The following is a 92,630-nucleotide window of genomic DNA, read 5'->3' on the forward strand; positions in this document are numbered from 1 at the left end:
GGGGCCGGGGGCCTCCCCCGGCGGCCCTTGGGGGGGGGGCAACTACCGTGGGGGGGCCCGCCGAGATGCTCGGCGGCCCGCCCCCTCGTGACTACGTCACTCGCCGTTGGCCGACAGGACCGACACGTCCTCCAGCAGGTGCGCCAGCGCACCGTCACGCTTGGCGTTGGTGGAGTTCTCGGCGCACTGCTGCTGCGTGTGGTCCGACAGGATCGGGATGTCCTTGATCGGGATACCGACCAGGGCGCCGGCACCGACGGGCAGGTCGTTCACGGCGATGCAGGGCTTGTTGAAGGAGCCCTGGATCAGCGCCATCTGCGGGCTCATGTTCCCGTACGTGGACGAGTTGCCGAAGCTCTGCAGGGCACCGTTGCCGTTCGCGGCGGTCGGGCCGCTGTCGTCGCCGACCGCCATGGCGCCCGGGGCCGCGGCGGCCGAGGCACCCATGACGGAAGCGGCGATCGCGGCGGTGGCAACAACCTTCTTGATCACTGGCCAGTCCTTTCTTAGGAAACCCCGTCCACCGGAGCGTTCTGGTCAACTGCACGCGCACTGCGCGGTTTCTCCCGATCACCCTGTCGGCCGATACCCCAGCCCTTTGTGTGTTCGTCGTCACCGGTGATTATCAGGCGTTTGGACGGGAGGCCGGGCCAACCGGGTGAACATCCGCAACCAATCATCTGAGTCCGGGTTGATGTGGCCGTAGGACATGCGTCGCTACGAGGAAAGGAACGCGAAGTGCTCAAGAAGGCAATGGTCGCCGCGGCGGCTGCCGCTTCCGTCATCGGTATGTCGGTGGCGGCCGCTCCCCACGCGCTTGCCGTCGGTGACGACTCCGGGCCGTCCGTGGCCAATGGCAACGGCGCGTCGTCGTCGTTCGGCAACTCGGCGACCAAGGGCGACATGAGCCCCCAGCTCTCGCTGGTCGACGGGTCGCTCAACAAGCCGTGCCTGGCCGTGCAGGACGTCCCCGTCGGCGTCGCCGGCGCCATCGGCGTCGTGGCCCAGGACATCCCGGTCCTGTCCGACCACACGCAGCAGCAGTGCGCGGACAACTCCACGAACACCAAGCGTGACGCCGCTCTCAGCCACATCCTGGAGGACCTGTCGGTCCTTTCGGCGAACGGCGACTGAGCTCCCGCTCGCGTAGCCCGGGCGGTCCGCCGAGTCCCTGCGGGCCGCCCGGCGGCGCGTGTGGAAGAAGTTATTTACCGAGCGATCGAGTGAATTCCTCGGTGTTATACGTTCCATGGTTTCTTCGGCTGTCAATTTCTCGTTTGCAGGCTGCAGGTCATGGTGCGAGCCGTACAGCTGTGCTCGCTCGGTTTCGGCCGTCCAAATGGCATGACCGCAGAGAAGGGAAAGTTCATGAAGAAGAGCGCTGCTGTCGTCGCGGGCGCGATCATGGCTCTCGGGATGGCCACGCCGGCCTTTGCCGACTCGGGCGCCGAGGCTGCCGCGATCGGTTCCCCGGGTGTCCTGTCCGGCAACGTGGTCCAGATTCCCGTGCACGTTCCGGTCAACGTCTGCGGCAACACCGTCAACGTGATCGGGCTGCTGAACCCGGCGTTCGCCAACCAGTGCAAGAACGACTGACGCTGTAACGCACCAGCCGCTCGGCTGCGCCACGGCCGGCCTTGGACGACTCCATCCTTCTCCAAGGCCGGCCTTCCCACTTCTGCGAGCAGGAAGACAACGAGATTGCGACAGACCCTGAGCAAGGGAATGGTCGCGGCTGCCGCCGCGACGAGCATGCTGTCCCTGTGCGGCGGTGCCGCCCTCGCCGACACCACGGCGGGCGGGGCGGCGGGGGGCTCGCCCGGCGCGGCCTCCGGCAGTAGCGTCGCGGCCCCCGCCGAGGCACCGGCGGCGGGAGCGTCCCGGAGCGTCGAGGAGTTCGATCACGAAGCGTTCTACGAGAACGTCCGTGACGAGGTCTACGCGGACATGGCCCTGGCGCAGGACGCGCCCGCCGAGGTCGGCACCGGGGCGGACAGCGCCGCTGTGGACAGTGCGACCGCAGAAAGCGCTATCACCGACAGTAGCGCTGCGGAGAGCACGACCGGCGACAACACCCCCGTGGACAGCATGCCCACGGACAGCACGATCGCGGAGGACACCGCTGCGGACAGCGCGACCGCGGAGGACACCGCTGCGGAGAGCACGACCGCGGACAGCACCGTCGTGGGCGGCACCACCGCCGACAGCACCGCCGTGGACCAGGAGGTCGTCGTCGGACAGGGCGCCGGCTCGATCTCCGGCAGCGTCCCGGAGACGACCGCGGAGACTCCCGCCGCGACGCCTGCGGAGACCCCCGCGGCAGCGCCAGGGGAGACGTCCGAGGACATGCCCGCGACGCTCGTGGACGACGTGCTGGCCGGCGGCTACGGCGACGACCTGCTCGGCGCGTACGGTGCCGAGTCCGACAGCGGCTACGGCTACGGGGAGGACACCGGCTACGGCGTGGCGACCGGCTACGGCGACGACGCCGGTTACGGAAGCGGCTACGGCGACGAGGGCGGCTACGGCGACACCCCCACGACGCCACCGCCCCCGACCAAGACTCCGCCCCCGACGCCCACCCACCCCCCGACCAGCCCGCCGCCCACCAAGACTCCGCCGCCCACGAACCCGCCGCCCACCAAGACCCCGCCGCCCGACAGCGAGAACCCGGAGCAGCCGCCGTCGCTGCCCGAGACCGGCTCCGAGGCCGTACTCGCGGCCTCGGGCGCCGGTGCCGCGATGATCCTGGGCGGTGCGCTGCTCTTCCGCCGAGGCCGAGCCGGCCAGCGTAGGTAGGACACCCGGTGCCGGAGACCCCGAGCACCAGGTACACGACCGGGCGCCCCGGGCGACGAACCACCGTCGCCCGGGGCGCCCGCACGAGCGGGCCCGTCAGCGGCTGACCGCTGTCCCGTCCTTCTCGTCGCCGGGGAGACCGGATGCTCCGGAGAGCTCAGGGACGACGGACACCTCGCCGGGGCGGGGCTCCACGGGCGACGCCTGCCGGACCAGCGAGACCCGTGGCCAGACCCCCACCGTCGCCTTCGGCCGCAGCCGCGCCCGGAGCCGGCGCAGCACGTGCCGGGTCCACAGGGCGCTCATCGCGAAGCCGGGAGTGAGGTCGTCACGGGCGTGCCAGGCCAGCTCGCGGCCGCCCGGTGCGGGGCGGAGCGAGGCCAGCGGGGCGTAGTTCTCCACCACGAACGCCCGGCCCGGCCGCGACGCGCCGTCCGGCAGCGGGCGGCGGGTCAGATCCAGGTGCAGGGCCCGTACGACGTCCAGTCCGGCGGTGTCGGTGAAGAGCCGGAACTGGGCTCCCGGGCGGGGGTTGAAGTCGAGCAGGTGGTAGCGCCCGGTCGTGCCGCAGCGGCGGAAGTCGAGGTCCAGGATGCCGCGGTAGCCGAGCTCGCCGACGAGCCGTTCGGCCAGGGCCCGCACCTCGGGGTTGGCCGTCCACTCGCCGACCGCCGTCAGCCCCGCGGCGCGCGGCCAGGAGTGCAGTTTGCGGCCGGGGCCGCCGGCGCGGACGGCGCCGGAGCGGTCGGCGTACCCGTGGAAGAACCAGTCGCGGTCCGGGCCCGGCGGCAGGAACTCCTGCAGCAGCAGCCGGCTGCCCGCCTCCCCGGAACGCTCGAACAGCTCCCGGGCCTCCTGCGTGGAGCGCACCAGTGCCGTGCTGCGCAGGCCGGTGCCGGTGGGCAGCAGCCAGGGGCGGCTCCACTTCGCCACCACCGGCAGTCCGAGACGCCAGGCGGCCCTGGCGGCCTGGTCGGCGGTGCCGGGGACCAGCGTGCGGGGGTGCGGCAGGTCCAGAGCCGAGCAGATGCCGGCCAGTTCGGCCTTGTCGGCGACGCGTTCGGGCAGTCCGGCGGGCGTCGCGGGGAGCAGGTAGGTGGGCGCGAGGGTGTCGTGCAGCCGGCCGACCGCGATGGCGCTCGCGTCGTCCATCGGGATCAGCACGGCCGGCCGGGCGATCCCGGTGGCCACCCGGCGCAGCACGCCGGCGATGTCGTCGGGGGACGCGCCCGGTCCCGGCGGCGGATGCAGTTGCCGTACGAAGCGGGACGTACGGACCGGGCTCCCCGCGCAGTCGGCGACCACGTGCACGTCCACCCCCGCGCGGCCGAGCGAGCGTACGGCGCCCAGGGTTCCGTGGTGAAAGGGATTCCGGTCGATCCGCAGCAGGACCACGGGGACACGGGTGTCGAACAGCGACACGGTGTTTTCCTTCGGTTGTTTCACCCGTGCGGGCGAGCGCGGCACTCGTACGCCGCATGCGCACTGGCGGAATTCATACTGATATGACTGAGTGTCAGTGACGGGAAGTGGAAAGCCGTCAGGAAATTCGTCACCGCCACCGTCCACCCAAAAGGGCGTCAGCTGTTGGACGGCGCACGGGAGTGGAGAAAGGAAAAAGGCATGGCCGCACAGCATCGCCGGGCCCGGCCCCGGCGGCTGGCGTGCCTCGCGGCGACGGTCGTCGCGTCGGCCGCCCTGGCCACCGGCCCCGGCTTCGCCCTGGGCCTCGGGGTGAGGGTGACCGGCGACCCGCCGGCTCCCGCGCCCACCGCGTCCACGGCACCCACCGCGTCCACGGCGCCGACGGCGGCCACGGCTCCCGCGGCAGCCACGACGCCCGGGCACGGGGTGAGCACTCCGGCACCGACCGCCTCGTCCGTCCCGACCGCGTCCGCGGCACCCGCCCCGTCGGCCGTCCCGGCCAAGCCGCCCGTGAAGCAGTTCCCCGCCTTCGGGGCCTATCTCCACTACGCCGAGCGCGGTGTGGCCCGGATCTCCGAGCTCAGCCGCTGGCTGGGCGGTTCCGAGCTGCGCGTCGGGCACACCTATCTGCCGGGCGACCGGTGGAGCAACATCGAGGGGGCGCCCAGCTTCCTGGAGTCGTGGGCGGACTGGCGCAACGCCAAGGCCGACCGGATGTTCGTCCTCAATGTGCCCATGCTGGAGCGCAACGAGGAGGGCGTCCCTGACTCCGAGGTGCGAAGGCTGCTGCGAGAAGGTGCCGCCGGGCACTTCGATCAGCACTTCCGCAGGCTCGCCGAACGGCTGGTGGAGCTGAAGGCGCCGGACACGGTGATCGTGCTCGGCTGGGAGATGAACGGCATCACGTACACCCATCGCTGCGGGCCCGACCCGAAGGCCTGGAAGCAGTACTGGAACAGGATCGTCACCACCATGCGTTCGGTGCCGGGCCAGGAATTCCGGTTCGACTTCACCCCGTCGCGCGGTCGTGACGCCATTCCGTGGACGCAGTGCTACCCGGGGGACGCGACGGTCGACATCATCGGAATGGACGCGTACGACCAGCCGGCCGGACTCTCCTTCGACGAACAGGTGAAAGAGCGTTACGGACTCCAGGACCACGTGGATTTCGCCAGGGCGCACGGCAAGGAGATCTCCTACCCAGAGTGGGGACTCTTCCGCAACGGTGACAACCCGGAGTACATGCGCCGCATGCTCGCCTGGATGGACGCGCACAAGCCGCTCTACAACACCCTGACCGACTACTGCCCGCACGGCGTGTGGCAGTGCGACGACAATCCGCGGTCCGCCGCGGTCTACCGGGCGCTTCTCACCGGCCGCACCGACGCCCCGTCCGCGCAGCCGACGCGGCCGCCGTCCGCGCAACCGACGCAGCCCGCTCCGGTCACACCCCCGGCCACGCCGCCCGCCACGGCCCCCGCCGACTGCTCGCCGCTGCACCTGGGCGACTGGGTGGAGCACTGGCTCGGCGGAAGGCTGTGCATGCGGCTCGACTGGTGGTCGCGAGGGCGGTGACACGGCGCGCCGCCGCCGGCGGCAGGCCCGCTCAGGACCTGCCGCCACCGTCACGCTCCTTCCGCCGGCGCACCAGCTCCTTGCCCCGGCGGCGTGCCGCGGCACCGCACACCGCCGCCGCCAGCAGCGGGGCGGTGTGCCGCCGGGCCAGCAGCAGCCGCTGGTTGACGACCGTCTCGGGACGCCAGTGGTGTTTGTACGGCTCGTCGCCGCGTAGCAAGCTCAGCGTGCCGAGCCCTGCGACGTGGGCCTGCTCGGCGCCCGCCTCCAGCAGCATCGCCGCCACGTCCGTCTTGTGCTCCCGCAGCCTCGGGTGGGCGCCGTACAGATAACCGCCGCTCAGCCATCGCGACATCAGCGTCAGATCGACGGCCACCACGTCGCCGTCCAGGCGGAACTCGGTGACCACCGCGTCCCCGGTGCGCACCATCTCCGCGACCGCCCGCACCAGGTGGTCGCGGAACCTCAGCCGCAGATGCTCCGACGTCACCTTCCGCCCCTGCCACTGCAGCCGGTGCAGTTCCAGCAGCCGCCGCAGCGCCCGCTCCACCTCGTCGGGCTTGACGGCACTGCGCTGCACACCCAGCGCGTGCATCTTGCGCAGCTTGGCGCGCGCCCGCTGCTGGGACTTGGACGGCAGCCGGGCGATCAGGTCCGCGATCGCCACGGCGGGCAGCTCCAGGCAGAGCGAGTCGTCCAGCCGGTGCCGCGGTCCGCCCCACCGCTCGTACACCAGCTCGGCGGCGGCACCGGGCCGGACCTCCCGGAAGTCGATCAGCGCGGTGCGCGCGGCCGTCGCGAGCCCCTCGGTGAGCGCGGTCAGCGCCGCCTCCCCGTGCCCGTCGTCCAGCAGGACGTCCCCGTAGTCGGAGATCGCCCCGCCCAGCGGCACCAGCGACGGAAGCGGACGGGCCACCCGCATCAGCGGGGCCGCCGCGACCAGTTCACCGCCCGCGCGCACCAGCACCAGCCGCAGCCGCCCCGGCGTGCCGTACGACAGCCACCACGAGTGCAGCCAGGCGTGACTCTGGAACGGCGTCGCGCGGGGCGAGCGCCCGTACAGACGGCCCCAGACGGGAGCGAGCTCGGCGAAGGCGGGCTCGTCCGTGACGACTTCCGTGCGGTACGACGGCCTCACGGCGCTCGGTGCGCGTCGACGGCGACGGCCGGCCCCGGCACGGAGGCGGCCCGCCCCGTGTCGTCGACGGCGCGGCGGGGCCGGACCAGCAGGGCGAGCCCGCCGAGCAGACCGCCGGCGCTCGCACCGACCAGGCCGGTGACCGGAGTGGAGGCGGACGACGGCTCGGCCGGCTTGGTGGCGCGGGCGAACTGCTGGAGCTCCACCTTGGTGGCGCCCGCGGTGTCGTCCGCGTGCCCGGTCAACGCGCGGGCCACGGCGTTGGCCATGTCGGCGGCGACGTCCGGCCGGGAGGAGGTGGCGGTGATCGCCACCATCGGCGCGTCCGGCGAGGTCGCCGTCCGCACGCTGTCCTGGAGCGTGCGCACCGGTACGCCCGCCCACACCTGGGCGTCCCCGAGCACCGCGACCTGCGTGGCGACCCGGCCGTACGCCTGCGCGAAGCCGAGTGCGGAGGCCGGGTCGGAGTTCGCGGCGGGTACGGCGACGACGTAACTGGTGGCGGTGTACTCCGGCGCCCTCAGCTCGCCGTACGCGCCGCCGAGCAGGCCTCCGGCGACCACGCCGGCCGCGAGCAGGCTCCAGGGCGGGAGCTTCCTGGCGTGGGCCGGCCGGCCGCCATGGCGGTGCTGTCCGGTGGGGTTCTCGGTCATCACGAACTGGCTCCCTGGGGTGACGGTGACGAGGATGCCGCCGCACGCGGGGCGGCGGTCGCGGTCGCGTAGACATCCATGAGCTGGGCGGCGCTGCGGGTGACGCAGTAGTGCCGGGCGGCCTCGGCGGGCGTGCGGGGCCGCGGTCCGGCCGCCCGGGCCTCGGCGACGGCGCGGGCGAACTCCTCGGCGCCGCCGGTCACCCGGCGGGCGTGGGCCGCGGTGTGCGGGGGGAGGTCCTCGATCGCGGGGCAGGAGGCGTGGACGACGGGCAGCCCGGCAGCCAGCGCCTCGACCACCGCGAGCCCGAACGCCTCCTCGGCGCAAGGGGAGAGCAGCAGGTCCATCGCCGCGGTGAGGGACGGCAGGTCGGGGCCGGGGGAGTCATCCGGGAGGTAGGGGCGTTCGCCGGTGAACAGGACGCGGTCGGCGACGCCGGCCTCGTGCGCGGTGCGGCGCAGCATGTGCTCCTCGGGGCCGCCGCCGACCAGCAGCAGCCAGTGGTCCTCGGGGAGCCGGGCCAGGGCCCGGACGGCGAGGTCGAAGCGCTTGCCCGCGGTGAGGCGACCGACGGCGCCGACGACGAACGCGGTGTCCGGCAGACCGAACCGCTGGCGGGTGCGCAGCCGCCGCACCGGGTCGAAGCGGAACCGGGCGAGGTCGATGCCGTTCGGGACGACCTCGATGCGGGCGGCCGGTACACCCCAGCGTTCCAGCCGGGCGGCGACCGTGGGGGACACGGCGACCGTGGTACGGCCGAGGCGCTCACTGGCGAGATAGAGCCCGCGGACGCCGGCGGTCAGGGGGCGGCCCTCCATCTGGGAGTCGCCCAGGGAGTGCTCCGTCGCGACGATCGCCCTGACCCCGGCGAGGCGGGCGGCGAGCCGGCCGTAGACGCAGGCGCGGTAGAGGTGGGTGTGCACCAGGTCGTAGCCGCCGGAACGGATGAATCGGGCCAGGCGGGGCAGGACGCCGAGGTCACGGTTGCCGGCCATGCCGAGGTGGGTGACGCAGACACCGTCGGCCATCAGGCCGTCGGCGACCGGGCCCGGGTTGGTGAGCGTCACGACGTCGCAGTCGACGGGCAGATGCCGCAGCAGCAGCCGCAGTTGCTGCTCGGCGCCGCCGACGCCCAGGCCGGTGATGATGTGCAGGGCCTTCATCACACGCCCTCCACCGCGCGCCGGCGCAGCCCGTGCAGCCGGTACTTCAGCAGCAGGCGTACGGCGGTGTCGTTCTGCCCGATGTGCAGCCGGGGCAGGGCGTACGGGCCGGAGAGGGTTCCGGGGTCGATCGCGCAGGCGTACGCGTACCCGGCGTCCCGTACGGCGTCGGCGGCACGCCGGTCGATCGCGCCGTACGGGTAGCAGAAACCGGCTGCCGGAACACCGGTCAACTCCGCGAGCGCCGCTCTGCTTTCGACGGTCTCGACCGTCAGTGTGACGTCGTCGGCCTTGGTCAGATCGACGTGCGTCAGCCCGTGCGAGCCGATCTCGACGCCCTGATCGGCCGCGGCCCGGATGCCGTCGGCTGTCAGCAACTGCTTGCGCGGGCCCAGCGGATCCCAGGAGTTGTCGCCGCCGAGCCGGCCCGGCAGGACGAACAGGGTGGCGCCGCAGCCGTGCCGGCGCAGCGCCGGAAGGGCGGCCTCGACGAAGTCGGCGTACCCGTCGTCGAACGTCAGCCCGACCAGACCCCGGTCCTCGCCCCGGGCGCGGGCGGCGATCAGCGCGGCCACGGACACCCCCCGCAGCCCCCGTCGGCGCAGCCAGCCGAGCTGGCGGTCCAGACGGTCGGGGGTGACGGTGATGCGGTAGGGGTCGTCCGAGCAGTCCCCCACGGAGTGGTACATCGCCACCCAGGGGACCGGCGCCGGGGCGCGTACGGCACGCGTGCCGGTGTCAACGGGAACGGGCATACGGAAGCCTCCGGGTCACGGAACGTACGGAACGGAGCGCGGATGCGACTCCCTGCTCGCCCAGCGCCCGGCCGAGCAGTACGAAGACGACGGCGACGGTGAGAGAGCCGAGGAGCAGCCCGGGCAGCGGCGCCTCGACCCGGCTCGCGGCGAAGGCACCGGCGACGGTCGCGCCGGCGGCGGCACCGATCGGCCGGCCGAGGTCCGCGAGGACATGACGGAGGCGGAGAGGGACGACGTTGCGGGCGGTGCCGGCGGTGGTAGCGGTGCTGGCGGTGCCGTCAGTGGGAGCGGTGGTGGCGGTCTCGCCGTCCGCGCCGGGGCGCCCGCGCCCGGCCCGCGCCCCGCCGAGCAGCATCCCCGCCGTCAGCGTGATCCCCGCCGCGTTCGCCGCGGCGATGCCGCTCACCCCCCACAGCCCCACCGTGCAGGCCCCGATACCGGCCGTCGCGGCGACGCCCGCCGTCATCGCGGCCAGCGGGTACCAGCTCGGCCGGCCGTCCGAGAAGTACGTGCGCACCAGGGCGCCGACCAGGGTCTGGCCGAGCAGGCCGAGGGCGTACACGCGCATGACGTCCGCCGTCGCCGCCGTGTCCCGCGCCGTGAACGCGCCTCGCTGGAAGAGGAGTTCGATCATCTGCGGGGCGCACGCGACGACCGTCGCGGCACCCAGCAGCACGATGCACGCGGCCAGCGCCAGATCCCGCTCGACCCGGTCGCGGGCCCGCTCGGTGTCGCCGTCGGCCAGGGCCCGCGCGACCACCGGGAAGGTGACCGTGCACAGCATCAGCGACAGCGTCATCGGGATCTGCGCCACCTTCTGGGCGTAGTTCAGGTGCGAGATGGCCCCGGGGTCGAGATGGGAGGCGAGGAACCGCTCGATGAGGACCTGGGACTGACGGCACAGCGAGAACAGCAGCACCGCGCAGACCAGCGCGAGCCCCATCCGGCGCTGCGCCTCACCGGCCTCCTCCAGGCCGTCGGCACTCTTCCCGCGCAACTGCCGCCACAGCGCCGGAAGCTGGACCGCCACCATCAGGCAGCCGCCCACGGCGACCCCGAGCGCCGCCGAGCGCACCCCCCACCGCCCGCTGAGCACGAGCATCGTCGTGATGATGCCGGTGTTGTAGGCGACGTAGATCGCCGCCGGCGCCAGGAAGCGACGGTGCGCCCGCAGCGCGGCGCTGCAGTACCCGGCGAGCCCGAACGTCACGACGCAGGTCGCGGTGAGCCGGGTGCAGTCGACGGCGAGCCCCGGGTCGGTGAGGCCGGGGGCGAGGGCGCCGACCAGGAAGGGGGCGCCGACGACGACCAGTCCGCCGGCGGTGATCAGGGCGAGCGCCAGCCGGGGCAGGGTGGCGCCGACCAGGGCCCGCACCGGGTCGCCTGGCGCGCCCTGCGCGCGCCGGGACAGCGCCAGGCTGAACGCCGGGATCAGGACGAGGGCCAGCCCGTCCTCGATCAGCAGGGTGGCCGCGAACTCCGGCACCGTCCAGGCGATCAGGAAGGCGTCCGTCTCCCTGCCCGCCCCGAACAGCCGGGCCAGCGCCTGGTCCCGGGCGAGCCCGAGCAGCGCCCCCGCGACGGAGAGCGCCGCGGTGAGCAGGGCCGCCTTGGCGAGGAAGCCGCGGGAGGCCGGGGCCGGTTCGGTGCCGCCCTCGGTGTGCGGGGCGGTCCGTGCGCAGGGCACGGTGGGCTGCGCGGCCCCCGGGGTCCGGGGAGGCGTCACGTTCATCGTGCCGGCGCCCCCTCCGGGCGCACGTCGGCCCGCGCCCACGCCGCATCCTCGGCCGGCGTCTCCTCGGTGCGCCCGCCGACCAGCGCCCACCAGGCCGCGAAGCCGAGACACAGGGCGGTCAGCACGGTGGAGGGGCCGCCGATGTCGGCGTACGCGAAGTCGGTCAACTGCCAGATCAGCAGCCCGCAGGCCACCAGCGCGCAGTCGAGCCCTCGCCCGTCCCCGGCGCGTCTCGCCCCGGCGAGCCCCCGCAGCGCGCACACCAGCAGCGCGAGCCAGCTTCCGGCGAGGGCCAGCAGCCCGATCAGCCCCTGCTCGCTGAGGACCAGCAGGTACATGTTGTGCGGGGACAGCAGCGGCTGCCTGCGGAAGGCCGCGCCCGCGCCCTCCGTGTCGCTGGCCGCGGACAGCGCCAGCGACGCGTGGGCGTCCCGGTACTCGGGGAAGCCCTTCAATCCCACGCCGGTCAGTGGCTGATCGCGCCACATGCCGGTCGCCGCCGCCCACATGGTGTACCGGTCGGTGACCGACTGGTCGGGCGCGTCGGTGACCTGCGTGATGCTCGTGATCCGCTCCTGGAGCAGCGCCGTACCGACTCCGAAGCCGCCGACCAGGACCACCCCGGCCGCGGCGATCACCGCGCCCGTCCGCAACGCCCGCCGCATCCCGGCCAGCGCCAGCTGCACCGCGCACGTCACGGCGGTCGCGATCCACGCGCCCCGGCTGAAGGACAGCGCGAGCGGCACCAGCAGGGCCAGCGCGCAGCCGACGGCGATCAACCGCTGTCGTACTGGCGCCTGGCCGAGCGCCAGCCCGACCGCGCACACCACCCCGAACGACACCACGCTCGCCATGCCCATGATGTCCTGCGGTCCGAAGGTGCCCACGGCCCGGATCGGCTGCCCCTGGTACGAGGCGCCGGTCGCGGTCACGTACTGGTGCACGCCGACCGCCCCCTGCCAGCCGGCGAGCCCCACCAGCGACCAGGTCAGCAGCCGGAAGTCCGCCCGGTCGCGGATCAGCAGCAGCACCGCGGCCGGCACCAGCACGAACACCTGGAGATAGCGGCCCATCCCGGTGATCCCGGCCCCCGGCGAGGCCGCTCCCACCGCCGCCACGGCGAGCCCCACGACTGGCAGCCCGAGGATCACGGCGGCCGTACGGGACAGGGGACGCCGCCGCTGCCGCAGCAGCCGCAGGGCGCAGAAGCCGACCACCAGCGCGGAGACCGCGTCGGCCGGGGTGGCGCCCCCGTCGCCGCCCGGCGCGAGCGGCAGCCCGAGCAGGGCGATCACGGCCACGACGGGCAGGACGGGGGAGAGCGCCCGGATCCGCGCGGAGGGCAGAGCGAAGCTCATCGGTGCTCAGCTCCCCGTCGCCCGGACGAGCGAGGCCGCCGTGCGCAGCAGGATGCAGACGTCCTGCCACAGCGACCAGTTGTCGATGTACGCGTTGTCGAACCGGGCCCGGTCCTCGATCGAGGTGTCGCCGCGCAACCCGTTGACCTGCGCGAGTCCGGTGATGCCGGCCGGCATGCGGTGGCGGGCCGCGTAGCCGGGGTAGGCCTGGCTGAACTGGGTGACGAAGAACGGGCGTTCGGGCCGCGGTCCGACCAGGCTCATGTCGCCGCGGAAGACGTTCCACAGCTGCAGCAACTCGTCCAGCGAGGTGCGGCGCAGGAACCGGCAGAACCACGGCATGTCGTGCTCGTTGGCCACGCTCCAGCGGGTCGCCGACTCGTGTTCGTCGGCCGGGCGGTGGGTGCGCAGCTTCAGCAGCGTGAAGGCCCGGCCGTCCTTGCCGATCCGCTCCTGCCGGAACACCACGCCCGGCCCGCCGCCGATCCGCAGCGCCAGCGCGCAGGCCAGCAGCAGCGGGCTGACCGCCAGCAGCAGCGACCCGGACACCACCACGTCCAGCGTCCGCTTGCCGGCGTCGGCGCGCCGCCCGGAGTCCAGCTCCAGCCGCCGGCAGGCGTACCCGGCGAGCTGCTCGCGGGCCTCGTACGACGGCGAGTCCGCGTCCAGCTCCCAGACCGCGCACCCGGACTCGGCGAGCCCCCGCAGCAGCGGCCCGTGCTCGCTGCGCACGGTGGGGTGGACGACCAGGACGTCCCGGACGCCGTTCTGGATGAGCGCCCGCTGGACCTCCTCGTCGGTCGTCAGCACCGGCAGCCCCTCGGTGCCGTCCGCGTGGTCGGCGACGATCCCGACCGGCCGCACCCCGCACCGGGGGTGACGCAGTACGGCGGCGGCGACCCGCTGAGCGGTGTCGACGGGCCCTACGACCAGCGCGGCGCGCGGCTGGCGCAGCAGCGCGACCCGCCGCCGCCAGTGCACCAGCGCGCGCCCCGCACAGCCCGCGGTGGCGTGCGCGGCGAAGCCGGCGGCCAGCGTGCCGGCCGGCAGCACGTGCTGGGGGGTGTACGCGGCGACCAGCGCGGCGAGCGCCAACCAGGCCACCGCGATCCGGCCGCAGACGGTGGGCAGTTCGTCCAGCACGCCCTGCCCTCGCCGGGGCGGTCCGTGTGGACGCACCAGCATCGCTCCGGCGACCAGCAGGCCCATCAGGACGGGCCGGCTCAGCGTCAGCGCCCCCAGCAGGGCCGCGCCGAGGTCGGCGCCGAGCAACGGCACCGGCGAGGCGAGCCGGGCCGCGGGCCGCCGGACCGGGAAGGGGAACCCGGCGCCGCCCCTGCCGGGCGTGGGCACGACCGGGACGGTCGGGAATCCGTGGTCCCGGGGCTGGGAGCCGGGGGAGGGGACCGTGCTTTCCGCAGTGCGTTCCGCAGTCACGAGTGGATGGACTCCCTGTACTCGGTGGGCGCGGCGGGTGCCGGCGTCCCGGTGCCGAGGAGCGCGTGGTACACGTCCTCCATCGCCCCGGCGGCGTGCCGGACGTCGTGTGCGGCCCGCACGTGCCGGCGGCCCTCGTGGCCGAGCCGCTCACGCAGCGGCGGGTCCAGCAGCAGCGCGGTGAGCGCGTCGGCCAGCGCGGGTGGATCCTCCGCCGGCACCAGGCAGTGCGGTGCGTGCCCGGGCGGCAGGCTCTCCCGGGCGCCGTCCACGTCCGTCGCCACCACGGGCCGGCCGCACGCCATCGCCTCCAGCGGGGCCAGTGCCATGCCCTCCCAGCGCGACGGCAGCACGACCACGTCGGCCGCCTGGTACCAGGGCACGGGATCGGCGACCGCTCCGGCGAACAGCACCGGCTCCGGCCCGCGCAGCCGTTCCCGGTCGGGCCCGTCGCCGACCAGCACCAGCCGCGCCCCCGGCACCCGCCGGACCACCGAGGTCCACGCGGCGAGCAGGACGTCCTGCCCCTTCTGCCGGCACAGCCGTCCCACGCAGACCACCAGCGGCGCCCGCGGATCGACGTCGGTACCGAGCGCGGCCCGTACGGTGCCCGCGGCTGCCGGACGGAAGCGGTCGGTGTCGATCCCGTTCGGCACGACCGTCCACCGGGCGTCGATCCCGGCCCGCAGCCCGGTCCGGCACTCCGCCTCGCTCACGCACACCGTCCGGTGCGCCCACCGCGCCCCGAACCGCTCCCACTTCAGCGCCAGCGCGGCCGTCGCCCCGCCGACCGCCTCGAACGACCAGGCGTGCGGCTGGAACACCGTCGGAATCCGCCCCCGCACGGCGATCCGCCCGGCCAGCCCGGCCTTGGCGCTGTGCGCGTGCACCAGATCGGGCCGCACGTCCTCGACCAGCCGCGCCAGCCGGCGTACCTCACCGGTGAGCGAGGGCCCCGGCGCGCGCGTCGCCTGCCAGGGCCGTACGTCGGCCCCCAGTTGCCGGAGTATGTCGCTCAGCCCGCTGTCCGGGCAGGCGACCGTGACCCCGAGGCCGGCCGCGAGCTGGGCCCGCGTCAGATCCGCGAGCACGCGCGCGACCCCCCCTTCGACGGGCTGCGTGAGGTGGAGGACCCGTGGCCGAGGGTCGGTGGTTGACTGGTGCATTGCGCGGTTTCCTCGCTCACGGGTGACGCTGGACGGGCGGGTACGCGCCTCACGGCCGGATGTCGGCGGCGACGAAGAGCACACCGGCCCAGGCCGCGTCCCGGTGGGAAACGAGGCGGATGGCCGACTGGTTATCGTTTGATCGGAAACCCGCGGGGGGACCGAACACGTCCGAGTCGTAGCCGAACGTGTTCACGGACGACGGAAGTCGTGCGCCCGCTCTTCCGCTGATCGGTGAATTCCGCACGTCATCGACAGGCCCGGCGGAATCGGTGGACGCGGCCCCGGACACGGTGCGTGACGCCGGGTCGGGGCCGTGGTCACCGTTGCAGGTGAACGGTCCGACACCTGAACGGTTGGCGCACTCGTGGACGGTGGAGCGGGAGAGGCCCGGCCGCATCGCCTTCGCGGCCGGCGGCGTCGCACGGCGCAGCAGCGAACCCGGGGAATTGCGCATGGCCGCGGTGCCCTTTCGAAAGGCGGGCTACAAGGGTGCGTCGGACGGTCCGCAACTCTAGTCGCTACCCACACGAACCATCCGAAACCGGGCATGTGTGTCGGAAACGTGAACGCCACTTCGAGCCGAGATCACCCCATTGGTGGCACAACTCCCGCGCGGGCCGCGCGTTGACACAGCGCCGGGTATCCGCCCGGATGTTTGTGTCAACTCCAAGGAGCACCTCTCCATGTCGCGTATCGCGAAGGGCCTGGTTCTGACCTCCGTCGCCGCCGCCACGGCGGCCGGCACCGCCGGCGTGGCCGCCGCCGACAGCGGCGCCCAGGCCGCCGCCGCCCACTCGCCGGGTGTGCTGTCGGGCAACGTCCTCCAGGTTCCCGTGCACGTCCCGGTCAACGTCTGCGGCAACACGGTCGACATCATCGGCCTGCTGAACCCGGCGTTCGGCAACGAGTGCACGAACGACTGACGTCACAGCAACTCGCCGGCCGGCCGCTCTCCCCGGTGGAGGGCGGCCGGTTCGCCATGCCGTGCCTCGAATGGGGCACGGGCGCGGCGGGTCGGCGTGCGGTGCTCGGGATGCTGTCCCACCAGCGGTGATGCCGGACAGTCGAGGGTGGCTCGGGGTGTCGGACCGGTTGCGAGGTGTGACGGTCACTCGCACGGTGGCCACAGACCCCGATGCACCATCGAAAGGAACGCTCATGCGTGGTCTGCCCGCACGGCGTCTCGCGTCCTCCGCGCTCAGCGCCGCCCTCGTCCTCGGCATCGCCGCCCCCGTCGCCATCGCGGCGGACCACGACTCGGCCCCGTCGCGCACCTCCACGCCCGTCCCCGGCGCGGACGAACTGCTTTCCCAGATCGACTACCTGGCCGGTCTCGACACGGCGTTCACGCCGATCACCGACCTGCTCGACACCGTCCTGGCGGCCGAGGGCGGTCAGCTGACGGAGAGCCAGGCGTCCGCACTGGAGGTCTCGGTGCAGGAGGCGATCGAGGAGGTCATGGCGGGAATGCCGGTGATGACGCCTTCGGCGGCCACGCCGTCGCCGTCCGCCGCGCTTCCCTCGGCGCCCGCCGCGCCCGCGACGCCCGGCGCGCAGGCGACTCCCGCCGCTCCGTCGGCCCCGGCCGCTCCCTCGGTGCCCGCGGCTCCGTCGACCCCGGCCGTCCCGTCGGCGCCCGCCACCCCCGCCACCCCGACGACTCCCGCGACCAACCTGCCGGCCACGAGTGTTCCCGCGACGACCCTGCCGGCGCCTGTCGACGACGACATCGACATGCCGTCCGCCGACGTGACGGAGGACGCGATCAGCGAGCTGGAGAAGCTGATCGACGAACTGCTCGACGCGGCCACCTCCGGTGCGGTGAACGAGGTGCTCCCGGCGGCCACGGACGTGATCACCGGCCTGTTGGACATCCTCACCGAGACGCTGGTCGCCGCCGGGCTGCCCGCGCCGAGCCTGCCGGCGGAACCGGCCGTTTCCTGAGAACTCCGGACTGTTATATGAGGAAGCGGAACGCCGTTTCCGCGCCTTTCGGGAATCGTTGGGCACGACGTCAGAATTCCCTCCGGCGACGCCAGTCGCCGACGAAAGGAACACGATGAAGTCCCTGAAGGCTGCCGCTGTCGTTGCCGGGTCCCTGGTCGCCACGGGTGCCGCCGCGCCCGCGTTCGCCGCGTACGACCCGGCCGCCGTCATGCCCACCAGCCTCAACGGCGCCGTGAACAAGCTCACCGAGGAACCCATCGACGTCATGCCGCTGAAGCACCAGTCGCGGGCGCTCGACACCGAGAACAAGGACTCGGCGCTCAGCACCGTGAAGGACGCGACCACCACCCTGAACAAGGGCGGGCTGCTGGGTGGTCTGCCGGTCAGGCGCTGACATCCGCCGGGACGCCACCCGGTGCCGCAGGGCGCGCTCCCGAGAGGGCCGTTCACCGAAAGGGCCGTTCACCGAAAGGGCCGATTCCGATCCCCACCGGAATCGGCCCTTCGCGCGATGCCGGGGCGCATCCCTCGTTCGGGTGGACACCGCGGGGGCCCTGGGCCGCCCGGGTGACATCGCGGCGGGCACGGACGGGGCCGTGGATATGGTCGCGCGGTGACCACAACCCCCAGCGAAGCCCGCCCGTTCAGCTCCGCCGACCTGGGCACGCTCGTCATCATGCCGTGGACCGGAAAGGTCGAGGACGGCAAGGACATGCCCTACCTCCTCGCCTGCTCCCGGGGTGACGCCCCCGACGGTCCCGAGGCGTCGCGCGCCGCCGTCGAGAGACTGCTGAGCGACGCCGGACTGCCCCTCGGCGACGACCTGATCGACGGCGGCACCCGGCCGAGCCTTCCGGTCACCCTGCTCGTCGTGGCCGGCCAGGCCGTCGTCACCTTGCCGCGTCTCAACGCCCAGTGCATGGTGCAGCCCGCATGGCTGCAGGCCGTGGCCAAGCGCGGTCACGCCTACCTGCTGTTCACCGCCCGCCCCTGGTCCGAGGCACAGGTCGGCAAGGCCGTCACGCCCGACGCGCTGCGTGAGTTCGTCACCGCCGAGGAGACCGTGCAGGCCTCCGTGCACCTGCTTCTGCCCGCGCGCAGCCTGCGCCAGTGATGGCGCGCGTCGGGCAGCACGCGCGCCGGACCGGGACCGCCGGCGCGAGCCGGGCGTTCGCCCTGCTGCTGGTGGTCACGGGAGTGGCCGGACTGCTGGCCTCGTGGGTCATCACCCTGGACAAGTTCAAGCTCCTGGAGGACCCCGACTTCACCCCGGGATGCAGCCTGAACCCGGTGGTGTCCTGCGGCAGCGTCATGGAGAGCGACCAGGCCGCGGCCTTCGGGTTCCCCAACCCGTTGCTCGGCCTGGTCGCCTACGCCATCGTGATCTGCGTCGGCGTCAGCCTGCTGGCCGGCGCGGTCTTCCCCCGCTGGTACTGGCTGACGTTCGACGCGGGCTGCCTGTTCGGTGTGGGGTTCGTGTCCTGGCTCCAGTTCGAGTCCCTGTACCGGATCAACGCGCTGTGTCTGTGGTGCGCGCTGGCCTGGGCGGCGACCATTCCACTCTTCTGGTACGTGACGTCGTACACCGTGCGCCAGGAATTCCTGCGCGTTCCGCGCTGGTTGCGGACGTTTTTCGACGAGTACACATGGCTGCCGGTGGTGCTGCACCTCGGAATCGTCGGAATGCTCATTCTGACGCGATGGTGGGACTTCTGGACGAGCTGACCCTCGTACTACTGCGGCAGTCGGGCGAATTGTGCGCTGGTGGTGTTTCCCGGCTCGTTACTCGGTACGCACGCACAGTTCGCCGACATTCCGAAAGGGACCGCATCCGAGATGAAGTCGACCACCCGAGGAACCCTCGCCGCAGTGCTCACGTGTGTGGCGGCCGCCGCGACCGGTGCCGCCACAGCGTCACCCGCCGCCGCGGTCCCCATTCCCGTGCCGCTGGAGGGAGCCGAGACCGCCCTCGGTATGGAACTTCCTCAGCTCGCCGCTGAGGTCCCGACGCCGAAGCCGGGCGTGCCCGACGGGCCGCGGTACGTCGAGGGCCGCTTCCTCCCCGAACGGGTGCTGCCGCAGGTGCCGGTCAAGGGCGGGCTGCCCGGCGCGGACCTGCGCGCGCCGGTGCCGCGGGCCCTCGGTGACGACTTCGACCACCTGGGCGTCTCCGCGCCCGCCTCCGACCTGCGCACCTTGGCGCCGGGCCTGGACGTGGACGCCCCGCTCACCGCGCCGAACGGCGAGAACTTCGGCATGCCCGAGACGAAGCTGCCCCAGGTGGGCGTGCTGGCACCGGCGTTGCAGACGGTTCCGGGCGCGAACCTGGTGATGGGCCCCGGGCTGTAGGGGCGTACCGGGCCCGGGCGCCGACGTCCGGGCCCTGCTCAGTGCGGGCTCTGCTCCGTCCGGGCTCTGACGGTGACCGCCGGGGGTGCCGCGCGGTTACTCCGGTACGACAACCGAACCGGAGGAGGAGCACACGATGGTCGTCGGCGGCGGAGTGGCGGAGGGTGCGGAGGGCGGCGGAGTCGTTGGACCGGGAACGGCGGGGGGTGGCGGGGCCGTGGAACCGGGAACGGCGGAGGGTGGCGGGGCCGTGACACCGGGGGCGGCGGGGGGCGGGCCGGATCTGTGGCGGTACGCCGCGCGGGGGGCGGAGCGGGGTCTCGGGTGGGGGACGCGGCGGGATGTCGTACGGGGGCTGCTGGCGTCGGCCGCCGTGCTGGCGGTGCCGGCCTGTGACCCCAGCGGCCTCACCGGCGTGGCATTCGACGAGACGTACCGGGGGCGGCGGATCCGGGGCAGTGGGGATCAGGTCACCGTGGACGGCCGGCCGCTGCATCTGATGCGCCGCGCCGACGGCACCTGGCTGAGCATGATCGACCACTACTGCTCGTACCCCACCCCTCGCGAGGCGGCCCGCGCGGCCGTCGACGAGCTGGGTGTCACGGGACGGCTGCGGCTGACCGAGGGGGACCACCATGGCGTACACGCGTAAGGACGTCAGCACGCTCACCGCCAGTGAGAAGCGGCGGTTCGTCGACGCACTGCTGGGGCTGAAACGGCGGGGCGAGTACGACGAGTTCGTGCGGATGCACATCGAGTACTACGTCTCCGACGGCGAGAGGGGCTTGCGCTCGGCCCACATGGCGCCGTCCTTCCTGCCCTGGCACCGCCAGTTCCTGCTGGAGCTGGAGCGGGCGCTGCAGCGGCTGGATCCGTCGGTGACGGTGCCGTACTGGGACTGGACCCGTGACCGCAGGGCCACCTCGGTGCCCTGGACGCCCGACCTGCTGGGTGGCAACGGGCGGCGGTCGGACCGGCAGGTGACCACCGGGCCGTTCGCGTACGCCGAGGGCAACTGGACGATCAACGAGAACGTCTCGGACGTGAGGTTCCTGACCCGGGATCTGGGCCGGGCCCGGGACCCGATCGAGTTGCCGACGAAGAGCGATGTGGAGTCGGCGCTGAAGGACCCGGTCTACGACGTCTCGCCCTGGGACTCCACCGTCACGAAGGGCTTCCGCAACAAGCTGGAGGGGTGGGGCACCGGGCGGGGCAGCGTCTCGTGGAAGAACCACAACCGGGTGCACCGGTGGGTCGGCGGCGTCATGGTCGGCGGCGCCTCCGTCAACGACCCGGTCTTCTGGCTGCACCACGCCTTCGTCGACCTGCTGTGGTCACGCTGGCAGGGGCGGCACCGCAACCACCGCTACCTGCCTGCCGCTCCGCCCGGTCAGGGCGACGCCCAGCGCGGGCGGGTCGTGGCACGTCACCAACCGCTGCCGCCGTGGCGGGTGACGCCGGATCAGCTGGAGGATCACGGGCGGTTCTACCGGTACGGGTGAGCCGGCCCGGACAGGGCAGAGCCCCGGCGCTCGGGGGTGCCGGGGCTCATGAGGTACGGGGAGGCACCTCGGGGGCACTGGCCGGCACCTCGTGAGGTGCGCTCGTCAGTGCCCCTTGGTGTACGGCGTCTCAGCTGCCGTAGCCGTCGACGGCCTTGTCCTTGGTGCTGCTGTCACCGTTGTTCTCGCAGACGTTGCCGAAGGCCGGGTTCAGCAGCCCGATCACGTCGACCGTGTTCCCGCACAGGTTGATCGGCACGTTGACCGGAACCTGGACGACGTTGCCCGACAGCACGCCGGGCGAGTCGGCGGCCGCCCCCAGGGCATCCGCGTCCGCCATGGCCAGGCCCGCTCCGCTGAGGACCATGGCACCCGTGCCGAGAGCCATACCGGCTGCCTTCGCGATGCGCGACATCACGTTCTCCTTAGTTGCTCGGTAAGCGCGGCAGCAGACGTGCCGCCGACTCTCCGTTCAACGCGGGCGACCGGGCAGGGTAACGGTGATCATCTGCGGATCACCCTTTTTGAACAGGCACTTCGCCGTCGAACGCGCAGCGGGCCCGATTCACCCCGTCGAGGACGACGGAGTCGGCCGACGTGCGGCGCCTGTCCCTCCTGCCCTCACGCCTCTCCGGCCTTCTTCCGCGCCCTCTGTGCCGCCCACGTCAAGCAGCCCCATCGGGCAACCGCCCCCACGGCGAGGGAGACCAGGACGGCACCCCAGTCGATGACGTGCGGCAACCCTGGAAAGAAGGCGAAGAAGGCAAGGGCCCCGACCAGCCCCACGAGGAACGCGACGCCACCGACCTGCCGCCGTCGCGCATCCTCCGCGTTGCCCGAGCTCTGCCCCTGTCCTTGCTCGATCATGAACGGCTCACTTCGTGATGTGGTGGCACTGACTCACACGAGGCACGCCGTTGACGTGGAGGCGCGCGCATGCCGTTCCATGACGAGGCAGGGTCTGCGGAGGTTTGGTCCGCATGGGGTCGATCTTGCACTCGCTGTGAGTTCTGCCGCGGCCTGTGCGGTAGGTGCGGTTGAGGGGGGAGGTGGCTCGAAGGCACTGGAGCGAAGGGGGCCCGGGGTGGCGCGAGGACGCGAAAGTCAGCTCGAATCGTCGGCTTCGACGATTCATCGCCTTAACTGACGAAGTGTTTGAGGCCGCCTTGTCCGAGGGGCCTGCGGTGCAACCGGACTCTTTACTTTTCTTCCGAATCGCAAAAAATGCACGGAGCGACTTTTGCCGGGAGCTGCTATTGCGCGAATGATCATGGCTCCGTACGCTCTTCCGGCGCGTCGGGCAGTCCGTGGACAATGCCCGGTGCGGCACGATGTCGGGGCCATGATCTGCGAGGCTCGCGCCAGTGGCTCCATAACTGCGAACTCTGCTACTGGACCCGCAACGGCCGACTCATCAGCACTGCTCCGAGCACCTACAAGATCACGCTCCCTGAGCCCTTGACACCGTCATCGGCTCCTCAACTCCGCGGGCATGATCGACGCGGTGCGCCACCTCGTCGACTACGCCATCAGAGACATCAGATGGCGGGCGATTCCGCGCAAGCGGCACCTGCTCACCGACACGCTTCGGCTTCTCTTGGCCGTGCTGGTCACGAATCGGCGACTCTCTCGGCCTGGAACTTCGGCGCGTATGCGACACGGCCACCCGCGAAACCCGGTGACAGCCGGACAGCTCCGGGACCTTCCCTTGATCGGCAAGGGAGCGCCCGGGGCTTCGGCGTGTCGAGCGAAACGGGCCCTGAGCAGCAAAAAAGCCCTCCCGGAAGGAGGGCGGAGACTGGCGCCCCCGGCAGGACTCGAACCTGCGGCCAAGCGCTTAGAAGGCGCCTGCTCTATCCACTGAGCTACGGGGGCCGGGTGTGTGGCCTCTGTCGTGGGTGCCCGGGTGTGGGCCGATCCGTGACGTCGCCGGGGACAAGGATAGAGCTCCCCGATCCTTGACCCTGTTGCTTCGCCTCCGTGGCTCGATGTGGAGGTTCGGTGAAGCGGTCCTGATAATCGCAGGCAGGTACGAATCGTGCATCGCTTTTGGCCTCTCGCGAGGCGGGTGTTGTGCACTCGTTATGCCTGGACTGTGTCCGTGTCCCAGTCGCCCCTTCCGTCCGTTGTGTTCCGTCGGCGCGCAGACATGCCCATATGCTTCAGATATCACGTAAAATTGGGCATTCTTCGCATGTGGTGACCTTGGACGTACGGCCTCAGCTGCTCGACGCACTTTCCGCGCTGCGCGACCGCGTCGCCGCCGCACGCTTTCCGCTTCCCCTGGCGGGCGCCCCGCGCGCGCGTGCCAACCGCGACGAACTGCTCGCCCAGCTCGACGACTATTTGGTGCCCCGCCTGAGAGCGCCTGAAGCGCCTTTGCTGGCCGTCGTGGGGGGCTCCACGGGCGCCGGCAAGTCGACGCTCGTCAACTCGCTCGTCGGCCGCAGGGTGAGCGAGGCCGGTGTCCTGCGGCCCACCACCCGGACGCCCGTACTGGTCTGCCATCCGGAGGACCACCACTGGTTCAGCGGCATGCGCGTACTGCCCGACCTCGCGCGCGTGTGGGTGCCTCACCGTGAGTCCGACGACGATCCGGTGGCCTCCGGCGACACACCCCCACGCATGCTGCGTATCGAGACGGCCGAGACCCTGCCCCGGGGCATCGCCCTCCTCGACGCACCCGACATCGACTCCCTCGTCGCCGACAACCGGACCCTCGCCGCCGAACTCATCTGCGCCGCCGACATCTGGGTCATGGTCACCACGGCGGCCCGTTACGCCGACGCGGTCCCGTGGCACCTGCTGCGCACCGCCAAGGAGTACGACGCCACCCTGGTCACCGTCCTCGACCGGGTCCCCCACCAGGTGGTCTCCGAGGTCTCCCGGCAGTACGCCGCCCTGCTCACCAAGGCCGGCCTCGGCGACGTACCCCGCTTCACCGTGCCCGAGCTGCCCGAGTCCGCCTGGGGCGGCGGCCTGCTGCCGGCCACCGCCGTCGCGTCGCTGCGCACCTGGCTCGTCCAGCAGGCCCAGGATCCGGGGACCCGCCAGCACACCATGGCCCGTACGGCGTACGGCGTCCTCACCTCGCTCAAGTCGCGGATGCCCGAGCTGGCCAGTGCGGCAGCCGCCCAGTACGCCGCCGCCCTCCGGCTCACCTCCGCCGTCGACCTCGCCTACGACAGCGAGCACGCGCGCGTAAGAGGGCGCCTGCAGTCCGGTGCCGTGCTCGCCGGGGACGCACTGAAGCGCTGGCGGGCCTTTCCGCTCGACTGCAAGGCCGGCGAGCTTCTGGACGCCCTCGTGGAGAGCCTCGGCGCCCTCCTGCTGTGCGCCGTCACCGCCGCCGACGAGCGCGTCGACGAGGCTTGGCGGCGCGAACCCGCGGCGAGCGCGCCGGAGCTCTCGGACCGGGACGCGTCCACCGAGAATGCCGAGCACCGTATCGGGATGGCGGTACGGCGGTGGCGGCGCGAGCTGGAGGAGTACGCGGAGGACGAGGTCCGCGACCTCGACCGCGGCATCGCGCCGGATCCCGAGGTGGTCGCCGTCCTCGTCGTCACCGCGCTGCTGGGAGGCCGCCGGGCCCGTTCCGCGGGCGAGGGGCTCGCCGAGCGGCTCGGGGCGCACGGGGCGCTGCGGCTGCGTGACCGGGGCGGGCGGCTGCTCAACGACTGCGTGGACCGGGTCATGCAGAACGAACGCGAGCGCCGTCTCGCGCCCCTCGACGCCCTCGACGTCCATCCCGAACCGCAGGCGGAACTGATCGCCGCGTTGTCCGTACTGCAGAAGGAGAGGTGACCGGTGACTGCTGTCACTGACCAGGACCACACGGAACACGCCGATCCCGAGCAACCGGAGAGGCGGCCGGAGGAGGCGGAAGCGCGGGCGGGGGCGGAGGGGCTGACCGGGTCGGCGAGGCCGGGCGGGTCAGCGAAGCCGGACGGGTCGGAGAAGCCCGACGTGCCGGAGGAGCCGGAAGCGTCGGAGGAGCCTGAGGGTGCGAAGGAGCCGGAGGGGGCGGAGCAGGTGAAAGGGACAGAGAGGTTTGAGGGGTCGGAGCGGTCCCAGGGATCCGAAGGGTCCGGTGGGCGCGACGGCTCGGTAGGGGCAGAGGGGGCGGAGGGGGTGGGCGCCACGGAGGAACGCGAGGACGGCCGCATGGAGGGTTGGCCGGACGGGTGGTCGGTGAAGCGCGCCGAGACTGGTGATTCCGGGCGTCCTGGCTATGACGGTCGTACCCCTGAGGGGGATGCTGCCCAGGGCCGTATGTCGGAAAGCCGTGCCCCTGAGGGGTCTGAGAGCCCTGAACCGGAGGGCCGCGCCTCTGAGGGGCGCGTGCCGGCTGACCCCGACCCCCAGGACTCTGCCGCCCTTGAGGAGCCTGAAGCCGCCGACCGGGACCCTGTGGAGGATGATTCCGAAAAGGGGTCCATTGGGGGGCCTTACGGAAAGAGCTCCCTCAACGAGGACGATTCCGAAAAGGGCCCCTCGGAGGAGAGCGTCGATTCCGGAAACGGTTCAAAGGGTTCCCCGGAGGCCGGGGACTCGGAAAAGGACGACTCCGCCGCCCCAAAGGACTCCTCTTGGAGGGCGGATTGGGCAAGCGGTGCCTTCAGGCGGCCCTGGAAGGTACTGCGCAAGGCAGGGGAGCCCGGGACGGGGGAGCAGCGGGATGCCGCATCGGAGGAGCACGCGCGCGTAAAGGACCACTCCCGCCGCGACGACGACTCCCACCAGGAGGACGGCTCTCGTCGCGAGGACGGCACTCGTCGCGACCGCGGCACCACGCGCCGGGCCGACGCCTCCCACCGCGACGACACCAAGGGTCGTACGGGCCTCCTCGGCCGCGGCGACACCAAGGGCCGCAGCGACACCAAGGGTCGTGTCGACACCAAGGAGCGTGACGACGCCTCGAGACGTGACGACACCAAGGGCCGTACCGGCACCCCAGGCCGCGGCGACACCAAGGGTCGTGGCGGCATCCTCCGGCGCGACGACACCAAGGGCCGTTCCGGCATCCTGCGCCGCGATGACACCGCCGGTCGGGCCGACGCTCGCCGCGACAGCACCACGGGCCGCTCCGGCCCACCCGTCCACGTCGGCACCCCGAGCCGCAGCGACACCACCCGCCGCGAAGTCCCCTCCCGTCGCAGGGAGTCCGAAGGCGCCTGGGACGACGGGCTGATCGCGCGCCGGGTGACCGAGGGGTCCGGCGGTGAGCAGGCCGCCGTCGTGCAGACCCGGCCGAGCGGGGCACAGAGCATGGCGCCGCTGGCGTACGACGGTCCGTTGCGGTCGCGGCTGGACGCCATGCGTGAGCTGGTGGGGCTGTCGCGCACCCGGCTCGACAGCAGGACGCTCGCCGAGGCGGGCCGGGTGCTGGACGAGGCCGCCGCGCGACGCAAGCTCTCCGGGCAGCACACCGTCGTCGCCATCGCGGGCGCGAGCGGCAGCGGCAAGTCTCAGTTGTTCAACGCGCTCGCCGGGGTGGCCATCTCGGAGACCGGCGTACGCCGGCCCACGACGGCCGCGCCCATCGCGTGCAGTTGGAGTGACGGCGCGGCGACCCTCATCGACCGGCTCGGCATCCCGGGGCGGCTGCGCCGGCGCCCGTTGCAGAGCCCTGAGGCGGAGGAGCAGTTGCGCGGACTGGTCCTGGTGGACCTGCCCGACCTCGACTCCGCGGCCGTACAGCACCGCGAACAGGCCGAGCGGCTGCTGGACCTCGTGGACGCGGTCATCTGGGTGGTGGATCCGGAGAAGTACGCCGACGCCGTCCTCCACGAGCGCTATCTGCGGCCCATGGCCGGGCACGCGGAGGTCATGTTCGTGGTCCTCAACCAGGTCGATCGGCTTCCCGGGGAGGCGGCCGACCAGGTACTCGACGATCTGCGGCGACTGCTGGACGAGGACGGGATCGCCCTGGGGGAGTTCGACGAACCGGGCGCGGCCGTACTCGCGCTGTCGGCGCTCACCGGCGAGGGCATCGGGGAACTCCGTGAGGTTCTCGGACAGTTCGTGACCGAGAGGGGGGCCGCGGCACGGCGTATCTCCGCCGATCTCGATGCCGCCGCGGCGCGGCTGCGGCCTGTCTACGCCACCCGGCGGCGAACGGGGCTCAGTGAGCAGGCGCGCGACGAGTTCTCGGCACGGCTGGCGGACGCCGTGGGCGCCACCGCCGCCGGCGAGGCGGCCGAACGGGCCTGGCTGCGCAATGCCAACCGCGCTTGCGGGACGCCTTGGCTGCGGCTGTGGCGGTGGCTCCAGGACCGGACCGAACTTCCGACGGGACGACTGCCCTTGCGCTCACAGGCCGACGAGCAGGCCACCGCGCGGCAGCGGGTGGAGCAGGCGGTGCGTACGGTGGCCGACCAGGCGTCGGCCGGGCTGCCCGCGCCTTGGGCGCAGGCCGTGCGGGAGGCCGCCACGCGCGGGTCCCAGGGGTTGCCCGAGGCGCTGGACGTGCTGGCGGCGCGGGCCGGATTGCCGCCGGGGCGGCCGCCCCGGCCGGGCTGGTGGCCGGCGGCCGTGCTGGTGCAGGCGGCCATGACGATCGTCCAGATCGTGGGCGGGCTGTGGCTGGTGGGGCAGATCGTCGGGGTCATGGCGCCGAACCTCGGGGTGCCGGTGCTGCTGATGCTGTCCGGGATCATCGGCGGCCCGCTCGTGGAGTGGAGCTGCAAACTGGCCGCTCGGGGGCCGTCCCGGCGGTACGGGCAGGAGGCGGAGCGGCGACTACGGGAGGCGGCGGCCGGGTGCGGGCGGGCACGGGTGCTGGATCCGGTGGCCGCCGAACTGCTGCGGTACCGGGAGGTGCGGGAGCAGTACGCGCGGGTCATGGGGGCTGGGGCGGGGGTGAGATAGGGCGCGCCCCGCAGGGTGTCCCTCGAACGGGTTGCGGAGTTTTCCACAGGCTCGGGGGTCGTCCACAGCTCTCAGCGGGCTCGGCTCGACGGAGGCAGTCTGGCTTCGCGGCGATCGCGACGGAAGCGGTCGCCGCGACGGTGGCGGCACGCGGATGAGAACGGCCGCCGCCGGCAGACGCAGCCGTACGGGACGGGCCCGTACGCGTGTCCGCCCGGTGCGAGCGGCCGGGCGGGGGAGGGATACGACGAGGATGAACGAGACCATGGTGTGTGCGGTCGGGAATGTGGCGACGCAGCCGGTCTACCGGGAGCTGGCCGCGGGGCCGTCGGCACGGTTCCGGCTGGCGGTGACGGCCCGGTACTGGGACCGGGAGAAGAACGCGTGGACGGACGGCCACACCAACTTCTTCACGGTGTGGGCCAACCGGCAGCTCGCCACCAACGCGGCGGCCTCTTTGGGCGTGGGCGATCCGGTCGTGGTGCAGGGCCGGCTGAAGGTGCGGACGGATGTGCGCGAGGGGCAGAGCTGGACCTCGGCCGACATCGACGCCGTGGCGATCGGCCACGATCTGGCGCGGGGCACCTCGGCGTTCCGGCGGGGGAGTGTCAAGGGTGAGGCGGCGGGCACCGGTTCACCGCAGCTGCCCGAGCCGGTGTGGGAGACGCCCGTCGGCGGGGAGCCCGAGGAGGGCACGGCGGATACGGAGTCCCCACGGCAGCCGGAGGTCGCGGCGGTGACGTGACGCCGGTGGTGCGACGCCCCTGGCGTGGTACCCCCGGCGTGACACTCCGTGGGACTGCCCGAACTACGGCTGGCCGTCGCATGGTTGTCCGCACTGTGGCTGTTGGAACCACGGTAGTCCGAACTGCGGCTTATCGGCGAACGTGCACCGGGGCGACCTCGGTGGATTTGTCGATAAGCCCTGTTCGCAAAGAGGCTGGGCGATAACGATTGCGATTCGGATCCGTGGTCCGACGGGATCACCGGGAAGCCTGGTGCGCCCGCATCCCTAGGATGCCGAACATGGCTCTTGTGGCTTGAGATTCTGCTGGTGGGACCGTACCCCCACGTCAACGGGTCCTGCTCGAAGGGGAATTCTGTGTTTTCTTCGTTCTCCGCACTGTCCGTGTGCCGGCGAGGCGGAGCCCGCCTCGCCGCTGTGACGCTGGCGTCCGGACTCGCTGTCGGCGGTGCCCTGGTGACGGCCGGCCCCGCCGCCGCCGACACCGCGCCCGCCCAGCCCCAGGGCGGAGCGACCGCGACCATAGGCGGCCTGAAGACGTACGGCGCGGCGAGAGTGCACTCCGACGAGGGCGACCTCGACATCTCGGCCGGCCTGTTCGAGATGTCCGTCGAGGGCGGCGGCATGCTGCAGACGTACTGCGTGGACATCCACAACCCCACGCAGAAGGACGCCGAGTACCACGAGACGCCCTGGAGCGGCACCTCCCTGGGCGCCAACGACGACGCCGGCCGCATCCGCTGGATCCTGCAGAACTCCTACCCGCAGGTGAACGACCTGGCCTCGCTGGCGAAGAAGGCGGGCGTGCGGGGCGCTCTGAGCGAGCAGGACGCGGCGGCCGGGACGCAGGTGGCCATCTGGCGGTACTCGGACGGGGTGGACGTCGACGCCGTCGACCCGGAGGCCGAGAAGCTCGCGGACTTCCTGGAGAAGAGCGCCCGTGACGTGGCGGAACCCCCGGCGTCGCTGACTCTCGACCCGCCCGCCCTCTCCGGCCATCCCGGTGGACTGCTCGGCCCGGTGACCGTGCACACCAACGCGGAGAGCGTGACGGTGACCCCGCCGGCCGACGCCGCGGCGAGGGGCGTGCGGATCGTCGGCAAGGACGGCAAGGACGCCGCCACCGCGAAGGACGGCAGCGAGCTGTTCTTCCTCGTGCCGGAGGACACCGCGGACGGCTCGGCCGAGCTGACCGTGCAGGCGTCGACCACCGTGCCGGTCGGCCGCGCCTTCGCCTCCGAGACCAGAAGCCAGACGCAGATCCTGGCCGGCTCCAGCGAGTCGACGGTGACGGCGACGGCGGGTGCGAACTGGGCGGAGAAGGGCGCGGTACCCGCACTGTCCGCGACCGAGAACTGCGCCGAGGGCGGCGTGGACATCGCTGCGATCAACGAGGGCGACGAGGCGTTCACCTTCGAGCTGATGGGCGCCGAGTACACGATCGCGCCCGGTGAGACGCGTACGGTGACCGTCCCCCTCCAGGAGGACCAGGCCTACGACTTCACGATCACCGGGCCCGGCGGCTACGAGAAGCGCTTCACCGGCGTCCTGGGCTGCCGCACCCAGGCCGACGAGGTCTCCGAGGCGGGCGAGTCGACCCAGATCCTCACCCAGCCGAGCCCGGCGACGATCGGCAGCACCTCCGCCGACGTCAACCTCGCCGCCACCGGCAGCTCCGACACGACTCCGGCGATCGCGGGCGTGGCCATCGGCCTGGTGGTGACCGGCGGGGCGGCACTGGTCCTGGTCCGCAAGAAGAAGCAGCCCTGACCCGGGAGTCCAAGTCGGCGCCGGGCACCGGCGACACAGCAACCAGCGCCTCCATACCGCCACCGGGGACCTCCCGCCCCACGAACACGAGACCAACCATTACGCTCAACACCAGCCCCAACCGGCGGCTGCAGTCAACGCATAGAGCCTCCACCGATCCCGGAGTGCTTCACGTCGAGTGGCTTGAACAGCGGCGGCGCCCGGTACAGCAACGCAGTACCGCAACCACAACGACCGACGCCGACCGGTAGCGTCCCTCTGGGGCCTCGAAGCGGCCGGTAGGGCTGTCGCTGACCGATCTAGATAGAGCTACGGATCAAGAACGCTTCCGACATCTACGGCTGACTGTGAGGATGTCGGTGGTGCCGCCCGAGGATCAACGTCGGTACCGCGGGCGTACCCCCAGCGCATGCCGGACGAGAGCAGGGAGCCTCGGACCGTCTTCGAGGCTCCCTGCAGTGCTAGGGGAGGCTGCCGCTCAGTCCCGTCAGGGATGCCCAGGTGCCACCGGTCGGCGTCCGCGACTGGCCGCTACCCGCAGCACGTCCCGCAAAGTGCTGGTCAGTTTGGTAGCGAGTAGGTGCAACTCCTCCAGGCCGTCGGTCTCGTCATCGAGTACCTGACGCGCGTGCTCCACGAGTTGTGCTGCCATCCCGAGTTGGAAGGCCTCGATATGGTCCGCCAGGCGGGACACGTAGCCGCCGTGGTCATCGGTGCTCAGATAGCACGGCTTGCCGTCCGGCCCCGACCAAGGGAGCAGTCTCAATTCGTCCCGTGTCGTCATCCCTGCGGTGCCCCCTCGGCGGCCTCGATGCTGGAGGCCGGCGTGCCGCTATGAGCCGGACTCCTCGCCGCGTCATCTCCGAGCCGGGAGGGGGCAGATGCCAAGTGGCACAGGCAACCGCAGGCCTCGTAGATCAAGGGGAGGTCGACCGGCGCCGAAGCCGGAGTGGACTCCGCGCAGGCCCGGTGCGTGCCGATCCGGCAGGCAGTCGAGCGGTACGAGGCGGCTGAGGTGTCCGGGCCGAGAGCCTGCCCCCGCGAGGACGTCACTGGGCCCCCAGGAGAGTCGAGCAGGCATCGGTTGGCAGGTAGGGCGCGACGACGATCGTGGGGTGCCGTCGGGTGCGCTCCTCTTGCAGCAGCACGTACGGACGGACGAGGGCGACATCCTCGCCTCTGAGTAAGTGCCGGTGTCCCGGCTTGTCGACAGCCTGCGCCAGAGGGACTGCCGATTCGCCGGCGGCGGCTGGCGAGGAAGCAGGAGCGAGTGGTGGCCGAGAGGCCCTTAATGTGCGGCGGTGCCTGCCCTTGTGGAGATGCCACGCTCTGGTGAGAGCCACGGCACGGCGGATACGGTTGAGCATGCTGATCAGCTCCTATCGCTGATGGCTCGGTCCCCCGACATCGCCCGTCGCGGGGACCGCTTTGTGTACGACCGCCCAGAGGGTTCGGTCGTTCAGGCTTGTGGCGAGGAGCCCGAATCGATCGGCCTCGGCCACCAGTTCCAGGACCTCCCGCCATAAGTCGGCGGAGAGCGACTCCGGCACTGCCGCTTCGATCGACACGTACCGGTCGTGCTCCTCCACACGCGCGGGAAGCCCGAGGTCGGACAGCCGGGCAGCGATGACTACCGCGCTAACTCCCGAAGCGGGCACAGGGCAGCCTCCGTCACCGGCGATCACTTTGAGTAAATCTAGTTAACTAGATTCGAGCTAGTGAACTAGATTTTCCATATGTCTGAGCAGCCGCCCTACCTCCGCATCGCCGACGAACTCCGGCGGCGGATCGCGGAGCACGTGTGGGAGCCGGGGGACCGGCTGCCCTCCCGCGCCCAGATCGGTCAGGAGTGCGGCGTGGGCGAGAACGTGGTTCGCCGGGCACAGGAGCTGCTGATCTCCCAGGGTGTGCTGGAGGGCCGCGCCGGGTCAGGTACGTATGTGGCCGAGCCCCGGAAGCGGGTACGGGTTGTCCGCTCTTCGGCTCGTGAGCAGCCGGACGGGTCGCCCTTCCGCGCGGACATGAGGGCTGTGGGCAAGCAAGGCGACTGGGAGAGCCGGACCGACGCCAAGGTTCCCGCCCCGGCCGACGTCGCAGCCCGGCTGGGCATCGCCGAGGGGGACCTGTGCGTCAGGACGACGTACGAGTTCCTGGCCGACGGAAGGCCGGTGCAGCTGTCGACGAGTTGGGAGCCGTACGACCTCACCGCCGGCACACTCATCGTGCTCCCCGAGGGAGGGCCGCACGCCGGGGCGGGAGTCGTGAACCGCATGGCGGCGATCGGCGTCACCGTCAGCCATGCCGTGGAACAGCCGGAGCCACGACAGGCGACCGCCGAGGAGGCCTCACTCCTGGGCATCCAGAAGGCCGCACTCGTCACGCACATCCGGCGGACGTACTACAGCGACGACGGGCGGCCCTTGGAGACAGCGGACATCGTGGTGCCCGCGGCTCACTGCGAGATCGTCTACGAGATTCCGATCAATTCGTAGGCACTCGCTCTTCGCGGGCGGGCCGAGGCGGCGCTTCGGGAGCGTTCACATGGCGATGGAGTCCCACCCGATGCGAGCTGCCCTCTACTGATCACTCCTGGGCCGTCTCTGGGCCGTGCGAGGGTGCCCGAGGCCGACCGACAGCGACCGACGGTGACAGGCGGGTCCAAGCCGTCTATCACGAACTCCCAGGTCAGGGCGCCCCCGGTATACGCGTTTCCTCCCAGGGGTGGCGGTACGGCAAGATGGGGTGTATCTGCCCACTGCCAGATTCAAGCTGCCGGACGGTTTCTCTTGGCTGAGTTCATTTACACCATGCGCAAGGCGCGCAAAGCGCACGGCGACAAGGTGATCCTCGACGACGTCACCCTGAACTTCCTGCCGGGGGCGAAGATCGGCGTCGTCGGTCCGAACGGTGCCGGTAAGTCGACCGTGCTGAAGATCATGGCCGGGCTGGAGCAGCCGTCCAACGGTGACGCCTTCATCTCTCCCGGCTACAGCGTCGGCATCCTGATGCAGGAACCCACGCTCACCGAGGACAAGACGGTCCTGGAGAACGTCCAGGAGGGCGTTGCCGAGACCAAGGGCAAGCTCGACCGGTTCAACGAGATCGCCGAGCAGATGGCGACCGACTACTCGGACGCGCTGCTCGACGAGATGGGCAAGCTCCAGGAGGACCTGGACCACGCCAACGCGTGGGACCTCGACGCCCAGCTGGAGCAGGCCATGGACGCCCTGGGCTGCCCGCCCGGCGACTGGCAGGTCACCAACCTCTCCGGTGGTGAGAAGCGCCGCGTCGCGCTCTGCAAGCTGCTGCTGGAGGCCCCCGACCTGCTGCTCCTCGACGAGCCCACCAACCACCTGGACGCCGAGTCCGTGAACTGGCTGGAGCAGCACCTCGCCAAGTACGCGGGCACCGTCGTGGCCATCACCCACGACCGGTACTTCCTGGACAACGTCGCCGAGTGGATCCTCGAACTCGACCGCGGCCGCGCCTACCCGTACGAGGGCAACTACTCCACGTACCTGGAGACCAAGCAGACCCGTCTGAAGGTCGAGGGGCAGAAGGACGCCAAGCGCGCCAAGCGCCTCAAGGAGGAGCTGGAGTGGGTCCGCTCCAACGCCAAGGGGCGGCAGGCCAAGTCCAAGGCGCGTCTGGCCCGCTACGAGGAGATGGCCGCCGAGGCGGAGAAGATGCGGAAGCTGGACTTCGAGGAGATCCAGATCCCGCCGGGCCCGCGGCTCGGCAGCATCGTCGTCGAGGTCAACAACCTCAACAAGGCCTTCGGCGACAAGGTCCTCATCGACGACCTCAGCTTCACGCTGCCGCGTAACGGGATCGTCGGCGTCATCGGCCCCAACGGCGCCGGCAAGACCACCCTCTTCAAGATGATCCAGGGCCTGGAGGCCCCCGACTCGGGCACGATCAAGGTCGGCGACACCGTCAAGATCTCGTACGTCGACCAGAGCCGCGAGAACATCGACCCGAAGAAGACCCTGTGGGCCGTGGTCAGCGATGAGCTGGACTACATCAACGTGGGCCAGGTCGAGATGCCGTCGCGGGCGTATGTCTCCGCCTTCGGCTTCAAGGGTCCGGACCAGCAGAAGCCGGCCGGTGTGCTCTCCGGCGGTGAGCGCAACCGCCTCAACCTCGCGCTCACCCTCAAGCAGGGCGGCAACCTGCTGCTCCTCGACGAGCCGACCAACGACCTCGACGTCGAGACCCTCTCCAGCCTGGAGAACGCGCTGCTGGAGTTCCCCGGCTGTGCCGTGGTCGTCTCCCACGACCGGTGGTTCCTCGACCGCGTCGCGACGCACATCCTCGCCTACGAGGGTGAGTCCAAGTGGTTCTGGTTCGAGGGCAACTTCGAGTCGTACGAGAAGAACAAGATCGAGCGACTGGGTCCGGACGCCGCTCGTCCGCACCGCGCCACCTACAAGAAGCTGACCCGGGGCTGATCTCTTGCGGCACATCTACCGCTGCCCACTGCGCTGGGCGGACATGGACGCGTACGGCCACGTCAACAACGTGGTCTTCCTCCGGTACCTGGAGGAAGCCCGTATCGACTTCCTGTTCCGCCCGGACAAGGAGTTCAAGCAGGGGTCCGTGGTGGCGCGCCATGAGATCGACTACAAGCGGCAGCTCGTCCACCGGCACGCGCCGGTGGACATCGAGCTGTGGGTCACGGAGATCAGGGCCGCCTCCTTCACCCTCACCTACGAGGTGAAGGACGGCGAGCAGCTCTACGTCCGGGCCTCGACGGTGATCGTGCCGTTCGACTTCGAGGCGCAGCGGCCGCGCCGGATCACCGCGGAGGAACGCGAGTTCCTCGAGAGCTACACGGATGACGAGGAGGAGGCCGTCGCCGCATGACGGTGCTCCACCTCGCCGACGAGGGGGAGGCGGCGGACCTCGCGGCCTTCCTCTCCCGGCTGCTCCACTACGACCGTGGAGCGGCGGTACGCCTGCAGGCCGCGGGCACCGCACTCGCCGTCTTCGGCCGCCCCCCGTCCTTCGAGGTGCTGGCGATCCGGGCGGTACGGCTGGCCAAGCCGTACGAGGACGGGCTGGACGTCACCCTCGACGTGACCGTGTCCGCGGGTGAGCTGCTGGAATCCGTGGACGAGACGGCGGCCACGGCGGCCGTTCCGCGAGCGGTCACCGGGCCCCCGTGGGCAGGGGTGCTGCCGCCGCGCGGCGGCTGGCGGGCGGAGCGGGGACTTCCGGCGGCGAAGAACCTGCGGGCGGTGGTCGCCGCCGTGGTGAGCGAATTCCGGTCCCGGACGGAGGAACTGCCGCCGGAGGGCCGTACCCGGGCCGAACTCGACCGGATAGGGCGCGAGATCTGGTCCCGGACCGTCGGGAACACCCCGCTGCCCGTGCGGGCCGTGCACGCCGCCCAGGCCCTGGGATTCCTGCGCCCGGCTACCGCGACGGAGGAGCTGGCGCTCTTCTCATCGGGCGCCTGGCTGCGGCTGCGCACGCCCTACGGCTCGATCGCCGTGCGACAGGCCGGACTCGGGATGCTGGGCGTCAGCGTGCGCTGACGCCCGTCGGCGCGGGGCGGGCCGTCTCAGCCCTCCGTGTTCACCATCGAGGCCGCCGCGTACGTGAGGTACTTCCACAGCGTGTGCTCGTGTTCCTCGGACAGGCTCAGCTCGTCGACGGCGTCCCGCATGTGCTTCAGCCACGCGTCGTGCGCGGCCCGGTCGACGGCGAAGGGGGCGTGACGCATGCGCAGGCGGGGGTGGCCCCGGTTCTCGCTGTACGTCGTCGGGCCGCCCCAGTACTGGATCAGGAACAGCGTGAAACGCTCCTCGGCGGGGCCGAGGTCCTCCTCGGGGTACATCGGCCGCAGGATCGGGTCCTGGGCGACTCCCTCGTAGAAACGGTGGACCAGGCGGCGGAAGGTCTCCTCCCCGCCGACCTGCTCGTAGAAGGTCTGCTCCTGAAGCGTGCCGCGCCGAATCTCATTCACCCGTCCATCGTCTCAGACGCGGAGGACGAGGACTTGAGGCTTAGGACCAGGCACCCGCCGGGCCCGGGTACTCGCCTCGCACTGTGAACCGCAGCACAGTGGACACATGGGCGCGCACGCACTGGAAAAGGACCTGGAGGCCGTCGCCGCCGCGGCGCGGGCCGCGCTGGTGCGGGAGATCGACGCGAGCGGGGCTTGGGTCGCGGACCCGGTGTGGCGGGACGCCTTCGCGGCGGTCCCCCGGCACCTCTTCGTGCCGTACTACTACGTGGGCGTCCGGGGCGGCTACGAGCGGCGCTGGGGCGAGAGCCCCGACCCGCAGGCCCGGGAACGCTGGGTGCGCGGCGCCTACGAGGACACCCCGCTGGCGACCCGGATGCGGGACGGGGAGCTGCTCTCGTCCAGCAGCCAGCCCTCGCTGATGGCGCTGATGCTGACCGAGCTGCGGGTGGCGGACGGCGACCGGGTGCTGGAGATCGGCGCGGGCACCGGCTACAACGCGGCGCTGCTCGCGCACCGGCTCGGCGCCGGCGACCTCGTCACCAGCGTCGATCTGGAGCCGGAGATCACCGAGTCGGCCCGCCGGCACCTGGACGCCGCCGGGTACCGCCCGGTGGTCGTCACCGGTGACGGGGCGCGCGGGGTGCCCGAGCGCGCCCCCTTCGACCGGATCATCGCGACCTGCACCCTGGCGTCGATCCCGCCCGCCTGGCTCGCCCAGTGCCGTCCCGGCGGCCGGATCCTGACACCGCTCGCCACCGGCCTGATCGTGCTGACCGTGCGCGACGCCGGGTACGCCGAGGGGCACTTCCTGAAGACGCCCGCGTTCTTCGTCCCGCTGCGCGGCGCCGGTCGGCCCGAGCAGGAGCCGGTGCCGCCCGGGGCGGTGCCGCGCCGTGGACGGGAGCACGAGCTGTTCCGGTTCCTGCTCGCCCTCACCCGGGGGAGCCTCGATCCGCGGGACGCGTACGCGCTGTGGGAGCGCGAGGGGCGGCCCGGCCGGGAGCGGTACGGCATCACCGTCGGCGGCGGACGTGAGTGGGCGTGGCTGGACGAGCCGGAGGGGCCGTACGTCTGGCCCCTCCCGGCCTGAACCGCCGTCCCGCCCGGCTGACTCAGCCGCGGCGGACCGTGATCGTCGTCCAGGCGCCCACGTGCACGCGGTCGCCGTCCTGCAGCTGCACCGGCACGAAGGGCTGGATCGGGTCCTCCGAGCCGTTCACCGTCGTGCCGTTCGTCGAGTTCTGGTCGACGATCGCCCAGCTGCCGTCCGGCTGCTGCACCAGTACCGCGTGCTGGTGCGAGACGCCCGGGTCCTCCGGCGGCACCGCCAGATCGATGTCGGGGGTGTCGCCGGTGGAGTGCCGGCGGCGCCCGATGGTGACCTGGTTGCCGGTGAGCGTGCGCTGCTGCTCCGGGGAGTACGCGGGCAGGTTCAGGCCCGCCGCCTCGGGGCCGGAGCGGTGCATCATCGCCATGAAGTACTCACGGTCCGGACCGATGGTCGCCGTCCAGGTCGCGGGCCGCTGCGGGGGACCGGGCGGGGGACCGGACTGGGCGCCGGGGTGCGGGTAGCCGTAGCCGCCCTGCTGACCGGGGCCACCGGGCTGACCCGGACCGCCGGGGCCGGTGGACGGCGGGGAGAGCACCCAGTCGTCGTCACCGCCGCCGAAGGACGGGCCACCCTGCTGCGGCCGGCCCGTCTCCTGCGGGTACGCGGGCGGGGCGGGCGGGCCGGACCGGTGGAAGGCCTGCGGGGCGCCCGGGGGCGTACCGGGGCCGCCCGGGCCGCCGGGACCACCCGGGCCGCCGGGACCGTTCGGCGTCGGACCGGGCGGCGGAGGAACCGGCCGCGACGGGTCACCACCGAAGCCGGGAGGGCCGGGGCGCTCACCGAACCCCGAGGGGCCGGGGCCGCCGGGCTGCTCGCCGAAGGACGAAGGGCCGGAAGGACCGGCCCCGCCGGGCGCCTCACCGAAGGCCGACGGGCCGGAAGGACCGGGGCCCCCAGGGCGCTCGCCGAATGCCGAAGGGCCGGAAGGGCCACGGCCGCCGGGCTGCTCGCCGAAGGCCGGCGGGCCGGAGGGACCAGGCCCGCCGGGGCGCTCGCCGAAGGCCGGTGGGCCGGAAGGGCCACGGCCGCCGGGCTGCTCGCCGAAGGGCGGCGGGCCGGAGGGACCAGGCCCGCCGGGCTGCTCGCCGAAGGGCGGCGGGCCGGAGGGACCAGGCCCGCCGGGGCGCTCGCCGAAGGGCGGCGGGCCAGAGGGACCAGGCCCGCCGGGGCGCTCGCCGAAGGCCGGCGGGCCAGAGGGACCAGGCCCGCCGGGCTGCTCGCCGAAGGCCGGCGGGCCGGAGGGACCAGGCCCGCCGGGCTGCTCGCCGAAGGGCGGCGGGCCGGAGGGACCAGGCCCGCCGGGGCGCTCGCCGAAGGCCGGCGGGCCAGAGGGACCAGGCCCGCCGGGCTGCTCGCCGAAGGCCGGCGGGCCGGAAGGACCGGGGCCGCCGGGCTGCTCGCCGAAAGCCGGTGGGCCGGAAGGGCTCGGGCCACCGGGCCGCTCGCCGCCGAATCCGGGCGGGCCCGAAGGACCCGGCCGCTCCCCGCCGAACCCACCGGGCCCGGAAGCCCCCGTGGGTCCCCCGGGCTCGGCGCCGAACGGCGGTCCCGGCGGGATCGGCTCGGCCGGGCGGTTCATCTGCGACGGACGCGAGCTCTGGTACTCGTACGAGTCACCGCCGCCGAACGACGGCGGCGGACCGGACGGCCGCTGGAACTGCGGGGCCGACGGGCGCGGCGCCGCCGGGGTGTACGAGGTCGCGGTGTTGGTCAGGAAGTTCCACCGGCACTCCTCGCAGAACGGCGCACCGCCCTCGCGGGGCGTGCGGCACTGCGGGCACAGCTCGGAGGGCGCGCCGGGCCGGCCGGCGTTCGGCCCGCCGGACGGGCCGGGGCCGCCGGGCGGCGGCGGGAAGCCGTAGCCGCCACCCGGGGGCGGCGGCGGAGGGGGCGGAGGCACGGCACCCGCCATGCGGTGACCGCAGACCTCGCACCAGTCGTCGGAACCCGACTGGTGTCCGTTCGGGCAGGTCGGCATGTCGGCGCTTCCCCCTCTCCTGTTCCGGCCGTTTCGACCGGATTTCTCCAACCCCGGGGGGTCGGGCTCGCTTTGTTTCAGGTCACTTCTTTACACGAACAGTCTTTGTCGACCGAGTTTCGAGCGTCATCTCGTCGGCCTCCGCGACCTTTGCCTTCAGTCGCACAGTACCTGTCGCCGCGTCGACCACGTCCACCACCTTCGCAAGGAGTTTCGCGGTACCGGCGTTCCCGGAGGCCCCGGCGAGCTGAACGGCGCGACCCAGTTTGGCCGTTGCTCCATCAATGTCTCCCGATTTGCGCAGATCCAGCCCCTGTTGGATGACCTGTGCCAGTTCGGCCTGGCCGGTGTAGTGGGCGACCTGAGGGTTGATCGACGTCGAGGCGACCATGTCGTCGGTCCACACGGCCCGTACCAGGCCCTGGGCGCCGAGGTTCTGGGCGGTGCCGTCGGGGTGCGGGATCACCAGCGAGAGGCGGGCGGCGAGCATCTCCTGGCCGAGGTGCGCGGCCGGGACCTCGACGCAGACGTGGTAGTCACGGGACTCGTCTCCCCAGGAACCGGTGGGGTAGTCCCCGGCACGCGGACCCGCCTCGGTGCGGCGGCCGGTCAAGTCCTCGACGGTGGGGGCGACTTGCTTGACGAATCTGATCGTCGTACCGACCGGGGTCCACAGCCGCAGGGCGACGTCCGCGACCTCCTTGCCCATCGCCGTCTCCATCATCCGCGTGAAGTCGGCGGCGAGGCCCGCCGGATCGGCGACGATGTCGGCGGTGCCGAGCAGGGCGGAGGCGATGCCTGTGACTTCTTTCACCTCCCAGTCGGTGCCCACGCCCCGTGCGTCACAGGTGAAACGCCCGGCGACGGCCTCCAGCGAGGCCCTGAGGTCCTGCGGCGACTCGTGCTCGTTGCGGCCGTCGGTGAGCACGATGCCGTGCCGGATCGCGACGTCCGCCGAGGAGAGCAGGCGGTCGGCGAGCCGCAGCCAGGTCCCGATCGCCGTGCCACCGCCGGCGGTGAGCCTGCGCAGGGCCTGCTTGGCCTGTTCGCGGGTGGTGGCGTCGGCGAAGGCGAGCCGCCCGCCGCCCGGATAGACCTCCTTGGCGACGTGTGTGCCGCCGATCACCGCGAAGTGCACACCGTCGCGCAGGGTGTCGATCGCGGCGGCCGTGGCGTCCCGCGCGTTGCGCATCTTGGTCGGCGGGTAGTCCATCGAGCCCGAGCAGTCGACCATGATCGCCACGGCCGCGGACGGGCCCTGTCCCGGCGAGTAGAGGTGAGGCGCCGCGACGGCGCTCCCGACGGTGCCGCCGCCGGTCGCGGTCACCGTGACGATCGCGTTGACCTCCCGGCCGCCCTCCGGGAGGTACTCGTTCTGGTACACGTCCACCGAGAACTGCGGCACGTTCGATTTCGAGAAATTGGCCATACGTTCTCAAATCCCCCTTGAACGCCCCACGGGAGGTGGGGCGACGACGGAATCGCGGACCGGTCCCCTCCGGTCCGCCCAGCCTTCCCAGGCCTCCGCGCGCGGCCTCAGGCCGATCCTGCCCCCTGCGACGGGGCAGGGAACGGCACGACGGCCACTGTTACGTTGTCGTGGCCCCCGCCGTCCAGGGCGTGCCCGACGAGGACCCGCGCGCCGTGCAGCGGGCGTACGGCGGCGTCGGCCGGGAGGACGCCGGCCATCTCCTCGGCCGCCTCCGCGTAGTTCCACAGGCCGTCCGTGCACACGACCACCACGCCGGGGCGGTCCGGCTTGAAGGAGGCCGTGTGCGGCTCCAGTTCGTAGGCGTCCGCGCCGAGCCAGCCGGTGATGGCGTGGGCGCGCTCGTCGGCGTACGCCTCGGCCTCGCTCATCAGGCCCGCGGCGACCATCTGCGCGGCCCAGGAGTCGTCCTCGGTGAGCCGGGCCGCCGGGGCGCCGCGGTCCACCGGCACCCAGTAGACGCGGCTGTCGCCGACCCAGCCGACCACCAGCAGACCGGCGGTCACGACCGCGCCGACCAGGGTGCAGGCGGGGGCGTTCTGGTGCGGCTGGTGCTCACGGGCCGTGGCGGGTTCCTGGGCCAGCGCGTCGACCGCGTGCGAGGCGGCGACGATCGCGTCGTGCATGGCCTGCTGCGGGTGCGTGCCGAGCGGCAGGGCCGCCAGCAGCGACGCGCTGGCCGCGCGGGAGGCGGCCAGGGAGGCGTCGTCCGGGCGGGTCGCCGAGGACACGCCGTCGCACACGATGGCGACCAGCGCCTCGGAGCCGTCGGGCAGGGCGGTGCGGCCGATACCGAAGGCGTCCTCGTTGCGGTGGTGGCGCAGACCGCGGTCGCTGACCGCGGCCATGGGCCCGGACTCCTGCTCCATGTGGTCGCGTTCGCGTGGCTGGGCGTGGCCGCAGTTCTCGCAGTAGCCGTCGTGGTCGACACGGCCCGCGCGGCAGGCCACGCAGACCGTCGGGGGATCGGCGGGTGCGGCGAGGTCGGCGGTGACGCGCGGGTCCGGGGCCTGGAGGGGGTACTCCTCGGGCTCCGGGCGCCGGTCGAAGCGCACGCCCGTCGCGGAGTGGCCGGGGGCGGCCGGGGGCAGGGGGGCGCCGCCCGGGTCCGTGCCAGGCAGGTCCGCCGGCGGCTGCGCCGCGGGGGGAGTGCCGGAGCCGCCCGGGTCGGCCGGTGCGGCCCCCGAGCCGTTCATGGTGAGGGTCGGGCTGTCGTCCGGCCGTGGCGGCACGGCGGACAGGTCGTATCCGCACGCACCGCAGAAACGGTCACCCGACTCGAGCGGTTCCTCGCAGCTCGGGCAGGCGGACAGCTGGGGCATCTGCGACATCAACTACACCCATGTCCGGGGGCGGTAACGGTTGGCACGTTCCACCAGGTCGATCCTCTCCTCGCCGCCCCGCGCCAGGCGGGCCAGCGTGCGGTACGAACGCTCCAGGCCGAAACGCAGCCCGCGTTCGTCCAGGTCGCTGCCGAGCAGCGTCCGTCCCCCGGCAGTGGGAGGAACGGAACCCTGGCCCCCGGAGAGTATCCAGTCCAGGGCACTGCCGAGCACTTCCGTGGCCAACTGCTCCCGCCGGGTCGGGTCCAGACCGTACGAGTCCAGCGCCTCGACCTGCCCGGCGGCGGCGGTCAGATCCTCCAGGAAGGGTACGTCGCCGGCGGCGGCCGTACGCTGCCGGAGCCGGGCCCGCACCGCGGCCACCCGGGCGGCCGTGTAGTGGATGGACGACTCCGGCACCGACTCCAGGGTACGCACGGCGCCGCTCCGGTCGCCGGTGGCGAGCTGGACGCGGGCCAGACCGAACGCGGCGCTCACGAAGCTCGGGTCGGTCGCCCACACCAGGCGGTAGTACTCGGCGGCGTTGTCCAGCTGGCCGAGCACCTCCGCGCACAGGCCGAGGGCCAGCTTGGGCGCGGTCTCGCCGGGGAAGGCGTCGTAGATCGCGTCGAAGGCGAGGGCGGCGCCCTCCTGGTCGCCGGTGGCCAGCGCGGCCACCCCGCGGTACCAGACGACCCGCCAGTCGTCGGGGCGCTCCTCCTCCAGCGCGCGCAGGGCGTCCAGCGCGGCCGTGGAGTCGTCGTTCTCCAGCCATGCCCGGATCTGCCGCAGCCGGGTCTCCACCGAGGGCGCGGGCGCGGCGGCGAGGGCGCTGAGCAGCTCGGCCGGCGCGGTGGCCATCAGCCCGGCCAGGAATCCGGCGTTCGGGTCGGCGGGGTCGACGCGGGGCACGGCCAGGGCGAGGGCGGCGGGACCGGTGCCGACGGGCTTGACGAGGCCGGCCCCGCCGGTGAGGGCGTGCAGGGCGCCACCGGACGGGAGCGGCGCCCCGTCGCCGGTCGCCGTACCGGGCGCGGCCCGGCGCGCGGGCACCACGCGTGCCCCCAGCCGTGACACGTCACCCGCCAGCCGGGGGAACAACTCCGTGTCCGTCACCTGCGGTTCCGGCCCGAACAGCGTCGACAGCGCGGGCCGCGCCCGGCCCGTCTGCAGGGACACGACCTCCCGCAGCACGCCGGTCAGCTGCTCCGACATCTCCTGCGCGGAGGCGAACCGGCGGGCCGGGTCGGGGTCGGTGGCGCGGACCAGAAGCCGGTAGAACGACTCGTACTGCCGGAAGACCTCGATGTTGTCGGGGTCGGGCAGGGAGTCGGCGAAGACGTTCGTGTAGCCCTGGAAGTCGAAGGTCAGGACGGCGAGCGTGCGGCCCACCGTGTAGAGGTCGGACGCCACCGACGGGCCGGCGTCCGCGACCTCCGGCGCCTGGTAGCCCACCGTGCCGTAGATCGCCGACTCGTCGTCGTCCATGCGGCGCACGGCGCCCATGTCGATCAGCTTGAGCTGGTCCTCGGTCTGGATGGCGTTGTCGACCTTGAAGTCGCAGTAGAGCAGGTTGCGGCTGTGCAGGTGGTCGAGGGCCTCCAGCGCCTCGATGCCGTACGCGCACGCCTGCTCCACCGGCAGCGGGTCGCGCCGCCCTGAGGGTGTACGGCGGGCGTTGGCGATCTCCTTGAGGGACTTGCCGCCGACGTACTCCATGACGATGTACCCGTCGAGGGAGTCCGTGCGCTGGTCGAGGTGCTCGACGAAGTTGTAGATCCGCACGATGTTGGCGTGCTCGATCTCCGCGAGGAACCGCCGCTCGGAGATCGCGGCGGCCATCGCGTCCTGGTCGCCGGTGTCCAGCAGGCCCTTGAGCACCACCCACCGGTCCGAGACCGCGCGGTCGACGGCGAGGTAGACCCAGCCCAGCCCGCCGTGCGCGAGGCACCCCGCCACCTCGTACTGGCCGTGCACGATGGCGCCGGACGTCAGCTTCGGCACGAACGAGTACGGGTGGCCGCACTTCGTGCAGAAGCCCTCCGTGCGCCCGGAGCGGTCACCGCGGGCGCGGCCCACCGGTGCCCCGCAGTCCGAGCGCGAGCAGAACCGCTTGCGCTCGGGGACCTCCGGGTTCTCCAGGACCATCGAGCGCGGGTCGGGCCGCGGCACCTGCGGCACCTGCACCAGGCCCGCGCCCAGCCGCCCCCGGGTCGAGGAACCGGACGTGGAGCCGGAGCTGCGCACCGACACCGAGCGGTTCGAGGAGCGACCCGACAGCGCCCGGGAGAGCCGCCCCGACACCGAGCGGCGGGACTTCGAGGACTGCGACGACGTACGGGAACTGCCGCGGGAGGTGGAGCGGGAACCGCCGCTCGCCGCCGAGCCCTTGCCGCCGCCTGTGACGCCGGTCGGCGGGGAGCCGACCATGCCGTTCGCGGAGACCACCGGCGCCAGGCCGCAGGTGTCGCAGTAGAGCTCGCCGCCGCCGACGTCCTCGTAGGCGCCCTCGCAGCCCGGACGCTGGCAGCTCCGCTGTGCCTGACTCATGAGGACGGCTCCCCCCTGCGGTCCTGGAACTCCGGCGGACCGCTCTGCTGCGGCACCCGTGGCGCGGTGCCGAGCACTTCGGCCGCCGCGTGCTGGAAGCGCAGCACGGCCTGCTCGGCGACCCGCAGGTCGCAGGGCGCGCTCCACAGCATGCGGCGCGCCGCGTCGTAGCGCTCCATCAGCAGCGGGTCCTCCGCCAGTCCGTGCCGGGCGATCTTCGCCTTGTACGCGTCGAGCCGGCCGCGCAGCTCGGCGCGGACGGCGAGCGGCGCGGTGACCGCGGTCAGCGACTCGCGGGCCCGCAGCAGTTCGTCCTCCGCCTTCTGCTCCAGGGACTCGAGGAGCGGGGACAGGCGGTGCCACTGGGCGTGCCTGCGGTACTCGGCGGCCGTCGCCAGCTGCTCCTGCAACGCGGTCGGCGGCCCGCTGACCACCGGCACCTCCGTGGCGGCGATCTTCGCGAGCACCTCCCCGCGCGCGATGCGTGCCTCGGCGAGGGTGCGGTCCGCGCGCGAGAGCACGTCCCGCAGCCGCACCAGCCGCTGCTCGGCGTCCTTGCGGACGGCGAGCACGGCGTCGATCTCCCGGCGAACCTCCTCCAGGGCGCGCGCCTCCCGGTCGTACACCGTGGTGTCCGGTCTGCCGCCGCCGGGTGCCGAACTGCCCTCGGCGCGCTGCCAGTACGCCAGCGGGTCGGAGACCACCTGCTCGCGCAGCCGGGTCAGGGTGCGGGTGATGCGCTCCAGGTCGTCCCCGGCCGGGTGCTCGCCGGGGCGTACGCCGACGGAGTGCGCCAGCTTGCGGGTGCGCTGGAGTTCGGCGGCGAGTAAATCGATCCGGGCGGGCAGCGCCGACCAGACCGCGTCGGAGGCCACGACCATGTCCAGCGACCTGGCGTACAGCTCGTTCATCCGGTCCACGAGCGTGACCAGCGTGAACCTTTCGCTGAGCTTGCCCGCGCCGTGCAGCGTCGGCGCGTTCGCCGTCGCGGCGGCGCCGCCGGCGACCGTGACGGACTCGCCGCGCAGCAGGTCGGTCAGGTCCACCAGGTCCTCGCGGCTGGACCAGCGGCGCCGGGCGCGGATGTCACGGGCGGAGCGCAGCGCGTCGCTGTACGCGTCGAAGTACGCCCACAGCAGGGAGATCGACGCCTCCGTGGCCGCCCAGCGCTCCTTGGTCGTGCCGGTGAGCTCGGCGCCTTCGAGGAGCCGGCGGCCCGCGTGGTCCTGGAGGGCGAAAAGCGAGGTCTCGATCGCCTCGTGCTCCGCACCGAGCCGCGCCAGCGCACGGTCCACCTCGTCCCGGTCCATCACCGGACCGGAGGCTCCCGTGACGCCCATCGATCACCTCTCGTCTGCTGGTCTGTGCTGTCGGTTCACTGCCTGCCGGTCACCTGTGGCGCGGCGTCGGCGGGGTCGCCGACTCGGAGTCCCTACCCAGCGTCGGGGACAGCCACTTGTCGTACGAGGCCTTCCAGCCGCCGTCCGTGCGGTAGTCGGCCAGTATGCGGTTGACCCGGCGTACCAGATCGTCGGCGTCCTTCTTCATCGCCACGCCGTAGTACTCCGTGGTGAACCGGTCGCCCTTCAGCTCCACCGTCGGGTCCTGCGCGGCCTGGCTGGCGGCGAGCGCGCCGTCCGTCACCACCGCGTCCACCTCGCCGAGCTGGAGGCGGACCAGGCAGTCGAGCTGGTTGGGCACGGTGGTGGAGATGTCGGCGGAGGCGGGCAGTTTGCCGGACTTCCGGTCCGCCGCCAGGTTGTCGTACGCGGTCGAACCCGCCGCCGAGCAGATCCGCTTGCCGGCGAGGGTGTCGTCGTAGCCCTTGATCGTCGAGGAGTTGGGTGCGAGGACCTGCTGGCCGGTGAGGAAGTACGGCGCGGAGAAGGCGACGTCCTCCAGCCGGGAGCAGGTGATGGTCATGGTGCGCACCACCATGTCGACCTGGCCGCTCTGGATCGCGGGGATGCGCTGGTTGGTGGGGATGGCCTTGAACCGGATGCGGTCCGGGTCGCCGAGCAGCTCCTGTGCGATCCGGCGGGCCAGATCGATGTCGAAGCCCTCCAACTCGACGTCCTGCTCGGCGGAGTTGGGGTCGCGGTAGCCCCAGCGGTAGCTGTTCTGGTCCACGCCGACCGAGACGTAGCCGCGCTGCTTGACGGCCGCGATCGTGTCGCCCTCCGCGCTCGACGGGGCCAGGCTTTGGTCCTGGGGGTTCTCGCACGTCTCGGCCTTCGCCTGCCGGCCGTCGGCCACGCCGGAGCCGCCGACGCCGGTGCTGCCGTCGCCGCCCGGGTGCGTGTGCGGCAGCAGCAGCACGAAGACCACCGCGAGGGCGCAGACGACCGCCATGGCGCCCACGCCGCCCCAGCCCTTCAGGCTGGCCCGCAAACGTCGTGCATGCATCGTCACGCCCCCTTTCACCGGTACTCCGAAAGCCTGCGGCCGATGCCCAGCAAGGCGCCCGCCGCGCCCAGCACCGCGAGCAGGGCCGCGCCGGCCGGCAGACCGGTCATGGCGTTCCGGCCGTCGCCCGCGGCCTGTTCGAACTCCAGCTTCTCGTGCTTCAGGGCAGTTTCCAGGCTGCGGTCGACGCTGTCGAAGCACTCGCCGGTCGGTTCGTCGCCCTTCGCGCCGATGATCTTGCTGAGCGCCGCCTGGTAGTCACCCCCGTCGTCGGCGTCGCGGGCCTGCTGGTGCCGCTCCTGCCAGATGTCCATGCTGCCCGCGGCGGTCCGCACGGGCTGCTCGCCCGCCTGGTCGTCGGCGAGGGCCTTCGCGGCGGCGAGACCGGCGGCGAGGTCCTTCATCGACGCCTGGAAGGCCACGTCGAACTTGTCCTTGAACTCGCCGCCCACCTCGACCGTCTCCGCGCCCCGGCTGACCAGTGTGAGGTTCTCGTTGCCCCGGGCCTTCAGGGAGGCGATGCGGGCGTCGTGCAGGACGTTCAGGGAGCGGACGCCGTGGTCGTAGGAGTCGTTCAGGCCGGCGCGGGCCACGCTGTGGCCGACGACCAGCCACAGCAGCACCACCGTCGTGGCGGCCGTGGCGGCGACCAGGCCGTGGTTCAGGACCCGGTTCGTCCGGGCGTACGAGCGGTGCTGCGCCCAGGCGAGGGCGGCCAGGGCGAGGAGGCCGAGGACGATCGCCGCCCAGGGGTAGGGCGTCGCGTGCGCGTAGTCGCCGCGCAGCCGCTCGTTCTCCGTCGTGTAGAGGTCTTCGGCCGCCGGGAGCATCTCGGTCTGCATCGTGTCGTTGGCGTACCGCAGGTAGGCGCCGCCGAGCGGATAGCCCTGGCGGTTGTTGGCGCGGGCGCGCTCGATGAGGCCCTTGTACTCCGGCAGGAGCCGGTTGAGCTTCGCGATCGTCCGAGCCGAACGGGAGTTCTGCTCGGAGTTGCTGGCGGCCAGCACGAGCTTCTCCGCCGCCGTGCGGATGTCCTTCTCGTAGCGCTCGCGGGACGCCTTCGTCTCCTGGCCGCCGGCCAGGAAACCGCTGGAGGCGGCGGTGTTGGCGTCGGCGAGGGAGCGGTATATGTCGGCGGCGGCGGAGCTGAGGGGCTGGCTGTTGTTCAGCACGTCGTCGGCGGCGGCCGCACGGTCCGTGGCCTGCCAGGCCGACACGGCGCCGAAGGCGACCACCAGCAGGGCGAGGACCGCGCCGATGATGCGCAGCCGGCCCGGCTCGGTGGTCGCGGCGGCGCGCAGCTGGTCCACGCCCTCCGCGAACGCCGTACGGCGGGGCGGGGTGAGCGCGCCGGGCGCCGGTCCGGGCGCGGGACGTGCGGGGGAGGGCTGCTGAGACGGCACCGTGGGCTGAGTGGGCACGCCCGGCACCGGTGGCGCCGCGCTGCTCCTGGGCGGTTGTGTCACTCCTGACCTCCCCCGTGGTCATCCGTCGCCGCAAGTATCGCTGCCCGGACCGGCATCCGCACCGGCCTTGCGTGGATCTTGATTGATCCCGATTCTCGCAGCACCCCCTGCCCATGAATACGCCGGTGGAATCGGTTCGGTTCCCGTGGCCCCGGTGACACCGCGCGCCCCCCGCGCGCGCCCCTCAGCCCTCGAAGTGGGCCCGCACCCGCTCCCGCACCCCGGCCGCCACCACCCCCAGCCGGTCCAGGCCCAGCAGGGCCGCGCCCAGGACCGGGCTCGCCGTCACCACCTGGGGCACCGCCTTCGGGGCCCGCGCCGCCAGCAGGTCGCGGATCCCGTCGTCGAGTTGGGGATGCCGGGCCGCCAGCACACTGCCCCCCAGCAGGACCGGCGTCTCCTCGTGCAGCAGGTCCAGCCGGGACAGGGCGACCGTCGCCATGCTCACGACCTCCTCGGCGAGCCGGTCGACGAGGGCGCGGGCGACCGGGTCGCCGTCGGCGGCCGTGGCGAAGAGGACCGGCGCCAGCTCGTGCCGCCGGCCGGGCGGCACGAGCTCCAGGTGCAGTGCCTCGATCAGCGCGTGCATGGAGTCGAGCCCGAAGTGCGCGGGCAGGGTGCGTGCCAGCTCGGTCGGGCCGCCGCGCCCGTCCTCCGCGCGGGCCGCGTGGAACAGCGCCTCCTCGGCCAGTCCCCAGCCCCCGCCCCAGTCCCCGGAGACCCGCCCGATCGCCGGGAACCGCGCGGTGCGCCCGTCGGGCCGCATGCCCACGCAGTTGATGCCCGCCCCGCATACCACGGCGACGCCGCGCGGTTCGCTCACCCCGGCCCGCAGGATCGCGAAGGTGTCGTTGCGGACGTCGACGGTGGCTCCCCACGCGCGCGCGTGCAGCGCGTCGGTCAACCGCTCCTCCTCCACGGGGAAGTCGGCGTTGGCGAGGCAGGCGGAGACGTGCGTGACGGAGGTGACGCCGGCCGCGGCGAACACCCGCTCCACCACCTCGGCGAGCACGTCCGTGGCCGCCTCGACCCCCACCGCCGGCGGCCGGAAGCCGCCGCCCCGTGCGGTGCCGAGCACCCTCCCGTCGGCCGCCACCACCGCGACGTCCGTCTTGCTGTTGCCCGCGTCGACGGCGAGGACACGTGCGGTCAGGCCCACGCGAGATGCTCCCGGTTGTGTGCGATCAGCTGGTCGGTGAGGGTGCCGGCGTACTCGTACTGGCCGATGAGGGGATGCGCGAGGAGCGCCCTGAAGACCCGCTCCCGGCCGCCGCGCAGGGCCGCGTCCAGGGCCAGGTCCTCGTACGCCGTCACGCCCGCCATCAGGCCCGCGTACAGCGGGTCCACCGTGGCGACCGGCAGCGGCTCCGGGCCGCCGTGCGCGCCCACCGCCGCCTGCACCTCGATCACCGCGTCGTCCGGCAGGAAGGGCAGCGTGCCCCGGTTGTACGTGTTCACCACCTGGTGCGGGCTCCCGGCGCCGCTCAGCAGCGCCGCCGCGAGGTCCACGGCCGCCTCCGAGTAGAAGGCACCGCCCCGCCTGGCCAGCAGCTCCGGCTTCTCGTCGAGTGCCGGATCGGCGTACATCCGCAGCAACTCCCCTTCCATGGCCGCCACTTCCTCGGCGCGTGAGGGTTTGGTGCGCAGCTCCCGGACGACCTCGTCGTGCGCGTAGTAGTAGCGCAGGTAGTACGACGGGACCACGCCCAGGCGGTCCAGCAGGTCCCGCGGCAGCCGCAGGTCGGCGGCGACCGAGTCGCCGTGCTCCGCGAGCAGCTTGGGCAGCACGTCGTCGCCCTGGACGCCGCCAAGGCGGACGCCGGTCTCCCAGGTGAGGTGGTTCAGGCCCACGTGGTCGAGGTGGATGTCGGCCGGGGCGAGTCCGAGCAGCGCCGCGAACTTGCGTTGCAGGCCGATCGCCACGTTGCACAGCCCGACCGCCTTGTGCCCGGCCTGGAGCAGGGCGCGGGTCACGATGCCGACCGGGTTGGTGAAGTCGATGATCCAGGCGTCCGGGTTGGTCCGCCGAACCCGCTCGGCGATGTCGAGCACCACCGGCACCGTGCGCAGCGCCTTCGCCAGGCCCCCCGCGCCGGTGGTCTCCTGGCCCACACAGCCGCACTCCAGGGGCCAGGTCTCGTCCTGCTGCCGGGCCGCCTGCCCGCCGACGCGCAGCTGGAGCAGCACCGCGTCGGCACCCTCGACACCGGCGTCCAGGTCCGAGGTCGTCACCACCCGGCCGCTGTGGCCCTGCCGGGTGAGGATCCGCCGGGCCAGCCCGCCCACCAGCTCCAGCCGGTCGGCGGCCGGGTCGACGAGCACCAGCTCCTCGACGGGCAGGGTGTCCCTCAGACGGGCGAAGCCGTCCACGAGTTCGGGGGTGTAGGTCGAGCCGCCGCCGACCACGGTGAGTTTCATACGTCCAGTCAACCCTTCACTCCGGTGAGCGTGACGCCCTCGACGAACGCCTTCTGGGCGAAGAAGAACACGAGGATCACAGGGGCCATGACCAGCACGGTCGCGGCCATGGTGAGGTTCCAGTCGGTGTGGTGCGCGCCCTTGAACGACTCCAGCCCGTACGACAGCGTCCAGGCGCCGGGGTTCTCGGAGGCGTAGATCTGCGGGCCGAAGTAGTCGTTCCACGCGTAGAAGAACTGGAAAAGGGCCACGGCGGCCACGCCCGGCTTCGCCATCGGCAGGACGACCCTCAGCAGAGTCCTCAGTTCCCCGCAGCCGTCGACCCGCGCCGCGTCCAGGTACTCGTTCGGGATCGTCATGAGGAACTGGCGCAACAGGAAGATGGAGAACGCGTCCCCGAACGCCATCGGGATCAGCAGCGGCCACAGCGTGCCGGAGAGATCCAGCTGCTTCGCCCAGAACAGGTACATCGGGATGACGACGACCTGGGGCGGCAGCATCATCATCGAGATGACCAGCATCAGCGACAGGTGGCGGCCCCGGAAGCGGAACTTGGCCAGGGCGTACGCCACCGGGATCGACGACACCACGGTCAAGGCGGTGCCCAGACCGGCGTAGAGCAGGGTGTTGCGCCACCAGGTCAGGAAGCCCGGTGTGTCGAGGACCCGCTGGTAGTTGCCCCATTCCCAGGTGTCCGGGAGCAGATCACGGCTCAGCGCCTGGCTGTCGCTCATCAGCGAGGTCAGCAGGACGAACACGAAGGGGAGTGTGAAGAACAGGGCGGCCGCGACGCCGAGCGCGTGGACGGCGATCCATTCGAGGAGGGCCCGCCGCCGTGCCACGGGCGCGCTCAGCACCATCGGCTTGTCGAGTACCTGGGTCATCAGTCACCTGCCTGGATGAGACCGCCCCGGCGCCGCATCAGCAGTGCGGTGAACGCCATCGACAGCGCGAACAGGACCAGGGCCACCACGCACGCCGCTCCGTAGTCGAAGCGCTGGAAGCCGAGGTTGTAGACGAGCTGGGGGAGGGTGAGCGTCGACTTCTCCGGGTAGCCGGGCTCGAACTGGGTGCCGGCGCCCTGGATCACGCCCGACGCGACCTTTCCGGCGACCAGCGGCTGCGTGTAGTACTGCATGGTCTGGATCACGCCCGTGACCACCGCGAACATCACGATCGGCGAGATGTTCGGCAGCGTCACGAACCGGAACCGTTGCCACGCCGACGCGCCGTCCAGCTCCGCCGCCTCGTACTGCTCCTTCGGCACGTCGAGCAGGGCGGCCATGAAGATGACCATCAGGTCGCCGATGCCCCACAGGGCGAGCAGGGTGAGCGCCGGCTTGGACCAGGCGGGGTCGGCGAACCAGGCGGGGGCCGGGATGCCGACTCCCTCCAGGATCGAGTTGACCGGGCCGGTGCCGGGGTTGAGGAGGAAGGCGAAGGCCATGGTGGCGGCCACGGGCGGGGCGAGGTAGGGCAGGTAGAACAGGGTGCGGAAGACGCCCGTGCCGGTCCTGATCCTCGTGATGAGCAGGCCGACGCCGAGTCCGAAGACCACCCGGAGGGTGACCATGACCAGCACCAGCCACAGGGTGTTGCGCAGGGCCGGCCAGAAGAGCGGGTAGTGCTCGAAGACGTACGTCCAGTTCTGCGTTCCGCTCCAGGTCGGCGGCCGGAAGCCGTCGTAGCGCATGAACGAGAAGTAGACCGTCGAGAGCAGTGGATAGGCGAAGAAGACCGAGAAGCCGATCAGCCAGGGGGACAGGAAGGCCACGGTGCGCAGTGCTGATCTGCGGTGCTTGGCTGCCAGGGTGCTCATGGTGCGCCGCTACTTCGCCTGGGCGATGTCCGTGTCGATCTGCTGGGCGGTCTTCTCCAGGCCCGCCTTCAGATCGGTCGCCTTGCCGCTTTCGTAGTCGTAGCCGAACTGCTGGAGGGTCGTCAGGTACACACCGCCGTTGACGGAGGCCGGGGTGGTCGTGGAGTCCGGGTTCGCGGCGATCTCCAGGAACGTCTTGAAGCGCGGGTCGTACTTCAGCTTGGGCGACTTCAGGGCGGCGAGCGTGGAGGGCACGTTGTGGATGGCGTTGGAGAAGCTCACGACCGCGTCCGTGTCGGTGGTCATGTACTTCACCAACTCCCAGGCCGCGTTCTGCTTCTTGCTGGTGGCGGCGATTCCGGCGATGGTGCCGGTGATGTAGCCCTTGCCGTACTGGTCGGCCTGGTCGTCGGGCACGGGCAGCGGGGCGACGCCGATCTCGAAGCCGGGCTCGGCGTCCAGGGCCATGCCCAGGCGCCACTCGCCGTCGAGCTGCATGGCGACCTGGCCGGTGTGGAAGGGGTGCTTCGGGCCCCATTCGTCGCCGAGGGTGGCGCGGTAGGTCTCCAGCTTCCGGTAACCGCCGAGGGCGTCGACGAGCTGCTTCTGGAGCTTGAACCCGGCCTCGAACGCGGGGTCCTCGGCGACGTTGGACTTGCCGTCGCCGTCGAAGTACGTCGGGGAGAACTGGCCGAGGTAGTGCTCGGTCGTGGTCTCCCAGCCGTGGTAGTTCGGCATGAAGCCGAGCTGCTTGTACGAGTTGCCCTGCGGGACGGTCAGCTTCTTCGCCACGGACTCGAACTCGGACCAGGTCTTCGGCGGGGCCGCGATGCCGGCCTTCTCGAAGGCGGTCTTGTTGTAGTAGAGCCCGTACGCGTCACCCAGCAGCGGGACCGCACAGCGGTTGCCCTCGAACTGGGTGTACTCGTTCATCGCCTTCGGGAAGGTCTTCTCCGGGTCGATGTCCGACTTCTCGAAGAACGGGTTGAGGTCGACCAGCGCACCCGACGTGCAGAACCTGCCGACGTTGTTGGTGGTGAAGGACGAGATCACGTCCGGGGCGTTGCCGCCGCCCGCCCGCAGGGCCTGGTTGATCTTGTCGTCGGTCATGTTGCCGACGACCTTCACGTCGATGTTGGGGTGCGTCTTCTCGAAGCCGGCCATCAGCGACTTCACGGCCGCGACCTCGGAGGGGGCGCTCCAGGCGTGCCAGAAGGTGAGGGTGGTGGCCTGGGAGGGGTCGTCGTCCGCTCCGGAGGAGGACTGGCCGGTACACGCGGTCGCGAGGAGGGCGGTGGCGGCGGTGAGGGCTATGGAGACGGTGACGTGCGTGGCCGCTTTTCGGGACTTTCCGGGCATGGCGAAGCCTCCCAGGCAAGGGAACGAGGAATGGGCTGGGTCGGGGGTGCTGCTCAGCGCGAGGTGTCGAAGACCTCGTCGCGGGTGGTGGCGAGGGCGCTCTCCAGGGCGCCGCGCAGGACGGGATGGTCGCGTACGTCCCCGAGGACGAGCCGGGGCCGGGCCGCCGCCAGCTCCGCCAACTCGGCCTGCACCAGGGCGCGCAGGGTCTCGCCGCCGGAGGTGAGCGAGGTGCCGCTCAGGACGACGAGCTCGGGGTCGAGGACGGAGACGAGAGAGGCGAGGCCGGTGGCGAGGCGCGTGGCGTAGGTGTGCAGGAGGCGGCGGTGGGGGTCGCCCTCGGGCCGGGGGCCGGCGCCGAGGCCGTCCGCGCCGGCCCCGCCGTCGTCCGCCGGGCCCGTACGGCGGCCGGGCCCGGCGTCGGCCCGGCGGGTGCGGCGCCCCGTGTCGCCCTCGGCCCGGTCCGTGCCGTGCTCCGGGTCGGCGTACCGCTCCGCCGCGCGGCCCAGCAGTGCGGCGGCGGCCTCGATGTACGGGCCCGAGGGGATGTCCGGGACGCTGAGGTCACGGGCCAGCGCGGGAAGGGCCTGGGAGCCGGCCAGCTCCTGGTAGCCGCCGCTGTTGGCCTTCGTGACCTGGCGGACCAGGGGCGCGCCCGGGACGGGCAGGAAGCCGACCTCGCCGGCGCCGCCCGTCCAGCCGCGGTGCAGCCGGCCGCCGAGGACCAGGGCGGCGCCGAGGCCGCCCTCGTTCCACAGCAGCACGAAGTCGGGGTGTCCTCGGGCGGCGCCGAGGCGCTGCTCGGCGACGGCGACGAGGTTGACGTCGTTCTCGTACTCCACCGGCATCGGCAGCGCGGCGGCCAGTTCGTCGAGGAGGGCGGGGGAGTGCCAGCCCGGCAGGTGCGAGGCGTAGCGCAGCCGGCCGGTGTTCGGGTCGAAGGCGCCGGGCGTGCCGATGACGAGCCGGTGGATGTCGGCCCTGGCCAGCCCCGCGGCCTTCACGGCGCCGTCGAGGGCGTCGGTGACCTGGCGTACGACGGGCTGGAGGGGCCGTCGGCCGGGGGTGGCGACCTCGTACGTGCCGACCGTGCGGCCGGTGATGTCGGCGACGGCGGCGAGGACGCGCTCGGGGGTGACGTCGAGGCCGGCGGCGTGGGCGGCGGCCGGGTTGACGGCGTAGAGCTGGGCGTTCGGCCCGGGGCGGCCCTCGCTGGTGCCGGTCACCAGTACCAGCCCGGCGGCCTCCAGCCGGGCCAGCAGCTGCGAGGCGGTCGGCTTGGACAGGCCGGTGAGCTTGCCGATCCGGGTGCGCGAGAGCGGGCCGTGCTCCAGGAGCAGGTCCAGCGCGGCACGGTCGTTCATGGCCCGCAGCACGCGTGGGGTGCCCGGGGTACCCGCGGTTCCCGCCATGGCCTCGACACCTGCCTTTCGCCCGCTCAGCTTGGCAGCGGCCGGGACGTCACGTCCATCCGCCACTGTTAGGAAGGTTTCCTGTTTGCTGTGGGGGAACGTAGGCCCGCCGTGAACCAGGCGTCAAGAGCGAACGCCCCCAGGCAACGGAGTCGTTACCTGGGGGCGTCGGGCGAAGGGAGGCCGGCTCTCCCGGCGGGAGGCCGCGCGGGCCTACTTCGTCGTGCTCGTCGGCGGCGCGATCGGGGACGCCGCGGTCGCCTGCGGTGAGGTGGTGTTGGCGTACACCGAAGGGGCCGCCATGCCCGCCGTCGGATCCGCCACGGCTCCCTCCTCCTGTTGGAGGGGCAGTCCGCCGACGATGCGGATGCCCTCCTGGTCGAACCGACGCTTGATGCGCCAGCGCAGTTCGCGCTCGATCGTGAGGGACTTGCCGGGCATGGTCTTGGCGGAGACGCGCACGACCATCGAGTCGAGCAGGACGCTGTCCAGGCCGAGGATCTCGACCGGGCCCCAGAGCATCTCGTTCCAGGGGTCCTCCTTGCTCATCGCCTCGCCGACCTCGCCGAGCACGGCCTTGACGCGGTCGAGGTCCTCGGAGGGGCGCACGGTGACGTCCACGCCGGCCGTGGCCCAGCCCTGGGAGAGGTTGCCGACCCGCTTGACCTCGCCGTTGCGGACGTACCAGATCTCGCCGTTGTCGCCGCGCAGCTTCGTGACGCGCAGGCCCACCTCGATGACCTCGCCGGAGGCGACACCGGCGTCGATCGAGTCGCCGACGCCGTACTGGTCCTCGAGGATCATGAACACGCCGGAGAGGAAGTCCGTGACCAGGTTGCGCGCGCCGAAGCCGATCGCCACGCCCGCCACACCCGCGGAGGCCAGCAGGGGCGCCAGATTGATCTGGAAGGTGGAAAGGATCATCAGGGCGGCCGTGCCGAGGATGACGAAGCTCGCCACCGAGCGCAGCACCGAGCCGATCGCCTGGGAGCGCTGACGGCGGCGCTCCACGTTCACCAGCAGGCCGCCGATCGCCGTGCCGTCCACGGACTGGGCGGTGCGGTTCATGCGGTCTATCAGCTTGGTGATCGCCCGCCGCACCGCCACCCGCAGCACCGCCGCGATCACCACGATCAGCAGCACCCGCAGGCCGATCGCGAGCCATGTCGACCAGTTCTGCTCCACCCAGCCGGCGGCGTTCGTCGCGCGCTGCTGGGCGTCCTGCAGGGTGGGTACGGAGGGTGCCGTCCCCGACGGGGTCGGCGACGGCGACGGTCCGACGGCCAGTAGGACGGGCAAGGGCGACACGGGGGTACCTCCAGGTGCAACAACGGCCCGCCCCCGGTACGACGGTCAGGTCCAAGGTCACGAACTGGTCACCGGACGGGCGGAGCAACCACACTATCGGGGCATCGTGTGGGGATCGTTGCGCTGTTCGAGGGAGAGACGGTGTCACCCGGGGGATGTACAGATCAGACGAACAGCAGGTGAGGCGAACAGTTCGGCGAGGAGGGGGGAGGAGATGGTCGGGAGCCTGGGGAGGAAGCCGATGTGGTCGAAAACACTCCCAGCCCGTTACCGGGACATGGTGGCGCTTTCACCAGGCATGAGGGGAGACTGACTGCAGATCGTCCCGGCGCGAGCCACGCGCCGCCGGCGTACAAGGAGGCATCCGTGCCGCATGTCCTGGTCCTCAACGCGTCGTACGAGCCACTCGGCGTCGTACCGCTCCGCCGCGCGCTCATCCTCGTCCTCGAGAACAAGGCCGTATGCCTCGAGGAGTCCGGCGCCTTTATGCACAGTGCAACCGTCACAGTCCCCGCACCCAGCGTGGTCCGGCTCAAGCGATTCGTCCGGGTTCCCTATCGGGGGCCCGTTCCTCTCACCCGCAGGGCGCTCTTCGCGCGCGACGGGGGCCGGTGCATGTACTGCGGTGGCGTCGCAACCAGCGTCGACCACGTCATCCCGCGCAGCCGCGGGGGCAAGCACGTCTGGGACAACGTGGTGGCCTCCTGCCGCCGCTGCAACCACGTGAAGGCCGACCGCCACCTCGGCGAGATCGGCTGGCGGCTGCGCCACAATCCCGCCCCACCCACCGGCCTGGCCTGGCGCATCATCGGGACCGGCCATAGGGATCCGCGCTGGTTGCCGTACTTGCAGCCGTACGGCGCGGACGACGCCATGGCCCGGATCGACGGCATTTCCGCCTGACGATCCGGGCTTTTGCATGTCCTGGTGCAGGGTGCCTGTACGGGACCGGGGATGCCCCCGGTCCCGCGGGCAGGAAGGCCCGCCTAGGTGTACCTCAGCTCGCCCGGCCGCACGGACCGGCGCAGCAGGGGCAGCGAGGTGGCGGCCGCCAGCAGGCACGCGCCGTACACCCCCGCCGGGACGAGCAGCGCCGCCCACGGCAGGGAGTCGTTGCCCACGAGTGCGGTGTACCCGCCGCCCAAGGCCGTGCCGCCGACCCCGGCCAGCAGCATCGCGGGCGCCAGCGGCAGGGCGGTCTCCAGCAGCAGCGCCCGGCCAACGCCGACGACCGCGAGCGGGTGCGCTCGCTCGCCGAACGGGCGGGCCGGCTGCGGGAGCCGGTGCTGGAGGTCCGCCACCACTCCCGCCGGCCCGAGCCACGGGTGAGCAGCCAGGCGAGCCGCAGATCCGACCGCATGCCGCCGGTGCCGGCACGCCTCACGCCGTCACCCCCGCCGTCACGACGGTTCCGTCGCTCAGGCGGACCTCGCGATCCGCGTAGGCCGCGACCTGGGCGTGGTGGGGTTCAGGGGTCCGGCGGTACACGTTCCGGCCACCACGGCGATCGCCAGTGCGACCGCCCTGGCCGTGCCGCAGACGCACACGCCCTCCTCGCCGTCGCCGGGCTCTTCCCGTCTCGTGCCCGCTTCTTCTCATGTCCGCGTCAGGAAGGGATCGAGCCCACCATCGCGGCGGGGAGTGTCAACGAAGGAGGCCGTCATGTTCCGGTCGTCGAAACCTGGAGAGAGCGCGCGCGTACGGATGTGAGGAGAAGAACCTTCTTGGCCGTGGGGGCGTCTGGCCTCGCGCTCACTGGGTAGGGCTGCGATTGACCCACTCGAACCGACAAGGAGGACCCCGTGGCCGCATCGGCACACCTTCTGCTGTCCGCCCTCTCCGACGACAGGCCCCGCCGCGACGACAAGCCCCGCGCCGATGGGGGTGCCCGCTCCAAACGCACCCCTCCGCCCGGGGACGCGCACCGCTCCAAACGCACGCCGTTCCCGCGGCAGGCGGCGCAGCCCGCCGACCGTGACCCGGCGAAGGCCGATCCGGCCGGTCCCGATCTCGCACAGGTGTGCGCCTTCAGTGCGGAGGGTGCCTGCACCGAGGCCCCGTTGACCAGCGAACCCCCGCTGCCCGACGCCGAGCCTCTCACCAGCGAGCCCCCGCTCGCCGCCCCGGACGCCGACTTCACGAGGCCGTAGCCGGCCGCGGCCCGGACGCCGATCCCGCGAGGTGGCGCATCGTCCCCCCTCGGCCGTGGATCGCCGGACGCCGGCCGCAGACCTTCGTGCCCCGGACGCCGGCCGTCGTGTCGCACGCCGCCCGGCAAAGCCGTACATGACCGCTCCTCGGACGCCGATCCCGCGAGGTTGTGAATGACCGCATCCCGGACGCTGATCCCGCGAGGCCGTAGATGACCCCCATCCGGACGTCGGCCGTACGAGGCCGCCGATGAGCGCGCCCCGGCCGGCCGAGGTCCCCGGCGAGGACCTGTGCCGGCTCGCCGAGTCCTACGGCGTCGCCCCCTCCTACAGCCCCGCCCCGGACCGCACGGTCGCCGCCTCGGCCGCCGCGCTCATCCGGACCCTGGCCGCGCTCGGTGTCGACGCCGGCACGCCCGAGGCCACGCGCGCCGCGCTCGCCGCCCGCCACGCGGAACTCCGGGAGCGGCTGCTCCCACCGACCGTCGTGTGCTGGGGCGGCGCCGCGCCGGACGCCCTCGCCGGGCTGCCCGAGGGCACCCGGCTGCGGATCGAGACCGAGCAGGGCGAGACACGTGACGGCGCCGAACACCTTCCGCCCGGCGTCCACCGCCTCACCGTGACCGCGCCCGACGGCCGGACCGCCGACGCCCATCTGATCGCCGCCCCGTCCCGGCTGCCCGCGCCGGCGGCCCGCTCGTACGGCCTGCTGGTCCAGCTCTACTCCCTGCTGTCGCGGCGCTCCTGGGGCATGGGCGACCTCGGCGACCTCGACGAACTCACCGCCTGGGCCGGCCGCTCGCTCGGCGCCGGATTCATCCAGGTCAACCCGCTGCACGCGGCCGTGCCCGGCGTCCCCACCGACCCCTCCCCGTACCGCCCCTCCTCCCGGCGCTTCCCCGACCCGGTGCATCTGCGCATCGAGGCCGTCCCCGAGTACGCGTACGCCGACGACCGCGAGCGGGTGCGCTCGCTCGCCGAACGGGCGGGTTGGCTGCGCAAGTCGGTGCTGGAGAAGGACGCGCTGATCGATCGGGACGCGGTGTGGGAGCTGAAGCGGGAAGCCCTGGAGCTGGTGGGGGAGGTCCCCCTCGGACCCGGCAGGCGCGCCGCCTACTGCGACTACCTCGCCGAAGAGGGCGAGGCCCTGGAGGACCACGCCACCTGGTGCGCGCTGGCCGAGGTGCACGGACCCGAGTGGCACACCTGGCCGGACGGACTGCGGGACCCCCGGTCGTCCGAAACCGCCCGTGCGCGCCGGGAGTTGATGCACCGCGTCGACTTCCACTCCCGTCTCGCCTGGCTCACCGACGCCCAGCTCGTCGCCGCGCAGCGCACCGCGCGGGAGGCGGGGATGCCGGTGGGGATCGTGCACGACCTCGCGGTCGGCGTGCATCCCGGGGGCGCCGACGCCTGGGCGCAACAGCGGTACTTCGCCGCCGGGATGTCCGTGGGCGCCCCACCGGACGCCTTCAACTCCCGCGGCCAGGACTGGGGCCTGCCGCCCTGGCGCCCGGACCGGCTGGCCGATTCCGGGTACGCCCCGTTCCGTGGGCTGCTGCGCGGCCTGTTCCGCTACGCGGGCGCGCTCCGCATCGACCATGTGATGGGCCTGTTCCGGCTGTGGTGGGTGCCGGTGGGGCTGCCGCCGACGGAGGGGACGTACGTCCGCTACGACGCCGAGGCCATGCTCGCCGTACTGGTGCTGGAGGCCTCGCGGGCCGGGGCGATGGTGATCGGCGAGGACCTGGGGACGGTCGAGGCCGGCGTCCGCGAAGCGCTGCGCGAGCGGGGGGTGTTCGGCACGTCGGTGCTGTGGTTCGAGCGGGACTGGGAGGGCGACGGCCGCCCGCTGCCCCCGGACAGCTGGCGCGCCGACTGCCTGGCCACCGCCACCACCCACGACCTGCCGCCCACCGCGGCCCGGCTCACCGGCGAACACGTGGAACTCCGCGACCGGCTCGGCCTCCTCGGCGCCCCTGTGGACGCGGAACGCGCGGAGGCCGCCGCCGACACGGGGGAGTGGCTCGCGCTCCTCACCCGGCTCGGCCTGCTGCGGGGCACCGGGGGTGGCCTCGGCGCGCGCGAGGAGGAGGCCGAGGTCCAGGCCGTCCACCGCTACCTGCTGCGGACGCCTGCCCGGATGATCGGCGTGTGGCTGCCGGACGGGGTGGGGGACCGGCGGCCACAGAACCTGCCGGGGACGTGGGACGAGTACCCGAACTGGCGGCTGCCGATCGCCGACGCGGCCGGGCGGGCGGTGACGTTGGAGGCGCTGGCGTCCTCGACGCGGCTGCGGTCGCTGGTGGAGGTCCTGCGGGGGGAGGGGAGCGACGCCGGGCGGGGGGACGAGGGGAGTTCGTGAGCGGCGGGTGGGCGTGCGGGTAGGCGGCGGGGCGTGCCTGAGTGCCCTTCCGCCGCGCGTTCCGGCCCCTTACGGCACCCCGGACGAGCGGCCGCCCCAGGGGTTCGGTACTTTTGGCACCGTGGACAAGAAGAACGCCCTGCGCGCCGGCGCCCTGGCTGCCGGTACGACGCTGATGATGCTGCTCATGTCGTCCCCCGCGCTCGCGCTGACGCGTGACGACGGCGACGACCCCGGCACGGGCCTGAGCGTCATCGAGACGCTGGGCTGGTTCGTGTTCGCCCCGATCGTGATCTTCGGAGTGATCGCGGGCCTGGTCATGGTCCTGGACAAGTCCCAAAAGAAGCACGACACGACCAGCTCCAACATCACGACCCGGGCCGACGCGAAGGCCTGACCGCGAGCTTCGCCGGAGCCCGTCAAGCAGGGGTTCTACGGTTGGTCCTCGTCCGTCCCCGCCAGCAGCTTCCTCAGCAGGTCGGCCAGTTGGTCGCCCTGGTCGGGGGTGAGGGCCGTGAGGGCCTCCGTCTGGACGGAGAGGCCCGTGCCCAACGCCTCCTCGACGAGGTGAAGGCCCTGTTCGGTGAGGGTGACCTGGAGGGCGCGGCGGTCGTGGGGGTCGGGCGAGCGGCGTAGCAGGCCGGCGCGCTCCAGTTTGTCGAGGCGGCCGGTCATGCCGCCGGTGGTGAGCATCAGGGCGGCCGAGAGCCGGCGGGGCGAGAGGGTGTACGGCTCGCCGGAGCGGCGCAGGGCGGCCAGGACGTCGAACTCGCCGCGTGAGACGCCGAAGCGTGCGTACGCCTTCTCCATCCGGTCGTCCATCGTCCGCGACAGGCGGTGGATGCGACCGAAGACCTCCATCGCCCTGGTGTCCAGGTCGGGCCGTACGGCGGCCCACTGGCCGACGATCGCGTCGACCGGGTCTGCGGGGGAGGGGTCGGGGTGCGGGGTCATGGGGGGAGTATCGGCGCGGGGGTTCGACGGCCGCAAGAAGGTGGCTCGAAGGTAAGTTGCTCGGCGCTGAGCGGATGCCGCGGCAGCATCATTCGGATGTGCTGAACAGGATCGTCGAAAAGATTCGATGGGCCTGACAGGTGCCTCGCTGGGACGGTTGATCCGAGATGTGACCGCACCACCCCCGCGGCCATCATGGGCATGTTCATGGCGCGTGGCCGGTGCGCCGGCCGGACACGCAGCCCGCGAACGCGCCGCCCGCCTCGATCACCCAGGTGTGCTCCGGCACGAACCCGTCCCGCAGGCGCTGCCGTACCCGCCGCTCGTCGTACCGTCCGAGCCGCTGCAGATCCGCCCGCAGCACCCCGGCCCGCGACTCGGCCACCGCGTCCACGTCCGCCGCCGACGTCGGCCGCAGCTCCCGGTCCCCCATGATCGGCAGGCTGTCCGAGCGTACGACGGGGGGCGCCCCCCGAGCCGAGCTCGTGGGACGCCCCCGGAAGCGGAGGGTCGGTATGAAGCCTGTCGTTCGGATCAGGTCGGCGTCGCGGGGGGCCGGCTCGGGGTCGGCCGAAAGGCGCAGTCGGTGTCAGCCGACCTGATCCGAACGACAGACCCTAGCCCTGGGCCGCCGCGTCCGCGGCCTGGGCCCGCAGGGCACGTTCGATGCCCGCGCGGGACTCCGACACCAGCCGCCGCAGCGCCGCGCCCGGCTCCGCGGCCGACAGCCACGCGTCGGTCTTCGCGAGGGTCTCCTCGGAGACCTGCACCGCCGGGTACAGCCCGACCGCGATCTGCTGGGCCATCTCGTGGGAGCGGGAGTCCCAGACGGTCTTCAGCGACTCGAAGTACCTGTCGGTGTACGGCGCGAGCAGCTCCCGCTGGTCGGTCTGGACGAAGCCCCCGATGACCGCCTCCTGCACGGCGTTCGGCAGCTTGTCGGACTCGACGACCGACGCCCAGGCCTCCGCCTTGGCCTCCGGCGTCGGGCGGGCGGCACGGGCGGTGCCGGCGTGGCGCTCACCCGCCGCCGTCCTGTCGCGCTCGTACTCGCCCGCGATCTCCGCCTCGTCGAAGCGGCCCACGGCGGCGAGCCGCTGGACGAACGCCCAGCGCAGCTCCGTGTCGACGACCAGCCCCTGCACCGTCTGGGAGCCGTCGAGCAGTGCCTCCAGCAGATCCAGCTGCTCCGGGGTGCGCGCGGTCGCCGCGAAGGCGCGCGCCCAGGCCAGCTGGTGGTCGCTGCCCGCCTCGGAGGCGCGCAGGTGCGCCAGCGTGGCGTCCGTCCAGCGGGTCAGCAGCGTCTCGCGGGCGGCCGGGTCGGCGTACAGGTCGATCGCCAGCTTCACCTGCCGCTGCAGCGACTGCACCACGCCGATGTCCGACTCCTTGCCGATGCCGGACAGGACGAGGGAGAGGTAGTCGCGGGTGGCGAGTTCCGCGTCGCGCGTCATGTCCCACGCCGACGCCCAGCACAGCGCCCGCGGCAGCGACGACTCGAAGTCGCCCAGGTGGTCGGTGACGAAGGCCAGCGACCGTTCGTCGAGGCGGACCTTGGCGTACGACAGGTCGTCGTCGTTCAGCAGCACGACGTCCGGCCGCGCGCGGCCCACCAGCCGCGGTACGGCCGTCAGGTCGCCGTCGACGTCCAGCTCGACGCGCTCCTCGCGGACCAGCTTCCCCGCGTCGTGGTCCATCGAGTACAGGCCGACCGCGACCCGGTGCGGACGCAGCGTCGGCTCGCCCTTCGCGCCGGTGGGCAGCGCGGGCGCCTCCTGGCGGATCTCGAAGGACGTGATGACACCGTCCGCGTCCGTCTCGATCTCGGGACGCAGGATGTTGATCCCAGCCGTCTCCAGCCACTTGCGCGACCAGGTCTTCAGGTCCCGCCCGGAGGTCTCCTCCAGGGCGGTCAGCAGGTCGCTCAGGCGGGTGTTGCCGTACGCGTGCCGCTTGAAGTAGGCCTGTACGCCGCGGAAGAACTCGTCCTCACCGACGTACGCGACGAGCTGCTTCAGCACGGACGCGCCCTTGGCGTACGTGATGCCGTCGAAGTTGACCAGCACGTCGTCCAGGTCGCCGATCTCGGCCATGATCGGGTGCGTCGACGGCAGCTGGTCCTGGCGGTACGCCCAGGTCTTCATGGAGTTGGCGAACGTCGTCCACGCGTGCGGCCAGCGCGACTCGGGCGCGGCGGCCTGGCAGGCGATGGACGTGTACGTGGCGAACGACTCGTTCAGCCACAGGTCGTTCCACCACTCCATGGTGACCAGGTCGCCGAACCACATGTGGGCCAGCTCGTGCAGGATGGTCTCGGCGCGCACCTCGTACGCTGCGTCCGTCACCTTCGAGCGGAAGACGTACTGGTCGCGGATGGTCACCGCGCCCGCGTTCTCCATCGCGCCCGCGTTGAACTCCGGCACGAAGAGCTGGTCGTACTTCTCGAACGGGTAGGCGTAGTCGAACTTCTGCTGGAACCAGTCGAAGCCCTGCCGCGTCACCTCGAAGATCGCGTCCGAGTCGAGGTACTCGGCGAGCGACGGCCGGCAGTAGATGCCGAGCGGGACGGACTGGCCGTCCTTCTCGTAGACGCTGTGCACGCTGTGGTACGGACCGACGATCAGGGCCGTGATGTACGTCGAGATGCGCGGCGTCGGCGCGAAGGCCCAGACGCTGTCCTGGGGCTCGGGCGTGGGCGAGTTGGAGATGACGGTCCAGCCCTCGGGCGCCCGCACGGTGAACTGGAAGGTCGCCTTCAGGTCGGGCTGCTCGAAGGACGCGAAGACGCGGCGGGCGTCCGGCACCTCGAACTGGGTGTAGAGGTACGCCTGGTCGTCGACCGGGTCCACGAACTTGTGCAGGCCCTCACCGGTGTTGGTGTACGCGCAGTCGGCGGCGACGCGCAGCACGTTACGGCCCTCCAGCAGGCCGGTCAGGGCGATCCGCGAGTCCTTGAAGACCGCGCCGGCGTCGAGCGGGTCGCCGTTGAGAGTGATCTCGTGGACCGTCGGCGCCACCAGGTCGATGAAGGACTCGGCCCCGTTCTCGACGACGTCGAACCGGACGGTGGTCACGGACCGGAAGGTGCCGCCCTCCTGCGCCCCGGACAGGTCGAGATCGATCTCGTACGAGTCAACGGTGAGCAGCTTCGCCCGCTGCTGCGCCTCTTCGCGAGTCAGGTTTGTGCCAGGCACGCGGTCATCTCCTCGTTATGTGTCGGTTGCGCCATCCTTCCACGCGACCTGCGCGGATGGCGATGTCCGTTTCCCGCCGGTGGGCGGGGCGGCGGCGCGCGAGCCTGGGTCCATGACGACGTACTTCGCACGCGCCATCGAAGAACCGGCCCTCGAGGAGCTGCGCGCCGCCGACGACGCGGGACGCGGGACGGTCGCCGTGACGGACGAGGAGGGCGGGGCGCCGCTGCGCTGCTGCCTGCGCCGCAGCGCGCCCGGCGAGAGGATCGCCCTGGTCTCCTACGCGCCGCTGCGCCGCTGGGCGGCGGCGACCGGCGCCGATCCGGGGGCCTACGACGAACAGGGCCCCGTCTTCATCCATGCGGAGGAATGCGGGGGGCCGCGGGGCGACGGCCTGCCCTTCACGAACGCGCACCGCACGCTGCGCCGCTACTCGGACGAGGGGCGCATCCTGGGCGGCCGCCTGGTCGAGGACGACTTCGAGGCGGCGCTCACGAACGCGTTCGACGACCCGGAGGTGGCACTCGTCCACATCCGGGCCGTCGAGTACGGCTGCTTCCTCTACGAGGTCCGCAGGCACCGGTAGGCGGTGGTACCCGGGGTGGGGGCTAGCCCGCCGCCTTGGTGGACAGCTCGGCCGCCACCAGTTCCGCGATCTGTACCGCGTTCAGCGCCGCGCCCTTGCGCAGGTTGTCGTTGGAGACGAACAGGGCGATGCCGTGGTCCACGGTCTCGTCCTGGCGGATGCGGCCGACGTACGACGGGTCCTGACCGGCGGCCTGGAGCGGGGTCGGGACCTCCGCCAGGGCCACGCCGGGGGCGGCGGCGAGCAGCTCCTTGGCGCGCTCGGCGCTGATCGGGCGGGCGAAGCGGGCGTTGATCTGCAGCGAGTGGCCGGTGAAGACCGGGACGCGGACACAGGTGCCGGAGACCTTCAGCCCGGGGATCTCCAGGATCTTGCGGGACTCGTTGCGGAGCTTCTGCTCCTCGTCGGTCTCGTTCAGGCCGTCGTCCACGACCGAGCCGGCCATCGGCAGCACGTTGTACGCGATCGGCGCGACGTACTTGCCCGGCGCCGGGAATTGCGCCGCGGAGCCGTCGTGCGTGAGCTTCGGCGCGTCCTCGCCAACCTTCTTGACCTGCTCGAACAGCTCGTCCACACCGGCGAGACCGGAGCCGGACACCGCCTGGTAGGTGGCGACGACGAGCGCTTCGAGACCCGCCTCCTCGTGCAGCGGCTGCAGCACCGGCATCGCGGCCATCGTCGTGCAGTTCGGGTTGGCGATGATGCCCTTGGGGCGGCTCGCGATCGCGTGCGGGTTCACCTCGGACACCACCAGGGGCACCTCGGGGTCCCGACGCCAGGCGGAGGAGTTGTCGATCACGACCGCGCCCTGCCCGGCGACCTTCTCGGCCAGCGCCTTGGAGGTCGAGCCGCCCGCGGAGAACAGGACGATGTCCAGGCCGGTGTAGTCGGCCGTGGCGGCGTCCTCCACCGTCACGCCGTCCAGGACCGTCCCCGCCGAGCGCGCCGAGGCGAACAGCCGCAGCTCCGTCACCGGGAAGTCGCGCTCCGTGAGGATCCTGCGCATGACCGTGCCGACCTGACCGGTGGCTCCGACGATTCCGACCCTCACGACGACTCCTTTGCGTGGTTTGCGGGCGCCCCTGCCCTGACCGGGGCCTTTCCATCATGCGGGGCACCTGGGCCCCTGTGTCCAATCCTTTGGGCTTGTGCCCGCCTGGTGGGACACGGCCTCTATGACCTACGCCACTGATGCCTGCCCCGAAACCCGGTCGAACGTTTCGGCCCGTCCGGGCGTCTTAGGGGAAACGCGGCAAGGAGAGGGGTGGCTGTGCTGCGCGGAAGAGCGCGCCGCGGCCAGGGGGGCGACGGGCGCGGTGATGTCGGCGACCCCTTGGACGCGGCCCAGGAACGCCGGGTGCGGGCGGTGCTCGCGCTGGGCGGAGTGCCGCAGGCGGACCTGCCGGACGGGGTGCAGCAGGTACGGCTGCGGCTGCTGGAGCGGGCCGCGAGCGGCCGTGAGGCACCGCGTGACGTCTCGGCCTGGGCGGCGGTCGTCGCCTCCAACCTCGCCATGGACTGGCACCGCGCCAAGCGACGGCAGGAGCGGATCGGTGAACGCCTGGCCTCGCTGCGCCAGCTGGAGCACCCCTCCGGCGAGGACACCAGCCTGCTGTCCCTCGCGGTCGCCCAGGGCCTGGACGAACTGCCCGACGCCCAGCGTCAGGTCCTGGTCCTGAGGTTCTACGCCGACCTGCCGGTGCGTTCCATCGCCGAGGAGCTCGGCGTCCCGGAGGGCACGGTCAAGAGCAGGCTGCACACGGCGGTCCGGGCCCTGCGCGCCCGCCTGCACGAGGACGAGGTGGTGTGACGTGACCGTCGAACACGGCGGCTACGACGGCCGCGGCGACGAGTCCGCCCGCGTGGACCCGTTGATGGCCGTCCTCACGGACGAGCCGCTGACCGACGCGGCCCGCGCCGACACCGCCTTCATGGCCGAGCACCGGTCGGCGGCTGCGGACGTGGCGCTGCTGCGCGAACAGCTGGGCATCCTCGGCGCGGCGCTGACGCAGGAGCCGGAGCAACCCGCGAAGGCCCCGGCGCCCGTCCGGGTGCCCCCGCAGCGCCGCCGATTCCCGGCCCTCGCCCTCGGCGCGGTCGGGGTGGCGGCCGCCGGGGCGATGGTGGCGGGCCTGGGCTGGCTGCTCGTCGAGGCAGGTAGTGGGGCTGCGGAGACGTCCGGGGCGAGCGCCGACAGCGCCCAGTCCGACTCCAAGACCGTGGGCCCGCTCGGCTCCGTCGAGTACCTCGCCTGCACCCGCCTGGTCGCCGAGGGCGAGGTGACGAAGGCCCGGCCGGTCCCCGGCACCGGCCAGGAACGCGTCACGCTCGACGTGACCCGCTCCTACAAACCGGCGAAGAGCCCGGGCGAGGTCACGTTCGTGATCCCCACCAGCGCCGGCCTCGACGAGGGGGTGGAGGTCCTCGTCGCCGTCCGCCGCGGTGCCGCGTCCCCCGACTTCTGGCTGGTCGGCCGGGACGCGATCGCCGGCCAGCGCCCGCTGCTCACCGAGACGCTGTCACGGGCCGGCACCACACCCTGCGAGCAGGCGGAGTAGAAGAAGGGGCGGGCGCCCGCACGGACGCCCGCCCCTCAGCCGTACCGACGACTTACGGCGTGACCTTCTCGATCTTCACGTTGCCGATGCCCGCGGCGGTACCGCGCGCGTTGACCAGCCGCACCTGGCCGAAGAACTCACGTCCCTCGGGCGCGGCCGCGGCGGCGACGACGTTGCCGGAGACGGTCGCCGAGGCGCCCGTGCCGAGCTTCACCGGCGCCGAGCCCTCCACGCTCACGCTGCCGAGGGCGGCGGAGAAGAAGACGTCCCGGTAGTCGTACGCGGTGGAGCCGGCCGGCACGGCGTAGCCGACGACCTCGACGGTGTACGTGCCGGCCTTCGGGGAGGCGATGGAGACCGCTTCCTCGGAGTCGCCGTCGGCGGCCTGGCCGACGACCGCGCCGGTGCTGTCGTAGACCGTCAGGTCCAGGTCGGCCCCCGCGTCCGAGACGCCGCCGATGGCGACGTCCAGGGAGGTGGCGCCCGCGGGCACCTCGACCGTGCTGGTCTGCGTCTCACCCTGCTCGATCGTCGGGCGGTCGGTCCTGGACGAGCCGAGCGGCCCGCCGACCAGCTTGCCGTCGATCGCGGCGTAGCCGTTGGTCACCTTCCAGGAGGCGGCGGCCGGCACGCCGACCTTGGCCTCGGGCACGGTCACGGTCTCCGGGTCGAAGGCCGCGCCGAGCACGGTGACGTCCAGCTTGTACGGGTTGTCGAGCAGCGGCGACGTACGGCGCGACTCGACCTCGATCTCCCAGACGCCCGGCTGCGGGTCGGCGTACGACCGCACGTCGGGACGGCAGGTGTTGGCCGGGTTCGTGTAGTTCGGGTAGCAGTTGATCGTCGACGTCGGGTCGGACGGGACGCCGTACGGGTGGATGGCGATGAACCGGGTCTGGCTCTTGTCCTTCAGCCCGCCGAGCGCGACCTCCAGCGACTTGGCGCCCTCGGGCACGGTCACGAAGTAGGAGGTGCTGCTGTTGCGCTGCACCGAACCGGACGCGGTGTAGTCGTACTTCAGCGGCTGCGCGACGACGACCGTGTTGAGGACCAGCTTGTCGATGCCCTCGGTGCGCGGGTCGTCGAGCTCCAGGATCGCGCTCTTCAGCCCGGCGGACTTCGGCGCGGCCTGCACCTTGACGGTGACCGGCTGGTTCAGCGGGAGCCTCACCTCGTCGGAACCGGCGATGCGGAAGGTGCCGCCCGTGTTGTTCTCGAAGTGCAGCTCGTGCCGGATCGCCCTGTCGGGGCCGGACGTACGGGTGATGGTGACGTCGTACGTCTTCTTCTGGCCGGCCTTCAGGCCGCCCTCACGGTCGTAGAGGCCGGTGCCGTGGCCGGGGGTCTTGAGGAACTGGTCGATCGCGGTGTCGACCGGCGCCTTGACCTCGTACGTGTGCGCGGTGGCGTCGTCGCGGATCGAGTCCCAGGCGTCCCCGATGTTCATCAGGCCCGCGCCCTCCTCGTACGCCTGCACACCCTCGATGTGGTCGGCGGTCGAGGTCAGCGCCGTGCGCAGGGTCGCCGGGGTGAGGCCGATGCCCGTCTGCTTCGCGGCGGACAGCAGCAGGGCGGCGGCCCCGGTCGCCTGCGGGGAGGCCATCGAGGTGCCCTGGAGCATGGAGTAGCCGGGCGGCAGGCTGTAGCCGGCCTCGGCGACCGGGCCGCCGGGCGACCAGGTCTGCGTGGTGTTGATCGCGGCGCCGGGCGCGGAGAGCGTCGGCGTGAAGCCGCCGTCCTCACGCGGGCCGCGCGAGGAGAACGGCATCATGGCGTACCGCTTCTCCACCTTCGAGCCGTAGTTGGCGGCCCAGGTCTCCCTGGAGACGGTCGCGCCCACCGAGATCACCTTGTCGGCGAGGGACGGGTCGCCGATGGTGTTGGCGCCGGGGCCGGAGTTGCCCGCGGAGATCACCAGCTGGACGCCGTACTCGTCGATCAGGCGCGTGTACAGCTCGGCGCGCGCGTTGTTGCCGTCGTTCAGCGCCGGGAGGCCGCCGATCGACATGTTGACGATGTCGACGCCCCGGTTGACGACCAGGTCGATCATGCCCTCCGTGAGGGCCACGTTGGTGCAGCCGCCGGACCAGGTGCAGGCCCGGGAGGAGACCAGCTTGGCGCCGGGGGCGGCGCCGTTCATCCGGCCGCCGAACAGGCCGTTGGCGGCGGTGATGCCGGCCACGTGCGAGCCGTGCGAGCCCTCGATGACGCCGATGCTGACGTAGTCGGCCTTGGCGCCGGCCGCGTTGTAGACGACGTCCTTGCGGATCTCGACGACGAACGGGATCCGCTCGGCGATCGCGGTCGCCGGGTCGTCCGTGCCGAACCAGCCGATCTGGAAGCCGTCCTTGTACGGCTTCATCGCGGCCTCGTCGGTGAAGTCGAGGTCGTCGTCCAGGTCGACGCGCGCGGTGCCGGAGGCGGCGTCGTACAGGACGCCCCAGACGTCCGTGGTGTCGCCGTCGCGGTTCAGATCACCGGCCATGTCGCCACCGGTGGTGGCGGACTCGGAGAAGTAGTTGAACTTGTACGAGCCCTCGGACGCCTTGAACGTCTCGGTGCCGAGCGTGGGCGTGGTGATGGCGAAGGTCGGGCCGCTGACCGCGGTGGTCATCCGGCGCCAGGTGCCGTCGGCGTCGACGACCGGGTCCGTGGCGGTCACCCAGTCGACGATCTTCCGCTCACCGGTGGTCGTCTTCTGCAGCGCCGGGTGGCCGAGGTCCACGCCCGAGTCGAGGATGCCGATGGTGACGCCGCGGCCGTCCGCCTTCGGGTGGTCCTCGACGAAGTCGACGGCACCGGTCTCGAAGGAAGGGTTGTACGGGTTCTCGGCCGGGGTGTTCTTCCCGGGCGCGGGATAGCTGCCGGCGGCGTTGCCGCCGTGCGCGCCGCCCGCGTTCGGCCGCGGGTCGTCCAGGGGTATCTCCTCGCGCAGGTCGATGCCGTGCACGGAGGACAGCTTGGCGGCGGCGGCGATGGCCGCGTCCGCCTTGCCGGTGGGCACGGTGGCCCGGACGTAGCCCAGCTTGTCGTACGTACGGCCCACGAGACCGCCGTCGACCGAGTCGAGCTGCTCGGCGACCTGCTCGGTCCGGCCGGGCGCGGTGGCCACCATCATGGTGACGCTCTTGGCGCCGTCGGCCTTGGCCTCGGCGAGCAGCTCCGCGTCGCCGGAACCGAGCTTGTCGTGCGCGGACTTCACGCCGGGGTCGGCGGCCGAGGGCGCCTGGTCCGCGGCGAGCGCCACGGGTATCGGCCCGGCCGCGGCCAGCGCGGCGACGAGGCCGGCGGCCACGGCGATCCGGGCCACGCGTCTCGCGCCCGGTATCGGTTCGCTCTGGGGGGTGATCATCGGCATCCCTTGTTGGTTAAGGAACGAGACAGTCCGGAATCCGGTCCCGGACGACCGCTCAGCCTTACGCAACAATGGGAAGTTTGGCGAGGCTTGACCGAATCGAAATGGATGAATGGGGAAAACCCGCGATGCGCATTGAGGGGTAGAGGGGGTGAGCGGAACATTTCGGGCGGGGGCGGCATTCCCGGTCCGACGGGATAGCGTCCCCTCGTGCGCAAGAAGTTGAGGGTGGCGGCCTACGCCATATGCGTCCGCGACGGCCAGGTGCTGCTCGCCCGCTCCCCGGCCCCCGACGGGACACCGGAGTGGGTGCTGCCCGGCGGCGGCATGGAGCACGGCGAGGATCCCTACGACACCGTCCGCCGGGAAGTGCGCGAGGAGACCGGCTACCGCATCGAGGTCACCGGCATCCTCGGCGTCAACTCCCTCCACCGCACCTTCCCGGGCCCCCGCTTCCGCCGGGCGACCGACCACCACGGCGTACGCCTGGTCTACGAGGGGACCGTGGTCGGCGGCGAACTGTGCCACGAGATCGGCGGTTCCACCGACATGGCCGCCTGGCACGACCTCGACGCCGTACCGGCCCTGCGTCGTATCGGCCTGGTCGATCTGGGCCTGCGGCTGTGGCGGGAACGCCCGGCCGCGGGGCGCGTCGACCTGGCGTAGGACGGGGTGCGCCGCCCCGTCGTGCTTCCGCCGCGTGTCCCGCCGGATGAACTCCCGGTGACGGCCCCCCGGCCGTCCGGCGAGCCGCCGTGGGCGCGCAGGGTGGTCCAAGATCGCCGTGCGGTGATCGGCGCTGCCCGTTGCCCCCGCGTCGACACGCAGGTCATTCCCGCTGTCAACGATCCGTGAGCGGGCGGGAGATCGCCGCACGGCGACCGTCCGCGACCACCACCGACGCCTCGCACTCGGGGAGATCCGCGCATGTCGCGCACACGCTCTGTCGCCGCCTCCGGCGAACCCGCCGCGTCCGGCGCCGCCGGACGGACGGTGCACCGCCGGACGGTCCTGGCCGCCACCGGAGCGGTGTCCCTCTCCGCCGGCGCCGGCCACGCCCTGCGCCCCACCGACAGCGAGGCCGCTCCCGCCACCCCGGCGCCCGGCGACGAGGGGCGCATCGCGTCCTCCCGTCGGGCGCCGGGCACGCCGCTCGCCCCCTGCACGCGTGGCACCACCGTCGCCGGCGTCGCCGCGTCCCGCAGCTGCTCCGGCTTCCGCCGGCTCCGCGACGGCCCCGGCTGGAGCCGCGTCGTCCGTGACGAGCTGGCCGCCCTCAATTCCGGTCTCCCGGGGCGGCCTGGCCTCCCTCTGCCGCGAGCTGTCCTTCAACGCCCCGGGAGCCCGCACGGACCTGGTGGGCGGGGCGCGCGACCGCAACACCGAGCTGGTCCTCAAGAAGGGCTGAAACCCGCCCAACCGGGACGCCCTTCAGCAACCTTCACGCGGTGCCCACGGTTTCTTTCTCCGACTGTGTTGTGATCCGAAAAGGATCCGAGGGGATCAGATGGGGGAAGACATGAACGGACGAGTGACCCTGGTGGCGGCGACGGCCGTGGCGCTGTCGGCAGCCCTGGCCGGCGCGGCCCTGGCGGCCCCCACCACCGGCGGCCACGAGGCGACCCGCGAGGCGATGCGAGCCGCCGTGCGGGACGGCGTGCCCGGTGTGACGGCCACCGTGAAGGACGGGCACCGCACCTGGCGGGCGACCGAGGGCGTGGGCAACCTCCGCACCGGCCAGCCGCGTTCGGCGGCCGACCGGTACCGGGTGGGCAGCATCACCAAGACCTTCGTGGCGACGGTGCTGCTCCAGCTGGACGCGGAGGGCCGGCTGTCGCTGGACGACACGGTGGAGAAGTGGCTGCCGGGCGCGGTTCGGGGCAACGGCCACGACGGCCGGAAGATCGCCCTCCGCCAACTGCTCAACCACACCAGCGGCGTCTTCGACTACACCTCGGACGAGGAGTTCGGCCGCACGTACTTCCTGAAGGACGGCTTCCTCGCGCACCGCTACGACACGAAGAAGCCGGCCGAGTTGGTGGCGGTCGCGATGGCCCACGAGCCCGACTTCGCTCCGGGCACCTCGTGGAGCTACTCCAACACCAACTACGTCCTCGCCGGCATGGTGATCGAGAAGGCGACCGGACGTCAGTACGGCGCGGAGATCCGCGACCGGATCATCGAGCCCCTGCACCTGCACGCCACGTCGGTGCCCGGCACGCGGGCCGCCGTCCCGCAGCCCAGCAGCCGCGCGTACGGCAAGCTGGCGCAGACGGCGACCGGGCCGACGTACGACGTCACAAGGCTCAACCCCTCCATGGCGTACGCCGCCGGCGAGATGATCTCCGACTCGTCGGACCTCAACCGCTTCTACCGGGCACTGCTCGGCGGCAAGCTGCTGCCGCCACGGCAGCTGAAGGCGATGAAGACGACGGTCCGGATCGACGGCGCCCCGAACGCCGCCTACGGACTGGGCCTGATGGACCGGAAGCTGTCCTGCGGTGTCCACGTCTGGGGTCACGGCGGCGGCATACACGGCTCCTCGTCCGAGGCGGTCACCACCCCCGACGCCCGGCACTCCCTCGCCTTCAACTTCAACGGCGACTGGGCGGGCGACGCCGACGCCGTGATCGAGGCGGAGTTCTGCGGCGACCGCGGAGCCGGAACGCGCCTTGAGACGCGCTGACATGCTCCGCCCTGCCGTGACATGAGGAGGGGCCGCCCGGCGTCGCTGCCGGACGGCCCCTCCTCTCCCCTCCTGATGCCGGGCCCCGGTCCGTCACTACCGGGGCAGCACCACCACATACGCCGCCGGGTCCCGGTCCGCCGACGCCATCAGCGCCGTGCGCACGACCGTCGCCTGCTGCTCCATCGCGTCCCGCAGCTTCTTGGGCGTGATGTACACGACCGTGATGCCCAGTCGCTCCAGGTGCTCACGCTTGCGGGCGTACTCCGACCACAGGGCGTCGTCCTCCTGCCGATGGCCTTGGCGGGGCGCCCGGGTGTCCAGCTCCACCGCCACCGCGTGCTCCGGCCAGTAGGCGTCCAGGCCCCCGAGGTGCGGGCCGCCGGGCAGGCGCAGGTCGACGTTCCACACCGGGTCGGGCAGGCCGAACTCCCGGATCATGCGGTACAGCCGGTCCTCCGCGATCGCCCGCCCCTCCGCCAGCAGCGAGTCCACGGCGTCCACGACGTGCGGGCGGCTCAGCAGCCTGGCCTGGTTCAACTCCCGCACGACCGCGGCGGGTTCGCAGTGCCCGCCGCGCACCGCCTCGGTGAGCAGCCGGCGCACCGCACCCGCGTCCGCGAGGTCGGCCACCGCGTCGGCCAGGGCCCGCGGCACCGGCGCGACCGGCAGGCCCGTGCGGTGCTGCGGCGTGGGCAGCGCGGAGGTGCGCAGCAGGCGGGCGCAGCCCGTCGAGCGCAGCCGGCGCAGCCGGGGGACCAGCACGTCGATGTGGTCCAGGGCGGGCAGCGGGGGGACGGCGGCGAAGCCGTGCAGGTTCAGCGCGGCGAGGCCGGTGATCATCGCCTCCGGGTACAGCGGGCGTTGCTCGTCCTCGGCGCCGGGCTGGGCCGGGACCCCGGAAGAGGACTCCCGGGCCGCGTACATCAGCACCGCGTGCAGTCGCTCCTCGCTGGTCGGCGGGCCGGGGTGGAGCAGGTGGACGCCCGGGAGGAGTTCCTGCCAGGGGCCGCCCGACTTGCACTGCTCGTTGGTCTCGGCGGCCGAGACGCCGTGCGCGCGCAGCTGAGCGGCCGTCATGACGCGGCGCCGGCCGTCGGACAGGTGGTGCAGGGGGCGGGGGGAGAGTGGGGTGTTGTGGTTCATGACCCGGGGATTCCCGCGGCTGATCCGCCCTTTAACCGCTGTTACACGCCCGTCGACAAATCCCGACAAGCTCGCACTAAAGGACGCATGTTCGGATGCCGAGAGAGCAGCCAAAACCCCTGGTCCGTTCGGGTGTGGATCAGGGGTTACGGCTATTGTTGCCTGAATTTCGTAACGGTGACCAACGGCCCAAGCTCAGGCCAAAGCTACTGGTCAGCCGTTCGCCGCCGCGTCGCACGCCTGTCCGCGCAGGCCCCGTGCCAGGTCGTCCCGGGCCTCCAGGACCAGGCGGCGCAGAGCCGGGGCGGCGTCCTCGTGGGCCGCCAGCCAGGCGTCCGCCGCCGTCAGCGTCTCCTCGCTCGCGCGCAGCCCGGGGAACATGCCCCGCACCACGTGCATCGCGATCTGGATCGACCGCTCCTGCCACACCCGCTCGATCACCGCGAAGTACTTCTCGGCGTACGGCTCCAGGAGCTCGCGCTGGGACGGCTGGCCGAAGCCCGCGATCGTCGCCTCGACGAGGGCGTTGGACAGCGCGTCCGACTCCACGACCTGCGCCCACGCCTGCGCCTTGACGGCCGCCGAGGGGCGGGCGGCCAGGCAGCGGACCTGGCGGCGCCGGCCGGACGCGGTGTCGTCCCGGGCCAGCTCCGCGGCCAGCGCCTGCTCGTCGGCGGCCCCGTGCGCGGCGAGCGGCTCCAGGAACGCCCAGCGCAGCTCCTGGTCCACCGCCAGCCCGTCGATCCGCTCCGTGCCGTCCAGCAGTCCCTGGAGCAGCCGCAGGTGCTCCGCGCCGGACGCCAGCGACGCGAAGAAACGCGCCCAGGCCAGCTGCTGCTCGCTGCCCGGCCCGGCCGCCCGCAGCTCCCGCAGCGCGCCCTCCGCGAGCAGTTCCTCACCGGTGGACCGCCACTTCGGCGCCGCGTAGTGGATCAGCGCCGACTCCGTCCAGGAGTGCAGCATCTGGAGCACGCCGATGTCCGACTCGCGCCCCGCGAACCGCAGCACCAGGTCGGTGAAGTCCCGCGCGGGCAGCAGCGCGTCCCGGGTCATGTTCCACAGCGCCGACCAGCACAGGGCGCGGGCCAGCGGGTCGGTCAGCTCGCCCAGCGCCTCCTTGAGGGTGGCGAGCGAGGTCTCGTCGAAGCGGATCTTGCAGTACGTGAGGTCGTCGTCGTTGACCAGGACCAGCTCCGGCGCCTCGGCACCGGCCAGCTCCGTCACCACTGTGCGTGGCCCGTCGACGTCCGTCTCCTGGGTGGCGTACCGCTCCAGCGCCCCGCCCGCCGTACGGCGGTACAGTCCGATCCGCACCCGGTGCGGGCGCAGCTCGGGGTGCGACTCGGGCGCCTCCTGCAGCACGGCGAGCTCCTCGACGCGGCCCCGCGCGTCCAGCAGCACCTGAGGGGTGAGCGAGTTGACGCCGGCCGTCTGGAGCCAGGCCCGCGACCAGGCGCCCATGTCCCGCCCGCTGGTCTCCTCCAGCACCGACAGCAGGTCGCCGAGGCGCGTGTTGCCGTACGCGTGCCGCTTGAAGTAGCGCCGCACGCCCTCCAGGAACGCCTCCTCGCCGACGTACGCCATGAGCTGCTTGAGGACGCTCGCGCCCTTGGCGTAGGTGATGCCGTCGAAGTTCAGCTTCGCGTCCTGCAGGTCGCGGATGTCGGCGGTGACGGGGTGCGTCGAGGGGAGCTGGTCGGCGCGGTAGGCCCAGGACTTGCGGCGGTTGGCGAAGGCGATCCAGCCGTCCGTGAAGCGGGTGGCGCGGACCAGCGAGAAGGAGCCCATGAAGTCGGCGAACGACTCCTTCAGCCACAGGTCGTCCCACCACTCCATGGTGACCAGGTCGCCGAACCACATGTGCGCCATCTCGTGCAGGATCACCGTGGCGCGGTGCTCGTACGAGGTCTGCGTGACCTTCCCCCGGAAGAGGTACTCCTCCTGGAAGGTCACCAGGCCCGGGTTCTCCATCCCGCCGAGGTTGTACTCGGGCACGAAGGCCTGGTCGTACTTCCCGAACGGGTACGGGTAGTCGAAGTGGTCGTGGAAGAAGTCCAGGCCCTGCTTGGTGAGCCGGAAGATCTCGTCGGTGTCGAAGTAGGGCGCGAGGCCCTTGCGGCACAGCGCGCCGAGCGGGATCTCCAGCGCCGTGCCGTCGTCGAACTCACGCGTGTAGGAGTCCGTGACGTAGTGGTAGGGGCCCGCCGCGATGCAGGTGATGTACGTGGCGATCGGCTTGGTCTCGGCGAACCGCCAGGTTCCGTCGGCGAGTTGCCCGGCCCCGTTGCTCCACACCGTCCAGCCCTCCGGCGCCCGCACCTCGAAGCGGAAGGGCGCCTTGAGGTCGGGCTGCTCGAACCCGGCGAAGACCCGGCGGGCGTCGGCCGGCTCGTACTGGGTGTACAGGTACACCTCGCCGTCCTCGGGGTCGACGAAGCGGTGCAGGCCCTCGCCGGTACGGGAGTAGGCGCACAGCGCGTCGACGATCAGCTCGTTGTCGGCGGCGAGGTCCTCCAGCAGGATCCGGGAGCCGTCGAAGACCTCGCTGGGGTCGAGGTCCCGGCCGTTCAGCGAGACCGCGGTGACGTGCGGCGCGATCAGGTCCACGAAGCTCGCCGCGCCCGGCTCGGCGCAGCGGAACCTGATCGTGGTGACCGAGCGGAAGGTCCGCGGCCCCTCGCCGGACGCCTCGCCGAGCGCGGAGCGCACGTCGAGCGACACGTCGTACCCGTCGACGGACAGCAGGGCGGCCCGCTCCCGGGCCTCGTCACGGGTCAGATTCTCACCGGGCACGGGCGGCACTCCCTCGGGTTCGTCGGACGCGGGTTCGTCGGACACTGCTGAACAGGACCGATCCTCCCATGTGCTGCTGACGGGGGGCAGCCGGGAATGGTCCGGCGCGTGGCGGTGTTCTGCGGGAGTTCCCCGGGAGATTCACTTCCTCATGAGGAGAGACATGTCGGACAAGACCCCCGTCGACTTCTGGTTCGACCCGCTGTGCCCCTGGGCCTGGATGACCTCCCGCTGGGTTCTGGAGGTGGAGAAGGTCCGCGACATCGAGGTCCGCTGGCACCTGATGAGCCTCGCGGTGCTGAACGAGGACAAGCTGGACCAACTCCCCGAGGAGTACCGCGAGATGCTCGCCACCAAGGCGTGGGGGCCGGTTCGCGTCGTCATCGCGGCCCGGCAGGAGCACGGCCCCGAGGTGCTCGGTGATCTCTACACCGCGCTCGGCACCCGCATCCACAACCAGGGACAGGGCCCGGAGAAGGAGGCCGTCGCCGCCGCCCTGAAGGACGTCGGCCTGCCCGAGTCCCTGATGGAGCACTGGGACTCCACCCCTTACGAGTCCGAGCTGCGCGCCTCCCACCAGGAGGGCATCGACAAGGTCGGCCAGGAGGTCGGCACTCCCGTCATCTCGGTCCCCGGCCCCGGTGGCGAGGAGGTCGCGTTCTTCGGCCCGGTCGTCACCCCCGCCCCCCAGGGCGAGGAGGCCGCCCGCCTCTGGGACGGCACCCTCGCCGTGGCCTCGGTCCCGGGCTTCTACGAGATCAAGCGCACCCGTACCAAGGGCCCGGACTTCAGCAACCTCTAGGGTTCCTGGGAGTCGCCGGGCTCGGCCGAGTCTTTCGACCCGCCACCATGGCCCCGAACGCCGCCGACTGCCGAAAGCCCCCGCGAGTCACGTCCTCGCGGGGGCTTTCGTCTTTCCGCCTGCCGACGTGAAAGGTGAGAAGACGATCACGAGGCAGGACGATCAGGGAGGGCTCAGGGGGTCAGCAGCAGGACGTCCGCGCGGGACTTGGCGGCCTCGTGGCGCCTGGCCACGTCCCGCCAGTTGACCACCTGCCACATGGCCTCGATGAAGTCGACCTTCTGGTTCTTGTACTGGAGATAGAACGCGTGCTCCCAGGCGTCGAAGACCAGGATCGGCGTGGCGCCCTGGCCGACGTTGCCCTGGTGGTCGTAGACCTGCTCGACGATCAACCGGCCGCTCAGCGGCTCGTGGGCGAGGACGCCCCAGCCGGAGCCCTGGGTGGTCGCCGCCGCCTTGGACAGCTGGGCCTTGAACTTCGCGAAGGAGCCGAAGGACTCGGCGATCGCGCCCGCCAGCTCGCCGACGCCGTCCGTCTCCAGGGGCTCGCCGCCGCCGTCTCCGGTCATGTTGTGCCAGTAGATCGAGTGCAGGATGTGCCCGGAGAGATGGAAGGCCAGGTTCTTCTCCAGGCCGTTGATCGAGCCCCACGACTCCTTGTCGCGCGCCTCGGCGAGCTGCTCCAGCGTGTCGTTCGCGCCCTTCACGTACGCCGCGTGGTGCTTGTCGTGGTGCAGCTCGATGATCTCCGGGCTGATCACGGGGGCGAGTGCGGAGTAGTCGTACGGCAGTTCAGGCAGCGTGTAGACGGGCATGAGGGGTCCCCTCCGAGCTCTTATTGCAATCGGCTTGCAACTACAACCTAGCAACAAGAAGGCCCCCACGCGTGAACGTGGGGGCCTTCCGGGGGATGCGGCGGCGTCAGCGCCGGGCGCGCGCCCGCTGCCAGCCGTAGCCGACGGCCGCCAGCACGAGGGTCATGGCGCCCGTCGAGTACAACTGCACGCGTGTCTCGGGCTCCCGGGCCATCAGGACGAAGATCGCCGCCATGCCCGCCAGCGCCACCCAGGTCAGCACCGGGAACGCCCACATCCGCACGACCAGCTTCCCCGGCGCCTCCCGCTCCAGCCGGCGGCGCAGCCGCAGCTGGGAGACGGCGATGAAGATCCAGACGACGAGGATCACCGCGCCGATCATGTTCAGCAGCCAGGGGAAGACGTCGTCCGGCCGCCAGTAGCTGAGCACCACGCACACGAAGCCGAAGACGCAGGACGCCAGCACCGCGATCCGCGGCACCCCGCCCGACACCCGGCCCAGCGCCTTCGGCCCCTGGCCGCGGCGCACCAGCGAGTATCCGATGCGCGAGGCGCCGTAGATGTTGGCGTTCATCGCACTCAGCAGCGCGACCAGCACGACCACGTTCATCAGCTGCCCGGCGCCCGGGATGCCGAGCGTGTCCAGGGTGGCGACGTACGGGCCGCTCTCGACGACCTCCTTCGAGTCCCACGGCACGAGGGTGACGACGACCGCCATCGAGCCGATGTAGAACAGCCCGATGCGCCACATCGCCGTGCGGACCGCGCTCGCCACGCCCTTGACCGGGTCCTCCGACTCGGCCGCCGCGATGGTGACCGTCTCCAGGCCGCCGTATGCGAACACCGAGGCGAGCAGGCCGATCACCAGCCCCTCGCCGCCGCCCGGCATGAAGTCCGTCAGATTGCTCGTGCCGGGAGAGTCCGTGCCGGGAAGGACGCCCGCGATCGCCAGCACGCCGAGCACCAGGAACAGCGCGATCGCCCCGACCTTCAAGGCGGCGAACCAGAACTCGAACTCACCGAAGTTCTTCACGGCCGCGAGGTTCGCGCCGCAGAACACCAGCATGAACAGTGCCACCCACGCCCACTCCGGCGTCCCCGGCAGCCAGCCGCTGACGATCTTGGCGGCGCCGATGCCCTCCAGCCCGACGGCCGTGCACAGCAGCACCCAGAACGCCCAGCCCGCGGTGAACCCTGCCCACGGCCCGATCGCCCGCTCGGCATGCGCGGAGAAGGACCCCGAGGACGGATACGCCGCCGACATCTCGCCCAGCATCCGCATCACCAGCATCACCAGGAGGCCGGAGATGACATAGGCGACGACGATCGACGGACCGGCGGCGGCGATGCCCGCGCCGGAGCCGACGAACAGCCCGGCGCCGATCACGCCGCCCAGGGCGATCATCGACAGGTGGCGCTGCTTGAGTCCGTGGGACAGGGACGCGTCCGCCTCTGGCGGAGCCTGAACAGGGGTGGTGCGGGACATGGGCGCGGCTCGTCCAGTACGTGAGGGGATAAGGGGGACAATCACACGGAGTGTAAAGGCCGGGTCAGTGTTCTCCCGGGGCCGCCCATTTGGCGAGACCCTACAGAGTCGCCCCCACGCCCCGGGCGTGAGCCACACGGCTTCACCTCAGTGACCGGTATCACGCCGACGCGCGTGTAATCACCACTCTTTGTAAGGAGCCCACCACAGTCACGCGCGTCCCTTTGTCGGGCGGGGACGGTGGTCGGCCCCGGTGCCCTGGGTTAGCGTCACGGTGTCCCGAACCGCCCTCACTCGCGGAGTCCCCATGAGCACCGCTGCCGCCGCCCCCGCCCGCCCGGGCCAGGTCCTCGCCGACCTGCTTCCCGCCTCCCGCGTCCGCGACGTCGCGCTCGTCGTCGGTGGCGCCGTGCTCACCGGCCTCGCCGCGCAGCTCGCCGTGCCGATCCCGGGCACCCCGGTGCCGGTCACCGGCCAGACCTTCGCGGCGCTGCTCGTCGGCACTGCGCTCGGCGCCGGACGCGGCTTCCTCTCCCTGGCGCTGTACGCGCTCGCCGGCGTCGTCGGCATGCCGTGGTTCGCGGAGGGCGGCTCCGGCGCCGGCGCCCCGTCCTTCGGTTACGTCATCGGCCTGCTGCTGGCCGCCACCGCCGTCGGCGCGCTGGCCCGCCGGGGCGCCGACCGCTCCCCGTGGCGGACGGCGGGCGCGATGCTGCTGGGTGAGGCGATCATCTACGCCGTCGGCGTCCCGTACCTGGCCTTCGCCACCGGCATGTCCGCCTCCGCCGCGATCGCGGCCGGGCTCACGCCGTTCCTGATCGGGGACGCGCTCAAGGCGGCGCTGGCGATGGGCCTGCTGCCGGCCGCGTGGAAGCTCATCGGCAGGCGCTGACGAGCCGGTGATCCCGCGCCGCCGCTACACCGGTCGCCGCCGGGACCACCACGCTCCCGCGGCCCCTGCCGCGACCAGCGTGACGCCGGCCGTGCCGAGCGGCAGGACGTCACGGGCGGGGCCGGTCCTCGGCAGTTCGTCGCCGCCCGGTGCCACCGGCTTGTTGTCGGTGCCGAGCAGCAGGGGCGTGGCCGGGGCGTTCGGTGCCGGGTTCGTCGTACCGAACGGGACCGGGCCCTGCTGCCAGAACGTCTTGCCGCCGTCGCTGTTCTGGACGGGCAGACAGATCTTTCCGGTCTTGCTCAGGTCGTAGGTCGCGTCGACGTCGTACGACTTCGACGTACCCGCCGCCAGATCGTCCAGCGCGCAGGCGAAACCGCTGTTGGAACCCTCCGGCAGGTCGCCTTCCGGTATTGCGGCGCAGCCCTCGACATTCGTGACCGTCAGTCCGTCGAAACCGACGACCAGAAGCCTGATCGGACCGCTGTCCTGCGTCCCCCCGTTCTTGACCGTGGCGGTGATCGCCGTTTCCTCCGAATCGTTGTGGACCGAGATCTTCTCCGGCAGGAGCGTGGTCAGTTCCACCCCCGCGGGCGCCTTGTCGACGGCCTTTCCCCCCTTGTCGCTTCCCGGTCCCTGGTCGTCCGCCCCGGCCGTGCCGGAAAGGATCAGAACGGCCGAGAAAGATGCCGCCACCAGCGATCCGGTGATGGTCGTCCTCCGACTTGAACGCATGTTCGTCCCCCTTGCCTGCGCCTGAATTCGCAGTACTTGAAGAGGTACCACAAGATTTCTCCGCACTATGCTGGTACGGCCTGACGTGTGGCTATTGGGGCGTCGTTGAGGGGAGTGCAGCGAATTGCCGGGGAATACGCGAAGTTCCGGTGTTCCAGGGCTACTGGTGGCAGGGCGCTATCGGTTGGCCGAAAGCATTGGGCAGGGGGGAATGGGGCGGGTGTGGCGAGCCGCCGACGAAATGCTCGACCGGCCGGTCGCCGTCAAGGAAATGCGCATCGACGGCCTGGACGCCGAGGACGCCCGTACCCGCCGCGAACGCACACTGCGCGAGGCGCGGGCCACCGCGCGGATCGACCATCCCCACGTCGTCCGGGTCTACGACGTCGTGGACGAGGGCGAACGCCTGTGGATCGTCATGGAACTGGTGGCCGGGCGTTCCCTGGAACGGATCATGGCCGAGGACGGGCCGCTCGGCCCTGGCGAGGCGGCGCGGATCGGGCTGGGGCTGGTGGAGGCGCTGCGCGAGGTGCACGCGCGGGGGGTGCTGCACCGGGACATCAAGCCGGGCAACGTGCTCGTCGAGGCGGCCGGCCGCCGGGTCGTGCTCACCGACTTCGGCATCGCGGCGATCCAGGACGCCAAGGCGCTGACCATGGCCGGGATGCTGGTCGGCTCGCCCGACTACATGGCCCCCGAGCGGATCTCCGGGCGCCCGCAGGGGCCACCGTCGGACGTCTGGTCGCTCGGGGCGACGCTGTCGGCGGCACTGGCCGGTCAGTCCCCCTTCTCCCGGAACACGACGCTGGCGACGCTGCACGCGGTGCTCTATGAGGAGCCCGGACTCCCGGCATCGACCGGGCCGTTGAGGGAGGTGCTGGGCGCGCTGCTCCGTAAGGAGCCGGATGTCCGGCCGGGCCTCGACGAGGTGGAGGCGGCGCTGCGCGCGGTCGCCGCGCCGGGGCCCACGCCGACCCTTGCGGTGGCGGAACCGGTGCAGGCGCGGGAGCAGCCGACGCCGGGGCTCGTGAAGCCCCCGCCGCCCGAACGGGCCCGGCCGGGAGGCGGTGTCTCCCTGGTGCGGGCACAGGCCGTGACCGAGCGGCGCCCGGCGCCCGGAGCCGCGAAGAGGCCGTCGGGGAGCGAACTGCCAGGACCCGCGGCGCCGTCCGGGCCGGCCGGGCGCCGGACGGCACGGACGGCGGTGGCCGCCGCGGCCGGTGTCCTCACGGCCGCCGCGGTGGCCGGGATCGTGTGGGCGGCGGCGGAGACGCCGGACGGCACCCGGGCGGACGACAGGCCGTCGGTGTCGACGCCGGCCGACGCCGCCCACGCCGGCTCCGCCCCCGCCTCCACCTCGCCCACGGTCGCGGGTACGTCCCGGCCGCCGAGCCTGCCCCCGGGTGCCCGGGAGGAGCCCGGCGGGTACGCGTGGGTGACGCCCGAGGGCTGGCGGCGGGACGTGAAGACGGGGGCGGAGGTGCACTACACCTCACCCGAGGGCACCCAGGAACTGGTCGCCAAGTCATCCCTGGCCCGGGGGGACCTCATGGAGAGCTGGCGCACCTCGGAACGCAACGCCCACCAGGGGCGGGACTATCGCAAGATCCGGCTGGAGGAGACGACGTTCCGCGGCTATCCGGCGGTGATCTGGGAGTACACCTTCACGCTGGACGGTGCTCCCTGGCACGCCCGGTTGCTGGGCTTCGACGCGAGGGGGAAGTCGTACCAGGTCAACACCTGGTACCAGCCGGCGGGAGAGGGCGGGGCGCTGGCGGTCTACGAAGACGTGAAGGAGAGCTTCACGCCGCTGTGAGGGCACAGCGGCGTGAAGCTCTCCCAGGGATGGTGGTGCCTAGTCGCGCACCTCGGCGGGCTGCGCGGTGGACTCGACGGGCTTGCGCTTCCCGACCCGCTGCCGGACCACGGCGACGGCGAGCACCAGGGCGGCGACGAGCAGCGACAGCAGCACGGTCTTGCGTCCGTCGTGTTCGGTGTCGGTCAGCATGTAGCCGAGCACGAAGACGATGAGCGCGGCGGTCGCCCAGGTCAGGTACGGGTACAGCCACATCCGCACGACCAGCTTCTCGGGCGCCTCGCGCTGGATGATCTTCCGCATCCGCAGCTGGGAGAAGCAGATCACCAGCCAGACGAACAGAGCGACGGCACCGGAGGAGTTGACCAGGAAGAGGAAGACCGAGTCCGGGAACTTGTAGTTGAAGAACACGGCCACGAAGCCGAAGACGACGGACACGAGGATCGCCGTCCGCGGCACACCCCGGCCGGTCGTCCGGGCGAAGGGCTTCGGCGCGTCACCGCGCTGGCCGAGCGAGAAGGCCATGCGTGAGGCGGTGTAGAGGCCGGAGTTGAGACAGGACAGCACCGAGGTCAGCACGATGAAGTTCATGATCTGACCGGCATGCGGGATGCCGAGGGAGTTGAGCGCGGCGACGTACGAGCCGTCGTCGGCGATGGACTTGCTGTCCCACGGGAGCAGGGTCACCACGACGAAGATCGAGCCGAGGTAGAAGACGGCGACACGCCAGATGATGCTGTTGGTGGCCTTGGTGACGGCCTGCTGCGGGTTCTCGGACTCGCCGGCGGCCAGGGTGGCGATCTCGCTGCCCATGAAGGAGAAGACGACGAGCAGCACACCGGTGAGGATCGCGCCCGGCCCGTGGGGCAGGAAGCCGCCGTGTTCGGTCAGGTTCCCCAGCCCCGCCTGGTCGCTGTCCACGCCCGGGAGCAGGCCGAAGACGGCAAGACCGCCGATGACGATGAACGCGGCGATCGCGACGACCTTGATCCCCGCGAACCAGAACTCGAACTCTCCGTAGGACCCGACGGAGACGAGGTTGGTGGCGGTCAGCACCACCATCACGATCAGCGCCCAGGCCCACTGCGGTACGGCCGGGATCCAGCCCTCCAGGATCACCGCACCGGCGGTCGCCTCGACCGCCAGCACGACCACCCAGAAGAACCAGTACAGCCATCCGATGGAGAACCCGGCCCAGCTGCCGAGCGCCCGGTCGGCGTGCGCCGAGAACGAACCCGAGGTCGGGTTGGCGGCCGACATCTCACCGAGCATGCGCATCACCAGCACCACGAGCGTGCCGACGAGAGCGTAGGAGAGAAGGATGCCGGGACCGGCGGTGGCGATGCCGGAGGAGGACCCCACGAAGAGTCCGGCGCCGATGACACCGCCGATGGCGATCATCGACAGATGACGGTTCTTGAGCCCTGCCTGGAGACCGGATCCGGAACCGGGATCGCCGGTTCCGCCGTTGCCTCCGGGGCCGCTTCCGGCCTTCGTCAGGGTCGGCTGCGAAGTCATGGGACGGATTTCCTTTGCGCCGGGTGAGCAATTTCCCGTACGAGCGGCGTACGAGTCGGACCAGTGAATCGGAGGTGAACGGATTCTTGAACCTTTGATTCCGGATCGTTACTTGAGGATTTCCTGAGGTTCGGTGGCGTTGCTCACACTTCGCGGTCCAGCCACCCGGCCCTGCTGCCCTGCCCGACGCATGTCACACTCGTCCCATGCGCGTGTACCTCGGCTCCGACCATGCCGGCTTCGAACTGAAGAACCATCTCGTCGAGTGGCTCAAGGCGGCCGGCCATGAGCCCGTCGACTGCGGCCCTCACGTCTACGACGCCCAGGACGACTACCCGCCGTTCTGCCTCCGCGCCGCGGAGCGCACCGTCGCCGACCCCGGCGCCCTCGGCATCGTCATCGGCGGCTCCGGCAACGGCGAGCAGATCGCCGCGAACAAGGTCAAGGGCGTCCGTGCCGTTCTCGCCTGGAGCGAGGAGACGGCGTCGCTCGGCCGCGAGCACAACGACGCGAACGTCGTCGCCATCGGCGCCCGCATGCACTCGCGGGAGGAGGCGACGAAGCTCGCCGAGACGTTCCTGAACACGCCGTTCACCGGCGAGGAGCGCCACGCCCGCCGTATCGCGATGCTGGCCGCGTACGAGACCACGCGCGAGCTGCCGCCGATCCCGGCGCACCACCCGCAGCAGGACTGAGGCGGCAGCACCGAGACCGCCCCCCGGGGGCTGGAAGGAACCGCGGACCGTGCCAGAGGGGCACACGATTCACCGGCTGGCGCACGACTACGCCGCCCGCTTCTCCGGCACGGCCCCCCGGGTCACCAGCCCCCAGGGCAAGTTCTCCGACGCCGCGGCCCTCCTGGACGGGGCCGTCCTGACGGCGACCGAGGCCCACGGCAAGCACCTCTTCCTGCGGTTCCGTGACGCCGACTGGGTCCACATCCACCTGGGCCTGTTCGGCAAGGTCGCCTTCGGTGACGCCCCCGCCCCGCCGCCCACCGACACGGTCCGCCTGCGCCTCGCGGGCGACACCGGATACGTCGACCTGCGCGGACCGACCACCTGCGCCCTCATCACCGCCGAGGAGAAGCGGGCGATACACGACCGCCTCGGCCCCGACCCGCTGCGCGACGACGCCGACCCCGGCGCCGCCTACGGGCGGATCTCCCGCAGCCGCAGCACGATCGCGGCACTCCTGATGGATCAGACGGTCATCGCCGGAGTCGGCAACGTCTACCGCGCCGAGGTCCTCTTCCGGCACCGGATCGACCCGTACCGCCCGGGAAGGGACATCACGCCCACCGAGTGGGACGCGATCTGGGGCGACCTCGCCGACCTCATGCGCGAGGGCGTGCGCCACAACCGCATCGACACGGTCCGCCCCGAGCACACCCCCGAGGCCATGGGCCGCCCACCCCGCGTCGACGACCACGGCGGAGAGGTCTACGTCTACCGCCGGGCCCAGCAGCCCTGCCACATCTGTGACGGCGAGATCCGCACCGCCGGCCTCGCCGCCCGCAACCTCTTCTGGTGCCCCGGCTGCCAGCGCGGCTGACCCGGGCCCCGGCCCCTCAGAAACCGTGCGGCAGCCAGGGCGCCACGGTGCTTCCGAAGCCCACCGCGGCCTCCGTGAGCGCCCCGGTCCGAAGCTCCCGCACCCGCCCGGCCGCCGCCAGCGCACCGAGGCTCACCCCACCGAGATACGCGGCCCCCAGCTCCCGTACCGACAGGGCGAGGTCGGCCGCGTCCGCCGTACGCGCGCACGACGCGCCCTTGGGGTCCCCCGACAGTCGCCAGCGTCCCGCGTTCCAGGGGCAGAAGTCGTCCTCCACCTCGAACACGACGTCCACCGGCGCCTGATACGTACGGGCCTCCAGCGCGGCCTTGAGGTCCACCAGCCGCACGTACAGCGAGTCCCGCGACCGCGTCCGGCACCGCCGGATGTCGGACACCTGGTACTGCCACCCCTCGTCGGCCGGCCGCCCCCGCACGGACAGGGTCGTCGTCAGGTCGATCCCGAACAGGAACCGCCACAACGCGCCCTCCGTCGCCGGATCGAGTCCCGCCAGGTCCTCCAGCACCACCGTGCCGTTGTGCCCGGCCTCCCCCCACCCGAGCTTGACCCGGAACCGCGCGTACCCCGTGACCTCGCCATCCCGGTGGGCGACGACACACTGCAACGGCGACGCCCCGTCCCGCTCGCTCTCCGGGTCGAGCACCCCCAGCCGCTCCCACCCCGGGCGCCGCGCCAGCATCCCGGGCCGCGACGGCACCAGCCGGGCGTAGACCTCCTCACACACGTCGAGGACATCGGCGGGCGCCGCGTACCGCAGCCGTACGTCATCGGCGGCGGCCGGGACCGACAGCCCCACCCGGCCGGTGTCGATCTCCGCGCTGAGCGCGAAGGTCGCGGCGCCGTACCCGAACCGGCCGTAGATCGCCGGCTCGGACGCCGTGAGCACCGCCAGCGGCTCACCCCAGGAGCGTACGTCGTCCAACTGCCGCCGCATCAGGGACGTCAGCACCCCGCGCCGGCGGTGCGTGGCCGCCACCCCGACCATCGTCACGCCCGCCGTGGGCACCGAGGCCCCACCGGGCACGGTCAGCCGGAACGAGAACGCCCCCGCCGTCCCCACGCACGCGTCGCCCTCCCAAGCACCCAGCGAACGGTCGAGCTCGGTGAGCGCGTTCCACAGCTTCCGCTCCTCGGTGGACTCCGGCACCCCGCCGAAGGCGCGGATCAGAGTGTCGTACCAGGAATCCCAGTCGTCCCGTCGCAGCACCCGCGGCCCGGTGTCCGAGCCGGTCAGGAAGTCAGTTGCCATGAGGCCATGCCTACCAGGGCACCGCGGGACCGGCGAGGGAATTTCCCCCGACTTCCCCGGGACGGCGGCGGGCCGGCCTTCCGTGAAGTTCACTGTGGAGTCGAGCCCCGGACGGGGGACAAGGAGGACCTCCCGTGCCAAGCGGCTGGTCCGATGGATAGGGTCCCGAACTAATGGCAGCAGGACGAGAGCCGCGCACGGCGGCCGAGACGTTCACGGCCCGGTTGAAGATGCGGTGGCACCGGGTCCGCGTCGGCCTGCGCAGAAGCGCCGTCGACTACTTCCGCGGCGACGGCTCCGACTGGGTCGCGCTGGCCGGTCTCCTGCTCACCATTCCCCTCATCACCGCCGGTACGCTCGCCAACTCGGTGTGGTGCTCACCGGCCGTCCTGGTCCTGCCGATCGTCGCCGGTGGCCTGCTGCTGCGCCCGGCCAGCCTGCTCGGTCTGTACGCGGCGGCCGCCACGGCCCTGATCGTGGAGTCGATACAGCTCGGCCCCTACACGGAGGGCCCGTCGCGGGTGACGCCCGGGGTCGTCCTCGTCGTCGCCGCGTGCGGCTTCTTCGGCCTGCTGATCGCCCAGTTCCGCAGCCGCGTCGGCGTGCCCTGGCGGCGCGGCGGCACGATGCTGTTCGACCTGCGCGAACGCATCCGGGTGCAGAGCAAGCTGCCGAAGCTGCCGCAGGGCTGGCACCGCGAGATGGCGCTGCGGCCGGCGGGCGGCCAGTCCTTCTCGGGCGACTTCGTGGTCGCGGCCCGCACGAACGGCGGCCGGACCCTGGAGGTCGTCCTCACGGACGTCTCCGGCAAGGGAATGGACGCCGGCTCGCGCGCCCTGCTGCTGTCGGGCGCCTTCGGCGGCCTCCTCGGCAGCCTGCCCCCGCACGCCTTCCTGCCCGCCGCGAACGGCTATCTGCTGCGCCAGGACTGGCAGGAGGGCTTCGCGACCTCCATCCACCTCGTGCTCGACCTCGACACCGGCGACTACGAGCTGTACTCCGCGGGCCGTCCGCCCGGGCTGCAGCTCAGCGCGGGCAGTGGCCGCTGGGAGGAGAAGGTAGCCGAGGGCCCGCTGCTGGGGGTGTACGACGGCGCCCAGTTCGACCCCGTGAAGGGCTCGCTCCGGGCGGGCGACGTGCTGATGCTCTTCACCGACGGCCTGGTGGAGACCTCCGACCGCGACATCGTCGAGGGCATCGACCGCCTCACCGGCGAGGCCGACCGCTATGTCTCCGCCGGCTTCCAGGGTGCCGCCTGGCACCTCATCGAGGCGGTCGCGAAGGACGTCAACGACGACCGCGCCCTCCTGCTGATCTGCCGCGAAGGCCCGACGGCCCACTCCGCCGCGCCCTGACCGCCCGCGCGGGCGGTTGGTCATGGCTTTGTGCCTCCTCTGTAACTGCCGTCTCCTCTCGATTGCGTGAGCGATCGGGGTGTTGGTAGAGATGAGTTACGTACGATGGGACAACCAGGACACGAGATGGGGGAGGCGAGTTCTGCATGAAGTTCGACATGGGTGCGCAGACGCTGTCGTCGTTGATGCGTGATTCGCGCGGTTCCAGCGACGACCTCGGGACGCTGATCCGGCAGTTGGTGCAGGCGGCGCAGCCGTTGGAGGGCAAGTTCAACGGCACGGGCCGGGCGATGTTCGACCAGTTCAAGGCGCGCGCGGATGAGATCACGAGTGAGCTCAACGGTTCGCTGTCGGCGATCCTGGGTGGCCAGTCGGGTATGGAGTCGGCGTTCAGCTCGGGTGATCAGGAGCAGGGCGACAACGCGCGGCAGCAGATGGGTGCCGCCAACTTCGACGCCGCGCGCTTCCGTTAGGCCGCCGTCGTCCGATCTGTCGGGACAGGTTCGTCCGATTCGTTTCACTTGACGGGGAGTGGTGTGTGATGGCTGCTGGTTCGGATCGTCGTTCGTATGACATGGGTGCGTCGACGGACGCGCAGGGGAACATCCAGACGGTGATCGGCCGGCTGGAGGAGGTCATCGGTGCGCGTGACCGTCAGGTCAAGGCGGCGATGGCGGACTTCACGGCTGATGGTGTGGCGGATGAGTACCACGGCAAGGAGCAGCGCTGGAACCGTGCCTCGCAGGAGGTGCGGAACATCATCCAGTTGCTGAAGACGACGCTGGAGAAGAACGACGGGACGGCGCAGTCGACGTTGCAGCGGGCGAAGTCCGCGGTGGACAACATCGGCTGAGTCGGGTGTCCGGTCGCTGAGGACGGGGGTTTGTGGTGCCCGGGTGGGATCTGAAGCCGCAGGGTATTTCGGGTGTGCTGAAGACGACGGGGGAGACCGCGTCGAATTTCGAGAAGTACGGGAAGTCGTTCGGTGAGAATCTGACGTCGGCGGCTTCGAGTGCGGGCACCATTTCCGCGGAGGGTGGTGGTGAGGGCGGCGAGAAGGCGCAGGGTGGTCTGGTCGCGCTGGCGTTGTCGCAGTACGCGGAGCGCGCCTCGAAGGACCTGCAGTTCGTGGCGGCCCGGGCGGGCAAGTCGTTGCAGGGCGTGGTCGATGCCACCACGGCCTATCTGAACGGTGATCAGGAGATGGCGGCGGAGGCGCAGCGCAACACGCTGAAGGCGCCGAAGCTGGATCTGCCGGGGGTGGGCAAGGCCTGAGCCTCCGCCGACCAGGCGGTGGGCCTGCGGGCCGCCCCGCCCCTGGCTCTCCCCCTTACCCTGCTACGGCCCGGGCGCGGTCGCCGCTCAGGCCGTAGCCGAGGACGGTCCGAAGTGTGGTGCTTCTGTGAGCGATGGACACTCCGATTGCAGAGGCAACCGCTGAGTTGATAGAGATGGCTGAGAATCATGGGGCGCATCGGGACGGTTCGCCCAGCGGTCCTAGGGGGAGGCGAGTTCGGTATGAAGTTCGACATGGGTGCGCAGACGCTGTCGTCGTTGATGCGTGATTCGCGCGGTTCGAGTGATGATCTCGGGAC

General features: G+C 72.0%; 81 protein-coding genes, 1 tRNA gene and 4 pseudogenes. 41 read left to right on the top strand and 45 right to left on the bottom strand.

Translation table 11 applies throughout. The features are described 5' to 3' along the window. Window positions 1–96: 96 nt before the first annotated feature. Window positions 97–492: a rodlin gene (locus ACFV6X_RS21990; protein ID WP_365460249.1), complete on the bottom strand. Its 396-nt coding sequence runs from the start codon at window positions 490–492 to the stop codon at window positions 97–99. A 246-nt stretch (window positions 493–738) separates the two neighbouring features. Between ACFV6X_RS21990 and ACFV6X_RS21995 the strand changes: the two genes are divergently transcribed. From ACFV6X_RS21995 to ACFV6X_RS22005, 3 genes are all read left to right on the top strand, one after another. Further along, on the top strand, window positions 739–1,134 hold the full coding sequence (locus ACFV6X_RS21995) for a rodlin (RefSeq protein ID WP_385385920.1): 396 nt from the start codon (window positions 739–741) through the stop codon (window positions 1,132–1,134). A 234-nt stretch (window positions 1,135–1,368) separates the two neighbouring features. After that, window positions 1,369–1,596 carry a chaplin gene (locus ACFV6X_RS22000; RefSeq protein WP_385386050.1) on the top strand — a complete coding sequence of 76 codons (228 nt, stop codon included), beginning with the start codon at window positions 1,369–1,371 and terminating at the stop codon, window positions 1,594–1,596. A 105-nt stretch (window positions 1,597–1,701) separates the two neighbouring features. Continuing rightward, window positions 1,702–2,799, top strand: a complete 1,098-nt coding sequence (locus tag ACFV6X_RS22005; protein WP_385385921.1) for an LPXTG cell wall anchor domain-containing protein — start codon at window positions 1,702–1,704, stop codon at window positions 2,797–2,799. A gap of 96 nt (window positions 2,800–2,895) precedes the next feature. Here the strand turns inward: ACFV6X_RS22005 and ACFV6X_RS22010 are convergent, their stop codons facing one another. Further along, the gene (locus ACFV6X_RS22010; protein ID WP_385385923.1) at window positions 2,896–4,221 is read right to left on the bottom strand and encodes an ATP-grasp domain-containing protein; all 1,326 of its coding nucleotides are present in this window, start codon (window positions 4,219–4,221) and stop codon (window positions 2,896–2,898) included. 201 nt (window positions 4,222–4,422) lie between these two features. Here ACFV6X_RS22010 and ACFV6X_RS22015 point away from each other — a divergent pair, with 201 nt between their 5' ends. Further along, complete coding sequence (locus ACFV6X_RS22015) at window positions 4,423–5,799, top strand: glycoside hydrolase family 26 protein (RefSeq protein WP_385385925.1); 1,377 nt, start codon at window positions 4,423–4,425, stop codon at window positions 5,797–5,799. Window positions 5,800–5,830: 31 nt separating this feature from the next. Here the strand turns inward: ACFV6X_RS22015 and ACFV6X_RS22020 are convergent, their stop codons facing one another. The 9 genes from ACFV6X_RS22020 to ACFV6X_RS22060 are packed head-to-tail and all read right to left on the bottom strand — an operon-like array spanning window position 5,831 to window position 15,664. Then, entirely contained in the window at window positions 5,831–6,937 is a 1,107-nt protein-coding gene (locus ACFV6X_RS22020; protein WP_385385927.1) for a GNAT family N-acetyltransferase, read from the bottom strand. Next, window positions 6,934–7,590, bottom strand: coding sequence for a lipopolysaccharide biosynthesis protein (locus ACFV6X_RS22025; RefSeq protein ID WP_385385928.1), 657 nt, complete (start codon window positions 7,588–7,590; stop codon window positions 6,934–6,936). The genes ACFV6X_RS22020 and ACFV6X_RS22025 overlap by 4 nt, the downstream gene beginning before the upstream one ends. Continuing rightward, a complete protein-coding gene (locus ACFV6X_RS22030) occupies window positions 7,590–8,753 on the bottom strand; it encodes a glycosyltransferase (RefSeq protein ID WP_385385930.1) in 1,164 nt (387 codons plus the stop codon). The genes ACFV6X_RS22025 and ACFV6X_RS22030 overlap by 1 nt, the downstream gene beginning before the upstream one ends. After that, the gene (locus ACFV6X_RS22035; RefSeq protein ID WP_385385932.1) at window positions 8,753–9,508 is read right to left on the bottom strand and encodes a polysaccharide deacetylase family protein; all 756 of its coding nucleotides are present in this window, start codon (window positions 9,506–9,508) and stop codon (window positions 8,753–8,755) included. The genes ACFV6X_RS22030 and ACFV6X_RS22035 overlap by 1 nt, the downstream gene beginning before the upstream one ends. Continuing rightward, window positions 9,492–11,243 carry a lipid II flippase MurJ gene (locus tag ACFV6X_RS22040; protein WP_385385934.1) on the bottom strand — a complete coding sequence of 584 codons (1,752 nt, stop codon included), beginning with the start codon at window positions 11,241–11,243 and terminating at the stop codon, window positions 9,492–9,494. The genes ACFV6X_RS22035 and ACFV6X_RS22040 overlap by 17 nt, the downstream gene beginning before the upstream one ends. Further along, entirely contained in the window at window positions 11,240–12,604 is a 1,365-nt protein-coding gene (locus ACFV6X_RS22045; RefSeq protein ID WP_385385935.1) for an O-antigen ligase family protein, read from the bottom strand. Before ACFV6X_RS22045 ends, ACFV6X_RS22040 begins: the two co-directional genes overlap by 4 nt. 6 nt (window positions 12,605–12,610) lie before the next feature. Next, window positions 12,611–14,041 (bottom strand): exopolysaccharide biosynthesis polyprenyl glycosylphosphotransferase, encoded by a 1,431-nt coding sequence (locus tag ACFV6X_RS22050; RefSeq protein WP_385385937.1) that lies wholly within the window; start codon window positions 14,039–14,041, stop codon window positions 12,611–12,613. Beyond that, window positions 14,038–15,207: a glycosyltransferase gene (locus ACFV6X_RS22055; RefSeq protein WP_385385939.1), complete on the bottom strand. Its 1,170-nt coding sequence runs from the start codon at window positions 15,205–15,207 to the stop codon at window positions 14,038–14,040. The genes ACFV6X_RS22050 and ACFV6X_RS22055 overlap by 4 nt, the downstream gene beginning before the upstream one ends. A 49-nt stretch (window positions 15,208–15,256) precedes the next feature. Further along, window positions 15,257–15,664 carry a hypothetical protein gene (locus tag ACFV6X_RS22060; protein WP_385385941.1) on the bottom strand — a complete coding sequence of 136 codons (408 nt, stop codon included), beginning with the start codon at window positions 15,662–15,664 and terminating at the stop codon, window positions 15,257–15,259. Between the two features lie 229 nt (window positions 15,665–15,893). Here ACFV6X_RS22060 and chpG point away from each other — a divergent pair, with 229 nt between their 5' ends. The 8 genes from chpG (at window position 15,894) to ACFV6X_RS22100 (ending at window position 21,008) form a co-directional block, all read left to right on the top strand. Then, on the top strand, window positions 15,894–16,133 hold the full coding sequence (gene chpG / locus ACFV6X_RS22065) for a chaplin ChpG (RefSeq protein WP_365451897.1): 240 nt from the start codon (window positions 15,894–15,896) through the stop codon (window positions 16,131–16,133). 235 nt (window positions 16,134–16,368) lie between these two features. Further along, window positions 16,369–17,154 (top strand): hypothetical protein, encoded by a 786-nt coding sequence (locus ACFV6X_RS22070; RefSeq protein WP_385385943.1) that lies wholly within the window; start codon window positions 16,369–16,371, stop codon window positions 17,152–17,154. Between the two features lie 115 nt (window positions 17,155–17,269). Next, entirely contained in the window at window positions 17,270–17,551 is a 282-nt protein-coding gene (locus ACFV6X_RS22075; protein WP_385385945.1) for a hypothetical protein, read from the top strand. A gap of 219 nt (window positions 17,552–17,770) precedes the next feature. Then, window positions 17,771–18,271 carry a DUF5949 family protein gene (locus ACFV6X_RS22080; RefSeq protein ID WP_385385947.1) on the top strand — a complete coding sequence of 167 codons (501 nt, stop codon included), beginning with the start codon at window positions 17,771–17,773 and terminating at the stop codon, window positions 18,269–18,271. Further along, window positions 18,271–18,882: a vitamin K epoxide reductase family protein gene (locus ACFV6X_RS22085; RefSeq protein WP_385385948.1), complete on the top strand. Its 612-nt coding sequence runs from the start codon at window positions 18,271–18,273 to the stop codon at window positions 18,880–18,882. The genes ACFV6X_RS22080 and ACFV6X_RS22085 overlap by 1 nt, the downstream gene beginning before the upstream one ends. A gap of 111 nt (window positions 18,883–18,993) precedes the next feature. Beyond that, window positions 18,994–19,506, top strand: coding sequence for a hypothetical protein (locus ACFV6X_RS22090; RefSeq protein ID WP_385385949.1), 513 nt, complete (start codon window positions 18,994–18,996; stop codon window positions 19,504–19,506). Window positions 19,507–19,723: 217 nt separating this feature from the next. Then, the gene (locus ACFV6X_RS22095) at window positions 19,724–20,158 is read left to right on the top strand and encodes a tyrosinase family oxidase copper chaperone (protein ID WP_385385951.1); all 435 of its coding nucleotides are present in this window, start codon (window positions 19,724–19,726) and stop codon (window positions 20,156–20,158) included. Next, window positions 20,142–21,008 (top strand): tyrosinase family protein, encoded by an 867-nt coding sequence (locus ACFV6X_RS22100; protein ID WP_385385952.1) that lies wholly within the window; start codon window positions 20,142–20,144, stop codon window positions 21,006–21,008. Before ACFV6X_RS22095 ends, ACFV6X_RS22100 begins: the two co-directional genes overlap by 17 nt. 130 nt (window positions 21,009–21,138) lie before the next feature. On the opposite strand, the gene ACFV6X_RS22105 is transcribed toward ACFV6X_RS22100, so the two are convergent. The 3 genes from ACFV6X_RS22105 to ACFV6X_RS22115 form a co-directional block, all read right to left on the bottom strand. Next, window positions 21,139–21,423, bottom strand: a complete 285-nt coding sequence (locus ACFV6X_RS22105) for a chaplin (RefSeq protein ID WP_385385954.1) — start codon at window positions 21,421–21,423, stop codon at window positions 21,139–21,141. A gap of 206 nt (window positions 21,424–21,629) precedes the next feature. Then, a complete protein-coding gene (locus ACFV6X_RS22110) occupies window positions 21,630–21,875 on the bottom strand; it encodes a hypothetical protein (protein WP_385385956.1) in 246 nt (81 codons plus the stop codon). Window positions 21,876–22,807: 932 nt separating this feature from the next. Next, a tRNA-Arg gene (locus ACFV6X_RS22115) sits at window positions 22,808–22,883 on the bottom strand. Window positions 22,884–23,204: 321 nt separating this feature from the next. Here ACFV6X_RS22115 and ACFV6X_RS22120 point away from each other — a divergent pair. The 4 genes from ACFV6X_RS22120 (at window position 23,205) to ACFV6X_RS22135 (ending at window position 30,393) form a co-directional block, all read left to right on the top strand. After that, a complete protein-coding gene (locus ACFV6X_RS22120; RefSeq protein WP_385385958.1) occupies window positions 23,205–24,812 on the top strand; it encodes a dynamin family protein in 1,608 nt (535 codons plus the stop codon). Window positions 24,813–25,418: 606 nt separating this feature from the next. Continuing rightward, complete coding sequence (locus ACFV6X_RS22125; RefSeq protein WP_385385960.1) at window positions 25,419–27,878, top strand: GTPase; 2,460 nt, start codon at window positions 25,419–25,421, stop codon at window positions 27,876–27,878. Between the two features lie 253 nt (window positions 27,879–28,131). Continuing rightward, window positions 28,132–28,623, top strand: coding sequence for a single-stranded DNA-binding protein (locus ACFV6X_RS22130; RefSeq protein WP_385385962.1), 492 nt, complete (start codon window positions 28,132–28,134; stop codon window positions 28,621–28,623). Window positions 28,624–28,980: 357 nt separating this feature from the next. Beyond that, the gene (locus ACFV6X_RS22135; protein WP_385385964.1) at window positions 28,981–30,393 is read left to right on the top strand and encodes a Cys-Gln thioester bond-forming surface protein; all 1,413 of its coding nucleotides are present in this window, start codon (window positions 28,981–28,983) and stop codon (window positions 30,391–30,393) included. 487 nt (window positions 30,394–30,880) lie between these two features. On the opposite strand, the gene ACFV6X_RS22140 is transcribed toward ACFV6X_RS22135, so the two are convergent. Together ACFV6X_RS22140 and ACFV6X_RS22145 are read right to left on the bottom strand one after the other, a co-directional pair. After that, complete coding sequence (locus ACFV6X_RS22140; RefSeq protein WP_385385965.1) at window positions 30,881–31,177, bottom strand: hypothetical protein; 297 nt, start codon at window positions 31,175–31,177, stop codon at window positions 30,881–30,883. A gap of 595 nt (window positions 31,178–31,772) precedes the next feature. Continuing rightward, on the bottom strand, window positions 31,773–32,051 hold the full coding sequence (locus tag ACFV6X_RS22145; RefSeq protein ID WP_385386052.1) for a hypothetical protein: 279 nt from the start codon (window positions 32,049–32,051) through the stop codon (window positions 31,773–31,775). A gap of 78 nt (window positions 32,052–32,129) precedes the next feature. Here ACFV6X_RS22145 and ACFV6X_RS22150 point away from each other — a divergent pair, with 78 nt between their 5' ends. The 4 genes from ACFV6X_RS22150 (at window position 32,130) to ACFV6X_RS22165 (ending at window position 35,933) form a co-directional block, all read left to right on the top strand. Beyond that, complete coding sequence (locus ACFV6X_RS22150) at window positions 32,130–32,885, top strand: GntR family transcriptional regulator (RefSeq protein WP_385385967.1); 756 nt, start codon at window positions 32,130–32,132, stop codon at window positions 32,883–32,885. A gap of 294 nt (window positions 32,886–33,179) precedes the next feature. Then, window positions 33,180–34,844 (top strand): energy-dependent translational throttle protein EttA, encoded by a 1,665-nt coding sequence (gene ettA / locus ACFV6X_RS22155; protein ID WP_385385969.1) that lies wholly within the window; start codon window positions 33,180–33,182, stop codon window positions 34,842–34,844. Window positions 34,845–34,848: 4 nt separating this feature from the next. Then, window positions 34,849–35,259 (top strand): acyl-CoA thioesterase, encoded by a 411-nt coding sequence (locus ACFV6X_RS22160; protein ID WP_385385971.1) that lies wholly within the window; start codon window positions 34,849–34,851, stop codon window positions 35,257–35,259. After that, window positions 35,256–35,933 (top strand): hypothetical protein, encoded by a 678-nt coding sequence (locus ACFV6X_RS22165; protein ID WP_385385973.1) that lies wholly within the window; start codon window positions 35,256–35,258, stop codon window positions 35,931–35,933. Before ACFV6X_RS22160 ends, ACFV6X_RS22165 begins: the two co-directional genes overlap by 4 nt. A gap of 26 nt (window positions 35,934–35,959) precedes the next feature. On the opposite strand, the gene ACFV6X_RS22170 is transcribed toward ACFV6X_RS22165, so the two are convergent. Then, window positions 35,960–36,364: a globin gene (locus ACFV6X_RS22170; RefSeq protein ID WP_385385975.1), complete on the bottom strand. Its 405-nt coding sequence runs from the start codon at window positions 36,362–36,364 to the stop codon at window positions 35,960–35,962. Window positions 36,365–36,470: 106 nt separating this feature from the next. Between ACFV6X_RS22170 and ACFV6X_RS22175 the strand changes: the two genes are divergently transcribed. Beyond that, window positions 36,471–37,457, top strand: coding sequence for a methyltransferase domain-containing protein (locus ACFV6X_RS22175; protein WP_385385977.1), 987 nt, complete (start codon window positions 36,471–36,473; stop codon window positions 37,455–37,457). Between the two features lie 22 nt (window positions 37,458–37,479). Here ACFV6X_RS22175 and ACFV6X_RS22180 read toward each other — a convergent pair whose 3' ends face one another. After that, on the bottom strand, window positions 37,480–39,057 hold the full coding sequence (locus ACFV6X_RS22180; protein ID WP_385386054.1) for an FHA domain-containing protein: 1,578 nt from the start codon (window positions 39,055–39,057) through the stop codon (window positions 37,480–37,482). Between ACFV6X_RS22180 and ACFV6X_RS22185 the strand changes: the two genes are divergently transcribed. Beyond that, a complete protein-coding gene (locus tag ACFV6X_RS22185; protein WP_385386057.1) occupies window positions 38,993–39,340 on the top strand; it encodes a hypothetical protein in 348 nt (115 codons plus the stop codon). The two genes, ACFV6X_RS22180 and ACFV6X_RS22185, sit on opposite strands and share 65 nt — an antisense overlap. A 198-nt stretch (window positions 39,341–39,538) precedes the next feature. Here the strand turns inward: ACFV6X_RS22185 and ACFV6X_RS22190 are convergent, their stop codons facing one another. The 13 genes from ACFV6X_RS22190 to ACFV6X_RS22250 form a co-directional block, all read right to left on the bottom strand. Further along, the gene (locus tag ACFV6X_RS22190; protein ID WP_385385979.1) at window positions 39,539–40,885 is read right to left on the bottom strand and encodes a VWA domain-containing protein; all 1,347 of its coding nucleotides are present in this window, start codon (window positions 40,883–40,885) and stop codon (window positions 39,539–39,541) included. A 107-nt stretch (window positions 40,886–40,992) separates the two neighbouring features. Beyond that, window positions 40,993–42,279 carry a protein phosphatase 2C domain-containing protein gene (locus ACFV6X_RS22195; RefSeq protein ID WP_385385981.1) on the bottom strand — a complete coding sequence of 429 codons (1,287 nt, stop codon included), beginning with the start codon at window positions 42,277–42,279 and terminating at the stop codon, window positions 40,993–40,995. Further along, the gene (locus ACFV6X_RS22200) at window positions 42,280–44,817 is read right to left on the bottom strand and encodes a tetratricopeptide repeat protein (RefSeq protein ID WP_385385983.1); all 2,538 of its coding nucleotides are present in this window, start codon (window positions 44,815–44,817) and stop codon (window positions 42,280–42,282) included. Further along, on the bottom strand, window positions 44,814–46,157 hold the full coding sequence (locus ACFV6X_RS22205) for a hypothetical protein (RefSeq protein ID WP_385385985.1): 1,344 nt from the start codon (window positions 46,155–46,157) through the stop codon (window positions 44,814–44,816). Before ACFV6X_RS22205 ends, ACFV6X_RS22200 begins: the two co-directional genes overlap by 4 nt. Before the next feature lie 49 nt (window positions 46,158–46,206). Then, complete coding sequence (locus tag ACFV6X_RS22210; protein WP_385385987.1) at window positions 46,207–47,223, bottom strand: glutamate ABC transporter substrate-binding protein; 1,017 nt, start codon at window positions 47,221–47,223, stop codon at window positions 46,207–46,209. Window positions 47,224–47,237: 14 nt separating this feature from the next. Beyond that, on the bottom strand, window positions 47,238–48,689 hold the full coding sequence (locus tag ACFV6X_RS22215; protein ID WP_385385989.1) for a hypothetical protein: 1,452 nt from the start codon (window positions 48,687–48,689) through the stop codon (window positions 47,238–47,240). Between the two features lie 184 nt (window positions 48,690–48,873). Next, complete coding sequence (locus tag ACFV6X_RS22220; RefSeq protein WP_385385991.1) at window positions 48,874–49,848, bottom strand: N-acetylglucosamine kinase; 975 nt, start codon at window positions 49,846–49,848, stop codon at window positions 48,874–48,876. Continuing rightward, window positions 49,839–51,107: a 6-phospho-beta-glucosidase gene (locus tag ACFV6X_RS22225; RefSeq protein WP_385385992.1), complete on the bottom strand. Its 1,269-nt coding sequence runs from the start codon at window positions 51,105–51,107 to the stop codon at window positions 49,839–49,841. The genes ACFV6X_RS22220 and ACFV6X_RS22225 overlap by 10 nt, the downstream gene beginning before the upstream one ends. An 8-nt stretch (window positions 51,108–51,115) precedes the next feature. Beyond that, a complete protein-coding gene (locus ACFV6X_RS22230) occupies window positions 51,116–51,991 on the bottom strand; it encodes a carbohydrate ABC transporter permease (RefSeq protein WP_385385994.1) in 876 nt (291 codons plus the stop codon). Further along, window positions 51,991–52,926, bottom strand: coding sequence for a carbohydrate ABC transporter permease (locus ACFV6X_RS22235; protein WP_385385996.1), 936 nt, complete (start codon window positions 52,924–52,926; stop codon window positions 51,991–51,993). Before ACFV6X_RS22235 ends, ACFV6X_RS22230 begins: the two co-directional genes overlap by 1 nt. A gap of 9 nt (window positions 52,927–52,935) precedes the next feature. Further along, window positions 52,936–54,285 (bottom strand): ABC transporter substrate-binding protein, encoded by a 1,350-nt coding sequence (locus tag ACFV6X_RS22240; RefSeq protein WP_385385998.1) that lies wholly within the window; start codon window positions 54,283–54,285, stop codon window positions 52,936–52,938. A gap of 53 nt (window positions 54,286–54,338) precedes the next feature. Next, window positions 54,339–55,697 carry an ROK family protein gene (locus ACFV6X_RS22245; RefSeq protein WP_385385999.1) on the bottom strand — a complete coding sequence of 453 codons (1,359 nt, stop codon included), beginning with the start codon at window positions 55,695–55,697 and terminating at the stop codon, window positions 54,339–54,341. 213 nt (window positions 55,698–55,910) lie between these two features. Beyond that, window positions 55,911–57,005, bottom strand: coding sequence for a mechanosensitive ion channel family protein (locus ACFV6X_RS22250; RefSeq protein ID WP_385386001.1), 1,095 nt, complete (start codon window positions 57,003–57,005; stop codon window positions 55,911–55,913). A gap of 366 nt (window positions 57,006–57,371) precedes the next feature. Here ACFV6X_RS22250 and ACFV6X_RS22255 point away from each other — a divergent pair, with 366 nt between their 5' ends. Then, the gene (locus tag ACFV6X_RS22255) at window positions 57,372–57,908 is read left to right on the top strand and encodes an HNH endonuclease (RefSeq protein WP_365460288.1); all 537 of its coding nucleotides are present in this window, start codon (window positions 57,372–57,374) and stop codon (window positions 57,906–57,908) included. A gap of 83 nt (window positions 57,909–57,991) precedes the next feature. Here the strand turns inward: ACFV6X_RS22255 and ACFV6X_RS22260 are convergent. Further along, a pseudogene (locus ACFV6X_RS22260) lies at window positions 57,992–58,228 on the bottom strand (ABC transporter permease); the annotation flags it as partial. Window positions 58,229–58,385: 157 nt separating this feature from the next. After that, window positions 58,386–58,469, bottom strand: a pseudogene (locus ACFV6X_RS22265) (ABC transporter ATP-binding protein); the annotation flags it as partial. Between the two features lie 338 nt (window positions 58,470–58,807). Here ACFV6X_RS22265 and ACFV6X_RS22270 point away from each other — a divergent pair. From ACFV6X_RS22270 to ACFV6X_RS22280, 3 genes are all read left to right on the top strand, one after another. Then, window positions 58,808–59,155, top strand: a complete 348-nt coding sequence (locus ACFV6X_RS22270) for a hypothetical protein (RefSeq protein ID WP_385386003.1) — start codon at window positions 58,808–58,810, stop codon at window positions 59,153–59,155. 250 nt (window positions 59,156–59,405) lie between these two features. Then, the gene (gene malQ / locus ACFV6X_RS22275; RefSeq protein WP_385386005.1) at window positions 59,406–61,520 is read left to right on the top strand and encodes a 4-alpha-glucanotransferase; all 2,115 of its coding nucleotides are present in this window, start codon (window positions 59,406–59,408) and stop codon (window positions 61,518–61,520) included. A 121-nt stretch (window positions 61,521–61,641) separates the two neighbouring features. After that, the gene (locus tag ACFV6X_RS22280) at window positions 61,642–61,917 is read left to right on the top strand and encodes a hypothetical protein (RefSeq protein ID WP_385386007.1); all 276 of its coding nucleotides are present in this window, start codon (window positions 61,642–61,644) and stop codon (window positions 61,915–61,917) included. 35 nt (window positions 61,918–61,952) lie between these two features. On the opposite strand, the gene ACFV6X_RS22285 is transcribed toward ACFV6X_RS22280, so the two are convergent. From ACFV6X_RS22285 to pepN (ACFV6X_RS22295), 3 genes and pseudogenes are all read right to left on the bottom strand, one after another. After that, window positions 61,953–62,474 carry a MarR family winged helix-turn-helix transcriptional regulator gene (locus tag ACFV6X_RS22285; protein WP_385386009.1) on the bottom strand — a complete coding sequence of 174 codons (522 nt, stop codon included), beginning with the start codon at window positions 62,472–62,474 and terminating at the stop codon, window positions 61,953–61,955. A 226-nt stretch (window positions 62,475–62,700) separates the two neighbouring features. Next, window positions 62,701–62,907, bottom strand: a pseudogene (locus ACFV6X_RS22290) (GNAT family N-acetyltransferase); the annotation flags it as partial. 184 nt (window positions 62,908–63,091) lie between these two features. Continuing rightward, window positions 63,092–65,668 carry an aminopeptidase N gene (pepN, locus tag ACFV6X_RS22295; protein WP_385386010.1) on the bottom strand — a complete coding sequence of 859 codons (2,577 nt, stop codon included), beginning with the start codon at window positions 65,666–65,668 and terminating at the stop codon, window positions 63,092–63,094. Between the two features lie 112 nt (window positions 65,669–65,780). On the opposite strand from pepN (ACFV6X_RS22295), the gene ACFV6X_RS22300 reads away from it, so the two are divergent. Then, complete coding sequence (locus tag ACFV6X_RS22300; RefSeq protein ID WP_385386012.1) at window positions 65,781–66,254, top strand: DUF1203 domain-containing protein; 474 nt, start codon at window positions 65,781–65,783, stop codon at window positions 66,252–66,254. Window positions 66,255–66,276: 22 nt separating this feature from the next. Here ACFV6X_RS22300 and ACFV6X_RS22305 read toward each other — a convergent pair whose 3' ends face one another. After that, on the bottom strand, window positions 66,277–67,305 hold the full coding sequence (locus ACFV6X_RS22305) for an aspartate-semialdehyde dehydrogenase (protein WP_385386014.1): 1,029 nt from the start codon (window positions 67,303–67,305) through the stop codon (window positions 66,277–66,279). A gap of 213 nt (window positions 67,306–67,518) precedes the next feature. Between ACFV6X_RS22305 and ACFV6X_RS22310 the strand changes: the two genes are divergently transcribed. Further along, on the top strand, window positions 67,519–68,064 hold the full coding sequence (locus tag ACFV6X_RS22310) for an RNA polymerase sigma factor (protein WP_385386016.1): 546 nt from the start codon (window positions 67,519–67,521) through the stop codon (window positions 68,062–68,064). 1 nt (window position 68,065) lies between these two features. After that, complete coding sequence (locus ACFV6X_RS22315) at window positions 68,066–68,812, top strand: hypothetical protein (RefSeq protein ID WP_385386018.1); 747 nt, start codon at window positions 68,066–68,068, stop codon at window positions 68,810–68,812. Between the two features lie 52 nt (window positions 68,813–68,864). On the opposite strand, the gene ACFV6X_RS22320 is transcribed toward ACFV6X_RS22315, so the two are convergent. Next, window positions 68,865–72,170, bottom strand: a complete 3,306-nt coding sequence (locus ACFV6X_RS22320; protein WP_385386020.1) for a S8 family serine peptidase — start codon at window positions 72,168–72,170, stop codon at window positions 68,865–68,867. Window positions 72,171–72,377: 207 nt separating this feature from the next. Here ACFV6X_RS22320 and ACFV6X_RS22325 point away from each other — a divergent pair, with 207 nt between their 5' ends. The 3 genes and pseudogenes from ACFV6X_RS22325 (at window position 72,378) to ACFV6X_RS22335 (ending at window position 74,853) form a co-directional block, all read left to right on the top strand. Beyond that, complete coding sequence (locus ACFV6X_RS22325; protein ID WP_385386022.1) at window positions 72,378–72,833, top strand: NUDIX hydrolase; 456 nt, start codon at window positions 72,378–72,380, stop codon at window positions 72,831–72,833. A gap of 261 nt (window positions 72,834–73,094) precedes the next feature. Next, window positions 73,095–73,466 (top strand): annotated as a pseudogene (locus ACFV6X_RS22330) (TIGR03767 family metallophosphoesterase); the annotation flags it as partial. 220 nt (window positions 73,467–73,686) lie between these two features. After that, a complete protein-coding gene (locus ACFV6X_RS22335) occupies window positions 73,687–74,853 on the top strand; it encodes a serine hydrolase domain-containing protein (protein ID WP_385386024.1) in 1,167 nt (388 codons plus the stop codon). 96 nt (window positions 74,854–74,949) lie between these two features. Here ACFV6X_RS22335 and ACFV6X_RS22340 read toward each other — a convergent pair whose 3' ends face one another. Both ACFV6X_RS22340 and pepN (ACFV6X_RS22345) read right to left on the bottom strand, forming a co-directional pair. Continuing rightward, the gene (locus ACFV6X_RS22340) at window positions 74,950–75,999 is read right to left on the bottom strand and encodes a hypothetical protein (RefSeq protein ID WP_385386026.1); all 1,050 of its coding nucleotides are present in this window, start codon (window positions 75,997–75,999) and stop codon (window positions 74,950–74,952) included. A gap of 213 nt (window positions 76,000–76,212) precedes the next feature. Next, window positions 76,213–78,792, bottom strand: a complete 2,580-nt coding sequence (gene pepN, locus ACFV6X_RS22345) for an aminopeptidase N (protein WP_385386028.1) — start codon at window positions 78,790–78,792, stop codon at window positions 76,213–76,215. A 163-nt stretch (window positions 78,793–78,955) separates the two neighbouring features. On the opposite strand from pepN (ACFV6X_RS22345), the gene ACFV6X_RS22350 reads away from it, so the two are divergent. Further along, window positions 78,956–79,594, top strand: coding sequence for a DsbA family protein (locus ACFV6X_RS22350; RefSeq protein WP_385386030.1), 639 nt, complete (start codon window positions 78,956–78,958; stop codon window positions 79,592–79,594). A gap of 173 nt (window positions 79,595–79,767) precedes the next feature. Here ACFV6X_RS22350 and ACFV6X_RS22355 read toward each other — a convergent pair whose 3' ends face one another. Next, entirely contained in the window at window positions 79,768–80,409 is a 642-nt protein-coding gene (locus ACFV6X_RS22355; RefSeq protein ID WP_385386032.1) for a superoxide dismutase, read from the bottom strand. Window positions 80,410–80,515: 106 nt separating this feature from the next. After that, window positions 80,516–81,895, bottom strand: coding sequence for an amino acid permease (locus ACFV6X_RS22360; RefSeq protein WP_385386034.1), 1,380 nt, complete (start codon window positions 81,893–81,895; stop codon window positions 80,516–80,518). Window positions 81,896–82,202: 307 nt separating this feature from the next. Between ACFV6X_RS22360 and ACFV6X_RS22365 the strand changes: the two genes are divergently transcribed. Next, entirely contained in the window at window positions 82,203–82,787 is a 585-nt protein-coding gene (locus ACFV6X_RS22365; RefSeq protein WP_385386035.1) for a biotin transporter BioY, read from the top strand. Between the two features lie 24 nt (window positions 82,788–82,811). Here ACFV6X_RS22365 and ACFV6X_RS22370 read toward each other — a convergent pair whose 3' ends face one another. Further along, window positions 82,812–83,522: a hypothetical protein gene (locus ACFV6X_RS22370; protein ID WP_385386037.1), complete on the bottom strand. Its 711-nt coding sequence runs from the start codon at window positions 83,520–83,522 to the stop codon at window positions 82,812–82,814. A 211-nt stretch (window positions 83,523–83,733) separates the two neighbouring features. Here ACFV6X_RS22370 and ACFV6X_RS22375 point away from each other — a divergent pair, with 211 nt between their 5' ends. After that, window positions 83,734–85,338, top strand: a complete 1,605-nt coding sequence (locus tag ACFV6X_RS22375) for a protein kinase (protein ID WP_385386055.1) — start codon at window positions 83,734–83,736, stop codon at window positions 85,336–85,338. Window positions 85,339–85,377: 39 nt separating this feature from the next. On the opposite strand, the gene ACFV6X_RS22380 is transcribed toward ACFV6X_RS22375, so the two are convergent. After that, complete coding sequence (locus ACFV6X_RS22380) at window positions 85,378–86,856, bottom strand: amino acid permease (protein ID WP_385386038.1); 1,479 nt, start codon at window positions 86,854–86,856, stop codon at window positions 85,378–85,380. A 206-nt stretch (window positions 86,857–87,062) separates the two neighbouring features. On the opposite strand from ACFV6X_RS22380, the gene ACFV6X_RS22385 reads away from it, so the two are divergent. Together ACFV6X_RS22385 and ACFV6X_RS22390 are read left to right on the top strand one after the other, a co-directional pair. After that, window positions 87,063–87,551 (top strand): ribose-5-phosphate isomerase, encoded by a 489-nt coding sequence (locus tag ACFV6X_RS22385; RefSeq protein ID WP_365459853.1) that lies wholly within the window; start codon window positions 87,063–87,065, stop codon window positions 87,549–87,551. Between the two features lie 49 nt (window positions 87,552–87,600). Beyond that, window positions 87,601–88,410, top strand: a complete 810-nt coding sequence (locus ACFV6X_RS22390; protein ID WP_385386040.1) for an Fpg/Nei family DNA glycosylase — start codon at window positions 87,601–87,603, stop codon at window positions 88,408–88,410. A gap of 16 nt (window positions 88,411–88,426) precedes the next feature. Here ACFV6X_RS22390 and ACFV6X_RS22395 read toward each other — a convergent pair whose 3' ends face one another. Next, window positions 88,427–89,680: a GNAT family N-acetyltransferase gene (locus tag ACFV6X_RS22395; protein WP_385386042.1), complete on the bottom strand. Its 1,254-nt coding sequence runs from the start codon at window positions 89,678–89,680 to the stop codon at window positions 88,427–88,429. Between the two features lie 173 nt (window positions 89,681–89,853). Here ACFV6X_RS22395 and ACFV6X_RS22400 point away from each other — a divergent pair, with 173 nt between their 5' ends. The 4 genes from ACFV6X_RS22400 (at window position 89,854) to ACFV6X_RS22415 (ending at window position 92,310) form a co-directional block, all read left to right on the top strand. Further along, window positions 89,854–91,035 (top strand): PP2C family protein-serine/threonine phosphatase, encoded by a 1,182-nt coding sequence (locus tag ACFV6X_RS22400; protein ID WP_385386044.1) that lies wholly within the window; start codon window positions 89,854–89,856, stop codon window positions 91,033–91,035. A 146-nt stretch (window positions 91,036–91,181) separates the two neighbouring features. Beyond that, the gene (locus tag ACFV6X_RS22405) at window positions 91,182–91,508 is read left to right on the top strand and encodes a hypothetical protein (protein ID WP_385386046.1); all 327 of its coding nucleotides are present in this window, start codon (window positions 91,182–91,184) and stop codon (window positions 91,506–91,508) included. Window positions 91,509–91,576: 68 nt separating this feature from the next. Further along, window positions 91,577–91,888 (top strand): pore-forming ESAT-6 family protein, encoded by a 312-nt coding sequence (locus tag ACFV6X_RS22410; protein ID WP_365460498.1) that lies wholly within the window; start codon window positions 91,577–91,579, stop codon window positions 91,886–91,888. A 32-nt stretch (window positions 91,889–91,920) separates the two neighbouring features. After that, window positions 91,921–92,310: a DUF6507 family protein gene (locus ACFV6X_RS22415; RefSeq protein ID WP_385386048.1), complete on the top strand. Its 390-nt coding sequence runs from the start codon at window positions 91,921–91,923 to the stop codon at window positions 92,308–92,310. The last annotated feature ends 320 nt before the right edge of the window (window positions 92,311–92,630 follow it).

The organism is Streptomyces sp. NPDC059861, from assembly GCF_042731435.1.
In the GTDB taxonomy this organism is placed as follows: Bacteria; Actinomycetota; Actinomycetes; order Streptomycetales; family Streptomycetaceae; genus Streptomyces.

What these genes read in the sequence shown, in the direction of transcription:
- ACFV6X_RS22000 (WP_385386050.1), top strand. Translation starts at nt 1,369, where the DNA reads ATGAAGAAGAGCGCTGCTGTCGTCGCGGGCGCGATCATGGCTCTCGGG.
- ACFV6X_RS22015 (WP_385385925.1), top strand. Translation starts at nt 4,423, where the DNA reads ATGGCCGCACAGCATCGCCGGGCCCGGCCCCGGCGGCTGGCGTGCCTC.
- ACFV6X_RS22025 (WP_385385928.1), bottom strand. Translation starts at nt 7,590, where the DNA reads ATGACCGAGAACCCCACCGGACAGCACCGCCATGGCGGCCGGCCGGCC.
- ACFV6X_RS22030 (WP_385385930.1), bottom strand. Translation starts at nt 8,753, where the DNA reads ATGAAGGCCCTGCACATCATCACCGGCCTGGGCGTCGGCGGCGCCGAG.
- ACFV6X_RS22035 (WP_385385932.1), bottom strand. Translation starts at nt 9,508, where the DNA reads ATGCCCGTTCCCGTTGACACCGGCACGCGTGCCGTACGCGCCCCGGCG.
- ACFV6X_RS22040 (WP_385385934.1), bottom strand. Translation starts at nt 11,243, where the DNA reads ATGAACGTGACGCCTCCCCGGACCCCGGGGGCCGCGCAGCCCACCGTG.
- ACFV6X_RS22045 (WP_385385935.1), bottom strand. Translation starts at nt 12,604, where the DNA reads ATGAGCTTCGCTCTGCCCTCCGCGCGGATCCGGGCGCTCTCCCCCGTC.
- ACFV6X_RS22055 (WP_385385939.1), bottom strand. Translation starts at nt 15,207, where the DNA reads ATGCACCAGTCAACCACCGACCCTCGGCCACGGGTCCTCCACCTCACG.
- ACFV6X_RS22060 (WP_385385941.1), bottom strand. Translation starts at nt 15,664, where the DNA reads ATGCGCAATTCCCCGGGTTCGCTGCTGCGCCGTGCGACGCCGCCGGCC.
- chpG (WP_365451897.1), top strand. Translation starts at nt 15,894, where the DNA reads ATGTCGCGTATCGCGAAGGGCCTGGTTCTGACCTCCGTCGCCGCCGCC.
- ACFV6X_RS22070 (WP_385385943.1), top strand. Translation starts at nt 16,369, where the DNA reads ATGCGTGGTCTGCCCGCACGGCGTCTCGCGTCCTCCGCGCTCAGCGCC.
- ACFV6X_RS22075 (WP_385385945.1), top strand. Translation starts at nt 17,270, where the DNA reads ATGAAGTCCCTGAAGGCTGCCGCTGTCGTTGCCGGGTCCCTGGTCGCC.
- ACFV6X_RS22085 (WP_385385948.1), top strand. Translation starts at nt 18,271, where the DNA reads ATGGCGCGCGTCGGGCAGCACGCGCGCCGGACCGGGACCGCCGGCGCG.
- ACFV6X_RS22090 (WP_385385949.1), top strand. Translation starts at nt 18,994, where the DNA reads ATGAAGTCGACCACCCGAGGAACCCTCGCCGCAGTGCTCACGTGTGTG.
- ACFV6X_RS22100 (WP_385385952.1), top strand. Translation starts at nt 20,142, where the DNA reads ATGGCGTACACGCGTAAGGACGTCAGCACGCTCACCGCCAGTGAGAAG.
- ACFV6X_RS22105 (WP_385385954.1), bottom strand. Translation starts at nt 21,423, where the DNA reads ATGTCGCGCATCGCGAAGGCAGCCGGTATGGCTCTCGGCACGGGTGCC.
- ACFV6X_RS22110 (WP_385385956.1), bottom strand. Translation starts at nt 21,875, where the DNA reads ATGATCGAGCAAGGACAGGGGCAGAGCTCGGGCAACGCGGAGGATGCG.
- ACFV6X_RS22130 (WP_385385962.1), top strand. Translation starts at nt 28,132, where the DNA reads ATGAACGAGACCATGGTGTGTGCGGTCGGGAATGTGGCGACGCAGCCG.
- ACFV6X_RS22140 (WP_385385965.1), bottom strand. Translation starts at nt 31,177, where the DNA reads ATGACGACACGGGACGAATTGAGACTGCTCCCTTGGTCGGGGCCGGAC.
- ACFV6X_RS22150 (WP_385385967.1), top strand. Translation starts at nt 32,130, where the DNA reads ATGTCTGAGCAGCCGCCCTACCTCCGCATCGCCGACGAACTCCGGCGG.
- ACFV6X_RS22165 (WP_385385973.1), top strand. Translation starts at nt 35,256, where the DNA reads ATGACGGTGCTCCACCTCGCCGACGAGGGGGAGGCGGCGGACCTCGCG.
- ACFV6X_RS22175 (WP_385385977.1), top strand. Translation starts at nt 36,471, where the DNA reads ATGGGCGCGCACGCACTGGAAAAGGACCTGGAGGCCGTCGCCGCCGCG.
- ACFV6X_RS22180 (WP_385386054.1), bottom strand. Translation starts at nt 39,057, where the DNA reads ATGAACCGCCCGGCCGAGCCGATCCCGCCGGGACCGCCGTTCGGCGCC.
- ACFV6X_RS22190 (WP_385385979.1), bottom strand. Translation starts at nt 40,885, where the DNA reads ATGGCCAATTTCTCGAAATCGAACGTGCCGCAGTTCTCGGTGGACGTG.
- ACFV6X_RS22200 (WP_385385983.1), bottom strand. Translation starts at nt 44,817, where the DNA reads ATGAGTCAGGCACAGCGGAGCTGCCAGCGTCCGGGCTGCGAGGGCGCC.
- ACFV6X_RS22205 (WP_385385985.1), bottom strand. Translation starts at nt 46,157, where the DNA reads ATGGGCGTCACGGGAGCCTCCGGTCCGGTGATGGACCGGGACGAGGTG.
- ACFV6X_RS22210 (WP_385385987.1), bottom strand. Translation starts at nt 47,223, where the DNA reads ATGCATGCACGACGTTTGCGGGCCAGCCTGAAGGGCTGGGGCGGCGTG.
- ACFV6X_RS22225 (WP_385385992.1), bottom strand. Translation starts at nt 51,107, where the DNA reads ATGAAACTCACCGTGGTCGGCGGCGGCTCGACCTACACCCCCGAACTC.
- ACFV6X_RS22230 (WP_385385994.1), bottom strand. Translation starts at nt 51,991, where the DNA reads ATGACCCAGGTACTCGACAAGCCGATGGTGCTGAGCGCGCCCGTGGCA.
- ACFV6X_RS22235 (WP_385385996.1), bottom strand. Translation starts at nt 52,926, where the DNA reads ATGAGCACCCTGGCAGCCAAGCACCGCAGATCAGCACTGCGCACCGTG.
- ACFV6X_RS22240 (WP_385385998.1), bottom strand. Translation starts at nt 54,285, where the DNA reads ATGCCCGGAAAGTCCCGAAAAGCGGCCACGCACGTCACCGTCTCCATA.
- ACFV6X_RS22245 (WP_385385999.1), bottom strand. Translation starts at nt 55,697, where the DNA reads ATGGCGGGAACCGCGGGTACCCCGGGCACCCCACGCGTGCTGCGGGCC.
- malQ (WP_385386005.1), top strand. Translation starts at nt 59,406, where the DNA reads ATGAGCGCGCCCCGGCCGGCCGAGGTCCCCGGCGAGGACCTGTGCCGG.
- ACFV6X_RS22285 (WP_385386009.1), bottom strand. Translation starts at nt 62,474, where the DNA reads ATGACCCCGCACCCCGACCCCTCCCCCGCAGACCCGGTCGACGCGATC.
- ACFV6X_RS22300 (WP_385386012.1), top strand. Translation starts at nt 65,781, where the DNA reads ATGACGACGTACTTCGCACGCGCCATCGAAGAACCGGCCCTCGAGGAG.
- ACFV6X_RS22320 (WP_385386020.1), bottom strand. Translation starts at nt 72,170, where the DNA reads ATGCCGATGATCACCCCCCAGAGCGAACCGATACCGGGCGCGAGACGC.
- ACFV6X_RS22335 (WP_385386024.1), top strand. Translation starts at nt 73,687, where the DNA reads ATGAACGGACGAGTGACCCTGGTGGCGGCGACGGCCGTGGCGCTGTCG.
- ACFV6X_RS22340 (WP_385386026.1), bottom strand. Translation starts at nt 75,999, where the DNA reads ATGAACCACAACACCCCACTCTCCCCCCGCCCCCTGCACCACCTGTCC.
- ACFV6X_RS22350 (WP_385386030.1), top strand. Translation starts at nt 78,956, where the DNA reads ATGTCGGACAAGACCCCCGTCGACTTCTGGTTCGACCCGCTGTGCCCC.
- ACFV6X_RS22355 (WP_385386032.1), bottom strand. Translation starts at nt 80,409, where the DNA reads ATGCCCGTCTACACGCTGCCTGAACTGCCGTACGACTACTCCGCACTC.
- ACFV6X_RS22360 (WP_385386034.1), bottom strand. Translation starts at nt 81,895, where the DNA reads ATGTCCCGCACCACCCCTGTTCAGGCTCCGCCAGAGGCGGACGCGTCC.
- ACFV6X_RS22365 (WP_385386035.1), top strand. Translation starts at nt 82,203, where the DNA reads ATGAGCACCGCTGCCGCCGCCCCCGCCCGCCCGGGCCAGGTCCTCGCC.
- ACFV6X_RS22370 (WP_385386037.1), bottom strand. Translation starts at nt 83,522, where the DNA reads ATGCGTTCAAGTCGGAGGACGACCATCACCGGATCGCTGGTGGCGGCA.
- ACFV6X_RS22375 (WP_385386055.1), top strand. Translation starts at nt 83,734, where the DNA reads ATGGGGCGGGTGTGGCGAGCCGCCGACGAAATGCTCGACCGGCCGGTC.
- ACFV6X_RS22380 (WP_385386038.1), bottom strand. Translation starts at nt 86,856, where the DNA reads ATGACTTCGCAGCCGACCCTGACGAAGGCCGGAAGCGGCCCCGGAGGC.
- ACFV6X_RS22385 (WP_365459853.1), top strand. Translation starts at nt 87,063, where the DNA reads ATGCGCGTGTACCTCGGCTCCGACCATGCCGGCTTCGAACTGAAGAAC.
- ACFV6X_RS22395 (WP_385386042.1), bottom strand. Translation starts at nt 89,680, where the DNA reads ATGGCAACTGACTTCCTGACCGGCTCGGACACCGGGCCGCGGGTGCTG.
- ACFV6X_RS22400 (WP_385386044.1), top strand. Translation starts at nt 89,854, where the DNA reads ATGGCAGCAGGACGAGAGCCGCGCACGGCGGCCGAGACGTTCACGGCC.
- ACFV6X_RS22405 (WP_385386046.1), top strand. Translation starts at nt 91,182, where the DNA reads ATGAAGTTCGACATGGGTGCGCAGACGCTGTCGTCGTTGATGCGTGAT.
- ACFV6X_RS22410 (WP_365460498.1), top strand. Translation starts at nt 91,577, where the DNA reads ATGGCTGCTGGTTCGGATCGTCGTTCGTATGACATGGGTGCGTCGACG.